The organism is Streptomyces sp. NPDC007808, from assembly GCF_042868655.1.
In the GTDB taxonomy this organism is placed as follows: domain Bacteria; phylum Actinomycetota; class Actinomycetes; order Streptomycetales; family Streptomycetaceae; genus Streptomyces.
The window spans coordinates 1-115343 of the sequence record NZ_JBIAEQ010000008.1; the positions used below are offsets into that span (position 1 = coordinate 1).

92 protein-coding genes and 1 tRNA gene (1 of these 93 running past the window's edge) are annotated in these 115343 nt (G+C 72.0%); 37 read left to right on the forward strand and 56 right to left on the reverse strand.

What is annotated here, in order from left to right; all coding sequences use genetic code 11:
• Positions 1-482 precede the first annotated feature (482 nt).
• The 5 genes from ACFYNL_RS28370 to ACFYNL_RS28390 are packed head-to-tail and all read right to left on the reverse strand — an operon-like array spanning position 483 to position 5968.
• A complete protein-coding gene (locus ACFYNL_RS28370; RefSeq protein ID WP_388807998.1) occupies positions 483-920 on the reverse strand; it encodes a GNAT family N-acetyltransferase in 438 nt (145 codons plus the stop codon).
• 9 nt (positions 921-929) lie between these two features.
• Positions 930-2153 carry an MDR family MFS transporter gene (locus ACFYNL_RS28375; RefSeq protein WP_388808000.1) on the reverse strand — a complete coding sequence of 408 codons (1224 nt, stop codon included), beginning with the start codon at positions 2151-2153 and terminating at the stop codon, positions 930-932.
• The gene (locus ACFYNL_RS28380) at positions 2150-3937 is read right to left on the reverse strand and encodes an ABC transporter permease subunit (RefSeq protein WP_388808002.1); all 1788 of its coding nucleotides are present in this window, start codon (positions 3935-3937) and stop codon (positions 2150-2152) included. Before ACFYNL_RS28380 ends, ACFYNL_RS28375 begins: the two co-directional genes overlap by 4 nt.
• A 3-nt stretch (positions 3938-3940) precedes the next feature.
• On the reverse strand, positions 3941-5428 hold the full coding sequence (locus tag ACFYNL_RS28385) for an ABC transporter substrate-binding protein (protein WP_388808003.1): 1488 nt from the start codon (positions 5426-5428) through the stop codon (positions 3941-3943).
• 3 nt (positions 5429-5431) lie between these two features.
• Positions 5432-5968 carry a GNAT family N-acetyltransferase gene (locus ACFYNL_RS28390; RefSeq protein ID WP_388808004.1) on the reverse strand — a complete coding sequence of 179 codons (537 nt, stop codon included), beginning with the start codon at positions 5966-5968 and terminating at the stop codon, positions 5432-5434.
• 166 nt (positions 5969-6134) lie between these two features.
• Here ACFYNL_RS28390 and ACFYNL_RS28395 point away from each other — a divergent pair, with 166 nt between their 5' ends.
• Both ACFYNL_RS28395 and ACFYNL_RS28400 read left to right on the forward strand, forming a co-directional pair.
• Positions 6135-7082: an AAA family ATPase gene (locus ACFYNL_RS28395; protein WP_388808005.1), complete on the forward strand. Its 948-nt coding sequence runs from the start codon at positions 6135-6137 to the stop codon at positions 7080-7082.
• Between the two features lie 140 nt (positions 7083-7222).
• Complete coding sequence (locus tag ACFYNL_RS28400; protein WP_388808006.1) at positions 7223-7615, forward strand: SCO5389 family protein; 393 nt, start codon at positions 7223-7225, stop codon at positions 7613-7615.
• 42 nt (positions 7616-7657) lie between these two features.
• On the opposite strand, the gene fusA is transcribed toward ACFYNL_RS28400, so the two are convergent.
• Positions 7658-9706: an elongation factor G gene (gene fusA / locus ACFYNL_RS28405; protein ID WP_388808008.1), complete on the reverse strand. Its 2049-nt coding sequence runs from the start codon at positions 9704-9706 to the stop codon at positions 7658-7660.
• Positions 9707-10470: 764 nt separating this feature from the next.
• Here fusA and lanKC point away from each other — a divergent pair.
• From lanKC to ACFYNL_RS28425, 4 genes are all read left to right on the forward strand, one after another.
• Complete coding sequence (gene lanKC / locus ACFYNL_RS28410; RefSeq protein WP_388808009.1) at positions 10471-13083, forward strand: class III lanthionine synthetase LanKC; 2613 nt, start codon at positions 10471-10473, stop codon at positions 13081-13083.
• Between the two features lie 6 nt (positions 13084-13089).
• On the forward strand, positions 13090-13215 hold the full coding sequence (locus ACFYNL_RS28415) for a SapB/AmfS family lanthipeptide (protein WP_388808011.1): 126 nt from the start codon (positions 13090-13092) through the stop codon (positions 13213-13215).
• A 73-nt stretch (positions 13216-13288) separates the two neighbouring features.
• Positions 13289-15094, forward strand: a complete 1806-nt coding sequence (locus tag ACFYNL_RS28420; protein WP_388808013.1) for an ABC transporter ATP-binding protein — start codon at positions 13289-13291, stop codon at positions 15092-15094.
• Positions 15091-17511, forward strand: coding sequence for an ATP-binding cassette domain-containing protein (locus tag ACFYNL_RS28425; protein ID WP_388808015.1), 2421 nt, complete (start codon positions 15091-15093; stop codon positions 17509-17511). The genes ACFYNL_RS28420 and ACFYNL_RS28425 overlap by 4 nt, the downstream gene beginning before the upstream one ends.
• 81 nt (positions 17512-17592) lie before the next feature.
• Here ACFYNL_RS28425 and ACFYNL_RS28430 read toward each other — a convergent pair whose 3' ends face one another.
• The 5 genes from ACFYNL_RS28430 to sucC form a co-directional block, all read right to left on the reverse strand.
• Entirely contained in the window at positions 17593-18201 is a 609-nt protein-coding gene (locus ACFYNL_RS28430; RefSeq protein WP_388808016.1) for a LuxR C-terminal-related transcriptional regulator, read from the reverse strand.
• 229 nt (positions 18202-18430) lie between these two features.
• A tRNA-Leu gene (locus tag ACFYNL_RS28435) sits at positions 18431-18515 on the reverse strand.
• Positions 18516-18777: 262 nt separating this feature from the next.
• Positions 18778-20319 (reverse strand): aldehyde dehydrogenase family protein, encoded by a 1542-nt coding sequence (locus tag ACFYNL_RS28440; RefSeq protein WP_388808017.1) that lies wholly within the window; start codon positions 20317-20319, stop codon positions 18778-18780.
• A 109-nt stretch (positions 20320-20428) separates the two neighbouring features.
• Positions 20429-21313, reverse strand: coding sequence for a succinate--CoA ligase subunit alpha (sucD, locus tag ACFYNL_RS28445; RefSeq protein WP_388808019.1), 885 nt, complete (start codon positions 21311-21313; stop codon positions 20429-20431).
• An 11-nt stretch (positions 21314-21324) separates the two neighbouring features.
• Positions 21325-22455: an ADP-forming succinate--CoA ligase subunit beta gene (gene sucC / locus ACFYNL_RS28450; RefSeq protein ID WP_388808020.1), complete on the reverse strand. Its 1131-nt coding sequence runs from the start codon at positions 22453-22455 to the stop codon at positions 21325-21327.
• A 144-nt stretch (positions 22456-22599) separates the two neighbouring features.
• Here sucC and ACFYNL_RS28455 point away from each other — a divergent pair, with 144 nt between their 5' ends.
• The 4 genes from ACFYNL_RS28455 (at position 22600) to ACFYNL_RS28470 (ending at position 29193) form a co-directional block, all read left to right on the forward strand.
• Positions 22600-24282 (forward strand): thiamine pyrophosphate-binding protein, encoded by a 1683-nt coding sequence (locus tag ACFYNL_RS28455; protein WP_388808021.1) that lies wholly within the window; start codon positions 22600-22602, stop codon positions 24280-24282.
• Positions 24283-24292: 10 nt separating this feature from the next.
• Positions 24293-25534, forward strand: a complete 1242-nt coding sequence (gene frc / locus ACFYNL_RS28460; protein ID WP_388808022.1) for a formyl-CoA transferase — start codon at positions 24293-24295, stop codon at positions 25532-25534.
• A gap of 4 nt (positions 25535-25538) precedes the next feature.
• On the forward strand, positions 25539-27683 hold the full coding sequence (locus ACFYNL_RS28465; protein WP_388809059.1) for an acetate--CoA ligase family protein: 2145 nt from the start codon (positions 25539-25541) through the stop codon (positions 27681-27683).
• A 121-nt stretch (positions 27684-27804) separates the two neighbouring features.
• Positions 27805-29193, forward strand: coding sequence for an OFA family MFS transporter (locus ACFYNL_RS28470; protein WP_388808024.1), 1389 nt, complete (start codon positions 27805-27807; stop codon positions 29191-29193).
• Positions 29194-29309: 116 nt separating this feature from the next.
• Here ACFYNL_RS28470 and ACFYNL_RS28475 read toward each other — a convergent pair whose 3' ends face one another.
• From ACFYNL_RS28475 to ACFYNL_RS28570, 20 genes are all read right to left on the reverse strand, one after another.
• Entirely contained in the window at positions 29310-30386 is a 1077-nt protein-coding gene (locus ACFYNL_RS28475) for a sugar phosphate isomerase/epimerase family protein (RefSeq protein WP_388808025.1), read from the reverse strand.
• A 115-nt stretch (positions 30387-30501) separates the two neighbouring features.
• Positions 30502-31905 carry an alkaline phosphatase family protein gene (locus ACFYNL_RS28480; RefSeq protein WP_388808026.1) on the reverse strand — a complete coding sequence of 468 codons (1404 nt, stop codon included), beginning with the start codon at positions 31903-31905 and terminating at the stop codon, positions 30502-30504.
• Positions 31902-33104: a metabolite traffic protein EboE gene (gene eboE, locus ACFYNL_RS28485; RefSeq protein WP_388808027.1), complete on the reverse strand. Its 1203-nt coding sequence runs from the start codon at positions 33102-33104 to the stop codon at positions 31902-31904. Before eboE ends, ACFYNL_RS28480 begins: the two co-directional genes overlap by 4 nt.
• Before the next feature lie 3 nt (positions 33105-33107).
• Positions 33108-34052, reverse strand: coding sequence for a TatD family hydrolase (locus ACFYNL_RS28490; protein WP_388808028.1), 945 nt, complete (start codon positions 34050-34052; stop codon positions 33108-33110).
• A complete protein-coding gene (locus ACFYNL_RS28495) occupies positions 34052-34957 on the reverse strand; it encodes an EboA domain-containing protein (protein WP_388808030.1) in 906 nt (301 codons plus the stop codon). Before ACFYNL_RS28495 ends, ACFYNL_RS28490 begins: the two co-directional genes overlap by 1 nt.
• Positions 34954-35979, reverse strand: coding sequence for a sugar phosphate isomerase/epimerase family protein (locus ACFYNL_RS28500; protein ID WP_388808032.1), 1026 nt, complete (start codon positions 35977-35979; stop codon positions 34954-34956). Before ACFYNL_RS28500 ends, ACFYNL_RS28495 begins: the two co-directional genes overlap by 4 nt.
• Complete coding sequence (locus tag ACFYNL_RS28505; RefSeq protein ID WP_388808033.1) at positions 35976-37058, reverse strand: SCO3242 family prenyltransferase; 1083 nt, start codon at positions 37056-37058, stop codon at positions 35976-35978. The genes ACFYNL_RS28500 and ACFYNL_RS28505 overlap by 4 nt, the downstream gene beginning before the upstream one ends.
• Positions 37055-38404 carry an inositol-3-phosphate synthase gene (locus tag ACFYNL_RS28510; protein WP_388808035.1) on the reverse strand — a complete coding sequence of 450 codons (1350 nt, stop codon included), beginning with the start codon at positions 38402-38404 and terminating at the stop codon, positions 37055-37057. The genes ACFYNL_RS28505 and ACFYNL_RS28510 overlap by 4 nt, the downstream gene beginning before the upstream one ends.
• Before the next feature lie 112 nt (positions 38405-38516).
• Entirely contained in the window at positions 38517-39998 is a 1482-nt protein-coding gene (locus ACFYNL_RS28515) for a ThuA domain-containing protein (RefSeq protein ID WP_388809062.1), read from the reverse strand.
• A 21-nt stretch (positions 39999-40019) separates the two neighbouring features.
• On the reverse strand, positions 40020-42527 hold the full coding sequence (locus tag ACFYNL_RS28520) for a PQQ-dependent sugar dehydrogenase (protein WP_388808036.1): 2508 nt from the start codon (positions 42525-42527) through the stop codon (positions 40020-40022).
• Positions 42528-42610: 83 nt separating this feature from the next.
• Complete coding sequence (locus tag ACFYNL_RS28525; protein ID WP_388808038.1) at positions 42611-43609, reverse strand: sugar phosphate isomerase/epimerase family protein; 999 nt, start codon at positions 43607-43609, stop codon at positions 42611-42613.
• 14 nt (positions 43610-43623) lie between these two features.
• Entirely contained in the window at positions 43624-44832 is a 1209-nt protein-coding gene (locus ACFYNL_RS28530) for a Gfo/Idh/MocA family protein (RefSeq protein WP_388808039.1), read from the reverse strand.
• A gap of 55 nt (positions 44833-44887) precedes the next feature.
• The gene (locus ACFYNL_RS28535) at positions 44888-45925 is read right to left on the reverse strand and encodes a substrate-binding domain-containing protein (protein ID WP_388808041.1); all 1038 of its coding nucleotides are present in this window, start codon (positions 45923-45925) and stop codon (positions 44888-44890) included.
• Between the two features lie 17 nt (positions 45926-45942).
• A complete protein-coding gene (locus ACFYNL_RS28540) occupies positions 45943-46962 on the reverse strand; it encodes an ABC transporter permease (protein ID WP_388808042.1) in 1020 nt (339 codons plus the stop codon).
• Entirely contained in the window at positions 46959-48479 is a 1521-nt protein-coding gene (locus tag ACFYNL_RS28545) for a sugar ABC transporter ATP-binding protein (RefSeq protein ID WP_388808043.1), read from the reverse strand. The genes ACFYNL_RS28540 and ACFYNL_RS28545 overlap by 4 nt, the downstream gene beginning before the upstream one ends.
• Positions 48480-48830: 351 nt before the next feature.
• Positions 48831-50012: an ROK family protein gene (locus tag ACFYNL_RS28550; protein ID WP_388809065.1), complete on the reverse strand. Its 1182-nt coding sequence runs from the start codon at positions 50010-50012 to the stop codon at positions 48831-48833.
• 632 nt (positions 50013-50644) lie between these two features.
• Positions 50645-51322 carry a GntR family transcriptional regulator gene (locus ACFYNL_RS28555; protein WP_388808044.1) on the reverse strand — a complete coding sequence of 226 codons (678 nt, stop codon included), beginning with the start codon at positions 51320-51322 and terminating at the stop codon, positions 50645-50647.
• A 173-nt stretch (positions 51323-51495) separates the two neighbouring features.
• Positions 51496-52434, reverse strand: a complete 939-nt coding sequence (locus ACFYNL_RS28560; protein WP_388808046.1) for a beta-ketoacyl-ACP synthase III — start codon at positions 52432-52434, stop codon at positions 51496-51498.
• A 149-nt stretch (positions 52435-52583) separates the two neighbouring features.
• Positions 52584-52718 (reverse strand): hypothetical protein, encoded by a 135-nt coding sequence (locus ACFYNL_RS28565; protein ID WP_388808047.1) that lies wholly within the window; start codon positions 52716-52718, stop codon positions 52584-52586.
• Positions 52699-54030 carry an OFA family MFS transporter gene (locus ACFYNL_RS28570; protein ID WP_388808048.1) on the reverse strand — a complete coding sequence of 444 codons (1332 nt, stop codon included), beginning with the start codon at positions 54028-54030 and terminating at the stop codon, positions 52699-52701. Before ACFYNL_RS28570 ends, ACFYNL_RS28565 begins: the two co-directional genes overlap by 20 nt.
• Before the next feature lie 226 nt (positions 54031-54256).
• Here ACFYNL_RS28570 and ACFYNL_RS28575 point away from each other — a divergent pair, with 226 nt between their 5' ends.
• The 5 genes from ACFYNL_RS28575 to fdhD are packed head-to-tail and all read left to right on the forward strand — an operon-like array spanning position 54257 to position 60717.
• Entirely contained in the window at positions 54257-55228 is a 972-nt protein-coding gene (locus ACFYNL_RS28575; RefSeq protein WP_388808050.1) for a 2-dehydropantoate 2-reductase, read from the forward strand.
• On the forward strand, positions 55225-57159 hold the full coding sequence (locus tag ACFYNL_RS28580; protein WP_388808051.1) for a molybdopterin oxidoreductase family protein: 1935 nt from the start codon (positions 55225-55227) through the stop codon (positions 57157-57159). Before ACFYNL_RS28575 ends, ACFYNL_RS28580 begins: the two co-directional genes overlap by 4 nt.
• A 5-nt stretch (positions 57160-57164) precedes the next feature.
• Complete coding sequence (locus ACFYNL_RS28585; RefSeq protein WP_388808053.1) at positions 57165-58988, forward strand: NAD(P)H-dependent oxidoreductase subunit E; 1824 nt, start codon at positions 57165-57167, stop codon at positions 58986-58988.
• On the forward strand, positions 58985-59845 hold the full coding sequence (locus tag ACFYNL_RS28590; RefSeq protein WP_388808055.1) for a 2Fe-2S iron-sulfur cluster-binding protein: 861 nt from the start codon (positions 58985-58987) through the stop codon (positions 59843-59845). Before ACFYNL_RS28585 ends, ACFYNL_RS28590 begins: the two co-directional genes overlap by 4 nt.
• 8 nt (positions 59846-59853) lie before the next feature.
• Positions 59854-60717 (forward strand): formate dehydrogenase accessory sulfurtransferase FdhD, encoded by an 864-nt coding sequence (gene fdhD, locus ACFYNL_RS28595; RefSeq protein ID WP_388808056.1) that lies wholly within the window; start codon positions 59854-59856, stop codon positions 60715-60717.
• A 97-nt stretch (positions 60718-60814) separates the two neighbouring features.
• Here the strand turns inward: fdhD and ACFYNL_RS28600 are convergent, their stop codons facing one another.
• Complete coding sequence (locus ACFYNL_RS28600) at positions 60815-61342, reverse strand: isochorismatase family protein (protein ID WP_388808057.1); 528 nt, start codon at positions 61340-61342, stop codon at positions 60815-60817.
• Positions 61343-61609: 267 nt separating this feature from the next.
• On the opposite strand from ACFYNL_RS28600, the gene ACFYNL_RS28605 reads away from it, so the two are divergent.
• Together ACFYNL_RS28605 and ACFYNL_RS28610 are read left to right on the forward strand one after the other, a co-directional pair.
• Positions 61610-63490: an exo-alpha-sialidase gene (locus ACFYNL_RS28605; RefSeq protein ID WP_388808059.1), complete on the forward strand. Its 1881-nt coding sequence runs from the start codon at positions 61610-61612 to the stop codon at positions 63488-63490.
• A 19-nt stretch (positions 63491-63509) separates the two neighbouring features.
• A complete protein-coding gene (locus ACFYNL_RS28610) occupies positions 63510-64745 on the forward strand; it encodes a DUF4185 domain-containing protein (RefSeq protein WP_388808061.1) in 1236 nt (411 codons plus the stop codon).
• On the opposite strand, the gene ACFYNL_RS28615 is transcribed toward ACFYNL_RS28610, so the two are convergent.
• Positions 64681-65694, reverse strand: coding sequence for a bile acid:sodium symporter family protein (locus ACFYNL_RS28615; protein ID WP_388809067.1), 1014 nt, complete (start codon positions 65692-65694; stop codon positions 64681-64683). The genes ACFYNL_RS28610 and ACFYNL_RS28615 overlap by 65 nt on opposite strands.
• A 192-nt stretch (positions 65695-65886) precedes the next feature.
• On the opposite strand from ACFYNL_RS28615, the gene ACFYNL_RS28620 reads away from it, so the two are divergent.
• From ACFYNL_RS28620 to ACFYNL_RS28630, 3 genes are all read left to right on the forward strand, one after another.
• A complete protein-coding gene (locus ACFYNL_RS28620) occupies positions 65887-66762 on the forward strand; it encodes a LysR substrate-binding domain-containing protein (RefSeq protein ID WP_388808063.1) in 876 nt (291 codons plus the stop codon).
• Positions 66763-67005: 243 nt separating this feature from the next.
• Entirely contained in the window at positions 67006-68832 is a 1827-nt protein-coding gene (locus tag ACFYNL_RS28625) for an AMP-dependent synthetase/ligase (RefSeq protein WP_388808064.1), read from the forward strand.
• Between the two features lie 104 nt (positions 68833-68936).
• Positions 68937-69770, forward strand: coding sequence for an aldo/keto reductase (locus ACFYNL_RS28630; RefSeq protein WP_388808066.1), 834 nt, complete (start codon positions 68937-68939; stop codon positions 69768-69770).
• 125 nt (positions 69771-69895) lie between these two features.
• Here the strand turns inward: ACFYNL_RS28630 and ACFYNL_RS28635 are convergent, their stop codons facing one another.
• Positions 69896-70507, reverse strand: a complete 612-nt coding sequence (locus ACFYNL_RS28635) for a hypothetical protein (protein ID WP_388808067.1) — start codon at positions 70505-70507, stop codon at positions 69896-69898.
• Between the two features lie 131 nt (positions 70508-70638).
• Between ACFYNL_RS28635 and ACFYNL_RS28640 the strand changes: the two genes are divergently transcribed.
• A complete protein-coding gene (locus ACFYNL_RS28640; protein ID WP_388808069.1) occupies positions 70639-71334 on the forward strand; it encodes a glycoside hydrolase family 75 protein in 696 nt (231 codons plus the stop codon).
• Between the two features lie 35 nt (positions 71335-71369).
• Here the strand turns inward: ACFYNL_RS28640 and ACFYNL_RS28645 are convergent, their stop codons facing one another.
• On the reverse strand, positions 71370-72293 hold the full coding sequence (locus ACFYNL_RS28645) for a class I SAM-dependent methyltransferase (RefSeq protein WP_388808070.1): 924 nt from the start codon (positions 72291-72293) through the stop codon (positions 71370-71372).
• Positions 72294-72428: 135 nt separating this feature from the next.
• Here ACFYNL_RS28645 and ACFYNL_RS28650 point away from each other — a divergent pair, with 135 nt between their 5' ends.
• On the forward strand, positions 72429-73199 hold the full coding sequence (locus ACFYNL_RS28650) for a phytanoyl-CoA dioxygenase family protein (protein WP_388808071.1): 771 nt from the start codon (positions 72429-72431) through the stop codon (positions 73197-73199).
• A gap of 24 nt (positions 73200-73223) precedes the next feature.
• Here the strand turns inward: ACFYNL_RS28650 and ACFYNL_RS28655 are convergent, their stop codons facing one another.
• A complete protein-coding gene (locus ACFYNL_RS28655; protein ID WP_388808073.1) occupies positions 73224-74939 on the reverse strand; it encodes a glycoside hydrolase family 6 protein in 1716 nt (571 codons plus the stop codon).
• 474 nt (positions 74940-75413) lie between these two features.
• Here ACFYNL_RS28655 and ACFYNL_RS28660 point away from each other — a divergent pair, with 474 nt between their 5' ends.
• Together ACFYNL_RS28660 and ACFYNL_RS28665 are read left to right on the forward strand one after the other, a co-directional pair.
• Positions 75414-78329, forward strand: coding sequence for a glycoside hydrolase family 48 protein (locus ACFYNL_RS28660; RefSeq protein WP_388808075.1), 2916 nt, complete (start codon positions 75414-75416; stop codon positions 78327-78329).
• Between the two features lie 311 nt (positions 78330-78640).
• Positions 78641-81298, forward strand: a complete 2658-nt coding sequence (locus tag ACFYNL_RS28665) for a cellulose binding domain-containing protein (RefSeq protein WP_388808077.1) — start codon at positions 78641-78643, stop codon at positions 81296-81298.
• Positions 81299-81344: 46 nt separating this feature from the next.
• Here the strand turns inward: ACFYNL_RS28665 and ACFYNL_RS28670 are convergent, their stop codons facing one another.
• Together ACFYNL_RS28670 and ACFYNL_RS28675 are read right to left on the reverse strand one after the other, a co-directional pair.
• Entirely contained in the window at positions 81345-81944 is a 600-nt protein-coding gene (locus tag ACFYNL_RS28670) for a DUF4352 domain-containing protein (protein WP_388808079.1), read from the reverse strand.
• A gap of 271 nt (positions 81945-82215) precedes the next feature.
• On the reverse strand, positions 82216-83160 hold the full coding sequence (locus tag ACFYNL_RS28675; RefSeq protein WP_388808081.1) for a helix-turn-helix transcriptional regulator: 945 nt from the start codon (positions 83158-83160) through the stop codon (positions 82216-82218).
• Positions 83161-83199: 39 nt separating this feature from the next.
• On the opposite strand from ACFYNL_RS28675, the gene ACFYNL_RS28680 reads away from it, so the two are divergent.
• On the forward strand, positions 83200-83679 hold the full coding sequence (locus ACFYNL_RS28680) for a hypothetical protein (protein ID WP_388808082.1): 480 nt from the start codon (positions 83200-83202) through the stop codon (positions 83677-83679).
• Positions 83676-84152 carry a hypothetical protein gene (locus ACFYNL_RS28685; protein ID WP_388808084.1) on the forward strand — a complete coding sequence of 159 codons (477 nt, stop codon included), beginning with the start codon at positions 83676-83678 and terminating at the stop codon, positions 84150-84152. The genes ACFYNL_RS28680 and ACFYNL_RS28685 overlap by 4 nt, the downstream gene beginning before the upstream one ends.
• Here the strand turns inward: ACFYNL_RS28685 and ACFYNL_RS28690 are convergent.
• Complete coding sequence (locus ACFYNL_RS28690) at positions 84121-84861, reverse strand: class I SAM-dependent methyltransferase (RefSeq protein WP_388808086.1); 741 nt, start codon at positions 84859-84861, stop codon at positions 84121-84123. The genes ACFYNL_RS28685 and ACFYNL_RS28690 overlap by 32 nt on opposite strands.
• A gap of 5 nt (positions 84862-84866) precedes the next feature.
• Entirely contained in the window at positions 84867-85169 is a 303-nt protein-coding gene (locus ACFYNL_RS28695; protein WP_388808088.1) for a 4a-hydroxytetrahydrobiopterin dehydratase, read from the reverse strand.
• A 172-nt stretch (positions 85170-85341) separates the two neighbouring features.
• Between ACFYNL_RS28695 and ACFYNL_RS28700 the strand changes: the two genes are divergently transcribed.
• On the forward strand, positions 85342-86175 hold the full coding sequence (locus ACFYNL_RS28700) for a helix-turn-helix domain-containing protein (RefSeq protein WP_388808089.1): 834 nt from the start codon (positions 85342-85344) through the stop codon (positions 86173-86175).
• On the opposite strand, the gene ACFYNL_RS28705 is transcribed toward ACFYNL_RS28700, so the two are convergent.
• The 4 genes from ACFYNL_RS28705 to ACFYNL_RS28720 all read right to left on the reverse strand — a co-directional run bounded on the left by ACFYNL_RS28705 (position 86157) and on the right by ACFYNL_RS28720 (position 88489).
• Positions 86157-86582 (reverse strand): hypothetical protein, encoded by a 426-nt coding sequence (locus tag ACFYNL_RS28705; RefSeq protein WP_388808091.1) that lies wholly within the window; start codon positions 86580-86582, stop codon positions 86157-86159. The two genes, ACFYNL_RS28700 and ACFYNL_RS28705, sit on opposite strands and share 19 nt — an antisense overlap.
• Before the next feature lie 215 nt (positions 86583-86797).
• Positions 86798-87787 carry a rod shape-determining protein gene (locus ACFYNL_RS28710; protein ID WP_388808093.1) on the reverse strand — a complete coding sequence of 330 codons (990 nt, stop codon included), beginning with the start codon at positions 87785-87787 and terminating at the stop codon, positions 86798-86800.
• Positions 87784-88158: a TraR/DksA family transcriptional regulator gene (locus tag ACFYNL_RS28715; protein ID WP_388808094.1), complete on the reverse strand. Its 375-nt coding sequence runs from the start codon at positions 88156-88158 to the stop codon at positions 87784-87786. Before ACFYNL_RS28715 ends, ACFYNL_RS28710 begins: the two co-directional genes overlap by 4 nt.
• Before the next feature lie 19 nt (positions 88159-88177).
• The gene (locus ACFYNL_RS28720; protein WP_388808095.1) at positions 88178-88489 is read right to left on the reverse strand and encodes a TraR/DksA C4-type zinc finger protein; all 312 of its coding nucleotides are present in this window, start codon (positions 88487-88489) and stop codon (positions 88178-88180) included.
• Between the two features lie 292 nt (positions 88490-88781).
• Here ACFYNL_RS28720 and ACFYNL_RS28725 point away from each other — a divergent pair, with 292 nt between their 5' ends.
• From ACFYNL_RS28725 to narJ, 7 genes are all read left to right on the forward strand, one after another.
• On the forward strand, positions 88782-89735 hold the full coding sequence (locus ACFYNL_RS28725; protein WP_388808097.1) for a sensor histidine kinase: 954 nt from the start codon (positions 88782-88784) through the stop codon (positions 89733-89735).
• 2 nt (positions 89736-89737) lie between these two features.
• Complete coding sequence (locus ACFYNL_RS28730; protein WP_388808098.1) at positions 89738-90403, forward strand: response regulator; 666 nt, start codon at positions 89738-89740, stop codon at positions 90401-90403.
• Positions 90404-90787: 384 nt separating this feature from the next.
• Positions 90788-91651 carry a helix-turn-helix domain-containing protein gene (locus tag ACFYNL_RS28735; RefSeq protein ID WP_388808099.1) on the forward strand — a complete coding sequence of 288 codons (864 nt, stop codon included), beginning with the start codon at positions 90788-90790 and terminating at the stop codon, positions 91649-91651.
• A gap of 77 nt (positions 91652-91728) precedes the next feature.
• Positions 91729-92544 (forward strand): SAM-dependent methyltransferase, encoded by an 816-nt coding sequence (locus ACFYNL_RS28740; protein WP_388808101.1) that lies wholly within the window; start codon positions 91729-91731, stop codon positions 92542-92544.
• A gap of 84 nt (positions 92545-92628) precedes the next feature.
• Positions 92629-95988 carry a molybdopterin-dependent oxidoreductase gene (locus ACFYNL_RS28745; RefSeq protein WP_388808103.1) on the forward strand — a complete coding sequence of 1120 codons (3360 nt, stop codon included), beginning with the start codon at positions 92629-92631 and terminating at the stop codon, positions 95986-95988.
• Positions 95988-97535, forward strand: coding sequence for a nitrate reductase subunit beta (locus ACFYNL_RS28750; RefSeq protein WP_388808105.1), 1548 nt, complete (start codon positions 95988-95990; stop codon positions 97533-97535). The genes ACFYNL_RS28745 and ACFYNL_RS28750 overlap by 1 nt, the downstream gene beginning before the upstream one ends.
• A complete protein-coding gene (gene narJ / locus ACFYNL_RS28755; RefSeq protein ID WP_388808107.1) occupies positions 97535-98029 on the forward strand; it encodes a nitrate reductase molybdenum cofactor assembly chaperone in 495 nt (164 codons plus the stop codon). The genes ACFYNL_RS28750 and narJ overlap by 1 nt, the downstream gene beginning before the upstream one ends.
• Positions 98030-98093: 64 nt before the next feature.
• Here narJ and dnaK read toward each other — a convergent pair whose 3' ends face one another.
• The 6 genes from dnaK to ACFYNL_RS28785 all read right to left on the reverse strand — a co-directional run bounded on the left by dnaK (position 98094) and on the right by ACFYNL_RS28785 (position 106226).
• Positions 98094-99974, reverse strand: coding sequence for a molecular chaperone DnaK (gene dnaK, locus ACFYNL_RS28760; RefSeq protein WP_388808108.1), 1881 nt, complete (start codon positions 99972-99974; stop codon positions 98094-98096).
• Between the two features lie 158 nt (positions 99975-100132).
• On the reverse strand, positions 100133-100561 hold the full coding sequence (locus tag ACFYNL_RS28765; RefSeq protein ID WP_388808109.1) for an OsmC family protein: 429 nt from the start codon (positions 100559-100561) through the stop codon (positions 100133-100135).
• A 72-nt stretch (positions 100562-100633) separates the two neighbouring features.
• Positions 100634-102442 (reverse strand): hypothetical protein, encoded by a 1809-nt coding sequence (locus tag ACFYNL_RS28770; protein WP_388808110.1) that lies wholly within the window; start codon positions 102440-102442, stop codon positions 100634-100636.
• The gene (locus ACFYNL_RS28775; protein ID WP_388808112.1) at positions 102439-103500 is read right to left on the reverse strand and encodes an ATP-binding protein; all 1062 of its coding nucleotides are present in this window, start codon (positions 103498-103500) and stop codon (positions 102439-102441) included. The genes ACFYNL_RS28770 and ACFYNL_RS28775 overlap by 4 nt, the downstream gene beginning before the upstream one ends.
• Positions 103501-103579: 79 nt before the next feature.
• Complete coding sequence (locus tag ACFYNL_RS28780) at positions 103580-105613, reverse strand: phage holin family protein (protein WP_388809069.1); 2034 nt, start codon at positions 105611-105613, stop codon at positions 103580-103582.
• Positions 105614-105818: 205 nt separating this feature from the next.
• Positions 105819-106226 carry a hypothetical protein gene (locus ACFYNL_RS28785; protein ID WP_388808114.1) on the reverse strand — a complete coding sequence of 136 codons (408 nt, stop codon included), beginning with the start codon at positions 106224-106226 and terminating at the stop codon, positions 105819-105821.
• Positions 106227-106309: 83 nt separating this feature from the next.
• Between ACFYNL_RS28785 and ACFYNL_RS28790 the strand changes: the two genes are divergently transcribed.
• Both ACFYNL_RS28790 and ACFYNL_RS28795 read left to right on the forward strand, forming a co-directional pair.
• Positions 106310-107083: an MBL fold metallo-hydrolase gene (locus ACFYNL_RS28790; protein WP_388808116.1), complete on the forward strand. Its 774-nt coding sequence runs from the start codon at positions 106310-106312 to the stop codon at positions 107081-107083.
• A complete protein-coding gene (locus ACFYNL_RS28795) occupies positions 107080-107709 on the forward strand; it encodes a DedA family protein (RefSeq protein WP_388808118.1) in 630 nt (209 codons plus the stop codon). Before ACFYNL_RS28790 ends, ACFYNL_RS28795 begins: the two co-directional genes overlap by 4 nt.
• Positions 107710-107724: 15 nt before the next feature.
• Here ACFYNL_RS28795 and ACFYNL_RS28800 read toward each other — a convergent pair whose 3' ends face one another.
• The 4 genes from ACFYNL_RS28800 to ACFYNL_RS28815 form a co-directional block, all read right to left on the reverse strand.
• Positions 107725-108789: an MBL fold metallo-hydrolase gene (locus ACFYNL_RS28800; RefSeq protein ID WP_388808119.1), complete on the reverse strand. Its 1065-nt coding sequence runs from the start codon at positions 108787-108789 to the stop codon at positions 107725-107727.
• Entirely contained in the window at positions 108786-110033 is a 1248-nt protein-coding gene (locus ACFYNL_RS28805; RefSeq protein ID WP_388808121.1) for an aminotransferase class I/II-fold pyridoxal phosphate-dependent enzyme, read from the reverse strand. The genes ACFYNL_RS28800 and ACFYNL_RS28805 overlap by 4 nt, the downstream gene beginning before the upstream one ends.
• 292 nt (positions 110034-110325) lie before the next feature.
• Positions 110326-111312 (reverse strand): hypothetical protein, encoded by a 987-nt coding sequence (locus ACFYNL_RS28810; protein ID WP_388808122.1) that lies wholly within the window; start codon positions 111310-111312, stop codon positions 110326-110328.
• Positions 111313-111593: 281 nt separating this feature from the next.
• Entirely contained in the window at positions 111594-112385 is a 792-nt protein-coding gene (locus ACFYNL_RS28815; protein WP_388808123.1) for an RNA polymerase sigma factor SigF, read from the reverse strand.
• Between the two features lie 244 nt (positions 112386-112629).
• Here ACFYNL_RS28815 and ACFYNL_RS28820 point away from each other — a divergent pair, with 244 nt between their 5' ends.
• Positions 112630-114429, forward strand: a complete 1800-nt coding sequence (locus ACFYNL_RS28820) for a thiamine pyrophosphate-requiring protein (protein WP_388808125.1) — start codon at positions 112630-112632, stop codon at positions 114427-114429.
• Here the strand turns inward: ACFYNL_RS28820 and ACFYNL_RS28825 are convergent.
• Together ACFYNL_RS28825 and ACFYNL_RS28830 are read right to left on the reverse strand one after the other, a co-directional pair.
• Positions 114426-114992 (reverse strand): dihydrofolate reductase family protein, encoded by a 567-nt coding sequence (locus tag ACFYNL_RS28825; protein ID WP_388808127.1) that lies wholly within the window; start codon positions 114990-114992, stop codon positions 114426-114428. The two genes, ACFYNL_RS28820 and ACFYNL_RS28825, sit on opposite strands and share 4 nt — an antisense overlap.
• Positions 114992-115343, reverse strand: the 3' portion of a protein-coding gene (locus tag ACFYNL_RS28830) for a helix-turn-helix domain-containing protein (RefSeq protein WP_388808128.1). It continues 272 nt past the right edge of the window; only the last 352 of its 624 coding nucleotides appear in the window; its start codon lies off the right edge, out of view — the gene reads right to left on this strand; the stop codon is at positions 114992-114994. The genes ACFYNL_RS28825 and ACFYNL_RS28830 overlap by 1 nt, the downstream gene beginning before the upstream one ends.

Here is a 115343-nt window from a genome sequence, read left to right on the forward strand (position 1 = left end):
GGGGGGGGGGGGGGGGGGGGGGGGGGGGGGGGGGGGGGGGGGGGGGGGGGGGGGGGGGGGGGGGGGGGGGGGGGGGGGGGGGGGGGGGGGGGGGCCGTGCCGGGGGGTGTCCGTCCTCGGACCGGCGGTGGGGGTACGTCGGAGAAGTGCTGTTTCTTGACGCCGGTCACTGCGGGCGGGCACCCCCCGGCACGGCCCCTTACCGCCGTACGCGGCTGCGGGCCCGGTTGGGCGACCGGTAAATAGCTCCGGGCCGGTGGGTCGGTGAGCCGGTGGGTCGGTGGGTCGGCCGTAGGCTCCGGGCCCGTGGACCAAGACCAGCCGTAGCTCCGGGCCCGTGGACCGAGGCCGCCGGTCGTAGCTGCGGGCAGTCGTGCCGCTGGGGCGGCACGGGTGGGCGCAGCGGTGCCCCGGCAGCGCCGGGCCGCGCGGCCCACCCGCTCGCGGCCACTCCGGCCCGCAGCCGGTGGCGCGCCGAGTGGTCAGTCGTCGAGCGGCATCCGGTACACCGTCGACTCCCTCGCCGCGAAGCCGAGGCGTTCGTACAGCCGGTTGGCCGCGGCCCGGTCCGGCCGCGAGGTCAGGTCCACGGTCCGCGCCCCCGACTCCCGTGCCAGACGCACCGCCTCGCGCATGAGCAGACCGGCGACCCCGTGGCCGCGCGCGGCACCGTCGACCACCACGTCCTCGATCCGGGCGCGCAGGCCTGCGGGCAGCGGGGTCGTCACAAGGGTCAGGGTTCCGACGATGTCGCCGTCCGCCCGTGCGACCAGCACGGTGTTGGTGTCGCACCGCACGATCCGGTCGACCGCCGCGGCGTCGAGGGAGTGCGCGGTCCGCGACAGCTGGGGCAGCAGCCTGGCGAAGGCGGACACCAGCTCCGCGTTCGCCTCCCGGGCGACCTCCACCTGAACGTCCATGACGGGACCCTACCGGCGGGGCAGCAGCGTGATCGCCAGGGCCGGGACCGCCGCCAGGACCAGCCAGGGCACGGCCGTCGGGAGGCCGGTGTCCAGGAGGGTGCCGGTCGCTGAGCTGCCGGCGAGGACGATCAGGCCGGACACCGAGGACAACGCGCCGGTGTAGAGGCCGAGTCGGCCCTCCTCGGCCAGGTCGGGGACCCACGCTCGGGCGACCGGGGCGACGAGCATCTGGCCGAAGGTGAGCAGGACGACGAAGCCGGCCGCGGGCAGCAGGCCGAGCGTGCCGGTCCAGCCGGCGGGGCGTGCCGCGGCCACGACCGCGAAGCCCACGGCGATCAGCAGCAGCCCCGCGACCATCGACCGGCGCAGGCTGAGCCGTTCCCCCACCCAGCGTGTGACCGGCAGCTGGGCGGCCACCACGAGCAGCGAGGACAGCGCGAACAGCCAGGCCACCGGCGCCTGAGAGCCCATGGCGCGCTCCACCTCGTCGGGGAGGGCGAGGTAGAGCTGGTTGTAGGCGAGCAGGTAGGCGCCGTACGCGCAGCACAGGGCGAGGAAGCGGCGGTTGCGGAGCAGCTTGCCCATGCCCCCGCGGAGTTCCACGCGGTCGCGCCCGGGTATGTGCTGCGGCAGCAGCCAGGCGTGTCCGGCGAGGACGAGGACGAAGACGCCGGCGCCGGCCAGACAGACCGTGCGGAAGTCGATCGACAGCAGCAGGGCGCCGAGCAGCGGCCCGACGAACGCGCCCGCCTGCCCGGCCACCGTCAGCAGCGCGAGGACGCGGGTGCGCGAGCCGCCGCCCGACTCCTCCCACAGCACGGCCTGCCGGGCCACCTCGGACTCGACGGCGGGCGAGAACAGCGCGGCGGCGAGCCCGATCACCAGCACCGCCCCGATGACGGACCAGGTCTGCGCCGCGTACCCGAGCCATGCGAACCCGGCGATCCGCAGGACGCATCCGGCCAGTACGACCGGTCGGATGCCGTACCGGTCGGCCAGTGCGCCGCCCACCACGAACAGCCCCTGCTGGCTGAAGGTCCGCAGCCCCAGCACGAACCCGACCAGCCAGCCGGCCATGCCGATGCCCTGCCCCAGGTGCTCGGCGAGGAAGGGCAGGACCGCGTAGAAGCCGATGTTGAAGGCGAGTTGGGTGCCGATGAGGAGACGGAGCAGGGGGGAGAGCCGGGGACGGTCGGGCGCCTTGCGCAGGCCGACTGCCAACGAAGTCATCGGGTGGTCACCAATTCTCGGGTGTGTGAGGTCTTTTCGGACGGCGGTGGGGCGGGCCGGGCCGCGCGGCGCCGGCGCCGTACTCCGCCGGCGGCCGTCACGGCCAACGCCCCCAGCAGCGCGAGTACGGCCGCGGGGGCGAGGACCGCCCAGGGCGCGCGCTCGGCGTAGGGCTGGTTCTCGGCGAGGAGCAGACCCCACTCCGGGGACGGCGGCTGCGCGCCGAGGCCGAGGAAGGCCAGCGAGGCGAGCGCGAGGGCGATGCCGGGCAGGCGGAGCAGCGCGTGCCGGATGACGGGCGGCACTACGGCGGGCAGCAGTTCGTGGCGCAGCAGGTACCAGGGACCGGCCCCCAGGGCGCGGGTCGCGGTGAGGTGGAGGGCGGCGCGTTCCTGCCCCAGGAGCGCGGAGGTGTGGGCGGCGAGCGGCGCCCATGCGACGGCGGCCACGGCGAGCGCGGGCGTGGCGGTTCCACTGCCCACGACCGCGGTGACCAGCAGGGCGACCAGGACCGGCGGCAGCGCGGTGACGGTGTCGACGAGCGGGCCGGACAGCCGGGGCAGCAGGCCGAGCGCCACTCCGGTGAGCAGGGTGACGGCGGTGATCGCGAGTGCGAGCAGCAGGGTGTCGAGAGCGCCGTGGCCGACGCGGGCCAGGACGTCCCTGCCGAGCGCGTCCGTGCCGAACGGGTGCGCGAGGGAGGGTGCCGTCAGTCGCTCGGCGGTGTCGAGGGCCAGGGGGTCGCGGGGCAGGCCGAGGGTGATGACGCCGAGCAGCAGACCGCCGTACACGAAGGGCAGGACCCTGTGTGCGGGGGGCGCCGGGCGGTGCAGGGACGGCAGCGCGCCGTCGCGCAGCGCCGGGCCGATCAGCGTACGCGTGAGGAGGTGGGCCAGTCCGGCGGCGGCTGCGGCGAGCAGGACGAGGGCCAGGGTGCCGGCCTGCAGGACGGGCAGGTCCTGGGCGAGGGCGGCCTGGAGGGTGGTGCGGCCGAGGCCGGGGATGTCGAAGATCTGTTCCACGGTGACCGATCCGCCGGTCAGTCCTACGACGAACAGGCCGGTGTTGGGCAGCAGCCCGGGCAGGCAGCGGCGCAGGGCCTGACGGGCGACGGCGTGGCCGGGCAGTCCGCGGGCGGTGGCGGCCAGGGCCCAGGGTTCGTCGAACGCGCCGGGCAGCAGATCGTCGAGGAGCCGGCCGAGGACGGCCCCGGCGGGCAGGCCGAGGGCGAGGGCGGGCAGGACCGTCCACCGGGGTCCGTACCAGCCGAGAGCCGGCAGCCAGCCGAGCTGCACGCCGACGACGGTGGCGAGCACGGACGCGGTGAGGAACTCGGGCAGTGCGGCGAGGACGGCGGAGGCGCTGCCGCCCGCGCGCCGCCCGTCGAGTCGGCGGTGGGCGCCCAGCCACAGGGTGCGGGCGCAGATCAGCCCGGCGGTGACGGCGGCGGCGACCAGGGCCACCGCCATCAGCAGCAGGGAGACGCCGAGGGCTTGGAGCACGGCGGGCGTGACCTCGCCACCGGAGATCCAGGACCGTCCGGCGTCCCCGCGCCACAGCCCGCCCAGCCACTGGCCGAGCAGTCGCAGCGGTCCGACGCCAAGGCCGAGCTGGGCGCGGATGTCCGCCAGCACCTGGGGCGTGGGATCCCGGTCGGCGGACCGGGCCTTGAGCACGGTGAGCGCGGGGTCGGTGTGTGACAGCCAGGGCAGTACGCCGATGGCACACACCAGTGCGGCGGCGATCCCCGCACGCCACAGGAGCGTGACTGTTCGGCGTCGCACGGGTCAGCGCCGGGTGCCGATGCCGACGAGGGTGCGCTCGTACGGGTCGAGGAGCGCGCCGCGCACCGAGGTCGCGACGCCGGTGATGATGCGCTGGTGGACCAGGGGTACGACGGCGTCCGTGCCGAGGATCCGCGCCTCGGCCGCCATGGCGGCGTCCTGCCGCTCGGCGGTGTCGGCGATGTCCGCGGCCTTCGCCACGGCACGGTCGACGCGCTTGTCGCAGAGCAGGGCGAGGTTGTAGCCGCCGTCGCAGGTGTAGTCACTGGCGAGGACCGCGACCGGGTCGCCGGTGTCGACCAGGCTGTTGCGGGCGCCGACGAACGCGTCGAACCTGCCGTCCAGCGCGTCGCTCTCCAGCCGTGAGTACTCGCGCACCTCCAGGGTGACCTCGAACCCGGCCTTCTCCAGCTGCTGCTTCAGCACCTGGGCGACCTCCGGGAGTTCGGGCCGGTTGTCGTAGGTGGCGAGGGTGATCCGGGTCCCGTCGGGCCGGCCCGCCTTCGCGCGCCCCACCGGCTCGGTCCGCTTGCCGGCGGCCCAGGTGACGGCGGGCCCGTAGATGCCCGCGCCCGCGTCGGCGTAGCCCTCGTAGACGTCCTCGGCGAGGACGGAGGTGTCGACGGCCTCACGGGCCGCGGCCCGCAGCGCCGCGTCCTTGAAGGGGCCCTTTCGGGTGTTGAGGAGCAGGCTCGTGGTGCGGGTCGTGGCGGTCGCCTCGCGGGTGCCCTTGTCGAGGGTGGCGGCCTGGGCGACGGGGACGGCCTCGGCGAGGTCGACCTGCTTGGTGCGCAGCGCGCTCGCGCGGGCGGTGCCGTCGGCGACGAACTTCACGTCGACTCCGGTGGCCTGGGCACGGCCGCCCCAGTAGTCGTCGTAGCGGTCGAGGGTGGCCGCGGTGGTCCCCGTGACCTCGGTGAGTTCGAAGGGCCCGGTGGCGGTGCCGACCGGGTCGGCCTTGTCCTTCTTGTCGTACGCCTTGGTGGAGAGGATGGCCAGGGAGGGGCTGGACAGGCGCAGCGGAAGGACGGGGTCGGGCTTCTCGGTGGTGATCCGTACGCGCTCGCCGCCCTCGGCCTTCGCGGTGAAGGCGACGCCGGCGAGGGCGGCGGGGACGGGCTTGGCGCGGGCGGCGTGGGAGAGGGCGGTGGCGACGGCGGCCGGGGTGACGGTGGAACCGTCCTGGAAGGTGGCCTCGCGCAGGGTGAACAGCCAGGAGCGGTCGTTCTCCCGGCGCCAGGAGGCGGCGAGGGCGGGCGCGGCGGCGCCGTTGGCGTCCAGCGCGGTCAGGCCCTCGGTGACGCCGAGGCGGCTGAGGATCGTGGCGTCCGCACCGTACGGCGAGAGGTTCTCGGCGGGCGGGAAGGCCAGGGCGACACGCAGGCGGGTCCCGTCCGGGGAGGCGCCCGCGGCGCCGTCGCCGCCGGGGGCGAAGCAGGCGGTGAGTACGGGGGCCAGGACGAGGGCGAGGAGCGGGCGGAGTCGGCGCACGGTCTATCGCTCCATCGGTATCTCGAAGTGGACGACGTCCTCGCCGCCGTCGAGGTCCTCGCGTTCGTCGTGCACGACCCTGCCGAGCGAGCGCCAGAAGCTCTCGGCCCCGGGCACCTTGGGGTCGGTGTGCAGATAGACCGCGCGGTAGCCGCCGTCCGCGGCCGCGAAGGCGAGCAGTTCGTCGACGAGGCGCCGGGCGAGACCGCGCCGGCGGTGCTCGGGGCGGACGTAGACGCGGCGCAGCTGCGCGGTCTCGCCGCTGGGGTAGCGCTCGGCGAGCTCGCGGGGGTTCGGGGGGTGGGCCGGGCCGCGTGAGTCGAGGGCCGCCGTGGCCACGACCTCCTGTCCGCGCGGGTCGACGGCGACGAGGAGGGTGTGGCGGGGCGAGGCGAGGTAGGCGGCGGCCGGGTCGATGATGTCCGCGTGCCAGCGGGGCACATAGCCGGTGCCGAAGTCGCGGTAGACGGTGTCGAGCATCAGGGCTCGCGCACCGTCCAGATCGTCCGGGCGAGCCGCCCTGATGCTGTAGTCGTGCACTTGCACATCATATGCATTAAGTGCGGAAGTCGATCACGGCCGGCCCGGCCACTTCATCAACTCCCCTGTCGGCCAGGCGATTTGACAGTGATCAGCGGCGCGGACAACCTGGTCACATGACATCCATTTTCAACAAGTGTACTCTGGGTGCGAAGGCGGGTTGCTGATGCGTATTGCTTTCGTCGGCAAGGGCGGCAGCGGCAAGACCACCCTGTCGGCGCTCTTCTCCCGCCACCTGGCCCGCTCCGGTGCCACCGTGCTGGCCATCGACGGCGACATCAACCAGCACCTCGCGCAGACGCTGGGCCACGAGGGAGAGCCCCTGGACGCCCCGCCCCTCGGCGCGCACCTGCGGGACATCAAGGAGTACCTGCGCGGTACCAACCCGCGGATCACCTCCGCCGACGCCATGATCAAGACGACCCCGCCCGGCAGCGGCTCCCGTCTGCTGACCCTGCTCGGCGACGACGAACTGCACACGCGGCACGTGCGGCGGGTCGGGGACGTGCCGGTGATGGTGACGGGCGAGTTCGACGAGAGCGACCTCGGGGTGGCCTGCTACCACTCCAAGCTCGGCGGGGTCGAGCTCTACCTGAGCCACCTGGTCGACGGCCCCGGCGAGTACGTGGTGGTCGACATGACGGCGGGCGCGGACGCCTTCGCCTCGGGCCTGTTCACCCGCTTCGACATGACCTTCCTGGTGGCGGAACCCACCCGCAAGGGTGTCTCCGTCTACCGCCAGTACCGCGACCACGCCCGCGAGTTCGGCATCCGCGTCGCGGTCGTCGGCAACAAGGTGACGGGCGAGGACGATCTGCTCTTCCTCAAGGAGGAGGTGGGCGACGACCTCCTCACCCACCTGGTCCACTCCCCCTACGTCCGCGCGGCCGAACAGGGCCGGGAGCAGGGCGCGCTGGAGTCCGCCAACGTCCACGCCCTGAACGTCCTGCGTGAGGCGGTCGACGCCCACCCCAAGGACTGGCCGACCACGCACCGCCACGCCGTCGAGTTCCATCTGCGCAACGCGCGGGCCTGGGGGGACGCGAGGACGGGCGAGGACCTCGCCGTGCAGGTGGACCCGGAGTTCGTGCCGGGACCGGCGGCCCTGGCCTGACGCCGGTCCCGGCAAGACCTTTCATCACCCTCACGGTCCCCTCGTCGCCCCCTCGTCGTCCCCGGACCGCCCTCTCGCCGCCCTCTCACGCCCTCTCCACGCCCTCTCACCGCCCTCTCACCGAACAGGAACCCACAGACATGTCCCTCGACGTCTCCCCCGAGCTCCTCGCCGAAGCCGAACACGGTGACATCCGCGAGGAGGACTTCGTGGACACGGTCCGCACCTCGCTGCCGTACGCCTACGACCTGATCGCCTCCCTGGCCACCGAACTGCGCGACGGAACGGCCGAGTTCACCGACAACCAGACCCCTCCCCCGTCGGAGCGGGAACGCGGCCAACTCCTGCGCGCCCTCGCCAGTGACGCCATCCGCGGCAGCCTGGAGCGGCACTTCGGCATCACCCTCGCCTTCCAGAACTGCCACCGTGTGGCGGCGTTCCGGCCGGAGGCACGGGAGTCGCAGACGTACGCGCGGTTCACGTCCGTGCGGTCGCAGGTGCTGAACCAGTCGCCGGAGTTCCGTGACTGCTGATCCCGCCGGGCGGCCCCCGCCGAGGAGGGGCCGCCCGTCGCGCTACCGCGCCGCGGACGTCACCGGCGCCGCCGCGTACCCGGTCGGCCGGGCCGTGAACGTCCCGCGCCCCTGTGTCCGGCTGCGCAGCCGTGTCGCGTAGCCGAACAGTTCGGCCAGCGGCACCGTCGCCGTCACGATCGACGCGCCCGCCCTGACCGCCGAGCCCGTCACCCGGCCCCGACGTGCGGCCAGGTCGCCGAGGACGGTGCCGACCGCTTCCTCGGGCACGGTGACCGTGACCTCGACGACCGGCTCCAGGAGGACCATCGCGCAGGTGCGCAGGGCCTCGCGCAGACCGAGCCGGCCCGCCGTGCGGAACGCCGTGTCGGAGGAGTCCTTCACATGGGTCGCCCCGTCGGTGAGGGTGACGCGCAGGCCGGTCACCGGGTGACCGCCGAGCGGGCCCTCGGCCAGGGCGTCGCGGCAGCCGGCCTCCACGGCACGCACGTACTCCTGCGGTACGCGACCGCCGACGACGGCCGAGCGGAACTCGAAGCCGGATCCCGCCGCCAGCGGTTCCACGTCGAGGACGACATGCGCGAACTGCCCGGCGCCACCGTCCTGTTTGACGTGCCGGAAGACGAAGCCGGACACCCCGCGGCCGACCGTCTCCCGGTAGGAGACGCGAGGGCGGCCGACGTTGACGTCCAGCCCGGCGTCCCGGCGGATCTTCTCCACGGCGACCTCCAGATGCAGTTCGCCCAGGCCCGACAGGACCGTCTGCCCGGTCTCGGCGTCGGTCCGCACGACCAGCGACGGGTCCTCCTCCGCCAGCCGCGCCAGCGCCGAGGCCAGCCGGCCGGTGTCGGTGGACCTGCGCGCCTCGACCGCCACGGACACCACGGGATCGGCCACACCGGGCGGTTCGAGGACGAGCGGGGCGTCCGGCGCGCACAGGGTGGCCCCCGGGCGCGCCGACTTCAGGCCGACGACGGCCACGATGTCACCGGCGATCGCCCGGTCGACCTGGGCGTGCCGGTCGGCCTGCACGCGCAGGATCCGGCCGATCCGCTCGCTGTGTCCCGTGCCCGCGTCCAGCACGGTGTCTCCTTTCTCCATCGTTCCCGCGTACACGCGCAGGAAGGTGAGCCGCCCTGTCTGCGCCGCGCTCACCTTGAACGCCAGCGCGGCGAACGGTGCCGCCGGGTCGGCGGGCCGCTCTTCCTCGGTGCTCTCGCCAAGGCCGCGCACGGCCGGCACGTCGAGCGGCGAGGGCAGATACGCCACCACCGCGTCGAGCAACGGCTCGATCCCGCGGTTGCGGTAGGCCGAGCCGCACAGCACGACCACGCCCTCACCGCTGCCGGTCAGGTCGCGCAGCGCGGTCGCGAGGGTCTGCGGCGAGACCGTGGACCGCGCGCAGAACTCCTCCAGCGCGCCGGGGTGCAGTTCGGCAACCGACTCCTCCAGGAGCCGGCGACGCCGGTGGGCCTGGTCCCGCAACTCCGCCGGCACCGGCTGCTCCACGGCGGTGTCGGCGCCGTCGGCCCACACCAGCGCCCGCATCCGTACGAGGTCCACGACTCCGCGGAAGGAGTCCTCGGCACCGATGGGCAACTGCACCACCAGCGGCGCCGGGTGGAGCCGCTCCCGGATGGAGTCGACCGCCGTGTCGAGGTCGGCTCCGGCGCGGTCCAGCTTGTTGACGAACGCGATCCTCGGCACGCCGTGCCGGTCGGCCTGCCGCCACACCGACTCGCTCTGCGGCTCGACCCCCGCGACGGCGTCGAACACCGCGACCGCGCCGTCGAGGACACGCAGCGAACGCTCCACCTCGTCGGCGAAGTCGACATGCCCGGGGGTGTCGATGAGGTTGATCCGGTGGCCGTCCCAGGCGCAGCTGACCGCCGCCGCGAAGATGGTGATGCCGCGATCGCGCTCCTGGGGGTCGAAGTCGGTGACGGTGGTGCCGTCGTGGACCTCGCCGCGCTTGTGGGTGGTGCCGGTGGCGTACAGGATCCGCTCGGTGACGGTGGTCTTACCTGCGTCGACGTGGGCGAGGATGCCGAGGTTGCGGACGACGGCGAGGGTGGTGGGGTTGGTGCGCACGGCCCTTGGCCTTTCGGGTGTTCCGGAAACGGAAAGAGGTCAGCGCGATTCCCGGACGGGTACGGTGACGCACGTGTGCCTCGTCCGCCGCACCGTCAGATCGGCGAAGGTAGCGGGGAGTCGACGTGTTCGGGCGCTCTCAGATGCTCGTCACGGGCATCCGGTGCCGGCCGCGCAGCGGGCACCGGGCGGACGAGGACACGAGGATCACCTCGTAGCCGCAGGGGGAGACGACGGCAGCGGTGCTGACACGCATGGCCCGGCTCCCCTCGACTCGTCACGGCGACGCGCCGCCGGGTGGTGGCGGCGCGTGATGATGCGGTGAGTCTAGGGAGGGGCGCCAGGCCCGGGCACGCGATTTTCCCGGCGGCGGTGCCGGAGCGGAGCCTCCTGGTCGTATCGACCGTGATGGCCGGACCCGCGTCGGACGGACCGCGGGCCGCCTCGCGGACGCAGGAGTGCGTTCCGCCGGCGGGCCCCGGTCGGCGGAAGGTGACGACGTGAGACGCGCCACCGGGTAAACCCGGCCGGGCTTTCCCCGGGTGTGCCATCCGCACAGACGGACCGTGGGAATCTCATGGCCTTCCGGTGACAGACGATCGATGTCCGCGGTCCTCTGGTCTGCCATCGTGAGAGATGAAAGGCGCAGGCCAGGCGGCCGCACCGGCTCGTCTGCCCGTTCTGCGCCACGGCCCCGTCCCGCGGCGAGGCACCGCCGACAAGGAGAGCGCGCCCGATCGGAGCGCCCCGACTGGAGGCTTTCCGTGGACAAGCGGTACGAGGTGTACTGCCTCACCCACCCGCATTTCTACGACACGCCGTCCCACGGTCGGACGCGTGGCCACTTCCGTCAGACGTCGCTCCCCGCCCCCGCGTCGTGGACGCGCACGGAACTCGGCGACTGGGTGGTCCTGCGGCCCGCAGGTACGACGCTCCCGCCCCAGGGGTGGAAGATCCATGTCTCGGCCTGCCTGGACAACGCGCAGAAGGTCCTCGACGCGGTGTGGGACTACTGCGTACCGCGCCGTATCGCCTTCAAGTTCCTTCCGGCGCGGCAGACCCTGTTCCTCGCCAACGCGAAGTACGCGCACCGCGGGTCCAGCGGGAAGTTCGTGACCGTCTATCCCGGGGACGAGGCGCAGTGCGAGCGCGTGCTCGGAGAGCTGGGCACCGTCCTCGACGGCTTGCCGGGGCCGTACATCCTCAGCGACCTGCGCTGGGGGGCGGGGCCGCTCTATGTGCGGTACGGGGGCTTCGCCGACCGGCACTGCGTGTCCGCCGACGGGGTCGTGGAGCAGGCGCTGGAGGATCCCTCCGGCCGGCTGGTGCCGGACGTGCGCGGCCCCACCTTCCAGGTGCCGGAATGGGTGCGGCTGCCGGCCTTCCTCGAACCGCACCTCGCCGAACGTCAGCGGACCACGGTCGCCGACCTGCCGTACCGGATCGAGAGGGCACTGCACTTCTCCAACGGCGGTGGTCTGTACGCCGCGGTGGACACCCGCACCGAGGAGCGGGTGGTCCTCAAGGAGGCACGGCCCCACGCGGGACTCACCCCGGACGGCGCGGACGCCGTCACCCGGCTGGGACGGGAACGGGCGGCCCTGGAACGGCTGCGGGGCCTCCCCTGTGTTCCCGCCCTGCGGGATCACTTCGAACTGGGCGGACACCACTTCGTCGTCGAGGAGTTCATCGAGGGCACCCCCCTGCACACGATGTTCGTCGAGCGCTATCCGCTCGCCGCGCTGGACCCGGCCCCGGCCGACTTCGCGGCCTACACCTCCTGGGCCCTCGATGTGTTCCGGCAGGTGGAGGAGGCGGTCGCCGCGGTCCACGACCGGGGCGTCGTGATGGGCGACGTCCACACGTTCAACATCCTGGTCCGGCCCGAAGGCGGCGTCGTCCTCATCGACTTCGAGGGAGCGTCGGACGTGGCCGACGCACGGCAGCAGGTTCTGGCGGCCCCGGGCTTTCTCGCCCCGAAGGGCGTCACCGGCTTCGACATCGACCGGCACGCGCTGGCCTGTCTGCGGCTCTCCCTGTTCATGCCGCTCACCGGGCTCATCGAGCTGGACGACGGCAAAGCGGGCCAGCTCGCCAGGGAAGCCGCACGGCTGTTCCCCGTCCCCGGCCCGTTCCTGGACTCGGCCGTCCGCACGGTGACCGGTGACGGCGGTATGTACGCCGGGGCGGACGACGAGCCCCGGCTGGAACCCGACCGGTCCGGCTGGCTGCGTGCCCGGGAGTCGATCAGCGCCGCCGTCCTGGCCGCCGCCGCACCCGAGCGCGACGACCGGCTCTTCCCCGGCGACATCGAGCAGTTCGCCACCCCGGGCGGCGGCCTCGGCATGGCCCACGGCGCGGCGGGCGTGCTGTACGCGCTGGACGTGGCGGGCGCCGGACGCCACCCCGGCCACGAGGACTGGCTGATCCGGCATGCGCTCCACCCGGAGTCCGGCACCCGGCTCGGGCTCTACGACGGCCTGCACGGCGTCGCCTTCGTGCTCGATCACCTCGGGCACCACGAGGAGGCCGTCAAGGTCCTCGACATGTGCCTGGGCGAGCGCTGGGAGACCCTGGCCCTGGACCTCAAGGGCGGCCTGTCCGGTATCGGGCTCGACCTGCTCCACTTCGCTACGACCACCGGCGACGCGGCCTTCCGTGACGCCGCCCTGTGCGTGGCGCAGTCGGTCGCCGACCGCCTGGGTCCGGTCGACGCCGTACCGGAGATCAGCGGTGGCGCCCACCCGAGAGCCGGGCTGATGTACGGGTCGTCCGGCCCCGCGCTGATGTTCCTGCGCCTGTACGACCACAGCGGCGACCCGGCGCTCCTCGACCTGGCCGCCACCGCACTGCGCCAGGACCTGAGGCGCTGCGTCGTGCGCGAGGAGGTGTCGATGGAGGTGAACGAGGGCTGGCGCACCATGCCCTACCTCGCCGACGGCAGCGTGGGCATCGGCATGGTCCTCGACGACTACCTGGCCCACCGCGCGGACGACCGGTTCGCGTCCGCAGCCGAGACGATCCGCAGGGCCGCCAGGGCCTCGTTCTACATCGAACCCGGGCTCTTCGACGGCATCGCCGGGATGATCCTCCACCTCAGCCGTGCGCACCCGCCCGGCACGGCGGCCGAACGTGACCCCGTGGTCGCCGGCCATGTGCGCCGCCTGTCCCGCCACGCCTGTGTGCTGGACGGCCATCTGGCCTTCCCCGGCGAACAGCTGATGCGGCTGTCCATGGACCTGGCCACCGGAGGCGCGGGGGTGCTGCTCGCGCTGGCCGCCGCCCTGCACCCCCGGCCCGCCGGGCTGCCGTTCCTGACGCCGGGTCTGCCCGCCCAGGACCTCCCCGTCCCCACAGAAGTACGAGAGAGGAGGTGAAGAGCAATGTCGCTCCTCGAACTGCAGGGTCTGACCATCGAGTCGGAGTCCGGTTACCGTCCGCCGCCCGGCAGTAGGGCAAGCAAGGGCTGTGGTGGTGGAATCAGCTTCCTCAGCCTGCTGCTCTGCTAGCTGCGCCCACACGGCGGGGGCACGAAGGCGCCCCCGCCCCGTTCGTCGAACCGTACGACCCCGGGAGCAGCCGGTGGACCGACGCGCGGCGGACCGTCTGCTGCTGGCGACGGTCCGGCGGGGCGGTGCCTGGGGCGGTGTCCAGGCCGTCACGGCCCTCCTGCTGGCAGGCGTCTACGTCGCCCTGCCCGCGGTGACGGGCCGCACCGTCGACGCCGTGCTCGGTCGCGGCGACACGGCACTGTGGCTGACCTTGTCCGCCGTCACCGTCGCCCTGCTGGTGGTGTGTGACGCCGTGGACGACTACGCGGGAGCCGTGGCCAACGCCCACTCGACGGCGTGGCTGCGGCACACCCTGCTCGGCCGGGTCCTCGACCTGGGCGCACCCGCCACCCGCCGCTACACCCCCGGCGACCTGGTGGCCCGTCTGGTGGGCAACACCGCGCGGGCCGGCAGCGCCCCGTCGGGGCTGGTGTGGGCGGTCACCGAACTGGTTCCCCCGGTCGGGGCCGTGGTCGCCCTGGCCCTCATCGACCCCTGGCTGTGCCTGACCTTCGTGGCCGGGCTGCCGCTGGTCCTCCTCATGGTCCGCGCCTTCGTCCGCGACGTCTCCGACCTCAACGACCGCTACTTCGCCGTGCAGGGCGGCATCGCCTCCCGGCTCGTGGACGCCCTCACCGGGATCCGTACCATCACCGCGGCCGGGACCGTGGCTCAGGAGGCCGAGCGCGTGCTGCGGCCGCTGCCCGAACTGCACCGCCACGGCCTGGGCATGTGGCGCGCGTACGCCAGGGTCTCCGCGCGGGACGCGGCGATCGTCCCCCTGCTGGAGGTGGCGGTGCTCGCGGTGGCCGGCTGGGAACTCGCCCGTGAGCGCATCACACCGGGGCAGATGCTCGCCGCCGGCGGGTACGTGCTCCTGGCCACCGGCGTGAGTTCGCTGGTGGCGTCGGTGCACCGGCTGGCGTTCGCCCGCGCCACCGCGGGACGGGTCGCCGAGGTGCTCGACGAACCGGCGGCGGCGTACGGCACCGCACGTCTGCCGTCCGGGGGCGGGCGGCTGGAGTTCCGCGGGGTCACGGTGCGCACCGCCGGGGGCGGCCTCGCGCTGGACGGCATCGGCCTCGACCTGCCGTCGGGAGCGCTGACGGCGGTCGTCGGACGCTCCGGGTCGGGAAAGTCCCTGCTGGCCGCGCTGGCGGGGCGGCTCGCCGACCCGGAGGAGGGCGAGATACGGCTCGACGGGGTGCCGTTGCGTGACCTGGAGCGGGCGGAGCTGCGGCGGGCCGTCGCCTACGGCTTCGAGCGCCCGGTGCTGCTGGGCGACACCTTCGCCGACGCGATCGGCTTCGGGCCGCGCACGCCGGAAGACGGGGAGGTGCGCGCGGCGGCCACCGCGGCACGCGCCGACGGGTTCCTGCGGACCATGCCCGAGGGGTACGGCACCCGGCTCGCCGCCGCCCCGCTGTCCGGTGGCGAGACCCAACGCGTGGGGCTGGCCCGCGCGTTCGCCCAGTCCGCCCCGTACGGCCGCCTCCTGGTCCTGGACGACGTGACGGCCAGCCTCGACACCGTCACCGAGCACCACATCCGCCAGGCCCTCACCGGCACCGGCCCGCTCGCCCACCGCACCCGCCTGGTCGTCACCCACCGAGCCTCCACGGCCTCCCGCGCGGATGTCGTCGTCTGGCTGGACGCGGGGCGGGTGCGGGGGGTGGGGACGCATCGGGAGCTGTGGGCTCAGGAGGGGTATCGGGCGGTGTTCCGGCCGGAGCCCGGCGTCGACGGGCGGACGCGGCCGGTCCCTGATCCGCACACGGGCGTAGCGCCGAAACCGGCCCGGGGGCCGGCACCGGAACGCGACGGAGGCGTGCCGTGAGCCCCGGGCCGGGGCTCCTGCTGCGCTCCACGCTGCGCACGCGGCGCCGGAAGTTCGTACGGCTCTCCGGCTGGTCCCTGGTCGAGGCCGTCCCCGCGCTGCTGTCCGGCTGGCTGGTCGCCCGCGCCGTCGACGACGGGTTCCTCGCCGACCGCACCGCCGAAGGCTTCGGCTGGCTCGGCCTGCTGGCCTGCGCCGTTCTCGTCGGCGCCTGGGGCACCCGGCAGGCCACGCTCCGGCTCGCCGGGGTCGTCGAGCCGTTCCGCGACGACCTGGTCACCCTCGCCACCACCGGCACACTGCGCCGCTCCGCGCGCCTCGGGCAGACCGTCGACACGGCGGGCGTGGCCCGCCTGACCGAGCAGGTGGAGATCGCCCGCGAGTCGTACGGGGCGGTCGTGATGTTCGTGCAGAGCTTCGCGGTGACGGCGGTCAGCGTGCTGCTCGGGCTGGCCGCGCTGGATCCGGCCTTCCTGCTGTTCGTCGTACCGCCCTTGGTCGCGGGGCTCGTGCTCTTCCTGCTGGCCCTGCGGGCGATGGCGGCCCGGCAGCGGGCCGTGGTGCTCGCCGACGAGGCCATCGCCGAGCAGGTGAGCAGGGTGGCCGGCGGGCTGCGGGACGTGACGGCCTGCGGTGCCGAGGACCTCGTACGGCGTCGGGTCGGCGCCCGCATCGACGAGGCGGCGCGCGCGGCCCGCGCCCTGGCCCGGCTGACCGCCTTGCGCACGGCCGCGCTCGGCGTCGGCGGCTGGCTGCCCCTAGTGCTCATCCTGGCCGGGGCGCCCTGGCTGGTACGGGGCGGGCTGACCGCCGGCGCGATCCTGGGCGCCCTGACCTACGTGGCCCAGAGCCTGCAACCGGCTCTGCGAGGCTTCGTACAGGGACTCGGCGGCAGCGGGCTGTGGTTGCTGGTCACGGTCGGCCGGATCCTGCAGTCGGCAGGTGGGGAGGCGGCGGGGGCGACCGGAACGGCGGGGGCGACCGGAACGGCGGGGGCGACCGGAACGGCGGGGGCGGCCGGAACGGCGGGGGGAACGGCAGCGGTAACTGGGGCGGGGCAGAAGGCCGGATGGGCCGGGGGAAAGGGGGTGGGTCAGAAGGCCGGACGGGTAGGAGGATCGGGGACGGCGGGGGTGGCCGGAGAGGCCGGGGGCCCTGGGGCTGCGGAGAGGGTCGGAGGGGCCGGGAGCCCGGGGGCGGCAGAGACGGTCGGAGGCACCGGGAGCCCGGAGGCTGCAGAGACGGTCGGAGGCGCCCGAAGCCCGGAGGCTGCAGAGACGGTCGGAGGCGCCCGAAGCCCGGAGGCTGCAGAGACGGTCGGAGGCGCCCGAAGCCCGGAGGCGGCAGAGACGGTCGGAACCGCCCGAAGCCCGGAGGCGGCAGAGACGGTCGGAACCGCCCGAAGCCCTGGGACGGAGGCAGCCGGAGGGGCCGGGAGCAGCGAGGCGGCGGCGGAAGCGTCCGGATGCGACGGACGAACCACGGCCTCGCAAGCACCCGGGACGGAAATGGGCCGCGGGGCGGCAGAGGCGGTCGGAGGAGTCGACGCGCCGCACGTGGTGGGGGCGCACGGGAGGGCGGGTGGCGCGTCCCGAGGGCCGGGGCCTCGTGCGGCGGGCGCGTCCCGGGCAGCGGCGGTGGGCGGCACATGCCCCTCGGACGGCAGCGTCGAGCTGCGCGGCGTCACCTTCGCCTACGCCCCCTCCGCCGATCCGGTCGTCGACAACCTCGACCTCGCCCTCCCCACCGGCACACACCTGGCGGTCGTCGGCCCGAGTGGCGCGGGCAAGTCCACACTCGCCGCGCTCATCGCGGGCGTGCTCGAACCGCGGGCCGGCCAGGTTCTCCTGGGCGGTGTCCCGGCCCGGTCCCTGGACACCGGCCGGCTGTCCCGCGCGCGCGTGCTGATCCCGCAGGAGGCGTACGTCTTCGCCGGGACCCTGCGCGAGAACTTCGCCTACCTCCACCCGACGGCCACGCGGGCCGACCTGGACACGGCGGTCGATGCCGTCGGTGCCGCGGAGCTCGTGGCACGCCTCGGCGGCTACGGGGCATCCCTCAACCCCGCCCTGCTCTCCGCCGGTGAACGTCAGCTGATCGCCCTCGTCCGCGCCCTGCTGCCGCCCGCCCCGCTGGTCCTGCTGGACGAGGCCACCTGCCATCTCGACCCGGCAGCCGAGGCCGTCGCCGAACACGCGTTCGCCGTCCGTCCCGCCACCCTGATCGTGTGCGCGCACCGCATCAGCTCCGCCCTGCGCGCCGACCTCGTCCTCGTCATGGACGGCCCCCGCTGCCGCCTGGGCACCCACGACCGGCTGCTGGCCGACTGCGCCCTCTACCGTGATCTGATCGGCCACTGGGACCGGGCGGCCCAGGCCGCTCCGGGCGCCGCCGCGGGGTCCCGGGTCCTCGGCTGAGCCGCGGATCTTCGCGGCGCACGCGCCCGAGAACCCGCCATCGCCCGGCGACGGCCCGCCGCACGCCAGGAGGGCCGCCCGCTACAACCAGCCGGACTCCCGGGCGATGCGGATCGCGTCGATGCGGTTGCGGGCCCCGGTCTTCCTGGAGACGGCGTTGAGATGGTTGCGCACAGTCCCCACGCACAGCGACAGCCGGTCGGCGATCTCACTCGTCGGCGTGCCGTCCGCCGCCAGCCGCAGCACCTCCAGTTCCCTGCCGGTCAGCGGGTTCTCCGTCGAGGAGAGCGCCAGCAGGGCGAGCCCGGGGTCGATGAACCGCTGGCCCGACGCCACCTGGCGGATCCCTTGGGGCAACAGGTCGCAGGGGCTGTTCCTGCCGATGAGGCCCGCGACCCGCCGGGCCAGCGCCCGCCGCAGGTAGTCGGGGGTGGCCGAGCCGACGACCAGCATGGTCCGGCACTCCGGCAACCGCGCGGCCAGCTCCAGGGAGGTGCACAGCGCGTGGTCGTCGCCGCCGTCGACGTCGATGACGACCACGTCGGGCCGGTACGACAGAGCCTGCGACACGGTGTGGCGGTGCTCCGGTGACCCCGGGACGACTTCGATGTCCTTCTCCCGGGTCAGCAGGGCCGCGAGTGCCCCGCGCACCAGGTCTGCCTCCTCGACGAGAAGAACACGGATCAACATCGCTCCTGCCCGGCCGGACAGCGGCCTCCAGACCTCACACGCCCCCGGCTGCTCCGACGACGCCTTCCCGAAGTATCTGCACCCGTATACCCGTATACCTGTATACCCGTATGACCGGGTTTGCCTCACTACTCGCTCGCCACCCTGCCCCGGGAAGGCCGACAAAAACAGCGATGCGGGCCGAGGAGAACCTCGACCCGCACACTGGGATGATCTGCATCTGCATCTGTGTCCGAGGGGGGACTTGAACCCCCACGCCCGATAAAGGGCACTAGCACCTCAAGCTAGCGCGTCTGCCATTCCGCCACCCGGACTAGGTGTCTGCCGCCTTGCCGGGGGCGTTCCCCGCGGCGACATGGACAACAATACCAAGGTTTCGGAGTGCCCTTCACCTGCATATCCGTCCCCGGGACGGACCGACGGGAGCCCGGGGTCGGGCCGCGGCGGGTCTGCACCTGGAGTGACCGAACAGTCACCCGGAGGTGGGGGGCTGCCTCCGCCCGTGAGGGGCGCGGGTGGCGCCTCCGACATGCGCGGGTGGCGCCTCCGGACATGCGTGGGCGCCACCCGGCGTCGTCACGGCATGAGGTGGTAGTCCGGGAAGTTCCCGGGCAGCCGCTCCCCCGCCGGCCCCTGGGTCACCGCGCGCACCAACAGCTCGCCACCGACGAACGCCCCGCGCCAGGACGCGCCGAAGCCGCCGAACAGTTCGTCGCGGTCGCCGCGGGAGCGCGGTGTGCCGTGACCGACCTTGAACGCACGGATCTGCGGGGCCAGGCGCTCGTACGTCGCCCGGTCGTCCGTGGACAGCGTGGCGACCAACGCGCCGTTGGACGCGTTCATCGCCGCGAGCAGCTCCGCCTCGGTGTCGACCAGGACGATGGTGTCGACCGGGCCGAACGGCTCCGCGTGGTGCAGCGGCGAGGACGGCGGCGGGTTCAGCAGCGTGACGGGCCGGATGTACGCCGAGGTGTCCTGGCCGGGCAGGAAGCGGGCGTCGGACAGCCTGCCCCGGTGCAGCGGGACGGCGCCGCGGTCGATCGCCTCGGCGACCTGATCCTGCAGCTCCTTCGCCTTGGCCGCGTTGATCACCGGACCGAGGTCCAGCCGCGGGTACGGGTCGTCCGGCTTCTCGACCGCCAACGGGTGGCCCACCTTCAGCGTGCGCACCGCCGGGAGGTAGGCCGCCAGGAACTCGTCGAACAGCTCACGCTGGACGACGAAGCGCGGGTACGCCGTGCAGCGCTGTTTCCCGTAGTCGAAGAGCTTGGGGACGACCGCCGTGAGGGCGTCCCAGTCCGTGTGGTTCCAGATTCCCCAGGTGTTCAGTCCTTCCTGTTCGAGTACATGTCGTTTACCGAGGTCGGCGACGGCCGTGGCCACCGCGGCGCCGGTGTCGCGGCCACCGACGAAGGAGACGCAGCCGATCTCGGGCGCCCGCACCAGCGCCTCCGACAGCTCGGCCCCGCTGCCGCTGACGAGGGTGACGGGAATCCCCTCGCGGGCGGCGAGAGCGCACGCCAGGGTCAGACAGGCGACACCGCCGTCGGTCGGGGTCTTGGCGATGACCGCGTTGCCTGCGAGCGCTTGGATCAACACTGCGTGAACGAGCACGCTCATCGGGTAGTTCCAGCTCGCGATGTTGGAGACCGGACCGTTCAGCGGGGCCCGGCCGGCGACCATCGGCTCGATGCCGTCGACGTACCAGCGCACCCCGTCGATGGCCCGGTCGACGTCCGCCCGGGCGAGCCGCCAGGGCTTGCCGATCTCCCAGACGAGGAGCAGGGCGAGCAGGTCGCGGTGCTGGACGAGTGCGTCCAGGGTGGCCGCGACGCGTGCGCTGCGTTCCTCCAGAGGGAGGTGCCGCCAGGCGCGGTGCTGGTCGAGCGAGGCGCGTACGGCCTGGCGGGCTGTGGCCCGGTCCAGGCGCGGCGGACCGGCGATCGGGGTGCCGTCGACCGGGCTGGTGGCGGGCAGGGCGCGGCCGTCGGCCTGCCACGCGGAGTTCCAGAGGTTGAGGACACGGTCGTCGCGGAAGGCCTCCGGGGCCGCGGTCAGGCAGCGCTGCCAGGCGTCGGTCCAGGAGGTGCCGGACTTGAGGGTGAGGGTGGTTGCCATGGTGCTCTCCGCTCTCGGTGCACAGTCGGGGGCGGTTGTCGACGGGTGCGACGGAAGCCGGCGGGGCTCGGGCACGTCTGCACGCGGCCCGGTGCGGCCATGAGTGACATCACGTCTGCGAGGCGAGGCGGTCCAGCACCAGGCGGGCCGTCTCGGTGGGCGTGCCGCCGACCCGTACCCCTACGGCTTCCAGTGCCTCCTTCTTCGCCGCCGCCGTACCGGACGAGCCGGACACGATCGCTCCGGCGTGCCCCATCGTCTTGCCCTCGGGGGCGGTGAACCCGGCGATGTAGCCGACGACCGGCTTGGTGACGTGGTCCCGGATGTACGCGGCCGCGCGTTCCTCGGCGTCGCCGCCGATCTCGCCGATGAGCACGATCAGTTCGGTGTCGGGGTCGTCCTGGAAGGCGGCCAGGCAGTCGATGTGCGTGGTGCCGATCACCGGGTCGCCGCCGATGCCGACGCAGGTCGAGAAGCCGATGTCGCGCAGCTCGTACATCAGCTGGTAGGTGAGTGTGCCCGACTTGGAGACCAGGCCGATGGGGCCGGGCTTGGTGATGTCGGGCGGGATGATGCCGGCGTTGGACTGGCCGGGGGTGATCAGGCCGGGGCAGTTGGGGCCGATGACGCGGGTGCCCTTGGTCTTCGCGTACGCGGTGAAGGTGACGGAGTCGTGGACGGGGATGCCTTCGGTGATCACGACCGCCAGTGCGATGCCGGCGTCGGCGGCCTCGACGACGGCTGCCCCGGTGAAGGCGGGCGGCACGAAGACGACGGTCACGTCGGCGCCGGTCGCTCGCATACCGTCGGCGACCGACCCGAAGACGGGCACCGCGCGGTCGTCGAAGTCGACGGTGCGGCCCGCTTTGCGCGGGTTGACGCCACCGACGACGTTCGTGCCGACGGCGAGCATCCGCCGGGTGTGCTTCATGCCCTCGCCGCCGGTCATGCCCTGGACGAGGACCTTGCTCTCCTTGGTGACGTAGATGGCCATGGCGTGTCTCCTCAGGCTGCGGCGGCGAGTTGGGCGGCCCGCAGCGCGGCGCCGTCCATGGTGGTGGCCTGCTGGACCAGCGGGTGTGCCCGGTCGTCGAGGATGGCCCGGCCGCGAGCGGCGTTGTTCCCGTCGAGGCGTACGACGAGCGGCTTGGTCAACTGGACGCTGTCCAGGGCCCGCACGATGCCGTCGGCGACCGCGTCGCACGCGGTGATCCCGCCGAAGACGTTGACGAGGACCGACTTCACGGCCGGGTCGGAGAGGATGACGGACAGGCCGTCGGCCATGATCTGGGCCGATGCCCCACCTCCGATGTCGAGGAAGTCGGCGGGGCGGGCGCCGCAGCCCGCGACCACGTCGAGGGTGGACATGACCAGGCCGGCGCCGTTGCCGATGATGCCGACCTCACCGTCGAGCTTGACGTAGTTGAGCCCCTTGGCGGCGGCCGCCGCTTCCAGCGCGTCGTCGTGCTCGACGTCGTCGGCACCCCAGCGTGCCTGCCGGAAGCGGGCGTTGTCGTCGAGAGTGACCTTGCCGTCCAGGGCGAGGATCTGTCCCTGGGCGGTGCGCACGAGCGGGTTCACCTCGACGAGGAGGGCGTCCTCGCGGACCAGCACCTCCCACAACCGTACGAGGGTGTCGACGGTCTGCGGGGGCAGTCCGGCCGCCTCCGCGATCTCGCCCGCCTTGGCGGAGGTCACGCCCTCGGCCGGGTCGACCGGGATGCGCGCGACGGCCTGGGGCCGGCTCGCGGCGACCTCCTCGATCTCCATGCCGCCCTCGGCGGAGGCGATCGCGAGGAACCCGCCCGCCGCGCGGTCGAGTACGTAGGACACGTAGAACTCGTTCTCGATGTCCACGGGTTGCGCCAGCATCACCTTGCCGACGGTGTGGCTCTTGATGTCCATGCCGAGGATCTGGCGTGCGGTGATCTCGGCGGCCGCGGGGTCCGCGGCGAGCTTCACCCCGCCCGCCTTGCCGCGCCCGCCGGTCTTCACCTGCGCCTTGACGACGACTCGGCCGCCGAGCCGGCGAGCGATCTCGCGGGCCTCCTTGGGTGAGTCGGTCACCTCTGCCCGCGGCACCAAGATGCCGTGTTCTTCGAAGAGTTCCCTTGCCTGGTGTTCGTACAGGTCCATTCCGGCTCCTGACTCAAAAGTGCCGCACGCCCCCTGGACACCACCCACCGGATGCGGGATAACAAGGTTCATACAGTATTCGTCGACTGTATGCAATGTACCGCGAGAGCGTTCCCACCCCCTACGAAGGGACAGGACTTCGCCATGCCCGACGACACCCAGGACGTCATTTCCGGTGGTCATCTCGTAGCCAAGGCGCTGAAGGCCGAGGGGGTCGACCGCATCTACACCCTGTGCGGCGGCCACATCATCGACATCTACGACGGCTGCGTCGACGAGGGCATCGAGGTCGTCGACGTCCGCCACGAGCAGGTCGCCGCCCACGCCGCGGACGGCTACGCCCGTATCACCGGCAAGCCCGGCTGCGCGGTCGTCACCGCGGGCCCCGGCACCACCGACGCCGTCACCGGCGTCGCCAACGCCTTCCGCGCCGAGTCGCCGATGCTCCTCATCGGCGGCCAAGGCGCCCTCACCCAGCACAAGATGGGGTCCCTGCAGGACCTGCCGCACGTCGACATGATGACGCCGATCACCAAGTTCGCCGCCGCCGTGCCGGACACGGCGCGGGCGGCGGACATGGTGTCGATGGCGTTCCGCGAGTGCTACCACGGCGCTCCCGGCCCCTCCTTCCTGGAGATCCCGCGCGATGTCCTCGACGCCAAGGTGCCGGTGAGCAAGGCACGCGTGCCCAAGCAGGGCGCCTACCGGGCCTCAACCCGCTCGGCGGGCGACCCGGAGGCCATCGAGAAGCTCGCCGACCTGCTGGTCCACGCCGAGAAGCCGGCCATCCTGCTCGGCGGCCAGGTGTGGACGACACGCGGCACCGAGGCGGCCATCGAGCTGGTGCGCACCCTCAACATCCCCGCCTACATGAACGGCGCGGGCCGCGGCACGCTGCCGCCCGGCGACCCGCACCACTTCCAGCTGTCGCGCCGGTACGCGTTCTCAGGCGCCGACGTCATCGTCATCGTCGGCACGCCCTTCGACTTCCGCATGGGCTACGGCAAGCGGCTGTCGCCGGACGCGACCGTCGTGCAGATCGACCTCGACTACCGCACCGTCGGCAAGAACCGCGACATCGACCTCGGGATCGTGGGCGATGCCGGGCTGGTGCTGAAGTCGGTGACCGACGCGGCCTCCGGGCGCGTCGACGGGGGCGCGTCCAAGCGCAAGGAGTGGCTCGACGAGCTGCGCGCGGCCGAGCAGACCGCCCTGGAGAAGCGGCTGCCCAGCCTGAAGTCGAACGCCTCGCCCATCCACCCGTACCGGCTGGTCAGCGAGATCAACGACTTCCTCACCGAGGACTCGATCTACATCGGCGACGGCGGTGACATCGTCACCTTCTCCGGTCAGGTCGTGCAGCCCAAGTCTCCGGGTCACTGGATGGACCCGGGTCCGCTGGGCACGCTCGGCGTCGGGGTGCCGTTCGTGCTCGCGGCCAAGCAGGCGCGGCCCGACAAGGAAGTCGTCGCACTCTTCGGCGACGGCGCGTTCTCCCTGACCGGATGGGACTTCGAGACTCTGGTCCGCTACGACCTCCCCTTCGTCGGCATCGTCGGCAACAACTCCTCCATGAACCAGATCCGCTACGGCCAGGCCCAGAAGTACGGCTTGGAGCGAGAACGGGTCGGCAACACGCTCGGTGACGTCCACTACGACAAGTTCGCGCAGATGCTGGGGGGTTACGGCGAGGAGGTCCGCGACCCCGCCGACATCGGTCCCGCTCTGCGGCGCGCCCGCGAATCAGGGAAGCCCTCGCTGATCAACGTCTGGGTCGACCCCGACGCGTACGCCCCCGGAACCATGAACCAGACCATGTACAAGTGAGGTGGCCACCATGACGGGTACGCCGACCAAGGCTCTCGCAGGCATCCGCGTCCTGGACATGACCCACGTCCAGTCCGGGCCCTCCGCGACCCAGCTGCTCGCCTGGCTCGGGGCGGACGTCGTCAAGCTGGAGGCGCCGACCGGTGACATCACGCGGCGGCAGCTGCGCGATCTCCCGGACGTCGACTCCCTCTACTTCACGATGCTCAACTGCAACAAGCGGAGCATCACCCTCAACACCAAGACCGAGCGCGGCAAGGAGATCCTCACCGAGTTGATCCGGCGTTCCGACGTCATGGTCGAGAACTTCGGCCCGGGCGCGGTCGACCGTATGGGCTTCACCTGGGACCGCATCCAGGAGATCAATCCATGTATCGTCTATGCCTCCATCAAGGGGTTCGGCGAGGGCCCGTACACCGGCTTCAAGGCGTACGAGGTCGTCGCGCAGGCCATGGGCGGGTCGATGTCGACCACCGGCTTCGAGGACGGACCGCCGCTGGCGACGGGGGCCCAGATCGGGGACTCGGGGACGGGCGTGCACGCCGTGGCGGGGATTCTCGCGGCGCTGTTCCAGCGCGAGAACACCGGGCGCGGGCAGCGGGTCAACGTGGCCATGCAGCACGCTGTGCTCAACCTCTGCCGGGTGAAGCTGCGCGATCAGCAGCGTCTGGCCCATGGCCCGCTCCGTGAATATCCCAACGACGACTTCGGCACGGAGGTTCCCAGGTCCGGGAACGCCTCCGGCGGCGGTCAGCCCGGCTGGGCGGTCAAGTGCGCGCCGGGCGGCCCGAACGACTACGTGTACGTGATCGTGCAGCCCGTCGGCTGGCAGCCGATCAGTCGGCTCATCGGCCGGCCGGAGCTCGCCGAGGACCCCGAGTGGGCGACGCCGCAGGCGCGGCTGCCCAAGCTGAACAAGATGTTCCAGCTGATCGAGGAGTGGTCCTCGACCCTGCCCAAGTGGGAGGTGCTGGAGCGGCTCAACGCCCACAACATCCCCTGTGGGCCGATTCTTTCGACCAGGGAGATCATCGAGGACCCCTCGCTGGTCGCCAACGAGATGGTCATCACGGTGCCGCACCCCGAGCGGGGCGAGTTCGTCACCGTGGGCAGTCCGCTCAAGCTCTCCGACTCCCCCGTCGAGGTCTCCAGTTCACCGCTGCTCGGCGAGCACAACGAAGAGGTCTACATCGGCGAGCTCGGCCTCGGCGACGAGGAAGTGCGCCTGCTCAAGTCGAACGGAGTGATCTGACGTGATGGCCGAAGACCGCGTCCTGCGGGTGCGGACGCTCCTCGACTCCGTTCGGGCCGAGGGACGCACCGCGCTGACCGCGCCCGAGGGCAAGGTGATCGCCGACGCCTACGGGATCGCCGTACCGGGTGAGGAGCTGGCGACGGACGTCGACGAGGCGGTGGCGTACGCGGCGCGCATCGGCGGGCCCGTCGTCATGAAGATCGTCTCGCCGGACATCCTGCACAAGACCGACGCGGGCGGCGTCATCGTGGGCGTCGAAGGACCGACGGACGTACGGGCCGCGTTCCACCGGATCGTCGACAACGCGCGCGCGTACGACGCGGACGCCCGGATCGAGGGCGTGCAGGTCCAGGAGCTGCTGCCCAAGGGGCAGGAGGTCATCGTCGGCGCGGTGACCGATCCGACGTTCGGGAAGGTCGTCGCCTTCGGGCTCGGCGGGGTGCTCGTCGAGGTCCTGAAGGACGTCACCTTCCGCCTCGCGCCCATCGGCGCCGACGAGGCGCTGTCCATGCTGGACTCGATCCGGTCGGCGGAGATCCTGCACGGCGTACGCGGGCAGGCAGGGGTGGACCGGTGGGCGATCGCCGAGCAGATCCGCCGCGTCTCCCAACTCGTGGCGGACTTCCCGGAGATCGCGGAGGTGGACCTCAACCCGGTGATCGCCACCTCGGAGGGGGCGGTGGCGGCCGACATCCGGGTGATCCTCTCCACCGCTGCCCCCAAGGAGCGCAGGCGTTACACGCGCGACGAGATCCTCACTTCCATGCGCCGGTTGATGCAGCCGTCGTCGGTCACTGTCATCGGGGCCTCCAACGAGCAGGGCAAGATCGGCAATTCGGTCATGCGCAACCTCATCGACGGTGGTTTCGCCGGGGACATCCACCCGGTGAACCCCAAGTCCGATGACATCCTGGGCCGCAAGGCTTACAAGAGTGTCACCGACGTTCCCGGTGAGGTGGATGTGGCGGTCTTCGCCATCCCCGCCAAGTTCGTGGCCTCGGCCCTGGAGGAGGTGGGACGCAAGGGGATCCCCAACGCCGTGCTCATCCCCTCCGGGTTCGCGGAGACCGGTGAGCACGAACTCCAGGCGGAGATCGTGGAGATCGCCGAGCGGCACGGCGTCCGGCTGCTCGGTCCGAACATCTACGGCTACTACTCGACGTGGCAGGACCTGTGCGCCACGTTCTGCACGCCGTACGACGTCAAGGGCGGCGTGGCACTGACCTCGCAGTCCGGGGGCATCGGAATGGCCATCCTGGGGTTCGCGCGGACCACCAGGACCGGCGTGTCCGCGATCGTGGGTCTGGGCAACAAGTCGGATCTCGACGAGGACGACCTGCTGACCTGGTTCGGCGAGGACCCGCACACCGAGTGCATCGCGATGCACCTGGAGGACCTCAAGGACGGGCGCGCCTTTGTCGAGGCGGCGCGGGCGACCGTACCGATCAAGCCGGTCGTGGTGCTGAAGGCGGGACGTACGGCCGCGGGCGCCAAGGCCGCCGGATCGCACACCGGCGCTTTGGCCGGCGACGACGCCGTGTACGACGACATCCTCAGGCAGGCCGGCGTCATCCGGGCGCCCGGTCTGAACGAGATGCTGGAGTACGCGCGCGCGTTGCCGGTGCTTCCCACTCCCGAGGGCGACAACATCGTCATCATCACCGGCGCCGGCGGCAGCGGGGTGCTGCTGTCGGACGCGGTCACCGACAACGGCCTGTCGCTGATGGAGATCCCGCCGGACCTGGACGAGGCCTTCCGGAAGTTCATCCCGCCCTTCGGGGCGGCGGGCAACCCGGTGGACATCACGGGCGGTGAGCCGCCGTCGACGTACGAGGCGACGATCCGGCTCGGCCTGGAGGATCCACGCATCCACGCGCTGGTCCTGGGCTACTGGCACACGATCGTCACTCCCCCGATGGTCTTCGCCGAGCTCACCGCGCGCGTGGTGGCCGAATTCCGGGAGCGGGGCATCGAGAAGCCGGTCGTCGCGTCGCTCGCGGGTGACGTGGAGGTGGAGGACGCCTGCCGGTACCTGTACGAGCAGGGGGTCGTGGCGTACCCGTACACGACCGAGCAGCCGGTGGCGGTGCTGGGCGCCAAGTACCGGTGGGCGCGGGCCGCGGGGTTGTTGGGGGGCGGTTCATGAAGTGAGGCAGCGGGGGGCCGGCCGACGATGCGCGTCGGCCGGCTCCGGGACCCGCGCGCGCACGAAAGGCATTGGACAGGGGGCGCTGGCCAGAACTTTCGACGCAAGGGGTGCAACCAACGTGACAACCACCGACGTACCACGGGTCGCCGCCTATCGCGAGGTGACCGACAAGAACGGACGCGTCTACCGCGTCGGCGAGTCCGACATCGACATCATGGGCCGCAAACGCAAGTGGATGGTGATCCTGCCGTGGATCGGCATGATGGGTATCTCCTCCGCCGAGTACGCGTTCGCGTCCGCCGAGGACACCCTGCACACGGCTCACCACTGGAACAGCATGCACATCTTCTGGATGATGACCGTCTGGGTCTTCTTCCAGGCCGCGGTGGCCTTCCCCGCGGGCAAACTGCGTGAGAGCGGCAAGCTGCCGGCCCGCTGGGCGATGATGCTCGGCGCGACGGGCACCTTGCTGGGCTATCTGTCGCTGGCCTTCGCACCGCACGTCGTCTTCGCCTACATCGGGTTCAGCATGTTCAGCGGCATGGGCGCGGGCATGGTGTACGCCACGTGCGTCAACATGGTGGGCAAGTGGTATCCGGAGCGCAAGGGCGGCAAGACGGGGTTCGTAAACGGTGGTTTCGCCTACGGCTCGGTGCCCTTCGTCTTCCTCTTCAACGGCTACATGGATCTGACCAACTTCCGCTGGGTGCTGGTGTCGGTGGGTGTGTTCCTGGCCGGGATCGTCGCGTTCTCCGGCTTCTTCTTCAAGGATCCGCCGAAGAACTGGTGGCCCTCCGCGATCGACCCGCTGAACCCGCCGAAGGACCCGCGCGCGGCCCGCTCGCTGCGGATGAACCCGCCGGCGGTCCGCCAGTACTCCCCCGTGGAAGCGTGGAAGACCGGCCGGGTGGCCCTGATGTGGTTCTGCCTGGCGTGCACGTCCGGTGTGAACATCTTCGGCATCGCCTTCCAGGTGGACATCGGCGAGGAGGCCGGCTTCGCCGGCGGCATCGTCGCCACGGCGATGTCCTTGAAGGCGATCGTCAACGGCACCGGCCGCGGTGTCATCGGCTGGCTCTCCGACTTGTACGGGCGCAAGCGGTGCCTGCTCGTCGTATGCGTGATCCTCGGCCTCTCCCAGTACGGCATCCTCTGGTCGGCCGAGGCCCAGAACCTTCCGCTGTTCCTGATCTTCTCCTCGATCTCCGGCTTCGGCGGCGGCGCCATCTTCCCGATGTTCGCGGCGCTCACCGCCGACTACTTCGGCGAGAACAACAACGCGTCCAACTACGGCATGGTCTACAGCGCCAAGCTCGTCTCCGGTCTGGGTGCCGGCATGGGTGCCGTGGTCGTCGGTGCCTGGGGGCACTCCGGTGCCTTCATCCTGGCCGGCTCCATCTCGCTGTTCGCCGGCTGCGTGGCTGTGTTCCTGACCCCTCCCGGGCGCGAGAAGGAAACACACCGCATCGCTCCCAACCCGCAACCGCTCGGCGAGGACACAGCCTGACGTGACGTCGGACGGTACGTCGAAAGATCGCGGCCTGAGATGAGGAGGCCCTCCCCCTGAGGGGAGGGCCTCCTCATCTCGGAGGGCGTGCGATCAGCATCTCGGAGGGCGTGCGATCAGCACTTCTCCCGCAGCGAGTGCAGGTGCTCACTCGAACGGCGTGCGAAGGTGAAGGACTCGCTCGGGTTGTCGTGCTCCGCCTGCCAGTGGTGGGCGAACCGGTGTCCGCGCAACCTGGTCACGGCCGAGATGAACCGCTGGTAGTCGATGTCTCCGTCGCCTACGTCGACCATGCGGTAGCCGTAGGTGTTCGCCGGGTCGCTCACGCCGTCCTTGACGTGGAAGAGCGGGTAGCGGTGCGGCTGCTTCAGTACGTAGTCCAGGGGCTCGAAGGGGGCGGAGGAACCGTCGGGCCGCTTGGAGAAGCGGAACTGGCCCGAGTACGCCCAGTAGATGTCCATCTCCAGGTAGACGAGGTCCGGGTCGGTCTCTCGGAGCAGGACGTCGTAGAGGCGGACCTTGGGGTTGTCGCTGGCGAAGGAGAACTCCTCGGAGTGGTTGTGCTGGTAGAACTTCATGCCCCGCGCCTTCGCCGCCGCCCCGTAGGTGTTGAACTCCTCGGCGGCACGCTTCCAGGCGTCCACGGTGGAACCGTAGCGGAACGGCCCGGACGCGGTCCCTATGTGCTTCAGGCCCAGTGCCTCGGCGTCGTCGAGGACCTTGGTGAGGTTCTGCGCGAAGGTGTAGGCGCCCGGGTCGTCGGAGTAGTAGCCGACGTGGCTGCCGATCGGGTTCAGGCCGTGGTCGCGTGCCAGGCGCTTGAGCCGGGCGAGGGTGATCGGGCCGGCCGAGCCCTGCGTGTAGCCGGCGAACTCGACCTCGTCGTAGCCGTACTTCTCCAGTTCGGCGAAGACGGCCGCGAAACCGAGCGTGGAGACCTTGTCGCGCAGGCTGTACAGCTGGATTCCGAGGCGGCCGGGCGGGAGGACGGGGCGGCCCCGGCCGGCGCCACGCGAGGCGGTGTCGGCCGCGGGGCCCGCGGTCGCGGAGGCGGCGGTCGCGGAAGCGGCGGTCGCGGGGGCCGCCGCCGCGCCCACCAGCGCGGCGGCCGTGGCACCCGCGGCCACGCCGAGCATGCCTCGTCTGCTGAGGCGGTGGGCGAGTTCGGGGTCGGGCTGGGAAAAGCGGCTCATTCCTGGAACTCCTTGGGATGGGGGGCCGTTGTCAGTGGTGAGTGCTCTACTGGTGACCAGTCGGAAGAGACGGGTCGACAGGGCCGGGCAGCAGACGTGTACCGGTCGTGACCGGTCAGCCGAGGCCGGCGAGTTGGAGCAGCAGTGACTTCACATCGGTGGCCGCGACACGGTCGCCGACAGCGCGGGGGGTGGAGCAGATGAGGAGCGGACCGTCGTCGTCGCTCGCAGGGAGGCGGCCGTGGCTGCCGCGAATAGGTGACGGGTCCAGGGGCACGACCGCCATGCGGTAACGCATGCCGAGTTTCTTGCGCGCCAGCGCGGTCGCGGCCTTGACCTTGACGTAGGGGTCGAGGGGATCCATGAAGAGCTCGACCGGGTCGTAGCCGGGTTTGCGGTGGATCTCGACGAGTCGCGCGAAGTCGGGCGCGCGGGCGTCGTCGAGCCAGTAGTAGTACGTGAACCAGGCGTCCGGCTCCGCGACGGCGATCAGTTCGCCGGAGCGCGGGTGGTCGAGATGGTGGGCCTTCTTGCCCTCGTCGTCGAGGAGTTGCTCGATCCCGGGCAGCCCCTCCAGGGCCGCTCGGGCCACGTCGAGGTCTTCCGGTCGGCGTACGTAGACATGGGCGATCTGGTGGTCGGCGACCGCGAAGGCGCGTGACGCCATCGGGTCCAGATACTCCATGCCGTCCTGGGTGTGCACCTCCAGCAGGCCTGCCCGCCGCAGGGCCCGGTTGATGTCGACGGGCCGGTGCACGCGGGTGATGCCGTACTCGGACAGCGCGACGACGGTCCGGCCCTCGGCGCGTGCGTCGTCCAGCAACGGGGCCAGTGCGGCGTCCAGTTCGGTCGCCGCCTTCAGTGAGCGCGGGTCGTCGGGGCCGAAGCGCTGCAGGTCGTAGTCGAGATGAGGGAGGTAGCACAGGGTCAGGTCGGGATGTCGGGTGCGGTTGACGTGCCGGGTCGCGTCGATGATCCAGCGGCTGGACACGAGGTCCGCGCCGGGGCCCCAGAAGTGGAAGAGCGGGAAGGTCCCGAATTTCTGGGTGAGTTCGTCGTGCAGGGCGGACGGGCGCGTGTAGCAGTCGGGTTCCTTGCGGCCATCGGAGTAGTAGATCGGACGGGGGGTGACGGTGATGTCGGTGTCGGCGCCCATGGCGTACCACCAGCAGATGTTGGCGACGGTGTAGCCCGGGTGGGCGCGGCGGGCGGCGTCCCACAGTTTGTCGCCGGCGACCAGTCCGTTGTGCTGGCGCCACAGGAGTACCTCGCCGAGGTCACGGAAGTACCAGCCGTTGCCGACGATGCCGTGCTCCGACGGATGGGTGCCGGTCAGGAAGGTGGACTGGGCCGCGCAGGTGACGGCGGGCAGCACGGTGCCGAGCGGCGCGTGGGAGCCGGTCCGGGCGAGGGTCCTGAGGTAAGGCATGTGGTCGAGGAGACGGGGGGTGAGGCCGACGACGTCGAGAACGAGGAGCGGGGTGGGGCCGTCGCCGGGATCCCTCCGGTGGGTGCTCATGGCAGCTCCTTAAGACCCAGGTCGGTCAACAGATCGCGGGCGAGGGTGAGTTCGGCGGCGATGCCGTCGGTCAGCTGATGGCGGCCCCGGGGGCGCAGTTCGGGCGGCAGGGCCTGCCAGGTGTAGGTCTCCACCTCCAGGTGGGTGGTGAGCGGGTGCGGGCCGCCGACGAGCCGGGTCAGTGCGGCCTTGAGGACGGCGAGGGTGGAGGTGAGGGGTGCGGCGGGAGCCGCGTGGAGCGGGACGTGGAAGTGGGCGCGCCACGGGGAGGCGTCGGGCAGGGTGTCGGCCTTGAGCGCCTCGCCGAGGTCGTCGGTGCCGTGCAGGCCGGCGGCGGTGGAGCTCCCTCCCGCTCGGTCGGGGTGCGTGGGGGAGGTCCGGGTCTGGTGCAGGAAGCGGGGTTCGTCGAAGGCAGCCAGTGCCTCGCGGACCTCGGGAAGGTGAGGCTGTTCGGCGTGCAGGGCGGCTGAGAGCTGGGACTTGACGACGGGGACGCGGGCTTCGGTGAGCGCGTCCAGGGCGGTGTGCGGGTCTTCGAAGGAGGTGGCGAGGTGGCAGGTGTCGACGCAGATGCCGATGCGGTCGTGGCCGATCGCGGTGAGGGGGGCGATGGCGTCGCCGGTGGTCTCGACGACGCACCCGGGTTCGGGTTCGAGGCCGACGCGGATGTCGCGTCCGGTCAGATCCTGCAGGGCGTCGAGGCGTTCGGCGAGGGTGCGCAGGGCGGTGCGGGCGGTGTCCGCGCGGCCGTCGTCACAGGCGGTGCGCCAGGCGAGGGGCAGGGTGGAGATGCTGCCCCGGGTGACGTCGTCGGGGAGGAGTTGGGCGAGGACGCGGGCCAGGGCGGTCGTGTGGTCGAGGCGTTCGGGGTCGGCCCAGTCGGGCTTGTAGACGCGGTACTTGACCTCTTCGGCACCGAAACCCTCATAGGGGAAGCCGTTGAGGGTGACGACCTCCAGGCCGCGCCGGTCGAGCTCGCTGCGCAGGCCGCGCAGAGCGGAGGGGTCGGAGACGAGGGCGTGCGCGGCGTCCCTGGCGAGCCACAGGCCGATGCCGAGGCGGTCGCGGCCGAGGCGCCTGCGGACGGGTTCGCAGTGGTCGCGGAGTTGGGCGAGGACACCGTGGAGGGTCTCGGCCGGGTGGACGTTGGTGCAGTAGGCGAGGTGGACGGTGGAGCCGTCGGGGTGGCGGAAGCGCATGGCTCACGCCCCCGGGGCGGGGTCGGGCGCGGGGGCGTCCCGCCGACCGGCCGCGCCGGACGGTCCTCCGGGCCCGTCCGGGGAGGTCTCGGCGGGCTCCTTGGGGCTGCCGCGCAGGATGGAGTTGCCCTCGTGGGTCGCCTCGGGGGCCGTGACGTCGAGGGTGAGACGGCCGCTGAGGCCGTAGAAGGCGACGGGGTTGCGCCACAGCACCTGGTCGACGTCGTCCTCGCCGAAGCCCTTGGCCAGCATCAGGTCGGCGACCTTGCGGGTCTTCAGGGGGTCGCTCCTGCCCCAGTCGGCGGCGGAGTTGACGAGCACCTGCTCGGTTCCGTAGGCGCGCAGGATCGCCACCATCCGCTCCTCGTCCATCTTGGTGTCGGGATAGACGGAGAAGCCCAGCCAGCAGCCGCTGTCCTTGGCCTCCTTGACCGTCGTCTCGTTGAGATGGTCGACGAGGACGTGATCCGGGGGCAGCGCGGACTCCCGGACGACATCGAGGGTGCGGCGCAGTCCGGCCAGCTTGTCGCGGTGCGGGGTGTGGACCAGCGCGGGCAGCTCGTGGTCGGCCGCGAGCTGGAGCTGGGCGGCGAGGGCGGTGTCCTCGGCGGGGGTCATCGAGTCGTAGCCGATCTCGCCCACGGCGACCACGCGGTCCTTGACCAGATAGCGGGGCAGTTCGTCGAGGACGGGGACACAGCGGGGGTCGTTCGCCTCCTTGGGGTTGAGGGCGAGCGTGCAGTGGTGGGCGATGCCGTACTGGGCGGCGCGGAAGGGCTCCCAGCCGAGCAGGGAGTCGAAGTAGTCGAGGAAGGAGGCGGGAGAGGTGCGGGGCTGGCCGAGCCAGAAGGAGGGCTCGACGAGGGCGCGGACGCCGGCGGCGTACATGGCCTCGTAGTCGTCGGTGGTGCGCGACGTCATGTGGATGTGGGGGTCGAAGAGGCGCATCAGGACTCCTTGCCGTCGGTTCCGCGGCTGCCGCGCGGGGCGGCGGGCGCGGGTGGGGTGGCCGCGGGGTCGGTGAGGGCCAGGACACGGTGCAGGTCGTCGGGTACGGGTCGGCCTGCGGCGGTGCGTTCGGCGGCGTAGTCGGCCACCATGCGGGCGAGTTCCGCGTCGTGGTGCGCGCGGCGGCCCAGGTCGCTCACGGTCTCGACGGGCACGCCCGTGAACAGGCACTTCAGTACGGCGTGCCGCCACTGGTGGGCGTCGAGGTGTCGGGCGGCATAAGGGCCGACGGCGGCGGCGAGGAGCCGGGTGTCGTTGGTACGCAGGGCGTCCTCGACGAGCGGCAGTGCTTGCGGGCCGGGCACGAGGTGCGGCAGGGCGTGCAGGACGGCGCGGCGTTCGTCGGCGGTGCCCTGGGCGTAGACCCGGGCGAGGGCGTCCGGGTCGGCCCGGGCCGCGTGCAGGATGAGGACACGGGCGGCGTCGGCGTGGTCCGGGCCGCAGCGGCGGCCGGCTTCCGCGATGCGCAGCTCCCAGACGGAGATGGGTCCGTGCGTCCCGGGGTGCGTGGCGGCTTCGTCGAGGGCCCTGTGGAGCCAGCCGCGGGCGGCGGCGCCGAGGCGCGCGGTGAGGTGGCCGCGCAGCTCGGCGAGCGAGGTGGGGGCGGATGTGATGCGGGAGGAGACGGGGTGGGTGGTGGTGGCCTGGGCGTTCGGCGGGCCCTCGGTATCGGCCGGGCCGCCGTCGGGGCGTGGCCGGGCCGTCGTGGTCGAGTCACGAGGGGTCTCGGGGCCGGCCTCGCCACCGGCTCCCGGGCCGGCCTCCCCGTCCTGCCGGCGGGAGAAGCTCGCGGTTCCCGGGGTGACCGCACCCGGGGTGGCCGGGTTGGTGCGGGGTTGCGTCATGAGGTGCTCCCTTCAGGGGTGGCGGAGGGATCGCCGGGAGGCGGGGCGAGTACGGGTGATCGGGTGGCCGTGGACTCGGCGCCGCGCAGGAACGGGAGGGAGAGCTCGGCGAAGTGAGGGCCCGCGTGGGAGTGACGGGGCAGTTCGACGACGGTCAGTCCCTGGTAGCCCGTGGCGGCGAGGGCGGCGAGCACCGGCGGGAAGTCGATCTCGCCTTCGCCGAAGGGCAGGTGTTCATGGACGCCGCGGCGCATGTCCTCGATCTGGACGTGTCGCAGCCAGGGTGCGACGGCGCGTACGCAGTCGGCCGGAGGGAGGGGTTCGAGGCACTGGCAGTGGCCGATGTCGAGAGTCAGGCCGAGGTGTTCCGGGTCGCCGAGCGCTCGGCGGAGCCGGTGGAAGTCGGCGATGGTGGCGAGGAGGTGGCCCGGTTCGGGTTCGACGGCGAGGGGAACGCCCGCGGTGCCGGCGGCCTCCAGGACCGGGGAGAGTGCGTCGGCCAGGTGGTCCCATGCCGTCTCGGGAGGTGTCGCGGGAGGAGTGGTCCCGCTGAAGCAGTGGACCGCGTGGGCGCCGAGGTCGGCGGCGACGCGGACGGCGCGGATCAGCAGGTCGACGCGGCGTGCGCGGTCGTCCGGGTCGGGGTCCAGCAGGGAGGGGCCGTGCTTGCGGCGGGGGTCGAGCACATAGCGGGCGCCGGTCTCCACGGTGACCTCCAGGCCGAGGGCGTCCAGCCGTGCCGCGAGGTGACGGGTGCGGGTGGCGAGGTCCGCGGCGAGGGGATCGAGGTGCATGTGGTCGAGCGTCAGGCCGACGCCGTCGTAGCCGAGGTCGGCGAGCAGGGCGAGGGCGTCGTCGAGGCGGAGGTCGGCGAGGCCGTTGGTGCCGTAGCCGAAGCGGAGCGGGGTGACGGCGGGCGTCCCGGGGCCGGGAGGAGCGTGCCGGGGTCCGGTGCGGTGAAGGCCGCCGTCGGCTGTCGGGGTGTCGGTCGGGTGGGCCGGAGTGGTCGTCGGGTGGTTCATGTGACGCTCACCGTCCTTGCGAACCGTCTGCCGAGTGGGGCGAGACCGGCGACGAGCAGGGCGGTGAGACCGGCTCCGGACCGGGCGGTCAGTGCGGCCTGCAGCGGGATCGTGGCGCGGATACCGCCGCCGACGGCTCGCTGGGTCAAAGGAGGTGACGGGTTGAGAGTGGCGTGGAGATAGGGGCGTGCGGCGGTGACGCCGTAGGCCGCCGCGAGGACCCTGCCCAGGGCGTCGGCAGGGGTGCGGCCGGTGGGGCCGGAGTCATGCCGGTGGCGTTGTGCGGGCGCGAGGGCGGCGTCCCTCGGGCCGACCGGGCCTTGGCCGACCGGGCCGTGGCCGTCCGGCCTGCGGTGAGCGGCCTCTGACCCGGCACCGTCGGCACGGGCGTCCGGCAGACCGCGGGCGGCTGTGCCGCGAGCGCCCGCCGACGGTCGCGCGGGGCGTCGTGTCAGCAGTCCGCTCAGGAGGGCCGTCGTGGTCAGGGCCGCGAGGGGTGCCAGGGACGAGCCGCCCTGCGTCTCCTGTCGGGACACCGTCGTGACGGCGAGGGCGTGCGTGCCGAGCAGGGCCGCGGACGGCAGGGCCGCTCTGGTGTGACCGCTCGTGGCGGCGGCGCCGAGGAGGAGGTCCAGGGCACGAGCGGCCGCCATGGCCGCGGGGCCGGCGGGCGTGTGCTTGAGGGCGAGATCGTAGGCCCAGACGGTCGCCGCGAGCGGCACGGCGACGGCGAGCGCGGGGCGGCCGGCGCGGGCTGCGAGGGCCAGACCGGCACCGGTCAGCCCACAGGCGGCCGTGAAGGCGGCGATGGGGTGGACGCGCCCGGACGGGAGGGGGCGTTGCGGGCGCTCCATGGCGTCCTCCGCGCGGTCCGCCCAGTCGTTGAGGGCCATGCCGGCCTCGTACAGGCACAGGGAGGAACCGATGGCGAGGAGAGTACGGCGGTCGGGGCGCCCGGCGGTCGCGGCGGCGCCCGCGAGGGCGTCACCCGGGACCGTGAACACGGCGGGCAGCCGCAGCAGTTCGGCCCAGGCGCGCACCCGCCGACGGTTCCCGGCCCCCGGGCCCTCCGGCCTCACCGCTGCTCCTCGGCCGGACGCGCACCGTCACGCGCCCTCACCCGACCCTCGCCAGCCCACCCGCCGGCCTCGGCAGAACGCGCACCGTCACGCGCCCTCACCCCACCCTCACCAGCCCACCCACCGCCCACCTCAGCAGAACGCCCACCGTCACGCGCCCTCACCCCACCCTCGCCGGCACACCCGCCGCCGGGTCCCGCTGCGTCTTGCGGTGGCTCGGCTCCGGCTCCCCGCAGCCGTTGCGCGAACCGCCCCAGGGCCGCGTACTGCTCTCCCAGTGCCGCGGGTCCCTCCCCCGCGGGGTCCTTGAAGTAGAAGCCGAGTTCGCCGAGCGGGCCGGACAGGCCCGTCTCGTGGGCCCGGGCGGTCAGGCGCGCCAGGTCTAGGACGAGAGGGGCGGCGAGGGAGGAGTCGCAGCCCTGCCAGATGGTCTGGAGGATCATGCGGGTGCCGAGGAAGCCGTCGAAGGCCACGTGGTCCCATGCGGTCTTCCAGTCGCCGAGCACGGGGACGTCGTCGATGTGGACCTCGCCCTCGGGCGGTGTGGCGAGGGTGTCGGCCAGCACCCGGTCCTTGCCGGCGTTCTTCGCCGCCGCGGCGGCCGGGTCGGCGAGGGCGGCGCCGTCGCCGCCGCCGAGAAGGTTGGTGCCGGACCAGGCGCGGACCGTCAGGGCCCGTTGCGTGAACATCGGGCCCAGCACGGACCGGAGCAGGGTCTGGCCCGTCTTGCCGTCGCGGCCCGCGTACGGCAGGCCGGTCGATGCCCGCAGGGATGCCAGCGCCGGGTGGTCCAGCCCTGTCGAGGGCGTGAAGTTCACGTACGGGCAGCCCGCGCGCAGGGCCGCCGCCGCGTACAGCGAACTCGGGGGCAGGGCGGCGCCGGTGGGCGAGGGCTCGGTGGAGGCGACGTTCACCACGACCGCCCTGCCGAGCCCGCACCGCCGTACGAAGTCCTCGATGTCGGAGGTGAAGGCGGCGATCAGGGCGGAATCGTCGCGTGTGTCGCCGGGGAGCGGGCCGCCGGGCCTGATCTCGCTGTCCGCGGCGGACAGTTCGGCCCGGACGGCCGTGGGCAGGCCCTGGGGCAGGACGCCGCCGGCCGCCAGGGCCTCGGCACGTTTGGGCAGGGGGCAGTCGACCGTGTCGTGGCCGCCGAAGACGAGGGACGACAGCGGGGGCAGCCCGCTGTCCGCGAACATCGGCGCCTCGGTGACCAGGCCCGTCGGTGGGTGCAGGCCCGCGGTGACGGCGGCGCACCCGGCGACGACGGTCGTGGCGACGGAGCCGCGGGCCCCGATCAGCCAGACCCCTACGCGTGCGGCGGACGGCGAAACGGACGCGGACATGGCAGCCTCCTTGTCGGGCGTCGTACGGGAACCCCGGTGTGCCGGGCCCTGGTGGGGGCCCGGTGGGGTGAAGGCGACGGGCGGGAGTCCGGCGTCCCCCGCCCGCCGCCGCTCAGTCGCCCTGCGAAGCCGCCGGTCCAGGGGCGGACCCGTCGGACCCGTCGGACCCGTCGGACCCGTCGGAGCCGTCGGACCCGTCGGACCCGTCGGACCTGGCGGACCCGGCGTACGCGCCGGACCGGGTGGACTTCGTGGGCAGTTCCTTGATCCGGACGTCACGGAAGGACACCTCGTCGTCGGCTCCGTGGTTCTGGAGGCCGATGTGTCCGTCTGTGAGGCTCCGGGCCGGGTCGGTGTTGGTGAAGTCGTTGATCTTCACGCCGTTGAGATAGACGCGGAGGCGTTCGCCCTCCACGCGGATCTCGTACGTGTTCCACTCCCCCGGCGGGTTCAGCGCGCGGTCGCGCTTGGCGAGATCGGCCGACTTGAAGCCGTACACCGCTCCGGTGGTGCGGTCGGCGGCGTCGGTCGCGTCGATCTGGATCTCGTACCCGTTGCCGACGGCCGACCACGGGTCGTCCGAGGGCGGGAAGCCCACGAACACACCGGAGTTGTCGTCGCCGGCCACCCTCCAGTCCAGCTTCAGGGAGTACGACCCGAAGCTCGCAGCGGCGTACCAGAGCATCCCCATGCCACCGGTCGACGTGAGGGTGCCGTCGCCGGCCAGGGCGAAGGAGCCCGGGCCCGCCTGCCGCCAGTTCCGCAGCGAGGCGGCGGTGCCGTCGAAGAGCGGCCGGTAGCCGTTCTCGGGGCGGCAGTCGGCCTGGGCGTCGCCGATGGCCCAGCGGATTCCGCCGAGCAGGTGTTCACGGAACTTCGGCTCGGCGTAGGACTCCTTGGTGTGGCCGCCCCCGGTGTAGAAGGCGCGGCCGCCCTGGTAGTTCTGGCACCAGGCGATGGGATGGTCGCCGTTCATGGTGCCGCCGGTGTACGAGGACTCGTCGAGGGACGCGAGGACATGGGCCCTGTCCCGCGGGTTGGAGCGGTAGTTGTACCACTCGTCCGTGCGGTTCCAGGTCCGCGCCAGACCCGACGTCGCCGGGTGGGCGTGGTCCTCGACGCGCACCGTGGCCGGCTGGATCGCCGGGTGGGACTGGAAGTAGGCGCCGGCGAGGCCGCCGTAGAACGCCCAGTCGTACTCGGTGTCGGCGGCGGCGTGGATGCCGACGTAGGCGCCGCCGCGCCGGATGTAGCTCTCGAAAGCCCGCTGCTGGGCGGGGTCGAGGACGTCTCCGGTGGTGGACAGGAAGACGACGGCGGCGTAACGGCGCAGGTTGGCGCCGGTGAAGGCCGCGGCGTCCTCCGTCGCGTCGACCGTGAAACCGCCGCTCTCGCCGAGCTGTTTCACCGCGGCGACGCCGTCGGGGATCGAGTCGTGGCGGAAGCCGGCCGTCTTGGAGAAGACCAGCACCCGTTCGGCCTCGTCGGGGGCCCCAGTGTCCTGCGAGTCCTGGGACGCGGCCGGTCCCGAGACGCAGCCGAGGAGTACGGCGGCTCCCATGATCGCCGTGGTGGTTCGTCCTGTGGGACGCATACGCATGCTCGGTGCCTCCTCTCAGCCGGTCGTGAAGGTGAAGTCGTCCACGTCGAACAGCGCGCCCGTGCCGCTCCCCTTGAACACGAGGTGGAGGGTGGTCGTGCCCCTGGGCGCGCGGGACAGGTCGGCGCTGACGTCCTGGAAGCTGTCCCAGCCGCCGGTCACCGGCACCGTCGCCTTGCCGAGCAGGGTGCCCGTCGAGGACCCGGCACGGACCTCCAGCGTGCCGCCCGCGCCGCCCGAGGAGATACGTGCGGTGATCTTCTTGGCGTTGCCGAGGTGGTACGGCGTGAAGGAGATCCAGTCCCCGTTGTGGACGTTGCCGACGGTCCTGCCGCCGTGCGCGGTGGCCTTGGTGATGACCGAGACGCCGGAGCCGTTGCCGAAGTGCTCGGCCTGGCGGTGCTTGGGCTGGGTGACGCTCTGGTCGTGTGTGGTGAGCGGGGCCTGGCCGCCGCCCCCGCCGTCGGTGTACTCGGCGTCCATGACGCCGAAGATGTTGGCGTCCTCGTCGTGGCCGCCGTCGGCGCTGGTCCTGATGGTGCCGGTGCAGCCGTTGGCCGAGGTCACGGGGTGGCCGTGGCTGTCGTGGCCGAGGATGAAGGTGACCTTGACCTTCGCGCAGTCGATGGTCCGGTCCTCGGGATCGCTGACCCGCACCTTGAACGGGATCGCGTCACCGAAGCTGAACAGCTGCCCGTCTCGGGGGAGTTCCAGCGTCACCGTCGGCGCGGTGTTGCCGACCACGATCTGCACGCTCGCACTGCCGGTGCGGCCCGAGGGGTCCTTGGCGGTGAGGGTCGCGGTGTAGGTGCCGTTCCTCTTGTAGCGGTACGACGGGTTCGCCTGGGTCGACTTGCCGCCGTCGCCGAAGTCCCAGCTGTAGGTCAGCGCGTCGCCGTCCTGGTCGGTGGTGCCCTCGGAGGAGAACTGCACCCTCAGCGGCGCCTGGCCGGACGTCCTGCTCGCCGCGACCTGAGCCACGGGAGAGTGGCCGTCGGTGGCGTTCTCGATGCGGTAGAGGCCCGAGTTCTCGTCGCCGCCGAACCAGGCGGTGCCGTAGTCGAGGACGTACAGTGCCCCGTCCGGGCCGAAGGCCATGTCCATGATCTGGGTGCCGGTCCACGGTACGTCGTTGATCGACTGCACCGTGCCGCCGTCGTCGCTGACGATCCGCTTGATCCAGCGGCGGCCGAACTCCCCGGCGAAGAAGTCGCCGTCGTAGGCCTCGGGGAACTTCACCGGCGAGTCGAGCGAGGCGTCGTAGCGGTAGACGGGGCCGCCCATCGGGGACTCGGAGCCGGTGCCGAACTCGGGCACGGAACCACCGTCGTACGGGATCCAGGCGGCCTGCGCCGGTGGCAGGTCGGTCAGGCCGGTGTTGTTCGGCGAGGTGTTCTTCGGGGCGGCGCAGTCGAAGGCGGCACCCGACTGGCCGGTGGCGAAGTCGTGATCGACGTAGGCGTCGTTGTCGCCCGTGCAGTACGGCCACCCGTAGTTGCCGGGGCCGGTGACGCGGGCGAACTCGACCTGGCCCGCCGGACCGCGTGCCGGGTCGGCGGCGCCGGCGTCGGGGCCGTAGTCGCCGACATAGAGGATCCCGGTCTCCTTGTCGACGCTGAAGCGGAACGGGTTGCGGAAGCCCATCGCGTAGATCTCGGGGCGCGTCTTGTCCGTGCCGGGTGCGAAGAGGTTGCCGTCGGGGATCGCGTACGAGCCGTCGGCGTTCACCTTGATCCGCAGGATCTTGCCGCGCAGGTCGTTGGTGTTGCCGGAGGAGCGCTGGGCGTCGAAGGCGGGGTTGCGGTTCGCGCGCTCGTCGATCGGGGTGAAGCCGTCCGACTGGAACGGATTGGTGTCGTCGCCCGTCGACAGATACAGGTTGCCCGCCGCGTCGAAGTCGATGTCACCGCCGACATGGCAGCACAGGCCGCGGGAGGCGGGGATGTCGAGGATCTTCTTCTCGCTGGCGGTGTCCAGTGTGCCGTCGGTCTTCAGGACGAAACGCGAGAGGCGGTTGACGCCGTCGAAGGGGGCGAAGTCGGCTGCCGTGCCGGTCGTGGGGGCGTCGCCCGCGGGGGTGTCGAGCGGGGGTGCGTAGTAGAGGTAGATGAAGCGGTTCTCGGCGAATCCGGGGTCGACGCCGACGCCCTGCAGGCCCTCCTCGTCGTGCGTGTACACCGAGAGCTTGCCCGCGAGCCTGGTGTTGCCGGCCGCGTCGGTGAGGCGCAGTTCGCCGTCGCGGGAGGTGTGCAGGACCGAGCGGTCCGGCAGGACGGCGAGCGACATGGGCTCGCCGACCTCCGGTTCGCCCTTGGCGAGGGTGACCTGCTGGAAGTCCTCGGCAGCGGCGGCAGCGGCGGCGCTCTCGTCGGCGACGGCTGCGCCGGCCCGGGGGGCGGTGAAGGTGAGGGTGGCGCCCGCCAGCAAGGTGCCGCTGAGCAGCGCCACCGTCTTGCGGAAGGACAGCCGTGGTCTGTGGGTCTCGTTTCTCTCGATGCTGGTGGTGCGGTCGTTCCCGTGCACGAGTGCCTCCAGAATGGGGCCGGTTGTACGGGCGGGTGCGTGCGCCGGGATGCGCCGTCATCCCGGACCGGTGAGAAGCGGGGTCAGTTACCGAACGCCGCGTCGAAGGAGGCCGACGGCGGCTCGAAGTCGTACGCCTTGAGGCGGGTCAGCGCCTCGGGGGCGCCCTGGAGCCGGTCCATGCCGGCGTCCTCCCACTCGACGGAGATCGGGCCCTGGTAGCCGATGGAGCGCAGCATCCGGAAGACGTCCTCCCAGGGGACGTCCCCGTGCCCGGCCGACACGAAGTCCCAGCCCCTGCGCGGGTCGCCCCACGGCAGGTGGGAACCGAGGCGGCCGTTACGGCCGTCGAGGCGCTTGCGGGCCTCCTTGCAGTCGACGTGGTAGATCCGGTCGCGGAAGTCCCACAGGAAGCCGACCGGGTCGAGGTCCTGCCACACGAAGTGCGACGGGTCGAAGTTCAGCCCGAAAGCGGGACGGTTGCCGACGGCATCCAGGGCGCGCCGGGTCGTCCAGTAGTCGTAGGCGATCTCGCTCGGGTGGACCTCGTGTGCGAACCGCACGCCCTCGGCGTCGAAGACGTCCAGGATGGGGTTCCAGCGCTCGGCGAAGTCGTCGTAGCCCCGTTCGATCATCGACTCGGGGGCGGGCGGGAACATCGCGACCAGGTGCCAGATGGCGGAGCCGGTGAAGCCGATCACGGTGTCGACGCCGAAGGCGGCAGCGGCCCGTGCGGTGTCCTTCATACGGTTCGCGGCGCGCCGGCGGACCCCTTCCGGATCTCCGTCGCCCCACACGTCGCCGGGCAGGATGGCCCGGTGGCGCTCGTCGATGATGGCGTCGCAGACGGCCTGGCCGACCAGGTGGTTGGAGATGGCCCAGCACTTGAGGCCGTACTTGTCGAGGAGCTGGTGCCTCGACTCCACGTACGAGGGGTCACCGAGTGCCTTGTCGACCTCGAAGTGGTCGCCCCAGCAGGCGAGTTCGAGTCCGTCGTAGCCGAAGTCGCGGGCGAGCCGACAGACCTCCTCCAGCGGCAGGTCGGCCCACTGACCGGTGAACAGCGTGAACGTGCGCGGCATGCGCGTCAGCCTCCTCAGACCGCTATCGGGGTGTACACGGAGTTCTTCTCGGCGCTCTCCTCCACCGCCGCCAGGACGCGCTGCACCTGGAGCCCGTCGGCGAAGGAGGGTTCGGGCCGACGGCCCTCCGCGATGGCGTGGACCAGGTCGCGGGCCTGGTGGACGAAGGTGTGCTCGTAGCCGAGTCCGTGGCCCGGCGGCCACCAGGCGTCCAGGTAGGGGTGGTCGGGTTCGGTGACGAGGATGCGGCGGAAGCCGGCCTCGGCGCCGGGCTGGGTGGCGTCGTGGAAGGACAGTTCGTTGAGGCGTTCCAGGTCGAAGGCGACCGAACCGCGCTCCCCGTTGAGCTCGATGCGCAGGGCGTTCTTGCGGCCGGTGGCGTAGCGGGTGGCCTCGAAGGTGGCGAGGGCGCCGGAGGGGAAGCGGGCCGTGAACAGCGCGGCGTCGTCGACGGTGACCTGTCCGGTGCCGGCGGCCGAGACGGCGGACAGTCCGCTGGTGGCGCCGGTGGGCAGGGGGCGCTGCCGTACGAAGGTCTCCGTCAGCGCGGAGACGCCCGCCAGCCGCTCCCCCGTCAGGTACTGCGCGAGGTCGATGATGTGCGCGCCCAGGTCGCCGAGGGAGCCGGAGCCGGCCTGTTCCTTGCGCAGCCGCCAGGTCAGCGGGAAGTCCGGGTCGACCAGCCAGTCCTGGAGGTACGTCACGCGTACGTGCCGCAGTGCGCCCAGGCGTCCGTCGGCGACCATCCGGCGGGCCAGGGCGGTGGCCGGGACCCGCCGGTAGTTGAAACCGACCATCGCCACCTGGCCCCGTGCATACGCCTCCTCGGCCGCCCGCGCCATCGAGGTGGCCTCCTCGACGGTGTTGGCGAGGGGCTTCTCGCACAGGACGTGCTTGCCGGCGGCCAGGGCGGCCAACGCGATCTCGGCGTGGCTGTCGCCGGGTGTGCAGATGTCGACGAGGTCGATGTCGTCCCGTTCGACGAGGGCACGCCAGTCGGTCTCGACGGACGCCCAGCCGTGCCGGTCGGCCGCCCCCTGTACGGCCGTCCGGTCCCGGCCGCAGATCACGGCCTGCACGGGGCTCAGCGGCAGGTCGAAGACGCGGCCCGCGGTGCGCCAGCCCTGGGAGTGGGCGGCACCCATGAAGGCGTAGCCCACCATCCCCACGCGCAGGGGTGGCCTGTCTGCCTCGGTCCCTTCTGGCTGCTGCGGCTGTCCCATACGGGTGTCCTCCTCGTCCTGGTCGGGGTGGCGCACGTGGGGGGTGCGGGCCGGATCACTTGAAGCCGGTGGACATGTACTGGTCGACGTTGGCCTTGTCGACGACCGCCGAGTAGAGCGTGATCGAGGCGGGGATCTCGAACTCCGCCATGCCGCCGACGCCCTTGCCCTGGCCGAGGGCGCGGGCCAGGTCGATCGCGGAGGCGGCCATGGTCGGCGGGTACAGGACGGTGGCCTTGAGGACGCCGTCGTCCTGCTCGATGGCCTGGAAGGCGGACAGGGCACCCGCGCCGCCGACCATCAGGAAGTCGTCACGTCCGGCCTGTTCGATGGCGCGCAGCGCGCCCACGCCCTGGTCGTCGTCGTGGTTCCACAGCGCGTCGAACTTCGACTGGGCCTGGAGCAGCTGGGCCATCTTGGCCTGTCCGGACTCGACGGTGAACTCGGCGGCCTGGCGCGCGACCTTCTTGATGTTGGGGTAGTTCTTCAGGGCGTCGTCGAAGCCCTGGGTGCGTTGCTTGGTCAGCTCCAGGTTGTCCAGTCCGGCCAGTTCGATGACCTTGGCGTCGGACTTCCCCTTGAGCTTCTCGCCGATGTAGTGCCCGGCGTTCAGGCCCATCCCGTAGTTGTCTCCGCCGATCCAGCAGCGGTACGCCTGCGGGGTGTTGAAGATCCGGTCCAGGTTGATGACCGGTATGCCCGCGCGCATCGCCTTCAGGCCGACCTGGGTGAGCGCCTTGCCGTCGGCGGGCAGCACCACGAGCACGTCGACCTTCTTGTTGATCAGCGTCTCGATCTGGCCGATCTGCGCGGCGGTGTCGTTGGACCCCTCGGTGATCTCCAGCGTCACGTCGGAGTACTTCTTCGCCCGGCTCTTGGCGTTGTCGTTGATGGCGTTGAGCCAGCCGTGGTCGGCCTGCGGTCCGGCGAAGCCGATCGTGACCTGCTTGCCGGGCTTGTCGTCGGCGGCCGGCTGGTCGTTCGCGGCCGGTTCGTCCTTGGGCTCGTTGCTCGTGCAACCGGTGAGGAGGGCACCCGCGCCCATGGCGGCGGTCCCGAAGAGCAGCCCTCTGCGACTGGTGAGCTCTGACATGGCGGTGAACCCTTTCCTCAGGTCGTGCTCGCGGTACGGCGCTGGACCAGCACGGCGGCGACGATGATCGCGCCCTTGGCGATCTGCTGGACGTCGCTCTGCAGGTTGTTCAGGGCGAAGATGTTGGTGATCGTGGTGAAGATCAGGACGCCGAGCACGGAGCCGGTGATGGTGCCGCGACCTCCGCTGAGCAGCGTGCCGCCGATGATCGCGGCCGCGATGGCATCGAGTTCGTAGAGGTTGCCGTTGGTGTTCTGGCCCGAGCCGGACAGGATGATCAGCAGGAAGGCGGCGATGCCGCAGCACAGTCCGGACAGCAGGTAGAGGTAGAGCCGCTGGCGGCGGACGTCGATACCGGCGAGCCGGGCCGCCTCGGCGTTGCCGCCAACGGCGACCGTGCGCCGCCCGAAGGTGGTGCGGTTCAGCACGAGCCAGCCGATGATCGTCACGACCGCGAACACCATGACGAGCGGCGGGATGCCCAGCACGTACGCGTCGCGCTCACCGAGGTCCAGCACGGAGGGCACGGTGACGATCTGCGTCTTGCCGTCCGTGATCTGCAGCGCCAGTCCGCGCGCGGAGGCCAGCATGGCGAGCGTGGCGATGAACGGGACCATCGCGCCGTACGCGATGAGCATCCCGTTGACCAGGCCGCATCCCACGCCGACGATCACCGCCGTGAAGAGGATGCCGCCGAAGCCGTACTCCTGGGTCGCGACCGTCGTCGCCCAGACCGAGGCGAGGGCGACGATCGCGCCGACGGACAGGTCGATGCCGCCGGAGGTGATGACGAAGGTCATGCCGACGGTGACGACGCCGATCACGGACGCCTGGGTGAGGACGAGTTGGAGGTTACGGGTGTCCAGGAACTCGTCCGGCTTGGTGATGCCGCCGATGAGGATCAGTACGGCGAGGACGCCGAGCAGGGAGAGGGTGCGCACATCGGCGCGGGCCGTCAGGCCCCGCCAGGCGGGTGGCGCGCCGGCCGACGGCACCTTGCCGGTGCTGTCCCGGGGCGGGGAGGCGTGCTGCGTCATGACGCCGGGCTTCCTTCCATGACGAGGTCGAGTACGCGGTGTTCGTCGAGTTCACGGGCCGGTGCGGTGTGGACCACGCGGCCTTCGCGCAGGACCAGCACGCGGTCGGCGAGGCCCAGCACTTCGGGCACCTCGCTGGAGACCAGCAGCACGGCGAGACCTTCGTCGGCCAACCTGCGCACCACCGCGTACAGTTCGGCGCGGGCGCCGACGTCGACGCCGCGTGTGGGTTCGTCGAGCAGCAGGACGCGGCAGCCGCGCAGCAGCCAGCGGGCCAGGACGGCCTTCTGCTGGTTGCCGCCGGAGAGGGTGCGCACCGGCGCGGACGGGTTGTCCGGCCGCAGCGACAGCTCGCGGGTGGCGGCCCGGGCGGCCCTCATCTCGGCGGCCCGGTCGATCCAGCCGCCGCGGGAGAAACGGGACATGGACGACACCGACACGTTGTGGGTGACCGACTCCAGCATCAGCAGCGCCTGCGCCTTGCGCTCCTCGGGGGCGAGCCCGAGCCCGGCGCGTACGGCGGCCCGCACGCTGCCGGCCCTGAGCGCCCGCCCCTCCACGAGGACCTGACCGGCGGTCGGCCTGCGGGCACCGTAGATCGTCTCCAGGATCTCCGAGCGCCCCGACCCCACGAGTCCGGCGAGACCGACGATCTCGCCGGGCCGGACGGTCAGGTCGAGGGGCGCGAACTCGCCGTCCCTGGTGAGTCCGCGCACCTCCAGCAGTGGCTTACCCTCCCTGTCGCCGTCGGTCGGCCGCTCGGGGAAGACGTACTCGACGTTGCGCCCCGTCATCAGCGCCACGACCTCGCGCGTCGGCGTCGTCTTCGCGGGCAGCCCGCCCGCCACCGCCCGCCCGTCCTTCAGCACCGTCACCCGGTCGCCGATCCGGCGGATCTCCTCCAGCCGGTGGGAGATGTAGACGACGGCGACACCCTCGGCGGTCAGGTCGCCGACGATGCGGAAGAGGTTGTCGACCTCGTCCGGGTCGAGGGCGGCGGACGGTTCGTCCATCACGATCAGCCGGACCTCGTGCGAGAGCGCCCGCGCCATGGACACGATCTGCTGCTGCGCGGCGGACAACTCGCCGACCAGGCGGGCCGGATCGATCTCCGGGTGCCCGAGTCGCTTGAGCAGCAGCGCCGTTGCCGCGCGCGCCGCTTTTCCGCGTACGACGAAGCCGGCGGCCGTGGGTTCGTGGCCGAGGTGGACGTTCTCGGCGACCGAGAGGTGCTCCACCAGGTCGAGTTCCTGGTAGATGGTGGCGATGCCGAGGCGCATGGCGGCGATGGGCGAGCGGAGGGTGACCGCCTCGCCGCGCCAGTGGATGGTGCCGGTGTCGGGCTGGTGGGCGCCGGCCAGCACCTTGATGAGGGTGGACTTTCCGGCCCCGTTCTGGCCGAGCAGGCAGTGCACCTCACCGGCCTGGACGTCGAGGTCGACGCCGTCGAGGGCCCGGACTCCGGGGAACGACTTGGTGATGCCGGACATGCTGAGCAGCGGTGGTTCTGGTGCCATGAGGTCCCCTTGGCGGGCGTGCGGGCCGGTTTCAGGGCGGTCCCCTCGCGGGGCGGCTCTTTTCAGGCAGGGCGGAGCAGAGCAGCGGACTGTGCGGGTGAGCTGTACCGGGCGGTGCTTGGCCGCACCGAGTGGTACCGGGCCGTGCTGAGCCGTACTGAGTGGTGCCGGGTGTGCGAGCCGGAACGAGGTGGTACGAGGCGTGCGAGCCGAGCTGGGCTGGTACGAGGCGTGCGAGCCGTGCTGGGCTGGTACGAGACGTGCGGCCTTACTGGGGTGGTACGAGGCGTGCGAGCCGTGCTGGGCTGGTACGAGGCGTGCGAGCCGTACTGGTGTGCTGCCGAGCGGTGCTTACGCGGGTGAGAACAAGTGGTCGCTGATGAGCCGGGCCGCGCCGATGACTCCGGCGGTGGGGCCCAACTCACCCAGCACGATGGGCAGGTTGCCGGTCGCCAGGGGCAGCGACTGGCGGTAGACCTGGGTGCGGATCGCGGCGAGCAGGGTGTGGCCGAGGCCGGTCACCCCACCGCCGATCACCACCAGGCCGGGGTTGAAGAAGCTGACGAGGCCGGCGATGACCTGTCCGACGCGGTTGCCGCCCTCGCGGATCAGGTCGAGCGCGGTGGCGTCGCCCGCGGCCGCCGCGGCGGCCACGTCGGACGCGGTCAGGGTGCCGTTCGCCTCCAGCCGCGCCGCGAGTTCCTCCGACCGCCCCTGCTGGGCCGCCTCCACGGCGTCCCGGGCGAGGGCCGCCCCGCTGAAGTGGGCCTCCAGACAACCCCGGTTGCCACAGGCGCAGGGACGGCCGTCGGGCACGGCCTGGATGTGCCCGATGTCGCCCGCGCTGCCGGTGACACCGCGGTGGACGTCACCGCCGGCGACGATGCCGCAGCCGATGCCGGTACCGATCTTGACGCAGAGGAAGTCGCCCACGGAGCGTGCGACGCCCGCGTGCTGCTCCCCCATCGCCATGAGGTTCACGTCGTTGTCGACCATGACCGGGCAGCCGAGTTCCTGACTGAGCGCCTCCCGCACGGGGAAGCCGTCCCAGCCCGGCATGATCGGCGGGGCCACCGGGACGCCCTCGGGGAAGCGGACCGGGCCCGGGACGCCGATGCCGGCGCCGTCGTATCCCTCCGCGAGCCCCGAGGCCCTCAACTTCGCCGCCATGGACAGGACTTGCTCGAAGACCGCGACCGGTCCCTCGCGGACGTCCATGGGCTGGTTGAGGTGACCGAGGATCTCCAGCTCGGCGTTGGTGACGGCGACGTCGACCGAGGTCGCGCCGATGTCGACGCCGAGGAAACGCAGTCCGGGGTTGAGCCGGATGTTGTGGGAGCGGCGCCCGCCGCGCGAGGCGGCGAGTCCGTCGGCCACGACGAGGCCCGTCTCCAGCAGCCGGTCGACCTCCACGGCAAGTTTGGACCGCGAGAGGTCGATCTGGTCGCCCAGTTGGGCACGGGAGTGGGGCCCCCCGTCGCGCAGCAGCTTGAGCAGCCTGGCCTGGTGGGCGTTCGCGGGTCGCGCCGTCATGCGTCTCACGAGCCCCTCCCCGCCTCATTCGGCCTGTGCGCGCCGGGTTTCGGCCACGTGGTGGCCTGCTTTCGAGGGGAACGTAGCAGCGGCCGCCGGGAGTGGGAAGAAGTAGCGCAGAGATTGCCGTCAACTTTCTCCACTCACAGGACAAAGACGGACCGGGGAGCAGCCCGCCGGTGGTACTGCAACCTGCCCGGTGATCCTGCGAACCTGCCCGGTGATCCCGCGGCCTGACCGGCGGTCCCGCGGTCTGACCGACGGTCCCGCGACCTGACCGGCGGTCCCGCGACCTGACCTGGCGACCCTTGGCTGCGACCCCGGCCGGAGAAGGCAGCCGCGCCCGCGCCCGACCCGGGACGGTCGAGGAGCGACCCATGGCCTGACGTGCCGTCACAGCACGCGCCCCTTCCGAAGGTCTCCGGAGGGGGGCGGATGGGACAGTCCCGTGCCGGGCGGCCGCCTACTGGCCGCCGGCACGGAACAGCTGCTGCTCCAGCTCGCGGACTCGCTGCACCACCCCAGGCGTGCCCTGGCGGCTCTCCAGGGTCCGGGCGAGACCGCCAACCAGCCGTGCGGCGGGCTCACCCCTGCCCTGCCGGGCGAGCGAGCCCTGAACACAGCGGCACCGCTCAGGACTTGGCGCGTGCGTGGTACGAGCGTCGTGTGTGCTCGGTGTGCTCCCGCATCAGCTGCGTGGCCCGCTGTTCGTCCCGCTCGGTGATCGCCGCGATCATCCCCCGGTGCTCGATCCACGACTGCTCCCCGCGCTGGCGGGCGACGGGCGTGTAGTACCAGCGGACGCGGCGGTCGACCTGCGCGGCCAGCTCGGCGAGGACCGCGTTGCCCGCGAGCTCCATGATCTTCGCGTGGAAGCGGGCGTTGAGGGCGACGGCCGCGTCCACGTCGTCGGCGGCGACGGCCTCCTCCCCCTCCGCACACAGCTGCTCCAGGACCGCGACACCGGCGCTGTCGGCGTGGGCGGCGGCGAGCCGGGCGGCCTCGGCCTCCAAGAGCGTGCGGACGGTGAGGAGTTGGTCGGCCTCCTCCTCCGTCGGCTCGTGCACGAACGCGCCCTGGGCGGGTCGCAGATCGACCCAGCCCTCGGTGTTCAGCCGCTGCAGCGCCTCGCGCACCGGCTGCCGCGAGACGCCGAGATGACCGGCGAGTTCGCTCTCGACCAGGTGCTGGCCCGGTTGCAGGGCACGGGTGGTGATGAGTTCGAGCAGCGCCTCGTAGACGCGGTCGCGCAGCGGACCGGGCCGTTCGAGCTTGGGCACCGCGCCCTGCGGCAGTCCTGTCGACAACATCGGTTCCCCTCCTGGGCGAACGCCTCGCGACTGCGATCGGTAGCCGGCCGTCACCGGAAGACCAGTATCGATTGTCTTTCGTCTACAGTCTACGGCGCACAAGGCCGGGCAACCGGTGGAGTCGGCCACCTCGCATACCGAGGTCGGTCCCCGTCCCCCTCACGGAACCGGCGTCAGGGGCAGCGCACGACCTGCCCGGCGTACGACAGGTTCCCGCCGAACCCGAACAGCAGCACCGGGTCGCCGCCGGCGATCCGCCCCTGCTCCACCAGCTTGGAGAACGCGAGCGGGATGCTCCCCGCCGAGGTGTTCCCGGACTCGGCGACATCGCGCGCGACCACGGCGTTGACCGCGCCGAGCTTGAGGGCGAGCGGCTCGATGATGCGCAGGTTGGCCTGGTGCAGCACGACCCCGGCCAGGTCCTCCGGCGCGAGTCCCGCCCGCTCGCAGGCCCGGCGTGCGATGGCCGGCAGCTGTGTGGTGGCCCAGCGGTAGACGCTCTGCCCCTCCTGTGCGAACCGCGCGGGCTGGCCCTCGATGCGCACCGCGTGCCCCATCTCGGGCACCGAGCCCCACAGCACCGGCCCGATGCCGGCCTCCTCGGACGCCTCCACCACGGCCGCGCCCGCCCCGTCGCCGACGAGCACGCAGGTCGTGCGGTCGCCCCAGTCGGTCACGTCGGACATCTTGTCGGCACCGATCACCAGCGCCCGGCGCGCGGCGCCCGCGCGAACGGCGTGATCGGCGGTGGCCAGGGCGTGGGTGAAGCCGGCACAGACGACGTTGACGTCCATCGCGGCGGGCGAGGGGATGCCGAGCCGGGCCGCGACCCGGGCGGCCATGTTCGGGGAGCGGTCGATGGCGGTGGAGGTGGCGACGAGGACGAGGTCGATGTCACCGGGCGCGAGACCGGCGGACGCGAGCGCCTTCGCGGCGGCGTGCGCGGCCAGCTCGTCGACCGGCTCGTCGGGCCCGGCGATGTGGCGCGTACGGATGCCCACCCGGCTCCTGATCCACTCGTCACTGGTGTCGACCATGCCCGCCAGGTCCTCGTTGGTGAGTACCTTGGCGGGCTGGTAGTGGCCGACTGCGGCGATGCGCGAGCCGTTCATCGATGGTGATCCCCTCGGGCCTCGGGTAGCGGGATTCACCAGTCTGATCAGTGACTCGTGGGTAGGACTGCATGTGATGCCACAGGAATCCAGGGTCGGTGTTGTCGGCTTCGGTCAGACCTTCGGACGGCCGAGCACTTTCCGTGCGCCTACCCGGTGAACAGCTGCGTCGCCTTCCGTACGAGTTCGTAGAGCCCGTAGCCGAGCGGCACCCCCACCCACACCCAGGCGAAGGCGATCAGCCCCCGCCGGTCGGGCGGGCCGCTACTGCTGTCGCTGGACATCCGCGTCCTCCTTCTGCTTCGCCGCCGGGGCGGGGACGTGATGGCGGGGATGGACGGGCCGGACGAGTTCGTTGGCCACGAAGCCGACGGCGAGCAGGCCGATCATGATGAACAGGGACATGGTGTAGAGGGACGAGCCGTCCTTACCGGCCGCCTCCTGCCGGTCGGCGATCCAGTTCACGATCAGCGGCCCGAGGACGCCGGCCGTCGACCAGGCGGTGAGCAGCCGGCCGTGGATGGCGCCGACCTGGTAGGTCCCGAAGAGGTCCTTCAGATAGGCGGGGACGGTCGCGAAGCCGCCGCCGTAGAAGGACAGGATCACCAGCGCGCACACGATGAACAGGGGCTTGGACGAGTCACCGGCCAGTGCGATCAGCCCGTACATCAGCGCGCCGGCGCCCAGGTACACGCGGTAGATGTTCTTGCGTCCGATCAGGTCGGAGGTCGACGACCAGCCGATACGGCCCGCCATGTTGGCGGCGGACAGCAGGGCGACGAAGCCCGCGGCGGCCGACACCGACACCGGTGTGGAGGTGTTCGCGAAGAAGTCCGTGATCATCGGCGCGGCCTTCTCCAGGATGCCGATGCCGGCGGTCACGTTCATGCAGAGCACGACCCACAGGCACCAGAACTGCGGCGTGCGCACGGCGTTGCGGGCGGACACCTGCGGTCCGTCGAAGGCGCCGGGCCCGTCGCCGGTCGGCCGCTCGGTGCGCGGTACCCGGACCAGCAGCACGCCCAGCAGCATGAAGACGGCGTACGACAGTCCGTGCACCAGGAACGCCATCGCGATGCCGGAGCTGTCGCCGCCGAACGACTCCAGCATCTGCGCCGACCAGGGCGAGGCGATGAGCGCGCCGCCGCCGAAGCCCATGATGGCGATGCCGGTGGCCATGCCGGGCCGGTCGGGGAACCACTTGATCAGTGTCGAGACCGGTGAGATGTAGCCGATGCCGAGGCCGATCCCCCCGACGAAGCCGTAACCGAGGACGATCAGCCAGTACTGCTCGACGGCCGCGCCCAGCGCTGAGAGCAGGAAGCCGGAGGAGAAGCAGACCAGGGCGACCGTCATCGCCCAGCGGGGCCCGTTGCGCTCCACCAGCGTGCCGCCGAACGCCGCGGACAGCCCGAGCATCACGATGCCCAGCTGGAAGGGCAGGGCGCTCTGCGTGCCGGTGAGGCCGAGGGCCGATTCGAGCGGGGGCTTGAACACGCTCCAGGCGTAGGCCTGGCCGATGGACAGATGGACCGACAGAGCGGCGGGCGGTACCAGCCAGCGGCTCCATCCCGGGGGTGCGACCGGTGGACTCATGATCCCGAACGGTAGGCAGGAGGAAGGGAGTTGAGAAGGCGCCACGTCGATCGTATGCGGTGAGCGGTATGCAGGGCGCGACGAACGGTCGAACGCTGTGCGCGAACCCTTGCTGACCCCGTATCCATACTGTAGACAATATTCAGTCGACGAGATTTGAGCCGATCGGACACTGCTCCACCAGCCACCTCCGCGGTACTCCCTCGACCGAACGGAGCGTTCCGAAGTGAGAGTTGCAGTCCTCGGCGCCGGTGCCATCGGCGCCTACGTCGGAGCCGCGCTGCATCGCGCGGGCGCCGACACGCATCTGATAGCCCGTGGACCGCATCTGGCGGCCATGAGGCGGCACGGAGTGCGGGTGCTCAGTCCGCGCGGCGACTTCACCGCCCGCGCGCACGCGACCGACGACCCGGCCGAGATCGGTCCGGTCGACTACGTCTTCCTGGGCCTGAAGGCCAACTCGTACGCGGCGTGCGGGCCGCTGATCGAGCCGTTGCTGCACGAGTCGACGGCGGTCGTGGCCGCCCAGAACGGCATCCCCTGGTGGTACTTCCACCGCCATGGCGGCCCGTACGACGGCCACCGGATCGAGAGCGTGGACCCGGACGGCGCGGTCAGCGCGGTGCTCGCGCCCGAACGGGCCGTCGGATGCGTCGTCTACGCCGCGACCGAACTCGAAGAGCCGGGTGTCGTCCGGCACTTGGAAGGCACGCGGTTCTCCGTCGGAGAACCCGATCGCAGTGTGTCCCGGCGCTGTCTGGCCCTCAGCGAGGCCATGATCGCCGGCGGCCTCAAGTGCCCGGTCGAACCGGACCTGCGCAACGACATCTGGCTCAAGCTGCTCGGCAACATCTCCTTCAACCCGATCAGCGCGCTGGCCCGCGCCACCATGCGGCAGATGTGCCTGCACGGCGGCACCCGCAAGGTCATCGAGACCATGATGGCCGAGACGCTCGCCGTCGCCGAGGCCCTCGGCTGCGAGGTGGGCGTCTCCATCGAGCGCCGGCTCGCGGGCGCCGAGCGTGTCGGCGACCACCGCACCTCCACGCTCCAGGACCTGGAGCGCGGCAAGCCGCTCGAACTCGACGTCCTGCTGGCGGCGGTCGTCGAGCTGGCGGAGATCACCGGCGTCCAGGTGCCCACCCTGCGCACCGTGCACGCCCTCTCGGACCTGCTCGCGCTGAGGAGCGCCGCATGAGGAAACGCGACCGGACCCCCACCACCTACACCCGGCTCACCCATCCGCTGATCAGGGATTCCCGCGACGAGCCCTTCCGGCGGGCCGGCTGGGAGGAGGCACTGGACCGGGCGGCCGCGGGGCTGGCCCGCCACCGCGGCGCCTTCGGCATGTTCTCCTGCGCCCGCGCCACCAACGAGATGAACTACGTGGCGCAGAAGTTCGCCCGGGTCGTCATGGGCACCAACAACGTCGACTCCTGCAACCGCACCTGCCACGCGCCGAGCGTCGCCGGACTGTCCGCCGCCTTCGGCTCGGGCGGGGGGACCTCCTCGTACGAGGAGGTCGAGCACACCGACGTCATCGTGATGTGGGGCTCCAACGCGCGGTTCGCGCACCCGATCTTCTTCCAGCACGTGCTCAAGGGCATCAGGAGCGGCGCCCGGATGTACGCGGTCGACCCGCGCCGGACCTCCACCGCCGAGTGGGCGGAGAGCTGGCTGGGCCTGAACGTCGGCACCGACATCCCGATGGCGCACGCGATCGGCCGCGAGATCATCCACGCGGGGCTCGCCAACGAGCCGTTCATCGAGCGGGCGACCAGCGGCTTCGAGGAGTACCGGGCGCTGGTCGAGCCGTGGACGCCGTCCCTCGCCGAGAAGGTGACCGGTGTACCGGCCGCCGCCATCAGGGAGCTGGCCCACGCCTACGCCCGCGCCGAGCGCGCCCAGCTGTGCTGGACCCTCGGCATCACCGAGCACCACAACGGCACCGACAATGTCCGCGCGTTGATCAACCTGTCCCTGCTGACCGGCCACGTGGGGCGGTACGGCAGTGGACTGCAGCCGTTGCGCGGGCAGAACAACGTGCAGGGCGGCGGCGACATGGGGGCGATCCCCAACCGCCTCCCGGGGTTCCAGGACATCCTCGACCCCGGCGCCCGCCTGAAGTTCGAGTCGGCCTGGAACACCGTCATCCCGCCGCACCACGGGCTCAACCTCACCCAGATGTTCGAGGCGATGGAGGAGGGCACGCTCAAGGCCGTCTACTGCATCGGCGAGAACCCGGCGCAGTCGGAGGCGGACAGCGAGCAGGCCGTACGGCGTCTGCGGCAGCTGGACCTCCTCGTCGTCCAGGACATCTTCCTGACGAAGACGGCCCAGCTCGCGGACATCGTCCTGCCGGCCACCGCCGGGTGGGCCGAGACCGACGGCACGACCACCAACAGCGAACGGCGGGTCCAGCGGGTCCGCCGGGCCGTCACCCCGCCCGGCGAGGCACGCGAGGACATCGACATCATCTGCGAGCTGGCCGCGCGGCTCGGCCACGAGTGGAAGTACGCCGACGCCGAGGCCGTGTGGAACGAGCTCAGGTCCGTCTCGCCGGACCACTACGGGATGACGTACGAACGCCTGGCGGAGCACCAGGGCATCCAGTGGCCGTGCCCGAGCACCGACGCACTCGAACCGACCTATCTGCACGGCCGGTTGTGGGAGCAGGACCCGGTGAAGCGCGGGATGCCGGCGCCCTTCGGGATCGTCCAGCACGATCCGCCCGTCGACCTCACCGACGAGGAGTATCCGATCCGGCTCACCACCGGGCGGCGGCTCGACTCCTACAACACCGGTGTGCAGAGCGGGAGTTTTGCCTCCCCGCTGCGGCGCGGCGAGTTCGTCGAGCTGTGCCCGGAGGACGCCGAGCGGTACGGGGTCGTGGTCGGCGAGGAGGTCCAGGTGACCTCGCGGCGCGGTTCGGTCGTCGCGCCGGTGTGGATCGACACCGCGCTGCGGCCCGGGCTGGCCTTCATGACCATGCACTTTCCCGACGAGGTGGACACCAACCAGCTGACGATCGAGGCGAACTGCCCGATCGCGGGGACGGCGGAGTTCAAGGCGTCGGCGATCCGCATCGAGAAGCTCCCCGTGGCGACCGTAGTGACGAACGTGAGGTGACGTAAGTGGACCTGCACTTCGGCGACAGCAAACCGACGGACGACGAACGGGCCGCCGTGGACGCCCTGTTGGGCCCGCCGGAGTCCTCCTGGGAGGGCGCCGACCGCTTCGATGCCGACCTGCGGTGGGCGCGCGGCGGACGCGAGGCCCGGGACCGCCGCGACCTGCTGTTGCCGGGGCTGCACGCGATCAACGACCGGATCGGCTGGATCAGCGAGGGCGCCCTCGACTACCTGTGCCGGCGGCTGACGGTGCCGCCGGCGGAGGCGTACGGCGTCGCCACCTTCTACGCCATGTTCTCGGTCAAGCCGCGCCCCGCGACCGTGCTCCACGTCTGCACGGACCTCGCGTGCGCGGCCGCCGGGGCGAGCGAGGTCTGCGCCGGGATCGAGGCACGGCTCGGCCCCGGAAGCGGGGTGTCGGTCGAGCGCGGTCCCTGCCTGGGCCTGTGCGAGCGGGCTCCGGCGGCGCTCGCGATCAAGGCCGGCGACCCGGTGCGTACGGCGGTCTCGGCACCGGCGACCGTGCCCGGCGCCGTCCTCGCGGCGAGCGCGCCGGACTCGGCGCCCGAGGAACCGCTGGCCGCGCTGGCCGTACCGCAGGCGGGGGACCCGTCGCTCACCCTGCTCAGGCGGGTCGGCGTCGTCGACCCGTCCTCGCTGGACGACTACCGCGCCCACGGCGGCTACACCGCGCTGCGCCGGGCCTTCGAGCTGGGGCCCGCCGCGGTCATCCGCGAGGTCACCGACTCCGGCCTGGTCGGGCGCGGCGGCGCCGCCTTCCCCACCGGCCGTAAATGGCAGGCCACGGCGTCGCAGCCCGACCGTCCGCACTACGTCGTCTGCAACGCCGACGAGTCCGAGCCGGGCACCTTCAAGGATCGCGTGATCATGGAGGGCGACCCGTACGCGCTGGTCGAGGCGATGACGATCGCGGGCTACGCGACCGGCGCCCACCGCGGCCATCTCTATCTGCGTGGCGAGTACCCGCGGGCGCTCAGGCGCCTGGAGCACGCGATCGCGCAGGCGCGGGCGCGCGGCTTCCTCGGCGACGACGTCCTCGGGCAGGGATACGCCTTCGACATCGAGATCCGGCGGGGCGCGGGAGCGTACATCTGCGGCGAGGAGACGGCCCTGTTCAACTCCATCGAGGGCTACCGGGGCGAGCCCCGGTCCAAGCCGCCGTTCCCGGTGGAGAAGGGCCTGTTCGGCAAGCCCACGGTGGCGAACAACGTCGAGACGCTGGTGAACGTGCTGCCCGTCCTGACCATGGGGGCACCGGCCTACGCGGCGATCGGGACGGGCGCCTCGACCGGGCCGAAGCTGTTCTGCGTCTCCGGGAGCGTGCGGCGGCCCGGCGTCTACGAGCTGCCCTTCGGCGCGACGCTGGGTGAGCTGCTGGAGCTGGCCGGGGTGCGGGAGCGGCTGCGGGCGGTGCTGCTGGGCGGGGCGGCGGGAGGCTTCGTGCGACCGGACGAACTGGACGTCCCGCTCACCTTCGAGGGCACCCGGGAGGCGGGCACGACGCTCGGCTCCGGTGTGGTCATGGCCTTCGACGACAGCGTGCCGCTGCCCCGGCTGCTGCTGCGCATCGCCGAGTTCTTCCGCGACGAGTCGTGCGGGCAGTGCGTGCCGTGCCGGGTCGGGACCGTACGGCAGGAGGAGGCGCTGCACCGGATCGTGGAGCGCAGGGGTGCCGCGGCCGCCGATGACATCGTCCTGCTCCGGGAGGTCGGCCGCGCGATGCGGGACGCCTCGATCTGCGGTCTGGGGCAGACCGCGTGGAACGCCGTGGAATCCGCCATCGACCGTCTGGGGGCGTACGAATGACCGTGACACCGCTGGGGATCCCGCGCCGGCTGCTGGAGTTCACCATCGACGGCGAGTCCGTCCGGGCACCGGAGGGCTCCACGGTCCTCGACGCCTGCCGTGCGGCCGGGAAGGACGTCCCGACCCTGTGTGCGGGGGACACACTGCGGCCCAAGAACGCCTGCCGGGTGTGTGTCGTGGAGGTCGAGGGGTCCAGGACGCTGGTGCCGGCCTGCTCGCGGAAGGCGGAGCCGGGTATGCGGGTGCGGACCGACACCGAGCGTGCCCGGCACAGCCGGAAGGTCGTCCTGGAACTGCTCGCGTCGTCGGTGGATCTGTCGACCACGCCCGAGGTCGCCGACTGGATCAAGGAGTACGAGGCGAAACCGGACCGGTTCGGGCCGGACGCCGCGCGGCTCGGCGAGGAGCCGCGGGTCGACAACGAGCTGTACGTGCGCGACTACGACAAGTGCATCCTCTGCTACAAGTGCGTGGACGCCTGCGGTGACCAGTGGCAGAACTCGTTCGCGATCTCCGTGGCCGGGCGGGGCTTCGGCGCGCGGATCGCGGTCGAGCACGACGCTCCCCTGACCGACTCCGCCTGCGTGTACTGCGGGAACTGCATCGAGGTGTGTCCGACGGGGGCCCTGTCCTTCAAGTCCGAGTTCGACATGCGGGCGGCCGGCACCTGGGACGAGTCGGCGCAGACACGGACGACCACGGTGTGCGCGTACTGCGGTGTGGGCTGCAACCTCACGCTCCATGTGCAGGACAATGAGATCGTGAAGGTCACCTCTCCGCACGACAACCCGGTGACCCACGGCAACCTCTGCATCAAGGGCCGTTTCGGCTATCAGCACGTACAGAACCGGGACTGAGGCGCGACATGGGACGAGTCACGGAACGACGCAAGGTGATCCGCATCCGGGACGGGGCGGTCTCCACCCGGCCGGACACGCTCGTCGCCGAGGAACCGCTGGAGATACGGCTCAACGGCAAGCCGCTGGCGATCACGATGCGCACACCGGGGGACGACTTCGCGCTGGCCGCCGGGTTCCTGGTGAGCGAGGGCGTGCTGGGCGCGGCGGAAGAGCTGCAGAACATCGTGTACTGCGCGGGCGCCACCGCGGACGGGTCGAACACGTACAACGTGGTGGACGTGAAGACGGCGCCGGGAGTGGTGGTCGCCGACATCACCCTCGAACGCAACGTGTACACGACCTCGTCCTGCGGGTTGTGCGGCAAGGCGTCCCTGGACGCGGTCCGTACGACCGCCCGCTGGCCCGTCGACGACACGCACGGCGGCGACCGTCCCCCGCTGCGGCTCGATCCCGACCTGCTCGCGAGCCTCCCCGACCGGCTGCGCGCGGCCCAGCGGGTCTTCGACCGGACCGGGGGGCTGCACGCGGCGGCCCTGTTCACCGAGGACGGCGAGCTGGTCGACGTACGGGAGGACGTGGGCCGGCACAACGCGGTCGACAAGCTGGTCGGCCGCGCGCTGCAGCAGGGGGACCTGCCGCTGTCCCGGACGGTCCTGCTGGTCTCGGGGCGGGCCAGCTTCGAGCTCGCGCAGAAGGCGGTGATGGCGGGCATCCCGGTCCTCGCCGCGGTGTCGGCGCCCTCGTCGCTGGCGGTGGACCTCGCCGCGGAGACGGGGCTGACGCTGGTGGGCTTCCTGCGGGGCAGCTCCATGAACGTGTACGCGGGCGAACACCGGCTCGCCCTGCGGACCGCGGCCGCCCAGGGCTGAGCAGGCACCCGCGACACGACGGCGGGGCCCCGAACCGGCGGGGAGCGCCCCCTGCGCCGTGCAGGGGCCCCGCTGTGCGCCTCCGACCGGCGCCGGCTCAGCCGGCCGGGAAGGTCACGTCCGAGGCGCGCACCACCGACCCCAGCCTCGGGAAGTCGAGCCGCACCGACGCCTCGTGCTCCGCCGCCGTGAACGCGGTCATCGCGTCCTCGACGAAGACCAGGTGGTAGCCGAGGTCGGCGGCGGCGCGGGCGGTGGACTCGACGCCCAGGTTGGTGGCGATGCCGCCGAACACCAGGGTCCGCACGCCGTGTTCACGCAGACGGTCGTCCAGGCCCGTGCCCTGGAATCCGCCGATCGTCCGCTTCACGATCTCGATGTCACCGTCCTGCAGCAGGCCCTCCACCAGGCCGCTGCCGGGCGGCTGGTCGGCCACGCCGGGTCGTTCCACGCGGATCAGCACGACGCTCCCGCCCGCCGCACGGAAGGCGGTCGCCAACTCCTCGCAGACGGCCAGGACTTCGGTTCCCTTGCGGGGCTCCAGCGGCAGGGCGACGATGCGGTCCATCAGATCGACGAGCACCAGGGCGGTGCCTGCGGGTTCGAGCGTGAGCGGTGCGGTCATGACGGAACGTTAACCGCCCTCGGCACCGAGTGCCGGACATCCGGATCGGCAGATTCGTGAAACTGTTTTGTCCGGCCGCCGGTGTGTCGGTCGGGGCACGGGGCGGCCGGGGGAACGTCGTACTCCATCCGTGAGCTGACACGTGCACGGTTCTTGTGATGTGTGCGATGACCCAACTAACGTCTGCGATGCGCACCTTGGACGTGGGATGTCCGAATGTTCAGTTGCCTGGACACATGACCAGACGATGAAGGGCGGGCCCGCACCATGCCGTCAAGAGTTCGCGCACGCCTCAGAGCCGCCCTCGTCGCGGCCCTCGCCACCACGGCGACGGCCGCGGCCCCGGGTCCGGCTCAGTCCCAACCCACCGCGCGCGTCCCACCGTTCGAGCAGCAGGTGCTGTTCCGGGCCGGCCAGGACCCGGGGTACGCGTGCTTCCGCATCCCGGCGATCGTCAGGACCGCGGACGGCACCCTGCTGGCCTTCGCCGAGGGGCGGGTGCTCAACTGCGGGGACGCCGCCGACATCGACATCGTCCTCAAACGGTCGACGGACGGCGGCCGCACCTGGGGCCCGCTCCAGGTCGTCAACGAGGGCGACGGCGACACACACGGCAACCCGGCGCCCGTCGTGGACCGTGGGACCGGGCGGATCCTGCTGGCGCAGACGTACAACACGGGCCGTACGGACAGCGGCAATTGCTCCGTGCCCTGCGATCGCACTCCGCATCTGCAGTACAGCGACGACGACGGGCGTACCTGGTCCGAGCCGCGCGACCTGAGCGACGAGATACTGCCCGCCCACTGGAACTCCTGGTACGCCACCGGCCCCGTGCACGGCATCCAGCTCACCCGGGGCAAGCACGCCGGGCGCCTCGTCCTCGGCGTCAACACCGAGACCTGGGACGGCACTCGGGTCACCGCCAACCACGCCGCCCTCGTCGTCAGCGACGACGGCGGCGACAGCTGGCGCATCGGGGCCACCGACTCCTGGCCCGTCGCCGCCGCGGACGGCACCTTCCGGCAGAAGCCCTCCGAGGTGACCCTCACCGAACGCGCCGACGGCACGCTCCTCATCAGCGGCCGGGAACAGGACGGCACCGACCTCGGGCACCGCTCGCAGACGTACAGCCGCGACGGCGGCGGGAGCTTCACCGGCCCGTTCCGCGGCCTGCCGGACCTGTACACGCCTCAGGTGCAGGGCGCCACGCTCCGCCTGGGCGACCGCATGCTGCTGTCCGCGCCCGCCGACCCCGACCGGCGGCGCACCATGATGGTCCGGACGTCCTGGAACGGCGGTGCCGTCTGGGACGGCGCGGACCGGGGCAAGGTCGTGACCACGGACTGGTCGGGGTACTCCGACATGGTCGGCGTCGACGCGTCCACGGTGGGACTGCTGTACGAGGCCGGCAGCGTCGACGCGCGCGACGAGATCCGCTTCGCCCGCTTCACCGAGGAGTGGCTCGGCCCGCGCCGCGGTCCCGATCCGACCACCCCGGACCTGGCGCAGGGCGCGCCCCGGGCGAGGGTCCTCGGCGGTGCCGCCACGACGGACGGCGTGTTCGGCCGCGCCCTCGGCTTCGACGGCGCCGACGACGCCGTACGCCTGCCGTACCGCTCCCGACTCCCCCTCGGGACGGGGGACTTCACGGCCTCGCTCTTCTTCCGCTACTCCGCCACCAGCGGTGAGCAGCCGTTCCTGTGGATGGGCGGGATCGGCAGCACCCAACCCCAGGTCTGGCTGCGCGGCGAACCCGACAACGACCGGGTGCGGGCCCTGATCACCGCACGGGAGGGCTTCAGGACCGTGCGTACCGCGTCCGTGTGGGCCGACGGCGCCCACAACGACGGGCAGTGGCACCACCTGGCGCTGCGGCGCGGCGCCGGCAGGCTGACGCTCTTCCTCGACGGCAGCGCGATCAGCACGGCGGACGTGGCCGGTTCGGTCAGCCGCAACTCGCCGTTCGGCGTGCACATCGGACAGCGCATGGACGGCCGGGCGTTCCTCACCGGCGCGATCGACGAGGTCCGGGTGTGGAACCGGGCGCTCGGTGACACGGAGGTCAAGGCCGCGGCACAGGCCACCGGCCGAAAGTCCTCGGCCACCCGCGACACCGTGCTGTGGCTGCCCATGGACCAGGTGCGCTGAGGCCACTACCGTCCCAGGGGTGCCCGACGACGCACGAGCGCGGCATCGTACGGGAACCGGCCTCGGAGTGCTGCTGGCCCTGGTTCTCGCGGCCGTGCTGCTCACCGCCCTCCCGGACGACGGCGAACGGGAGGGCGGTGGCACGTGCGCACCGCACACGGTCGCCTCCTGGTCGGCCGACGACGAGCTCACCGCCGAGTTCGCCCGCTACGGCGACGACCCCACCCGCACCGACGACTGGACCGGCGGTGACGGCACCCACTCGGTGCGGCTTCCGGACGGGCGGCTGCTGTGGCTGTTCTCGGACACCTACCTGGGACAGGTGTACGCGCCGCCCAACCCGTTCGGCGAGTCCCACACCTGGCGGGACACCACCGCTCCGCTGGTGCGCAACTCGGCGGTCGTCATGCGTGACGGCCGCCTGGAGAGCACCCTCGCCGCCCCGCTCTTCCCGGACCCGGCGCCGAACCAGTGGCGCTGGCCGGTCGCCGCCCGCGTCGAGCCCCGCTCCCCCGGCTCCTCCGAGCAGGTCGTCCGGGTGCTGCTGTGGGTGCGCACCGCGGGCCAGGCCCCCTGGATCTACGGGGTGCCCACCGCCACCGAGGTCGCCACGCTCTCACTGCCCGAGCTGCGGGTCGAGTCGGTCGTCAAGGTGCTCGACCAGCAGCTGGTTCCGGACCCCTCCCGGCGGGTCCTGTTCGGCACGACGCTGGTCGAGGAGGGCGGCTGGACGTACGTCTTCGGCGGTGACGACGGACAGGCCGCGTCCCGGCCGGCCTCGCACGCCTACGTCGCCCGGGTGCCCGAGGGCAAGCTGGCGCAGGCCGGCGCCTGGCAGTACTGGGACGGCTCCCGGTGGGCGAGGGCGGGCGCCCGGCCGCGTGCGGTGCTCGGGGACGGGCGGCGCACGGGGGTGGGCAGCGCGTTCTCGGTGGTGCGGGTGCGCGGGACGTACGTGCTGTTCACGATGGCCGCGGGCACCGCCGGGCTGACGACCGTGACGTCGTACTGGGCCTGCGCCCCGACCGGCCCGTGGCACGGGCCGACGAAGGACTTCAGCCCGGCGCTGCCACAGGGCGGGCAGGTCGCCGCCTACAACCCCCAGACGCACCCCGAGCTGAGCGGCGGCGGGCGTCTCGTCCTCAGCTACGACGTCAACTGGCTGGAGACGACCGGCGCCGCGGCGCAGCTCAACCGGAACGTGTCCCTGTACCGACCGCGGTTCGTGACCCTGCGGGTGACTCGGCCCCGATGACCGTCTCCTCGGGGTCGCCCGCGCGCCGCTTGGCGATGACCGCGCACACCATGAGCTGCATCTGGTGGAAGAGCATCAGCGGCAGCACGGCGAGGGAGGCGTGGGCGCCGAACAGGACGCTCGCCATGGGCAGGCCCGCGGCCAGCGACTTCTTCGAGCCGGCGAACTGGATCGCGATGCGGTCCTCGCGGCTGAAGCGCAGCGCCTTGGCCCCGTACCAGGTCAGGGCGAGCATCACGGCCAGGAGCACCGCCTCGACGGCCAGCAGACCGGCGAGCCGGAGGGGACTGACCTGCTGCCAGACGCCCTGGACCATGCCCTCGCTGAACGCGGTGTAGACGACCAGCAGGATCGCGCCGCGGTCGACGAGCCCGAGGACCTTCTTGTGCCGGGTGACGAAGCCGCCGATCCAACGCCGCAGCAGCTGCCCGGCGACGAACGGCACGAGCAGCTGCAGCACGATCTCGACCAGCGAGTCGGCGGAGAAGCCACCCGCGCCGGAGCCGAGCACGGCCGCCGCGAGGAGCGGGGTGACGACGATGCCCACCAGCGAGGAGAAGGAGCCCGCGCAGATCGCCGCGGGCACGTTGCCGCGGGCCATCGAGGTGAAGGCGATGGACGACTGGATGGTCGAGGGGACGAGGGTGAGGAAGAGCAGGCCCTGGTAGAGCGGGTGGGTCAGGAAGACCGGGACAAGGCCGCCGGCGGCCAGGCCCAACAGGGGGAAGACGACGAAGGTGCAGGCCAGGACGGTGACATGGAGCCGCCAGTGCTTCAGCCCGTCCAGCGCCTCGCGGGTGGACAGCCGGGCGCCGTAGAGGAAGAAGAGAAAGGCGATCGCGGCCGTGGAGGCACCGGAGAACACGTCGGAGGCCGTCCCACGGGCCGGGAGGAGGGCCGCCAGGCCCACGGTCCCGAGCAGCAGCAGGATGTACGGGTCGATCGGCATCCGGCGTGGCCGTTGCAGGCGTTTCACTGTGCTCCACCACTCGCTGTCGTACTCGGCTGTCGCTCTGCTGGACTTCGGGTTCCCGGCACGGACGTGCCCTTTCCATGGTCCTCCGGTGTCCCGCGATCGGGAATCCGGCATACCACTCTGACTGTCATCACGTTCCGCGATGACGGCAGGTAGCCTGGGCGCGTGTACGACCCCTCCCAGCTGCGGACGTTCCTCGCGGTCGCGCAGACGCTGAGCTTCACGCAGGCCGCCGGCCGGCTCGGCGTGCGCCAGTCGACGGTCAGCCAGCATGTGCGGCGGCTGGAGGACGCCACCGGGCGGCCGTTGTTCACCCGGGACACCCACTCGGTGGAGCTGACCGAGGACGGCGAGGCGATGCTCGGCTTCGCCCGCCGGATCCTGGCGGTGCACGAGCAGGCGGCGGCGTTCTTCACCGGCACCCGCGTGCGCGGACGGCTGCGCTTCGGCGCGTCTGAGGACTTCGTCCTGACCCGCCTCCCGGAGATCCTGGAGGGCTTCCGCCACGACCACCCGGAGGTCGACCTGGAGCTGACGGTCGAGCTCTCGGGCACCCTCCACGAGCAGCTGGCCGCCGGGAAACTGGACCTGGTACTGGCCAAGCGGCGCCCGCAGGACCCGCGGGGCGAGCTGGTGTGGCACGACCGGCTGGTGTGGATCGGCGCGGAGCGACTGCGTCTGGAGCCGGACCGGCCGGTGCCGTTGATCGTCTACCCGCCGCCGGGCATCACCAGGGCGCTCGCCCTGGAGGCGCTGGAGCGTCAGGGCCGTGAGTGGCGGATCGTCTGCACGAGCGGCAGCCTGAACGGTCTGATCGCCGCCGCCCGGGCCGGCCTCGGTGTCATGGCGCACTCCCGGGGACTGATCCCGCCGGGCCTTGCGCGTGTGCCCGACCGTTTCGGGCTGCCCGCACTGGGCCGCGTGGACTTCGTCCTGGTCCACGGCCACCGCCGCCCGGCCGCCCCGAGTGCCGCGGACGCGCTGGCGGCGACGATCCTGGCGGGCGGGGACCGGTTGCACCGGCGTCAGCCCGTGACATGATCGACGGGACAGTCGGGGCGTAGCCGGGTCGTACAGATTCGGTGGAGATTACGGGTCCGAAACTTACTCAACCGTCAGTTTTCTGTCCGACCCTTCCGCATGTGCGCGGATTTTCCGGCGCTGACCAGCGCATATGTGAGCAGTCCTCGGGTTTTGCGCCCCTCCCGCCCTCACCATGGGTGGGGTAGCTTTCACGGCGCTGCGCGGAGCGTCAGCCGAGGCATTCGGAGCGGGGAGCGGGGTTTGCGCGAGTTCACCAACCCTCCGTTGGCGTTGGCGCCGCCGGTGGGCGGCCTGGCCGACGTCGTCTTCGAGCATGCCCGGCAGGACCCGATGGCCGTGGCCCTCGGCCGCAAGGACGCCGACGGGCAGTGGCGGGACGTCACCTCCGCCGAGTTCCGTGACGAGGTGCTCGCCCTCGCCAAGGGGCTGCTGGCCCGGGGCATCCGGTTCGGCGACCGGGTCGCGATCATGTCGCGCACCCGGTACGAGTGGACGCTCTTCGACTTCGCGCTGTGGAGCATCGGTGCCCAGGTGGTGCCGGTCTACCCCACCTCCTCGGCAGAGCAGTGCTACTGGATGCTGCACGACTCCGAGTGCTCGGCGGCGATCGTGGAGCACGAGGACCACGCCATGACGATCGCCACCGTCATCGACCGGCTCCCCCGGCTGCACCAGCTGTGGCAGCTCGACGCGGGCGCCGTGCAGGAGCTGTACGACGCCGGGGCCGCTCTCGACGACGAGGTGGTCCACCGCCACCGGCAGGCGGTCACTCCCGACTCGGTCGCGACGGTCATCTACACCTCGGGCACCACCGGACGCCCCAAGGGCTGTGTGATCTCGCACGGCAACTTCATGTACGAGGCGGACACCGTCATCGAGCGCTGGGAGCCGGTGTTCCACTCCAAGAAGGGCGACGAGGCGGCGACCCTGCTGTTCCTGCCGCTCGCGCACGTTTTCGGGCGCATGGTCCAGGTCGCCGCGATCCGCGGCCGGGTGCGCTTCGGCCACCAGCCGCAGATGAACGCGGCCGCCCTGCTGCCGGACCTCGCCGCGTTCAAGCCGACGTTCTTCCTGGCCGTGCCGTACATCTTCGAGAAGGTCTTCAACGCCGCCCGCCGCAAGGCCGAGAAGGAGGGCAGGGCCGGCGCCTTCGAGAAGGCCGTCGAGGTCGCCGTGAAGTACGCCGACGCCCAGGAGGCCAAGGCGTGGGGCGACGGCCCCGGCCCGTCGGCCGGTCTGCGGATGCAGCACCAGCTCTTCGACAAGCTCGTCTACTCCAAGATGCGCGCGGCGATGGGCGGCCGCATCCGGCACGCCATGTCCGGCGGGTCGGCGATGGACCGGCGGCTCGGGCTGTTCTTCGCCGGCGCCGGCGTGCACATCTACGAGGGCTACGGCCTGACCGAGTCCACGGCCGCCGCGACCGCGAACCCGCCGCACCGCACCCGCTACGGCACCGTCGGCCAACCCATCCCGGGCATGACCGTGCACATCGCGGACGACGGCGAGATCTGGCTGCACGGCACCAACGTCTTCCAGGGCTACCTCAACAACCAGAAGGCCACCGACGAGACCCTGCACGACGGCTGGCTCGCCACCGGCGACCTGGGCTCCCTCGACGAGGACGGCTACCTCACCATCACCGGCCGCAAGAAGGAGATCCTTGTCACATCCGGCGGCAAGAGTGTCTCGCCCGGTCTGCTGGAGGAGCGCGTCCGTGACCACCCCCTGGTCGCCCAGTGCATCGTCGTCGGCAACGACCGCCCGTACATCGCGGCCCTGGTCACCCTCGACCAGGAAGCCGTCGAGCACTGGCTGATGATGCGCGACAAAGGCATGCTGACACCGGCGCAACTGGTGCGGGACCCGGACCTGGAGACGGAGGTGCGGCGCGCGGTCGTCGCCGCCAACACCCTTGTCTCGCAGGCCGAGTCGATCCGCACGTTCCGGATCCTCGCGCAGCCCTTCACCGAGGAGCACGGACTGCTCACGCCCTCACTGAAGTTGAAGCGCAAGGCGATCGAGAGCGCGTACGCCGCCGAGGTCGAGGCGCTGTACCAGGCCTGAGGGGCGATCCGACGGGACGTATTCGGCGGTCAGGAATGCATGACGGCCCGTGATCGTTGACGATGTCAGTACCACCTGACGACAACCGTAAGGATCAACAGCTCGTGAGCAGCAAGGTCCCCCAGATCACCCTCAACAACGGCGTCGAGATGCCCCAGCTGGGCTTCGGCGTCTGGCAGGTGCCGGACGACGAGGCGGAGCGCGCGGTCAGCACGGCACTGGAGGCCGGGTACCGCAGCATCGACACAGCGGCGATCTACGGCAACGAGGAGGGCACCGGCAAGGCCATCACCGGCTCCGGCCTCCCCCGCGAGGACGTCTTCGTCACCACCAAGCTCTGGAACACCGAGCAGGGGTACGACTCCACGCTGCGCGCCTTCGACACGTCGCTGGAGAAGCTCGGCCTGGACTACGTCGACCTGTACCTGATCCACTGGCCGATGCCGGCCCGTGGCACGTTCGTCGACACGTACAAGGCGTTCGAGAAGCTCCACGCCGACGGCCGTATCCGCGCGATCGGTGTCTCCAACTTCCTTCCGGAGCACCTGCGGCAGCTGATCGACGAGACGTCGGTCGTCCCGGCGGTCAACCAGATCGAGCTGCACCCGCACCTGCAGCAGCACGCCTCCCGCGAGTACCACGCCGAGCAGGGCATCGCCACCGAGGCCTGGTCGCCGCTCGGCCAGGGCAAGGGTCTGCTGGAGGTCCCGGCGATCGTCGCCATCGCGCAGAAGCACGGGCGCACCCCGGCCCAGGTCGTGCTGCGCTGGCACCTGCAGCTGGGCAACGTCGTGATCCCGAAGTCGGTGACGCCGTCGCGGATCAAGGAGAACATCGAGGTGTTCGACTTCAGCCTGGACGACGAGGACCTCGCGGCGATCAGCGCGCTGAACGAGGACCGGCGCATCGGTCCGGACCCGGCGACGTTCGGGGGCTGAGCGCCGCGCGGGCTCACCGCGCACCGGCTCCGTGACACCGTCCGCCCGCCGCTCACCGTCCGAGCGGCGGGCGGACGCGTTCCGGCGGGAAGGACCCGCAGGGGTGCCGATCCGGGCACGGCCCCTCAGTCACCGCGCACGTCGGTGTAGACGACCTCGAACTCCTCCAGCCCGGTCACGGTGGCGTGCGCCTTGGCCGCCCCTTCGTGCCTGGCCCCGGCCTGAGCCGAGCGGGACGCCTCCAGGGACGCGTGGTCGACGAAGAGCACGCCGCCGAGCCCGCGCCCCCGCTCCCGGTCGACCATCAGCGTCGCCCTGGCCAGCCCCGTGAGCGTCTCCAGCCGGGGCACGACCGTCGTCCGGAACGTGTCGGCGAGCAGGTCCGCGTCCATGGGGTCGAACTCCAGGCGGGTGAGCCGCAGCCCAGCGCCCGCCAGCGGCTGGCGCACCTGGTGGAAGACCAGCGCCTCGTAGTTCTCGACCGCCAGGGTCCCCGCGAACGGCTCCAGCATCGCCGCCCGCCGCTCGCGCAGCACCTCGTCGCTGTTGCGCCGGGCCTGCTCCGAGTCCCACCAGCTCGCCGCGAGGAGTTTCCCGAGCGTCCGGTCGACGAAGACACTCGCCCCGCGGTATCCCGGACGGTCCTCCAGCAGGTCGCGCCCTTCCGTGTTCATCGCCCTGATGGCACCGTCGATCTTCAGGGGATCGCCGGTCGTGTAAACGGCGCGTACGAACATGACACCTCCCGGGTAGCCGGGCTCATATCCCAAATGTTCGGCATGTCCAGTCTTCTACTGGGGTCATGGCACCGCAATCAGCACACCAGGCCATGAGGCAAGGAAACGATCCCAGCAGGAGGAACCCCCGCGTGCGCATTCGGCTGCTGACCCTGACCGCGGTACTCGGCGCCGCGCTGCTGGCCGCCGGGCCGCTCCCGGCGAGGGCCTCCGGCACCCCGGAACCGCTGTCCGGCCCGGAGGCCCCGGTCGGCGCGGACGACCTGCTCGCGAAGGTGTCGTCCTGCGCACAGGTCTCGAACGGCAGGTACCGCACCGATGCCGACGCCCCGGCCACGGTCCCCGTCTGCGGGAAGAACGGCGCCGTCTTCTGGACGGCCGACATGGACATCGACTGCGACGGCCGGCGCACGGACAGGTGCAACGAGAGCACCGACCCCTGGTTCCTGCCCGACACGGCGTTCCACCAGTCCGACGGCCTGCCGCTGCGGTCCGACACCCTGCCGTACGTGGTCGTCCCCGGCGCGAGCGGTATCTGGGACTACGCGGCCGCGGGCATCAGGGGCGGCAGTGTGGCCGCCGTCGTCCACGGCGACCAGGTGCTGTACGCCGTCGTCGGCGACACCGGCCCGCGGCACATCATCGGCGAGGCCTCCTACGCCGCCGCCGAGCACCTGGGCATCGACCCCGACCCGGCGGCCGGCGGCACGGCCTCGGGCGTGACGTACATCCTCTTCCCGAACTCCCGTGTCTCGCCGATCGAGGACCACGAAGCGGCCGTGGCACTGGGCGAGAAGCTGGCGCGGGAGTTCATCCGGGACAACTGACTTCGGACCGTCGCCGTCGTGCAGGGAGGAGGGCGTCACTTCGCCCGCACGGCCGTGTACACGGTCTGCGCCGCGAGCACGAACACATCGGGCCGATGGTGCAGGCTCGCCTTGTCGTCCGGGTCCAGAAGCCGGTCGAGGGTCGCGCGGTCGTCGGCGTCGAGACGCTCGCCGAGGCCCTCGCGGGTACGGGTCAGCGAGGCGACGACATAGGCCCTGGCGCGGTCCGTGGTCGGGGCGGGCAGGTCGAGCAGGAAGGTGCGGGTTCCGGTGGGCCGCAGTCCGGCGGCGGTGAGCAGCGCCGGCCAGTCCTCGGTCTCGGTGACGGAGCCGGGCAGGTCCGCCCGCATCGCGGCGAACCACTCCGCCTCCAGCGCGTCCAGGCGCGCCTGGAGCCCGGGGCGCCCGAAGCCGATGTCGCGCGGCAGGAACCGGGCCGGGAGCCCGCCCTCCTGCAGCGCCAGCGTGCCGCCGCGTGCCAGTCGGTCGGCGAAGGCGGCGAGGGCGGCGCGCTGGTCGCCGAGGTGGTGCAGGCTGCGGCCCGCCCACAGCAGATCGGCGGGATAGTCCAAGTCGTCCAATGCGCCCGGGAGTTCACCGGCGAGGGTGCCGAAGCGGTCGGCGACACCGAGCCGCTCGGCACGGTCCCGGGCCCGCTCCAGCAGCGGCTCGGAGGCGTCGACGGCGACGACCCGGGCGCCGGGAAAGGCGTCGGCGAGCAGACAGGCGATGACCCCGGGCCCGCTGCCCGCGTCCACGATCAGCCCCGGTTCCGTCTGCCGCTTCGCCAGCCAGGCCATGGCGTGCTCGTACAGGGGCGTGAACAGCTCCGCCTGCGCCTCCAGCAGCGGCGCCATCTCGCCCCAGTCGATGTCGCTGTGGTCCTGGTGATGGCCGTGATGGCCGTGGTGCTGGTCCTGGTGAAGCTGCTGCTGGTGGTCGTGGTCCTCGTGCGCCATGGTGGTCAGCCTCTCGTCCGGATGCCGCCAGCCTGCGCCGACGCACCGTCGCCGGGCCACTGTCCTTGCCGTAACGGCAAAACGCCGCAAGAAAATCAGGTGCGGCGAGGACGTCCGGTCACCCACGATGGCGCCATGAACGACGAGATGGTGGAGCGCTTCCTCGAAGACGGTTTCGTGAAGATCGAGGGCGCCTTTCCGCCACGCGTCGCCGAGCACTGCGCACGGCTGCTGTGGCGGGAGACGGGATACGACCCCGAGGACCCCGGCACCTGGAAGGATCCCGTGCACTGGGTGTACGAGATGGCGCAGGGGCCGTTCGCGGCAGCCGTCAACACCCACGTACTGCACGAGGCCTTCGACATGCTGGTCGGGGATGGCCGTTGGCAGTCACGCTACTCGCTGGGCAGTTTCCCGCTGCGCTTCCCGCACGAGGAGGAGCCCGCGGACGCCGGCTGGCACATCGAGGGCAGCTATGTGCCCGACGGCGCCCAGCACCCGCACACGAACCTGCGGTCGAAGGACCGCGCCCTGCTCATGCTGTTCCTGTTCAGCGAGGTCGGCGAGGACGACGCCCCGACCCGCATCCGGGTCGGCTCGCATCTCGATGTACCGCCGGTTCTGGCGCCGTACGGCGAGGCCGGCGCCTCCTTCCTGGAACTCGGCCCCCAGGTCGCCGAGGCCTCGGCGCACCGCCCGCTCGCGTACGCCACCGGGCGCCCGGGCGACGTCTACCTCTGCCACCCCTTCCTGGTCCACGCCGCCCAGCCGCACCACGGCACCCGGCCCCGTTTCATGGCGCAGCCGCCGCTGCACCCGATGGAGCCGTACGAACTGGAGCGGGCCGACGGCCACTACTCGGCGGTGGAGTTCGCGATCCGCCGGGGCCTGGCCCAGGAGGGCTAGGCCCCGGCGGGCTTGCTCAGCCGGTCAGGACAGGGGCGGGTACGCGTTCTGCATCAGCTGCTGGAACTGCGCCGAGAACCAGTGGCCGGACAGCGGGGCGTTCGGCAGGGCGCCGGACATGTTGTAGTTGTTGCGCGGGTTGCCCGTGTAGGTCGGGTCGCACATCCGGTCGAAGCCCTTGCCCTCGTCGTTGGGGATCTCCTTGCTGGCGCCGTCGGACTCACCCGGCGGCTTCATCCAGACGTAGGCGTCGATCCCGGTGGCCGGGTTGGCCTGCGGGCGCTCGCCGAGGCCGGCCCCGGACTGGTTGCACCAGTTGCCGACGTGGAAACGGCGGTCGTAGCGGCCGCCCTCGACGTAGGTGTCGACGTTTGTCGTCGCGCCGGGTCCGGTCGGCCGTGCGCTGCCGCCCCAGCCGTTGCGGGAGGTGTCGATCAGCATGCCGACGCCTGTGTTGAACCCGGCCGTGACCGCCTGGTTGCGGAAGGCCTGCGCGAAGGACAGCTCGTCGGTGTACCGGTTCCAGTCCACCCACTTCGACTCGCGGACCGACTTGCCGCCGACCGTGTCGTTGATGCTGAAGTTGTTCTCCTTCAGGGCGCTGAAGTTCGCCGTGTTGGTGATGAAGCCGTGCACGTCGTTGACGGTGGCGCCCTCGGTGGTGGCCGCCTCCTTCATCAGGGCGGCGCTGGGGGCGAAGTTGTCGTCCCAGCCGATCCAGCCGTGGTGACCGGCGTCGATGTAGTTGTAGACGTTGGGCACGTCACCGAGCTTGTTCAGGGCGTAGCCGACGCCCCTCTGGTAGTTGCCGTTGGCCTTCATCACATCGCACTGGGGCGTGGCGGTGGGACGGCTGCCGGTGTTGGTGACCAGGTTCGGCAGGGAGTCGATCTCGATGGCGTTCACGATCCGCAGCGAGCGGTACTTCGGGTCGGCGAGGATCGCGGCGATCGGGTCGATGTACTCGGTCTTGTAGCGGCCGATCTCCGTCGGGCCGAGTTCGCCGTTGGAGGCGAGGGCGGAGCAGTCGCGGCCCGGCAGGTTGTAGATGACCAGCTGGACGACGAGCTCACCGGAGCCCTTCTGCCGCAGCGCCTCGTCGAGGTGGGCGCGCAGGCCCATCTTGCCGTTCGCGCCGTTGACGGCGGCGATGCGGTCGAGCCAGACACCGGTGGGCTGGTTGGCGACGCGGCTGCCGCCCGGCTCGGCGGCGGCGTTCGCGGACCACTGCGGGTTCACGTACACCTTGGCGCCGGAGTACGGGTTGTCGACCCGCGGACCGGTCGGGTCGGGCGGCGGGTCCGTGGGACCCGAGCCGCCGTCGTCGACGTTGCAGGTCACGCCGTCGAGGGTGAAGGTGGCCGGGATCGCGTTGGTGCCGCTGTAGGAGGCCTGGAAGCCGAAGCTGACCGAACCGCCGGTCCCCAGCGTCCCGTTGTAGGACTCGTTGGCCGCGGTGACGGCCGCCCCGCTCTGGCTCAGCTTGGCGTTCCAGCCGCTGGTGACCTTCTGGTTTCCGGCGTAGGACCACTTCACCGACCAGTTCGACTTGGCGGCACCCTGGTTGGTGACCGTCACGGCGGCGGTGAAGCCGGTGTCCCACTGGTTCTGCACCTTGTAGTCGACGGTGCAGGGCACGGCGGCGGTGCCGACTCCGTCGGGGACCGCGGCGAGCGCGGTCCCCGAGGCCCCGGCGACCAGCGCCAGGGCGGCGAGCATCGCTGTTCTGGTACGAGTCATGAGTGCGGGTTTCCTTCTGCGTGAGGGAAGTTGTCCGTCAGGGAAGTTGTCCGTCGAGGGCGCGCAGGTGTGCACGCGGCCCGATGCCGTACGAGGTGGGGGGTTGTGGCGTGACTGGAGAACCGCCGTCCCGGACACCGGGCAGGAACCCGGCGCTGACGCGCGTGCCGGTGCCGAACGCGTCGGCGAAGGCTAAAAGTACTGAACGCGGGGGGTGTCGCATGAGCGACTCCTTGCAGATCAGGCGCGTCGGGACGGACGCGTCGACTGATGGAACCGCTCCCACTGGTGCCCATGAAACTAGCGCCAAGTGACGGGGAAGGACAGAGGAGTCACTGACTTTCGCTCAACTGAACGCATCGAATCTTTTCGACTCTTCAAGCACCTTGACCGCTTGCATACCCGTCCTCACTATGGGAGCGCTCCCACTGGTTCAAGCCTTGACCTCTCCGAGCCGCGAGGAGGAACCAGCACGTGCATCCCCCACGCAGACGCAGGGCCGTACGACGGTTGTGGACGGCCGTCGTAGCGACCCTGGCGCTTCCCTTGACGATGTTGAGTACGGGTTCGACTCCCGCTCAGGCAGCGGCACTTCAGTGCAGTGTCGACTACAAGACCAACGACTGGGGTTCGGGTTTCACCGCCGACCTGACCCTCACCAACCGCGGAACGGACGCCATCGACGGCTGGACCCTGACGTACAGCTACGCGGGCAACCAGAAGCTCAGCAACGGCTGGAACGGCACCTGGTCGCAGTCCGGGCAGTCGATCACGGTGAAGGACGCCGGGCACAACAAGCGGATCGCCCCCGGCGCCGCCGTCTCCACCGGTGCCCAGTTCAGCTACAGCGGCGCCAACGCGGCCCCGACGAACTTCGCGATCAACGGCACCGCCTGCACCGGCGCCCACCAGCCCCCCATCACCGTACTGACCAGCCCGGCGGCGGGCGCCGTCTACACCCGCGGTGACGCCGTCCCGCTCGCGGCGACCGCGGCCGCAGCGGACGGGGCGTCGATCAGCAAGGTCGAGTTCTACGACGACACCACGCTGCTGGGCACGGACACCACGGCGCCCTACTCGCTGTCGGTCTCCAGCCTCGCCGTGGGCGGTCATTCGCTGCTTGCCAAGGCGTACGACAGCCTGGGCGCGTCCGCCGAGTCCACTCCCGTCGGCATCACCGTGGCCTCGGGCCCCGCCGTGGTGGTCTCAGCGACCCAACTGGCCGTGCAGGCGGGCAAGTCCGGCTCCTACGACGTGAAGCTGTCCACCCAGCCGTCCTCGAACGTGACGGTGACCACCGCCCGGACCGGCGGCAACTCCGGCCTGTCGGTGACCGGCGGCGCCTCGCTCACCTTCACGCCCTCGAACTGGAACACCGCCCAGAAGGTGACCATCACGGCCGACAGCTCCGGCACCGGCTCGGCGACCTTCGAGTCGTCCGCCAACGGCCATGCGAAGGCCTCGGTCACGGTGACCCAGATCGCGGCGTCGAAGGTGTACGACGCCCGCTTCCTGGAGATGTACGGCAAGATCACCAACCCGGCGAACGGCTACTTCTCACCCGAGGGCATCCCGTACCACTCGGTCGAGACGCTGATCGTCGAGGCACCGGACCACGGCCACGAGACCACGTCCGAGGCCTACAGCTACCTGCTGTGGCTGCAGGCGATGTACGGCAAGGTCACGGGTGACTGGTCCAAGTTCAACGGCGCCTGGGAGATCATGGAGAAGTACATGATCCCGACCCGCGCCGACCAGCCGGCCAACTCCTTCTACAACGCCTCCAAGCCGGCGACGTACGCGCCCGAGCTGGACACGCCGAACCAGTACCCGGCCAAGCTCGACACCGGGGTCTCGGTCGGCCGGGACCCGATCGCGGCCGAACTGAAGAGCGCGTACGGCACGGACGACATCTACGGCATGCACTGGATCCAGGACGTCGACAACGTCTACGGCTACGGCAACGCGCCGGGCAAGTGCGCGGCGGGGCCGGCGGATCAGGGACCGTCGTACATCAACACTTTCCAGCGCGGTCCGCAGGAGTCGGTGTGGGAGACGGTGCCGCACCCGACCTGCGACGCCTTCAAGTACGGCGGCAAGAACGGCTACCTGGACCTGTTCACCGGTGACGCCTCCTACGCCAAGCAGTGGAAGTTCACCAACGCCCCGGACGCCGACGCGCGTGCGGTGCAGGCCGCGTACTGGGCCGACAAGTGGGCCGACGAGCAGGGCAAGGGCGGCCAGATCTCCGCGACCGTGGCCAAGGCCGCGAAGATGGGCGACTACCTGCGCTACGCGATGTACGACAAGTACTTCAAGAAGATCGGCAACTGCGTCGGTCCGTCCACCTGCCCGGCCGGCACCGGCAAGGACGCGTCGATGTACCTGCTGTCCTGGTACTACGCCTGGGGCGGTGCCACCGACACCTCGGCGGGCTGGGCCTGGCGCATCGGCTCCAGCCACGCGCACGGCGGCTACCAGAACCCGATGGCCGCGTACGCCCTGGCCAACTACGCCGACCTGAAGCCGAAGTCGGCGACGGGGCAGGCGGACTGGGCCAAGTCCCTGGAACGGCAGATCGAGTTCTACCGCTGGCTGCAGTCCAGCGAGGGCGCGATCGCGGGCGGGGCGACCAACAGCTGGGCGGGGCGGTACGCGACGCCGCCGGCCGGCAAGTCGACCTTCTACGGCATGTACTACGACCAGCAGCCCGTCTACCACGACCCGCCGTCCAACCAGTGGTTCGGCTTCCAGGCGTGGTCGATGGAGCGGGTCGCCGAGCTGTACCAGCAGACAGGCAACGCGCAGGCCAAGGCCGTCCTGGACAAGTGGGTCGACTGGGCGCTGTCCGAGACGACCGTCAACCCGGACGGCACCTTCCGGATCCCGGCGACGCTTCAGTGGTCGGGGCAGCCCGACACCTGGAACCCGTCGAGCCCGGGCGCCAACAACGGGCTCCATGTCACCGTCGCCGACTACACCAACGACGTCGGTGTGGCGGCCGCGTACGCCAAGACCCTGACGTACTACGCCGACCGCTCCGGTGACACGGCGGCCGCGACCACGGCCAAGGCACTGCTGGACGGCATGTGGAAGAACCACCAGGACGACCTGGGCATCGCCGTCCCGGAGACCCGCGCCGACTACAACCGCTTCGACGACCCGGTCCACATCCCGAGCGGCTGGACGGGCACCATGCCGAACGGCGACGCGATCAACTCGTCGTCGACCTTCGACTCGATCCGCTCGTTCTACAAGGACGACCCGGCCTGGTCGAAGATCGAGGCGTATCTCGCGGGCGGTGCGGCGCCGTCGTTCACGTACCACCGGTTCTGGGCCCAGGCGGACATCGCCCTGGCCATGGGTTCGTACGCGGAGCTTCTCGAATAGGTCCCCGCCGGGCGCTCCGCGGGCCGGGCGGTGTCCTGCCGCGGATCCCCATCCGTTGTGGCTGGTCGCGCTCACGCGGCGGAGCCGCATCCGGATGCGGTCCCGTGCCCCTCACGGGGCACCGCAGGCACCGCCTGTTCCCCGGAACCGCCTGAAAGGTTCCGCGTACGCGGTCTCGTCACCTGACGGCGAGGCCTGTGTGCCGGGCGGCCCCCTCCCGCACTGGGGGCCGCCCGGCACTTCCGCCCCGCGTGGAAAGCACTTGCCCCGACGCGCTTCTGCGTTCCCCCCACGTCCGGGAAAGGACACCCGTGCGAAGAACCCGCATCCTCACGGCGGTGCTGGCACTCGCGGCCGGCCTGCTCGCGGGCATTCCGCCCGCGCTGGCCGCCGACAGGGCCCCGCAGGCGGCCCTCGCCGCCGACACCTACACCTGGAAGAACGCCCGTATCGACGGCGGCGGTTTCGTCCCCGGCATCGTGTTCAACCGCAAGGAGAGGAACCTCGCCTACGCCCGCACCGACATCGGCGGCGCCTACCGCTGGCAGCAGTCGACGAAGACCTGGACGCCGCTGCTGGACTCCGTGGGCTGGGACGACTGGGGACACACGGGCGTGGTGAGCCTGGCGTCCGACTCCGTCGACCCGAACCGGGTGTACGCGGCGGTGGGCACGTACACCAACAGCTGGGACCCGAAGAACGGCGCGGTCATGCGCTCCTCCGACCGGGGCGCCAGCTGGCAGAAGACGAACCTGCCGTTCAAGCTGGGCGGCAACATGCCGGGCCGCGGCATGGGTGAGCGGCTGGCGGTCGACCCGAACAAGAACAGCGTGCTGTACCTGGGCGCCCCCAGCGGCAGGGGGCTGTGGCGCTCGACGGACTCCGGGGTGACCTGGTCGCAGGTGGCGAACTTCCCCAACGCCGGTACCTACGTGCAGGATCCGAGCGACACCAGCGGGTACGCCAGCGACAACCAGGGGATCGTCTGGGTCACGTTCGACGAGTCCACGGGGACGTCCCAGAACGCCACGAAGACGATCTACGTCGGTGTCGCCGACAAGGACAACGCCGTGTACCGCTCGACCGACGCGGGGGCGACCTGGTCCCGGCTCGGCGGGCAGCCCACGGGATACCTGGCGCACAAGGGCGTCCTGGACGCGACGAACGGCCACCTCTACCTCGCCTACAGCGACAAGGGCGGCCCCTACGACGGCGGCAAGGGCCGGTTGTGGCGGTACGACACGGCGGCCGGGACCTGGAAGGACATCAGCCCGGTGGCGGAGGCCGACACGTACTACGGCTTCAGCGGGCTGACCGTCGACCGGCTGAAGCCCGGCACGGTGATGGCGACGGCGTACAGCTCCTGGTGGCCGGACACCCAGATCTTCCGCTCGACCGACAGCGGCGGAACCTGGACGAGGGCGTGGGACTACACGTCGTACCCCACCCGCGAGAACCGCTACACGATGGACGTCTCCTCGTCACCCTGGCTGACCTGGGGCGCAGACCCGTCACCGCCGGAGCAGGCCCCGAAGCTCGGCTGGATGACGGAGGCCCTGGAGATCGACCCGTTCGACTCGGACCGCATGATGTACGGCACGGGCGCGACGATCTACGGCACCGAGAACCTCACCGACTGGGACAGCGGAGCCAAGTTCACCATCAAGCCGATGGTGCGGGGCCTGGAGGAGACGGCCGTCAACGACCTCGCCTCTCCCCCGTCGGGCGCGCCGCTGCTCAGCGCTCTGGGCGACATCGGCGGCTTCCGTCACACGGACCTGGACAAGGTCCCGTCGATGATGTTCACCCAGCCCAACTTCACCACGACCACGAGCCTGGACTTCGCCGAGTCGAACCCGAGCACGGTCGTGCGGGTCGGGAATCTGGACTCCGGTCCGCACATCGCGTTCTCGACGGACAACGGCGCCCACTGGTTCGCGGGGACCGACCCTGCGGGCGTCAGTGAGGGCGGCACGGTGGCCGCGGCGGCCGACGGCAGCCGGTTCGTGTGGAGTCCCGGCGGTACGGGCGTGCGGTACACGCAGGGCTTCGGCACCTCGTGGCAGACGTCGAGCGGGATCCCGGCCGGCGCGGTCGTCGAGTCCGACCGGGTGGACCCGAAGGTCTTCTACGGCTTCAAGTCCGGGAAGTTCTACGTCAGTACGGACGGCGGCGCCACCTTCACCGCGTCCTCGGCCACCGGGCTGCCGAGTGGTGACAGCGTCCGCTTCAAGGCGCTGCCCGGGGCCGAGGGCGACGTCTGGCTGGCGGGCGGCGAGGCGGACGGCGCGTACGGTCTGTGGCACTCGACGGACGGCGGCGCGAACTTCACCAGGCTCTCGAACGTCGAGCAGGCCGACACGATCGGTTTCGGCAAGGCGGCGCCGGGAGCCTCGTACCAGACCCTCTACACCAGCGCGAAGATCGGCGGCGTCCGCGGCATCTTCCGCTCCACGGACAAGGGCGCGAGTTGGACCCGTATCAACGACGACGCCCACCAGTGGGGCTGGACGGGAGCGGCGATCACGGGTGACCCGCGGGTGTACGGGCGCGTGTACGTGGCGACCAACGGGCGCGGGGTCGTCTACGGCGACACCTCCGACAGCGGCACGACGGATCCCGGGCCCGGCCCCGACCCGACGCCCACCGGCGGTTGCACGGTGACGTACACGGTCACCAACCAGTGGTCGGGCGGTTTCCAGGCGGACGTGCGGCTCACCAACACCGGATCCGGAGCCTGGAGCGACTGGTCGCTCGGCTGGTCCTTCGCCGACGGCCAGCGCATCACCCAGGCGTGGAACGCCGAGCACACCCAGTCGGGGGCTGCGGTGACCGCGAGGAACGTCGGCTGGAACGGGAACGTGGCGGCCGGTTCGTCCGTGAGTTTCGGGTTCACGGGGAGCTGGTCGGGCGCCAACGCGAAACCGACCGCGTTCAAGCTGGGTGACCGCGGCTGCAAGGTGAGTTGAGCCCCAGGGCGCGTGCCGGCTCCCGGCACGCGCCCTGGGCCGTCTGCTACAGCTTCCACTCCCCGGCCTGCTGGGCGAAGCCCGAGTCCATCGCGAAGGTGACGGTCGCCGCCTTCGACGCCTTCGGCATCTCGAACACGACCCAGCCCAGCGCCTTCGCCCCGGGCTTGAGCCGGACGTCCGACGACATGGACGGGCCGGCCGTGATGTCGGCGATGACGGGTCCGAACTGCTGGCCCTGGTCGTCGGTCGTCTTCGCCCCGTTCATGGGCGCGTCGGAGTACACCTTGCTTCCGGTGTTGACGAGCTGGAACTGCACCCCGATCCACCGCTTGCCGTCCTCGGGGGCGAAGAACTCGTCCGCGGACTTGGCATGGTCGACGACCTTGACGACGGTGACGTCGAGCCCGCTGCCGCTCTCCATGCCCTTGAGGGCGAGCGTGTCCCCGACCTCGGCGACCTCGGACGCGGCGCTGCTCTTGTCGTCGGCGGGCTCCTTCCCGTCGCCGCCGCCGGCCTTGGCCGAGGTCTTCGCCTTCGGCTTGTCGACGATCTCGTCACCGGAACCGGGACCACAGGCGGTCAGGGTGACGGCGGCGACAACGGCGGCCGCGGTGGCGGCGAGAGGTATACGGGTGTGGAACATGTTCTCCCCAGGTGTTCGGCGGTACGCACGTGAAGGACCCGTGAAGAACGCTCATGGTTGTACGCATCACCCAGAAAGGTGACGCCCGTGAAGCAACCTGACGACGCGTAATCCCGTCAGGGTGTGGACACCGCCGGGCGTGGAGCGGTGGTCATGCCTCCGTCGTCCGGCGAACCTCCCAGAAGGGCGGACGGGTTCGCCTCTTCGGTCGCCACGGCGCGCACCGGGGCTGCCGGTTCCGCGCGGCGGACCCGCGGGGACGGGAGCGCTGTCAGCCGTACCGCGCCATCAGTTCCCGTACGGTCGCCGCGATCCGCTCCCGCAGGGCCACGGGCCGCAGAACCTCGATGTCCGCGCCCAGCCGCAGGAACTCCCCGTGCGCGTGGTCGACGGACTCGATCGGCACGGTGACCAGCGTCCAACCCTCCTCGTCGGTACGCCCGTTGTCTCGGACCGCCACCGCCATCGGCCCGTCGGGCCGCACACCGGGAGCCAGCCGGACCAGCGCCTCGCCCTGCCGGAGCCGGTCGTGGAAGTCGCGCTGGTAGGCCGCCCAGTAGGCGGCCAGCTCGAAGTCGTCGGGTCGGGTGAACTCCTCGTCCGACGCGGTCAGTTCCAGGATCTGGTCGACGCGGAAGGTACGGGGGCCCGGACCCGCGACGACGTACCAGCGGCCCGCCTTGAGGACGAGCCCGTACGGCTCCAGACGGCGCTCCACATCGGTGGGCTCGCGCCAGCGGCGGTACCGCACGTGCAGGACGCGGCTGTGCCAGACGGCGTCGGCCACCGCGGGAAGGTACGGAGTCTCGTCGGCGTCGGCGTACCAGCCCGGTGCGTCCAGGTGGAAGCGGCCGCTGATCCGGTCGGCGTGCCCGCGCAGTTCCGCGGGCAGTGCGGCCCGGACCTTGAGCTGGGCGGTGGCCAGGACCGAGCCGAGACCGAGTTGGGCGGCCGGGCCGGGGACCCCGGCGAGGAAGAGGGCCTCGGCCTCGTCGGTGGTGAGTCCGGTGAGGCGGGTGCGGTAGCCGTCGAGGAGGCGGTAGCCACCGGCGTGCCCGGCGTCGCCGTACAGCGGGACGCCGGCCGCGCCCAGCGCCTCGACGTCCCGGTAGACCGTGCGCACCGACACCTCCAGTTCCTCGGCGAGTTGCGCGGCAGTCATCCGGCCGCGGGTCTGGAGCAGCAGGAGGATCGAGATGAGTCGGCTGGACTTCACTGCCACAGGATGTCAGTGAAGCGCCTCTAGCGTGCCGCCATGCCTTTCAGTGAAAAGCTGCTGACCGTGCCGCCGCCCGTCGAGGTGGCCGGTCGGCACGTCAAGCGCTACCACGTCACCACCGATCCCGCGGGCATCGCGCCCGAGGTCGCGAAGGCGGCGTACGAGATCCTGCCGGAGCTGCTGCCGGAGCCGGACGGCACGCCACCGGCGACCTTCGTGGTGCTGCACCGGGGCGGCGACGACGGCGCCTACCTCAACGCCTACAGCTGGGTGTGGGACAACGTCCTGCACTTCCGGGGCGCCGCGGCGGGCCAGCCGGTGCTGGGCTGCCCGGACCTCGACCCCACCCACTTCGTCGTCACGGACCTGCCGTGGATCGGCTGCGTCTGGGAGCTCCCGCCGATCCTGCACGAACGGGACGCCTGGGTACGGCACCTGCTCGCGCCCGACGTCCCGGACCTCGCGGCCTACCTGGCCGACTCCCTGCCCGAAGGAACCACTGGAGACCGCACATGAGCAGCGCGCACGACTTCGACTTCTTCCACGGCGAGTGGGAGGTCCTCAACCGCCGCCGCACCGACTTCCTCGACCCGGACAGCGGCTGGGAGGAGTTCCCCGCGACCAGCTGGTGCCGGCCGCTGTTCGACGGGGCCGCGAACCTCGATGAGATCGACATGCCGAGGCTGTCGGCGAAGGGTGCGACGCTGCGGCTGTTCGACGGGGAGACGCGGCAGTGGTCGCTGCACTGGGCGTCCAGCGTGAGCGGGAAGCTCTTCCCACCCGTCGTCGGCCGGTTCGAGGGCGGGCGGGGCGAGTTCTACGGCGACGACACCCATGGCCACCAGGAGGTGCGGGTCCGGTTCGTGTGGTCGGGTGTCTCGCCTCGTTCGGCCCGCTGGGAGCAGGCGTTCTCCGTGGACGGCGGGCGGACCTGGCTGACCAACTGGACCATGGACTTCACCCGGGCTTGCGGAACGCCCGCAGGGTGAACACCGGGTCGGGGCGGGGCACGTCCTGGTCCGGCAGCCGTGCCAGCCGGGCGGCGAACTCGTCGGCGAGGGGATCACCGGGCGGCAGGGTGACGAACCAGCCGCGACGCAGGTCGGCGATGGTGCGGCGGGGGCTGCGGCCCTGTCCGCGGCCGGTGAAGCGGGCCCGGCCGGACGGGAGCAGGCCGTGGCCGAGGGCGTACGACTCGACCACGGCCGCCGCGTCCCGGGCCGGGCGGCGCGGGCGGGACGCGAGTACGGCATCGATGTCGCTGCCCACGTTGTGGGCGGCGGCCTTGTCGACCGTGGTGACATAGACCCCGCCCGGCCGCAGCACCCGGGCGCACTCCGCGACGACCGTCCGCGCGTCCTCGTCGCTCTGCGCCAGATGCAGCAGCCACACGCTGCTGACGGCGTCGAAGCGGCCGTCCGGGAACGGCAGCCGCCGGCCGTCCGCGAGCACCACGGCGCCGGGCAGCCGGGCGGCGGCCTGCCGGGCCATGTTGGTCGCGAGGTCGACGCCGGTGACGCGCAGGCCGTCCCGTTCGGCGAGCCGTCGCGTGACGATGCCGGTGCCGCACGCCACGTCGAGCAGGCGCCGCGTCCCCTCCGGCAGGAGTCCGAGCACCGCTCGGGCCGCGGCCGCCGCCCTGGGTTCGCCGCCGCGCGAGGCGTCGTACCGCTGCGCTTCCTCGTCGTAGTCGAGCACGCGCCTCAGTGTGCCCCGTGGCCCGGGGCGAGCGCCTCGATCTTCCCGGCGAGGTCGAAGTCCCGCTCGGTCACCGCGCCCACGGTGTGCGTGTTCACGGTGAGGGACACGGTGTTGTAGCCGAGGGTCAGGTCGGAGTGGTGGTCGAGCTCCTCCTGGACCTGGGCGATGTGGACGACCATCGCCGTGGCCGCGAAGTGCGAGGGCAGCCGGTAGGAGCGCGCGATCCGGTCGCCGTCCAGCGACCAGCCGGGCAGCTCCGCGAGCCGGTCCTCGATCTCCTTCTGCGACAGCGGTTCGAGGGGCATGGCCTCGCTCCTTCCTGGACGGGCGGTTCCTCCTCAGACTGCCACAGCCGGAGGTCCGCCGGCCCTTCGGCGCGGCGCCGGGCCGGTGCCCGGTCGCGCCACGCCGTCCCGTCCCGGAGGCGGTGGCTGCAGCGCGACCATTTCCACGCGCTCCTCGACTACGGTCGTATCCATGACCACTGTCCCGCCCCGAGACGCCGCGCCGCCCGCCACCGCACCGGTCGACCGGGGCGTGGGCCCCCTGCTACGGGCCTGGCGGGAGCAACGACGGGTCAGCCAACTGGAGTTGGCGCTGCGGGCCGACTCCTCGGCGCGACACATCAGTTTCATCGAGACGGGCCGTTCACGCCCGAGCGAGGAGATGGTGCTGCGGCTGGCCGAACATCTGGACGTGCCGGTGCGCGAGCGCAACGCGCTGCTGCTGGCGGCCGGCTACGCCCCCCGCTATCCGGAGACCCCGCTGACCGATCCCGCCCTGGACGCGCTCCGCGCGGGCCTGGAGCGGCTGATCCAGGGCTACGAGCCCTACCCCGCCGTGGTGGTCGACGCGATGTACAACGTCCACGCGGCCAATCGGGGCATCCTGATGCTGCTCGACGGCGTCCCCGAGCACCTTCTGACACCCCCGTTGAACGCGATGCGCCTGACCCTGCACCCGGAGGGCCTCGCACCGCGCATCCGCAACCTGCGCGAGTGGCGCGGGCACCTGCTCGACCAGATGGCCCGGCAGATCGCGCTGCGCCGCTCGGAGCCGTTGAAGAGGCTGTACGAGGAGGTGGCGGCCTATCCGGTGCCGCCCGAGACACCCGGCAGCGAGCCGGCCGAGCCGGTCCCGTACTTCGCGCTGCCGATGCAGGTCGAGCACGAGGGCCGCGTGCTGTCCTTCATCTCCTCCATCTCCACCTTCAACACGCCGATGGACGTGACCGTCGCCGAACTGGCCGTCGAGACGTTCCTCCCGGCCGACCCGGCGACGGTCAAGTACCTTCAGTCGATGGTGGCCTGACGCATCCTCAGCGCCGCGTACTGGAGCACGGCGAACCCGGCGACGGTGAGCGCCTGGAGCACGGTCCACACGGCACCGGCGGTGGTCGGCGACAGCCACAGCGCCAGCGCGGCGAGACTCACCACGGCCCAGGCGAGGTTGGCCTCGATCACGGCCCGCACGGGGAACGCGGCGGGCCGGGGCCGGGAGGCGAGCAGTCCGACGCCGGCTCCGTACACGGTGAGGAACGCGCCGAGTCCGAGCAACAGGCCCGAGTCCACCCCGAGGAGACGGCCGAGAGGGCCGGACACCGCGAGGTAGGCGATCCCGTTGGCCCCGGTCACCACGGCGTCCAGGGCCAGGAAGCGGCGCAGCACGGTCTGCGGGTCGGAGGTCCGGGCGAGCGCGGCGAGCGAGGTGGCGGACATGGTGAATCACCCTCCGTCGAGGTCGAGTTGCGATGCCGAGGCCCGGACTCCGGAACGGAGTGCGCCGCCCCGGAACCCGGTGCCCCAACGATCCCGCGCACGCGTGACGGGGTCGATTACCCGGGAGGTAATGCGGGCGACGACCCGACGGGCGGTGCACGACGCCTCCGCACCGCACCCCCGCACGGCCGGTCCCTGTCGTCAGGGTCCAAGGCCTAGTGGGGGCAGGCGGTGGGCCGGAGGGTGCCGGACAGGGAGGGGTGGGCGCGGGCGGCGCGCAGCAGTGTGGCGGCGCCGCGGACGGCAGCGGTGTGCGGCCGCGGGACCACGTACAGCGGTGCGTGCAGCCGGCCGACCAGGCGATGGGTGAGCTCGGGACGCAGGGCGCCTCCGCCGGCCAGGAGAGCGCCGCGCCGCAGGGCGTCGGAGGTGAGCGAGGTGCGGTCCTGGCGGAGCATCGCGGTCAGCATCGAGACCACCACGTCGGCGATCCGCTCAGGTGGCGTGCTCTCGTCCAGGTCCCCCGTGCCCAGGGCGGCGCGGCGCGCGTCGGTGACGGCGCCGTCGCACAGCAGGACCACCTCGGTGAGCTGGGCGCCGATGTCCACCACCAGCAACGGCCCCGACAGGTCCGCCTCGGCGGCGAGGGCGACGCACCGGGCGCCGGGTACGGTCAGGACGCTGCGCGGCCGCAGCACCTCCACCGCGGCCCGCGCCTGCGTACGGTAGGCGGCGCCGCCCAGGACCGGAACGGCGACGACGACCACCGGGCGGGTGATGCGGGGCAGGCGGGGGCCCAGCAGGCGGTTCAGCATCCGGGCGCACCCCGGGGTGTCGACGATGACGCCGCGTCGGACGGGGTACACCGCGCCGGTGCCGGGGTGGGGCGGGCTGGGTATGCCGCCCGCGTCGAGGTGGGTAAGGGCAGGCCCGCCGCCCGCGCCGGGGAGAGGCGGAGTGGGAGCGCCGTCGGAGCCCGGGAGAGGCAGGGTGGGAGCGCCGTCCGCGCCGGAGAGAGGCAGGGTGGGAGCGCCGTCGGAGTCGGGGAAGGTCACTGTGGGGACGTCGACGGTCACGCCCTTGCCGGCGATCCAGGCACGGGTGCGTCCGCTGCCCATGTCGAGGGCGACGCCGCAGCAGCGCCGGCACACCGGCCAGGTCCGGTGCCGGGCGGCGTCGGTGCGCGAGGGCCGGATGCCGGTCACCGGGCCGCCTCCCTGACCTGCTGGCAGCGGGCGCAGTAGCGGGCCTGCGGCACGATCATCAGCCGTTCCCGGTCGATGGCGCGCCGGCAGAGGTGACACAGGCCGTAGGAGCCCTCGTCCATGCGGGCGAGGGCCGCCTCGACGTCGGTGAGGACCATCCGGGCCGAGGCGGCGAGCTTGACGTGGACCTCGATCTGCGAGGCGGCCCGCCGCCGGAGCCGGTCCTCGGCGCGGGCGTTGACGGGCCCGGTGAGCTGCCGCACCTGCTCCTGGCGGAACAGACGCTGCTCGTGCAGGTTCTCCCGCAGCGCGGCGAGGTCCTCGGCCGAGAGCCGCGGCGTGCCCACGCCGATGGTCTGGTGGTTCACCACATCACCCCTCCGTGTTCGGTCAGGCGGCTCGGCGCCGGCAGGTGACGCAGTAGCGGGTGTAGGGCAGGATCTCCAGCCGCTCCGCCGGGACGGACCTGGCGCAGCCCAGGCAGGTCCCGTACGTCCCGTCCTCGACCCGCGCGAGGGCTTCCTCGATCTCCGCGAGGACCCGCTCCACCGCGGCCTTCTGCGTCGACAGCAGGTGATCGTCCGCGCTGTGCCCGCCCTCGTCGAGGGACCGCAGTTGTGCCAGCCGGGAGTCGCGTGCGTCCTCCAGGCGCTGACGGGCCTCCTGCGGATGGGGCTCGGCCCGGGATGCTTCGAGTGACATGGTCGTCCCCTGGTCGGTCGGGATGGTCGTGTGTCCTTCACCCTGGCCCGGCCGACGGCACAGGCCCATCGGGCGCGTGCCCCATTTACGCCGGGCCGAGAGACCCATGCGGCCGCACCATGGGTGGTGCGCACCGGGAGAAATGGGGTCCGGACCCCATCGACGGGGTGGGCCGAGGGGCGCAGACTGGCCACGGGCTCACCCGCACACCGACTTCGCCGGGCGCGACAGGGCGGCGCCGTGCCCGACTGTGGAGGTGAACAGAGGTTACGGAGAAGGAGGCGTGCGGCCGGTGTCCTTGTTCTGGCGGATCTTCGCCCTGAACGCCGTGGTGCTGGGCGCGGCCACGGCGTTGCTGCTGTGGGCTCCGGTGACGGTCTCCGTGCCGGTCCTGCTCACCGAGGCGGTCATCCTGGTGGGCGGTCTGGTCGTCATGCTGGTCGCCAACGCCGCGCTGCTGCGGCTGGGCCTGGCGCCGTTGGACCGGCTGACGAAGCTGATGACCACCGTGGACCTGCTGCGCCCCGGCCAGCGCCTGCCCGCGGCCGGCGGCGGCGAGGTCGCCGAGCTGATCGTCACGTTCAACGCCATGCTGGAGCGGCTGGAACAGGAACGGGCCGCCAGCAGCGCCCGGGCCCTGCTGGCGCAGGAGGCGGAACGGCGCCGTATCGCACAGGAGCTGCATGACGAGGTCGGCCAGAGCATGACCGCGATCCTGCTGGGCCTGAAGCGGGCCGCCGACCATGCGCCGGCGCCGCTGCGCGAGGAGCTGCACGAGGTGCAGGAGATCACCCGGGGGAGCCTGGACGAGGTCCGTCGGCTGGTGCGCCGGCTGCGGCCCGGCGTGCTGGACGACCTGGGCCTGGTCAGCGCGCTGACCGCGCTCACCGAGGACTTCGCCACCCACACCGGTCTGCGGGTCACCCGCCGTTTCGACGCCGACCTGCCCGCGCTGGAACCGGAGACCGAGCTGGTGCTCTATCGCGTCGCTCAGGAGTCGCTGACCAACGTCGCCCGCCACGCCGACGCCGAGCAGGTCACCGTCGCCCTGCGGCACACCGAGGACAGTGCCGTGCTGACGGTCACCGACGACGGCAGCGGCATCGGGGCCCGCAGCGAAGGCGCCGGCATCCGTGGCATGCGCGAGCGGGCCCTGCTCGTCGGAGGCAGCCTTGAGATCACGCCGGCGCCCCGCACCGGCACCCGCGTCCGACTCACCGCACCCGTGCCGAGGAAGCAGCCCTGACCATGTCCGACACGCCCCTGCGCACGATCCGCATCCTGCTCGCCGACGACCACGCGCTGGTCCGCCGAGGTGTGCGGCTCATCCTCGACCAGGAGCCGGACCTCGAAGTGGTCGCCGAGGCCGGGGACGGCGCCGAGGCCATCGAGCTGGCCCGCACCCACGACCTCGACCTGGCCGTGCTCGACATCGCCATGCCACGGCTCACCGGCCTGCAGGCCGCCCGCGAACTGGCCACGCTCAAGCCGGGGCTGCGGATCCTGATGCTCACGATGCACGACAACGAGCAGTACTTCTTCCAGGCCCTCAAGTCCGGCGCCAGCGGGTACGTGCTGAAGTCCGTCGCCGACCGGGACCTGGTCGCCGCCTGCCGGGCCGCGATGCGCGACGAGCCCTTCCTGTATCCGGGCGCGGTCACCGCGCTGATCCGCAACTACCTCGACCGGGCCCGCCGCGGCGAGGAGGCCCCCGACCAGATCCTCACCCCGCGCGAGGAGGAGGTCCTCAAGCTGGTGGCCGAGGGGCACTCCTCCAAGGAGATCGCCGACCTGCTGTTCATCAGCGTCAAGACGGTCCAGCGGCACCGCGCCAACCTGCTGCAGAAACTCGGGCTGCGCGACCGTCTGGAACTCACCCGGTACGCCATCCGCGTCGGCCTGATCGAGCCCTGACCTTCCGGCCCGGGACCGCACACCCCACGACGAGAGGGGGGCCGGGCCTGCACCGCACCGCGGTCACCGCCCCCGGAGGCAGCGGCCGGTCCCACGCAGCCCGGTGCCGGCGGCCGTCGTGCCGGCGCTGCTGAGCTCTCGCGCTCCAACTCCACCACCGCGAAAGCACCCCAGTTCCACCACCGCGAACGCGCTCCAGCTCCACCACCGCGAACGCCACGCGCCCGCCGGGCCGCGGTCTCCTGACACGGCCGTGAGGCAAGGGGCCCGTACCGCCGTCGCACGGCCCTCGGGGGCAACGGGCCGTACCGGACGGCACGTTCGCACTTCTGTGGGAACGTGGCACACTGCACCCGTACTTTCGGCGCGTAGGGGAGGCGTGGCGTGAGTGAGCGGCGGCCCGCGCCCACCGTGGGCCAGGTGGTGCTCGGCAAGCGCCTGCAGGAGCTGCGGGAGTCAGCGGGGCTGGGGCGTGACGAGGCGGCACGCGTGCTGCGGGTGGCCGCGGCGACCGTGCGGCGCATGGAGACGGCCGAGGTCGCGCTGAAGATCCCGTACGTGCAGGTGCTGCTGGAGACGTACGGCGTACCGCAGGACGAGGCGGCCGCGTTCGTCGACCTGGCGGAGGAGGCCAACCAGCCGGGCTGGTGGCAGCGGTTCCACGACGTGCTCCCGGACTGGTTCAGCCTGTACGTGAGTCTGGAGGGCGCCGCCCGCATCGTCCGCTCCTACGAACCGCACTTCGTGCCGGGCCTGCTCCAGACGGAGGCCTACGCCCGTGCCGTGCTGGAGGCCGGGACGATCGGCCAGAGCGGGCCGGAGACCGTGGAGCGGCACGTGGCGCTGCGCATGCGGCGGCAGCGGCTGCTGGAGCGACCCGACCCGCCTCACCTGTGGGTGATCATGGACGAGACGGTGCTGCTGCGTCCGGTGGCCGCCCGCGGCGAGGTGATGCGCGGCCAACTGGACAAGCTGCTGGAGTTCGCCGAGCGCGACCGGGTCACCCTGCAGATCGCGGAGTTCGCCTCCGGGCCGCATCCGGGCACCTACGCCCCCTTCACGCTGTTCCGTTTCGCCGAGCCCGAGCTGCCCGACATGGTCTACACCGAGTACCTCTCCGGCGCGCTGTACCTGGATTCCCGCAAGGAGGTCGCGGCGCATCTGGAGGTCCTCGACCACATGTCGACGGCCGCCGCGTCGGCCGAGCGCACGAAGAAGATCCTGCGGGAGCGCCGCGAGGACTTCTGACCGGTGTACGGCAACCCTTCCGGCCCCGGCCGGCGACCTGTGCACGACCGCGACGCACCCCGAGGAGAAGATCCCCCATGACCGGACCCGACGCCACGTCCACCCGCGTCGACACCAGCAGACCGCACCCGGCCCGGGTGTACGACTGGTGGCTGGGCGGCAAGGACAACTACCCGGTGGACGAGGAACTGGCTCGCAGGATCCTCGCCGTGGACGGCACGGTGTTACGGGGAGCGCGCGCCAACCGCCGGTTCATGCATCGGGCGGTGCGCACCGCCGCCGAGTCCGGGATACGCCAGTTCCTGGACATCGGCACGGGCATCCCCACCGAGCCCAACCTGCACCAGGTGGCGCAGGCCGTGGCACCGGAGTGCAAGGTCGTGTACGCGGACAACGACCCGATCGTGCTGCGGCACGCGGAGGCGCTGCTGCACGGGTCTGCGGAGGGCCGCACCGACTATGTGCAGGCGGACGTCCGTGACGTCGACACCCTGCTGGGCCGGGCCCGGGAGTCCCTGGACCTCGCCGAACCGGTCGCCCTGTCGCTGGTCGCGCTCACCCACTACCTCAGTGACGACCCCGCGGGCGACGACGTGTACGGCCTGCTCGGCAGGTACGTCGCGGCGCTCGCCCCGGGCAGCTACCTGATCCTCTCCCAGGTCACCCCGGACCTGAGCCCCGAGGCCGTCGAGAAGGCGGCGAACCACTTCCGGCGCAGCGGCACCCCCTTCTTCCCCCGGTCGCTCGCCGGGTTCTCCCGCTTCTTCGACGGTCTGGAACTGCTCGGCCCCGGTGTGATCCCGGTGCACGGCTGGCGCCCCGAGCCGGTGGACGTGGCCGCCCAGGCCGAGGGCATCGTGCCCGTGTACGCGGGGGTCGCCCGCAAGGTCTGACCCGTACGGGTGCCGTGAAGGGGTGCGCTCCCGCGCTCCGCCCTAGGTTCGGGACCAGGGCCCTGGGCAAGCAAGGGAGCGCCTGTGACCGACACGCGAATACCGCCCGCTGCGCCCGCCGAGCCGGGCGCGGCGCTGCTGGAGGCCGGGAGGTTCTTCCGGCCCGGCACGCCCGCGCCCGATCCGCCCGGCGTCGAGCCGACAGGCGGGCGGGAGGAGGACGCCCCCTCCTGGTCCACCTGCTCCCCCACGCGGGTCCGTCACCCGTACGTCCGCGGGGTGCTCCTGGAGTTGTACCGGGAGGCGAAACAACGCCTGCGGGACCCCGTCCTGGCGTGGGCGGACATCCAGAACGACCCCGAGCGCCGCCGCCGCTACCAGCGGGCCCGCGGCAAGGCCGGTCTGGTCCGGGCGACTTGGGACGAGGCCGTCGAGCTGGTCGCGGCGGCGCACGTGCACACCATCAGGACCTACGGCCCCGACCGGATCGCCGGCTGTTTCCCCGCCTCCGCGATGTCGACGGTGTCGTACGCGGCGGGCGCCCGCTTCCACGCCCTCATCGGTGCGCCCATCCTGTCGTTCCACGACGGGTACGCCGGCCCGCCCGTCGCCTCCGCGCAGGTGTTCGGCGACCGGCCCGACCCGCCTGAGGCGGGTGAGGTGTGGGACGCGGTGTACCTGATGACGTGGGGCCGCGACGTCCCGGTGACCGGTACACGGGACGCGCGGGGGGTGGCGGAGGCACGCTACCGGGGCCAGAAGGTCGTGGCCGTCGCCGGTGACCACGCCGACGGCGCCAGGTTCGCCGACGAGTGGCTGCACCCGCGCCCCGGCACGGACGGCGCACTGGCCCTCGGCATGGGGCACGTCGTCCTCAAGGAGTTCTTCGTCGACCGCGAGACACCGTTCTTCACGGACTACGTACGGCGGTTCACCGATCTGCCGTTCCTGGTCACGCTGGAGGAACGCGACGGCGCCCACGTCCCGGGGAAGTTCCTGCGTGCCTCGGACCTCGGGCAGCGCGGCGAGGGCGCCGAGTGGAAGACGGTCGTGCTGGACGAGGTCTCGGGCCGAGCGGTCGTCCCGAACGGCTCGCTGGGCTTTCGCCGGACCAGGTCGGGCAGCAGCAGGTGGAACCTCGAACTCGGTGACACGACACCGCGGTTGAGCCTGTACGGCAGTGAGGTCGCCGCCGGTGCGGAGGTGCTGCTGCCCCGCTTCGACACCGACGGCGGGGCACCGGGCCAGGGGCGCGCAGCCGTCGTACGGCGAGGTGTCCCGGCGACGAGGCTCGGCGGCGTCGCCGGGCCGCTGGTCACCACGGTCTTCGACCTGCTGCTCGCCCAGTACGGCGTGGCACGGCCGGGACTGCCGGGCCGCTGGCCGGAGTCGTACGACGACGCCGACGCGCCCGGCACACCCGCCTGGCAGGAGGCCCACACGTCCGTCCCGGCGGCCACGTGCGTGCGGGTCGCACGGGAGTTCGCGCGGACGGCGGAGCGGTCGCGGGGCCGCTGCATGATTCTGACGGGCGCCGACACCGGCCGATGGTTCCACTCCGAGACGATCGTCCGGGCCTGCCTCGCTCTGCTCCAGCTCACCGGCTGCCAGGGCCGCAGCGGCGGCGGCTGGGCGCACTGCGCGGACCGGGAGCAGTGCCGCCCGGGGCCCGGCTGGGCGAGCCTCGCGTCCGCGTCGGACTGGTCCCGGCCGCCGCGCCGGATGGCCGGCACGGCGTACTGGTTCCTCCACACCGGTCAGTGGCGCCACGACCGGTGCGCGGCCGATGTGCTCGCCTCGCCGCTCGGTCGGGGCCGCTTCGGGGGGATGGCGGGCGCGGACTGCTTCGCGTCGGCGGTCCGCTCGGGGTGGACGCCGTCGTACCCGACCTTCGACCGCAATCCGCTGGAGCTGGGCGAGGTGTTCGGTGACCCGGTGGCTCGGGTGGTGGCCGAACTGCGCGCGGGCACGCTGAAGTTCGCCTGCGAGGACCCGGACGCGCCGCGGAACTGGCCGCGGGTGCTGACGCTGTGGCGGGCCGACCCGTTCGGCTCTTCGGCGCAGGGCGGCGAGCACGTCCACCGGGACCTGCTGGGCACGCAGTCGCACCGGCGGGCCGAGGAGGCCCCCGGGGGTGTCCGGCCGGGGGAGGTGACCCGGTGCGACGAGGCACCGGAGGGCAAGCTCGACCTGCTGCTGTCCCTGGACTTCCGGCAGACGTCGTCGACGCTGCTGTCGGACGTCGTCCTGCCCTCCGCCACCTGGGACGAGGGACACGATCTGCCCGGTACGGACCCGGGCCCCTTCGTGGACTCCCCCACCCCGGCCGCGGATCCGCCCTTCCGGGGGCGCACCGACTTCGACGTGTTCAAGGCGCTGGCCGAGCGGCTCGGCGAACTGGCCGTCGGCCGTCTGGGGGTGCGCAAGGACCTGGTGGCGACCGCCCTCCAGCACGACACGCCGGACGAGACCGCCCAGCCGGGCGGCGTCGTCCTGGACTGGAAGCGCGGGGAGTGCGCTCCCGTGCCCGGCAGGACCCTGCCGAACCTGACGGTCGTGGAACGCGACTACACGGCGATCGGCGCCAGGTTCGCGGCGCTCGGCCCGCTGGTGGAGCAACTCGGTCCGCCCGCCGGGGGAGACACGCTCCGCCCCGACGAGGAGGTCGAGTTCCTACGGCGGTCCAACGGCGTCTCGGCCGACGGCCGCCCCCTGCTCGACACGACCCTGAAGGCGGCGAACACCCTCCACGCGCCGTCCGGCACCTCCCCGCGGTGGTCGGACGGCGAGTCGGGCGGCCGGCACCGCACCGACGGCGCCCACGACACCGGGCAGCCGGAGCCCTGGCACACCCTCACCGGCCGCCAGCACTTCTTCCTGGACCACGACTGGATCCATGAGATCGGTGAGGCGCTCCCGGTCTACCGGCCACCGCTGGACCGAAAGAGACTGTTCGGCGAGCCGCGCCTCGCCCCGGACGGCCGACCGGAGGTGGCGGTGCGTCACCTCACGCCGCACGACACGTGGGCCATCCACCAGGAGCACCAGGACCACCTGTTCCTGCTGGCCCTCTCCCGGGGCGGGCGGGCCGTCTGGATGTCCCCGCAGGACGCCGAGGCGATCGGCGTGGCCGACAGCGACTGGGTGGAGGCGGTCACCCGCGACGGCGTGTTCGTCGCCCGGGCCGTCGTGGCGCACCGGATGCCGCACGGCACGGTCCACATCCACCACGCGTGCGAGCGCACGTCCGCCGCCCCGCGGACCGAGGCCACCGGCGGACACGGCGGCGTTCAGGACTCGCCGCCCCGCCGGCTCCTCAAGCCGTCCCATCTCATCGGCGGCTACGCCCAGTTGTCCTGGGCGTTCCCCTGCCCGGGCCCGACGGGCGACCAGCGCGACGAGGTGACGGTGATCCGCCGCCGCAGCCAGGAGGTCGAGTACTGATGCGTCCGACGGCCCAGATCGCGATGGTGATGAACCTCGACAAGTGCATCGGCTGCCACACCTGCTCGGTCACCTGCAAGCAGGCGTGGACCAACCGGCGGGGCATGGAACACATCTGGTTCAACAACGTCGAGACCCGCCCCGGACCGGGCTACCCGCGCCGCTACGAGGACCAGGAACGATGGCGCGGCGGCTGGGAGCTGAACCGGCGCGGCACGCTCAGGCTGAAGGCGGGCGGCCGGATCCGCAGGCTCGCCGGGACCTTCTCCCCACCCGAACTCCCGCAGCCCGAGGACTACTACGAGCCCTGGGCGCACGGCGGTGGGAACCCCACCGATCCCCCACCGGGCGACGGTACCTCCGGCGCCCCGGCCCAGGGCGACCCGGACCCGTTGGTCGAGCGCGCGCGCAGGCGGGCCTCGGACAAGGTGCGGTCGGAGTTCGAGCAGACGTTCATGTTCCATCTGCCGCGCATCTGCGAGCACTGCCTGAACCCGTCCTGCGTGGCCTCGTGCCCGTCGGGGGCGATGTACAAGCGGGCGCAGGACGGCATCGTCCTCGTCGACGAGGAACGGTGCGGGGGCCGGCGGATGTGCGTGACGGGATGCCCGTACAAGAAGGTGTACTTCAACGAGCGCACCGGCAAGGCCCAGAAGTGCACGCTGTGCCTGCCGCGCGTCGAGGCCGGGCTGCCGACGGTGTGCTCGCAGACGTGCGTGGGCCGGCTGCGCTATCTCGGGGTGGTGCTGTACGACGCCGACAGGGTGACGGCGGCCGCGTCCGTGCGCGACGAGAAGGACCTGTACGAGGCCCAGTTGGGCGTGTTCCTCGACCCCCACGACCGTGCCGTGCAGCGCGCCGCCGACGCGGCGGGGATCCCGTACGACTGGATGGAGGCGGCCCGGCGCTCCCCCGTGCACGCGCTGATCAGCAGGTACCGCGTGGCGCTCCCGCTGCATCCGGAGTACCGGACGATGCCGATGGTCTGGTACATCCCGCCGCTGTCCCCGGTGGTGGACGCGCTGACGGAGACCGGGCACGACGGTGAGGACGCCCAGAACCTCTTCGGCGCGATCGACAGCCTGCGCATCCCCCTGGAGTACCTGGCGGAGCTGTTCACGGCCGGTGACGTCGGGCCGGTCCGGGCCTCGCTGTCGAGGCTCGCCGCGATGCGCTCCCACATGCGGGCGATCAACCTCGGTGAGGAGCCCGACTTCTCCGTGTCGGCCGCCGTCGGCATGGGGGCGCACGAGATCGAGGAAATGTACCGGCTGCTGGCACTCGCCGCGGACGCGGACCGGTACGTGATCCCGACGGCCGCCGTCGGGGACGCCAGGCGGCTGGAGGAGTCGGCACTGCCGCAGGGGTGCAGCCTCGACCACGACGGCGGGCCGGGGATGGGCGGGGACGGCTCGTTCGGGCAGGACTCGGGGCGCAAGCTGCTGCCGCTGATGCCGGTGGAGAACTTCCACGCCCTGCGTCGGCGACGGACCGCCGACGAGACGGACCCCGCCATGACCCGCACAGCCGAGACCGAGGAGGCCTGATGCCCTCCTTCGAGGTGCTCTACCAGGCGGCAGCGCTCTGCCTGACCTATCCCGACGACGACTTCCGCGCCAGGCTGCCGCTGCTGCGCGAAGCCGCCCCGCAGCTGCGGGAGTTCACCGACCACGCGGCCGTCACCGCGCCCGGCGAACTGGCCGCGCACTACGTCGAGGTCTTCGACCTGGACGACCGTCACAGCCTGTACCTGAGCTGGTGGACCGACGGGAACACCCGGCTGCGCGGCCTGTCGCGGCTCCGCTTCGAGGACGTCTACCGCGCGTACGGCCTGGAACTCACCGGCGAGGAGCCGCCCGACTTCCTGCCGGCGGTCCTGGAGTTCGCGGCCCGCACCGGCGACCTCGACCTCCTGCTGGAGCACCGCGAAGCGCTGGAGCGACTGCGCTCCCGACTCACCGGCTTCGGCACGCCGTACGCGACCGTCCTGGACGCCGTGTGCGCCACGCTCCCGACCGCACACCCCGAAGCGCTCTCATGACAGCCCGCTCGGGTGGGCCGAGAGGCGCAGTTCCTCCCAGCCGACCTGATCCAAACGACAGACCCTAGGCGGCTCCGCCCTTGTGGTCCTTGTCGTCGTCGACGATCTCCGCGTCCACCACGCCCTCCTCGTCCTGGGTCGTCGCCTGTTCCGGGCCGGGGTGCGTGCCGGGGCCGGCGTCGGTCGGGGGCTGCTGGGCCTGGGCGTACATCGCCTGGCCCATCTTCTGGCTGACCTCGGCGAGTTTGTCGATGCCGGTGCGCAGGGTGTTCGTCTCGGCGTTCTGCTCCAGTTGCCGCTTCAGGTCCGTGATCGCCGACTCGACCTCGGCCCTGGTGTCGGCGGGGATCTTGTCCTCGTTGTCACGCAGGAACTTCTCGGTTTGGTACACGAGTTGCTCGCCCTGGTTGCGGGTCTCGGCGGCCTCGCGGCGGCGGTGGTCCTCCTCGGCGTACTGTTCCGCCTCCCGCATCATCCGGTCGATGTCGTCCTTGGGCAGCGCCGAGCCGCCGGTGACCGTCATCTTCTGTTCGCGGCCCGTGGCCAGGTCCTTGGCGGAGACGTGCGTGATCCCGTTGGCGTCGATGTCGAAGGCCACCTCGATCTGCGGGACGCCGCGCGGCGCGGGGGGCAGCCCGGTGAGGTCGAAGACGCCGAGCTTCTTGTTGTACGCGGCGATCTCACGTTCGCCCTGGTAGACCTGGATGCCGACGGACGGCTGGTTGTCGGTGGCCGTCGTGAAGATCTCCGAGCGGCGGGTGGGGATCGTGGTGTTGCGCTCGATGAGCTTCGTCATGATGCCGCCCTTGGTCTCGATGCCCAGGGACAGCGGGGTGACGTCGAGCAGCAGGACGTCCTTGACGTCGCCGCGGATGACGCCGGCCTGGAGCGCCGCGCCGACGGCCACGACCTCGTCGGGGTTGACGCCCTTGTGCGGGTCCTTGCCGGTGAGTTCCTTGACGAGGTCGGTGACGGCGGGCATCCGGGTGGAGCCGCCGACGAGGATCACGTGGTCGACCGCGGAGAGCTTGATGCCGGCGTCCTTGACCGCTTGGTGGAAGGGGGTCTTGCAGCGGTCGAGGAGGTCCGCGGTGAGTTCCTGGAACTGGGCGCGGGTCATCTTCTCGTCGAGGTGGAGCGGGCCCTCGGCGGAGGCGGTGATGTAGGGGAGGTTGATCGTCGTCTCGGAGGAGCTGGACAGCTCGATCTTGGCCTTCTCGGCACCTTCGCGCAGTCGTTGAAGGGCCATCTTGTCGTTGCCGAGGTCGATGCCGTACTGGCCCTTGAACTTCTTGACCAGGTGCTCGACGATCCGCTGGTCCCAGTCGTCGCCGCCCAGGTGTGTGTCACCGTTGGTCGCCTTGACCTCGATGACGCCGTCGCCGATCTCCAGCAGCGAGACGTCGAAGGTGCCGCCGCCCAGGTCGAAGACCAGCACGGTCTGCTCCTCGCCGCGGTCGAGGCCGTAGGCGAGGGCGGCGGCCGTGGGCTCGTTGATGATCCTGAGGACCTTCAGGCCCGCGACCTCACCGGCCTCCTTGGTGGCCTGCCGCTGGGCGTCGTCGAAGTACGCGGGGACGGTGATCACCGCGTCGGTGACGTCCTCGCCGAGGTAGGACTCGGCGTCCCGCTTCAGCTTCTGCAGCACCCGGGCGGACAGCTCCTGCGCCCGGTAGCGGGTGCCGTCGATGTCGCCCTGGTCCGGGAAGCGCCAGCTCGCGTCGCCCATGTGCCGCTTCACGGAGCGGGCGGTGCGCTCGACGTTGGTCACCGCCTGCCGCTTGGCGACCTCGCCCACGAGGACCTCGCCGTTCTTGGCGAAGGCCACGACCGACGGTGTGGTCCTGGCTCCCTCGGCGTTGGCGACCACCGTGGGTTCCCCGCCCTCCAGGACGGCCACCACCGAGTTCGTCGTCCCCAGATCGATCCCGACCGCGCGTGCCATCGCTGTCCCCTTCCGCCAGGGCGCCCCTTGGACTCCAGCACAAAACCCGAGCGGGTTCTTGTCAATGGGACGAGTGACCTGGCGGGCGGGTGCCAAACGGGGGCTGAGCGGCCGCTCAGCCCCCGGTCCCGCGCCCTGGAAGGGGGGCGGGGAGCAGTTCAGCCCAGCTTGGCCGACAGCGTGATCGGAACCGCCTTCAGCGCCTGGCTGACCGGGCAGTTGACCTTGGCGTCCTCGGCCCTGGCCTGGAAGTCCTCCTCCGAGATGCCCGGGATCGTGGCCTCGACGGTGAGGTGGATCCCGGTGATGCCCTCGCCGGGCTGGAAGGTCACGTCGGCGGAGGTGGTCAGCTTGGTCGGCGGGGTGCCGGCCTTGTCGAGGATGTTCGAGAACGCCATGGAGTAGCAGCTGGAGTGGGCGGCGGCGATGAGCTCCTCCGGGCTGGTCCTGCCGTTCGCCTCCTCGGCGCGCGACGCCCACGTCACCGGCTGCTGGGCGATGCTGCCGGAGGAGTCGAAGGAGACGACGCCGTTGCCCTGGAACAGGTTGCCTTCCCACACGGTGTGTGCGGAGCGCGTGGTTGCCACGATGAATCCCTTCGACATACCTACGGTGATCCCGTGTTCGGGTCCGTGTCCCCCATCCGATCACACTCGCCTTCATTGCACCCGGAAGACCGGCCCACGGGGGGTGAACGGCAGGCTACGACCCCGCGGCACCAGATAGGCGTGCTCGCGCCGCACCCGCAGGACGTCGCACCAGCCGTCCGTGATGACCAGCACCGGCGCGCCCGGCGGGAAGTCGTCGGCGCGCTGGAGCAGGTCGATCCCGGGCTGCAGGACGGTGCCGCCCCGCCCGTGCACCCGTACCCGCCCCGCGATGTCGGTCACCGGCACGTACCCGGCGTCGTGCGGCGCCGCGTCGCAGAACACCACCCGCGCCGCCGGTACGTCCCGGGCGGCCGCGTAGGAGGCGATGGCGCCCAGTGCCTTGCCGAGCAGCACCCGGTCCATGGAGCCGGAGGTGTCAAGGACGACGCCGAAGGTGCAGCGGGCGATCTCCTCGGGCGGGTACCAGCGGCCCGCGCGCGGGATGTCGGGCGTGGCCGCCTGGCGGCGCGAGGGGCGGGCGAACGACCGCAGCGGCTCCGGGCGCGGCACGAACTCGTCGAACCAGCGGGCCAGCCGGGCGTCCCAGGGCAGCGGTGGATGGCTGAGGGCGCGGATCTCCTGGACCAGGCCGCCGGGGAGGAAGCCGCGCTCCTGCTGCTGGTGCAGGTCCAGGCCGTGCGAGAGGCCGCGGCGGTAGAATTCGTCGAGGTCGCAGGTGTGGCCGGGCGGGCCGAGCGGCGCGCCGAGGACGTCGCCGACGCCCTTGCCGCGCAGGGTGGCCAGGCGGCGGACGCGGCGCAGGTCACCGGCGATCCGGTCGTACACCTCCTCGGCGGACAGCCCGGCGAACTGCGCGTCGTACAGCAGCCCTTGGGGCATCTGGCCGACCTGCATCTCGCGCAGCCAGCCGTTGATGACGAAGTCGCAGGCGACATTGAACAGGTACGGGTCACGGGTGCCGCAGCGGTCGCCGTGACGCAGGGCGGCGTGCAGCATCTCGTGGGCGAGGATGAACCGCCACTCCTCGTCCTCGAACGTCCGCAGCGGGTTGATGTAGATCTCGCCGGCCTCCGCGTCGACGGCGGCGACGGCGATGCCGTGCGCGCGGGCGAGTTCGGCGTCGGCGACCAGCTTGATGCCGGCCGCGATGCCGCCGAGCAGCGGGTAGGAGGTGATGAACCACTCCAGGGCCCACTGCCAGGGCCGCTTCTTGATCGGCTCGCCGTCCATGGAGTCGCGGCGGCCGCCCGCCATGTCCATCGCGGTGGAGACGGTGCGGGTCAGCGCGGTGGCGAAGGCCAGCTGGTGGTCCGGGGGCTGCCCGTACCAGCCGCGCCAATCCACGAGAAGCTGGTCGGGCTCGGCTCCGGCGGTGCCGCAGCGCTCGTACACGGCCGGGAGCCCGCCCCGCCGCCAGTGCGCGGCGAGTCGCTCCTCGTCACCGTCCGGGTAGGTCAGCGGATGATCGTCCGGGGGGCGGCCCAGGGGGAAGGACAGCAGGAAGCGGTTGACGACCACGCAGCGCGCCGCCAGGTCGTACCGGTCGGGCTGCTCGCGCTCCCCCTTCGCCGCCGGGACGTGACCGAAGCCGAGGTGGAGCACGGCGTGCGCGATCGACCACGCCCAGACGGCGGGATCGGCGACGCGGGTGGGGTGGGCGTGCAGGGTGCCGCTGGAGGAGACGCGGACCAGTCCGTCGCGGGGTGCCGTGTCGCACTTCTCGTCACGGCAGACGCTGAACTCCACGGCGCCGAGCGCGGGGTTGGCCCGTACCAGCCGCATGCCCTCGGCGAACGCCTCGGCCGCGACATCGCGCTTCTTCTTCGCGGGAGACCGGTTGGCGGGAGTGCGGCTCATCGCCGCGCCTCCACCAGCCGCGGCATGTCCCGGGCCGCCTCCACCAGGAACCAGGACGGCAGGACGGGGTTGCCGTCGGCGTCGGAGGCGATGACGCTCTGGGCGACCTCGACGGAGATCTCCGCGAGTTGCACCAGCAGCGACTTGGCCCGGTACGCGGTCTGCCGGCCGCTCGCCGACATGTGCTCCTTGCTGACGGGCAGTTCCTTCACGAGGCGCCCGCGGAAGGACTCGGCGAGGTAGTACAGCAGGTCGCGGTCCTCCATGCGGTGCGGCCAGCGGGCGTCGCCCTTGAGGATCGCCTCGATGCCGAACCGGCTGCGCACGATCTTGACGTAACCGCAGAACGCGGTCGCGTGCGTGGGCGTCAGCGTGCCGTGCGCGATCACCTTCAGCGTCTCCTCGTCGAGGTCGCGGCCGAAGGAGTGCAGGGCGTCGGAGAGCATGTGCCAGGAACGGGGCGTGGAGAACGGCTCCTCGGTCTTCGGCGGCTTGGACCACAGGTGGTCGGGCCGGTCGGTGAGGTGGTCCAGGATCCAGGGGTGGATGCCGTTGTTCGCGGCCCAGGTCAGCCAGTCCTTGGGGGACGCCTCCAGATGGACGTGGGTGAGGCGGTTGACCAGCGCGGACGCGATGGGGCGGGCGAGGGCGTTGTCGGTCGCGCGGTTGCCGGCGCCGATGACGATCGATCCCTTGGGCAGTTCGTAGCTGCCGATGCGGCGGTCCAGGATCAGCGAGTAGAACGCCTTCTGCACATCCGGGGTGGCCGCGTTCAGCTCGTCCAGGAACAGGCAGTACGGCTCGTCGCGGGCGATGGCCTCCGGCGGGCAGAACACCGAGCGGCCGTCGCGGATCTGCGGGACGCCGATCAGGTCCTCCGGGGCGAGCTGGGTGCCGAGCAGGCTCACGCACTCCAGCCCCAGCGACTCGGCGAAGTCCCTGACCAGGGAGGACTTTCCGATGCCGGGGGCGCCCCAGAGGAAGACCGGCCGCACGGTGGCGAGGCCGAGGAGGAGTTCGGGGACACGGGCGGGCGTGACGGTGACGGCTGCCTGCAAGGCAGGGGCTCCTTGGGGGTGTTCGAGTGGGTTCGACTCGAACAGTGTGTGCCCGTGGCCTCCGGGACGCAGCCGATTTTCAGGCGGCCCGCTCCTGCGGCTTCGTCTCCACCGGCACCTGGGGCCCGTTCGACTCGTGCAACCAGCGCCGCAGCACACGGTGGACGTGCTCGGCTCCGGCGAGGTCCTCACCGTCGTCGACCGGCGCGGACAGGGCGAGCGGTGACAGCAGGAACGCCTTGCCCTGCGCGCCGCCGAGTCCGCCGTGCGAGCCGATCTGCTCCTCGAAGGCGAGAACCTCGCCGTCGGCCGGGTCGTGCGCGGAGTTGACCATGATGTCGGCGGCGTTGGCGAAGGAGTGCGTACGCCGTACGGCGTCGGCGGCGCCCGGCCCGAACAGCTTCAGCGGCCCCGGATCCTCGTCCAGTCGGTCCAGCGGGATCTCCGCTCCGTACGCGCCGAGCACCACACCGCCGTGCCGCTCGCTGCGTACCAGGAGGAAGCCGACGCCGGGATGGTTGGCGAGGGTGCCGAGCAGGGCCGGGTGGCGGGCGTCGATCTCCTCCTTGGTCATCCGGTGCGGCACATCCGGGAAGGAGACCAGGCCGAGGTTGCCGGAGGCCAGCACGATCGGCTCGGAGCGGCGGCCCTGCAGTCGGTACTGGTCGCCGCCCTCCTCGACGGGGCGGCGCAGGGCGGCCCGTACGGCCGCGCGGGCCTCGGCGCCGCTGCGGGTGCGCCCCGCCCTGCGGGGCACGGGCAGCCCGCAGCCGGCTCGCACCAGGTCGCCGAGGCCGAGTCCGTAGCGGGCGCGGAAGGTCTCGCCGGGGCTCTGGCCGTGGTCGGAGAGCACGACGATCCGGTACGGCCGGGGCGCGTGCTCGGCGACCTTCTCGATCGACGCGAGCGCCCGGTCGAGGCGTTCGAGGACCTTCTCGGCGTCGCGGCTGAACGGCCCGGAGTGGTGGGCCACCTCGTCGTACGCCACGAGGTCGGCGTAGACGGCGGCGCGGCCGGCGAGCATGTCACCCATCACCGCGGCGACGACGACGTCCCGTTCGACGACGGTGGCGAAGGCCCGCACGAGGGGGTAGAGGCCGCCGCGGGAGACGCGTGGGCGGACCTTGCGGACGCGGGCCCGGGTGGACTGGCCGATCTCGCGACCGACCTCGGCGGTGAAGGACAGGGCGGTGCGCACGGCGTTGGCCGGGTCGGAGAAGTAGGCGAAGTAACCGGCCCGGGACCGGTTCTCGCGGCTGCGGCGCCGGGTGGCGATGGACAGCACGAGTGCCTGCTCGCCGGCGCCGCCGCTGAAGAGGTTGCCGCGGCTGGCTCCGTCGGCGCCGAGCAGCCCGGGGTCACCGGTGCGGTCGACGGCGCGGCGCTGGAGCTCGGCGGCGCTGGTGGGCCGGTTGCAGACCATGACCTCGCGGGCCGCCTTCTCGTACCAGCGGAAGGCGGGAACGTCGTGGTTGCTGCCGTGCAGGATGCCGAGCTGACTGGCGCCGGTCTGGCTGGACCAGTCGGTGCGCCACGGGGTGAGCCGGTGGGTGGGCCGTGCGCCGCCGGTGCCGGGGGTGTCGCCGAGCCAGCGGGCGACGGTGGGCATCAAACCCTTGCCGACGGCGTCCAGGAGGACGTCGTGGCCGACGCCGTCGAACTGGACGAAGACGGTCCCGGGGCTCGACGGGCCGGGGGGCAGGGCTCTGCGGCGTCGGTCGGCGAGACGGTACAGGCGGCGCCGGTAGGTGTCGTCGTCCCGCACGGCGAGGGCCGCTCCGGTGGCGGAGGCGACGGCGGACATCACGGCGGCGACGATGACGGCGGTCTCCGGGGCCGCCGCGCTGTCCCCGGACGGGACCAGGCTGAGGGCGACGATGAGCAGCGAGCCGTTGAGGAAGAACACCAGCAGGCCGAGCACGAGGGCGGGCACCAGCAGCAGGAGCCGGACGAGCAGCGGCCACACCAGCGCGGACAGCAGACCGAAGGCGCCGGCGCCGAGGGCCGCGGTGACCGCGAGATCGGTGGCGCTGTCGTCGTCGGCCGACTGGAGCTGGAAGTCGGGCAGGATCCCGGCGAGCACCAGCATGGTCACGGTGGAGACGGCCCACACGGCGACGCTCCGCCCGATCTGACTGGCGACCCGCCGCCACCGCCCCTCTCGCACGCCCAGCCCACCTCACGTCCCGGCTCGCCGCCACGCGCAGACCTTTGCGCACCCCACCCTGTCACAACGGGGTGCGCGCCCGACCGGTTCCCCTTGCCCCGTCGGATCCGGGCCGCCCGCGCGGCTCGGCGGGCACCGCCGGCCGCTCTCGTCAGCGCCCGTCGTAACCGGCGGTCGGCATCGACAGCCTCCGGTGCACCCGCGCCTTCATCTGCGCGTCGTACAACGGCTCCGCGTGCCCCACCGTCTCCACGCGGACCCCGCGCCGCGCGCACTCCGCGGTGAACTCCTCGACGGACGACAGCGCGCTGCGGAGCACTCTGCGGCTGGGGGCCACGAACAGGTCGAGGCCGGGACGCACGCCCTCCCACAGGATGCTGTGGTCCGTCCGCAGCGCGCGCACCAGGAGCTCGCGCGCGACGACGTACCCGTGCTCGGCGGCCCAGCGGGCGCACATCGCGTGCTGGCTGCGGGAGTCCACCAGGAAGGGGTCGGCGTCCAGCTCTTCGAGCGGCGTCAGACTCGCGATCGCCGTCACGCGCACTACGGATGACCCCATGGCGTCCCCCTCACCTCCGGGTTTCGCCGCCGACCCTACTCCAGCCCGTACGCTTCGGGGAGTCGCGCGAAGGAGGCAAAGAAGTGCCCGTGGAGGTCACCTGGTGGGGTCACGCCACCTGCACGGTCGCCGACTCGAACGTACGCGTCCTGACCGACCCTCTGTTCGCACGCCGGCTCGCGCATCTGCGCCGCCGCCGGGGCGCGGTCCCTCCGCCGGGCGCCTGGCGCGCGCAGGTCGCCGTGGTCTCCCATCTGCACGCCGACCACCTGCACGTGCCGTCCCTGGCCAGGCTGGAGCAAGGCACGCGCCTGCTCGTGCCCCGGGGTGCGCTCCGCTCGGTGCCGGGGCTGCGCCGGCTCACACATCTGCGGATCACGGAGATGGCGCCCGGGGACGTGGCGCCGGTGGGCGATCTGACCGTTCGGGCCGTGCCCGCGCGGCACGACGGGCGGCGGCTGCCCGTCGGTCCGCGCCGCTCCCCCGCCCTCGGATACGTCATCGAGGGCGAGGCACGTACGTATTTCGCCGGGGACACCGGCCTGTTCGAGTCGATGGCGAAGGAGGTCGGTCCGGTCGACGTGACGCTGCTGCCGGTGGGCGGCTGGGGACCGTACCTCGGTGACGGCCACCTGGACGCGGGGCGTGCGGCCGAGGCGCTCGCCCGGCTCGCGCCGCGCAGTGCGGTACCGGTGCACTACGGCACGTACTGGCCGATCGGCATGGACGCCGTGCGCCCGCATGAGTTCCACGCTCCCGGCGACGAGTTCGCGCGGCTCGCGGCGGAGCGCGCGCCCGGCGTGTCGGTGCACCGGCTGGCGCACGGGGAGAGCGTGCGTCCGGAGGTGAGCCGGTGACGGTGCTGGCGGTCACCGCGACGGTGCTGCCGACCGAGTCCACACAGCAGGCGATCGGCTATCCGTCGCTGTTCCTGCTGGTGCTGATCGGGGCGCTGGTGCCGGTCGTGCCGACGGGGGCGCTGGTGAGTTCGGCGGCGGTGGTGGCGTTCCACCAGACGGCACCGTTCTCGCTGGCGCTGGTGTTCGTGACGGCGTCGACGGCCGCCTTCCTCGGCGATGCGACGCTGTACTGGCTGGGGCGGCGCGGGATGCGCTCGAAGAACGGCTCGCGCTGGCTGGAGGCGATCCGCTCGCGCGCCCCCGAGGACCGGCTCGCGCAGGCCCAGCGCAAGCTCGCCGACCACGACGTGGCCGTGCTGGTGCTGTCGCGGCTGGTACCGGCGGGCCGGCTGCCGGTGATGCTGGCCTGCCTGCTGGCGAAGTGGCCGATGCGGCGCTTCGCCCGCGGCAACCTCCCCGCCTGCCTGGCCTGGGCGGTGACGTACCAGTTGATCGGGATCCTCGGGGGCTCGCTGTTCGACGAGCCCTGGCAGGGCGTGGTCGCGGCGATCGTGCTGACCGTGCTGGTCAGCGCGGCACCGACGGTGTGGCGGCGGCTGCGCGGGGCGGGTGGCGCCCACTGACGCGGGTACGGGCCGCTACAGCACCCGCGACGCTCCCACCGGCAGGTCCCACAGGTCCTCGCGGTCCAGTCCCGCCTTCTCCCACGCCGCCCGCACCCGGGTGAGGGGTTCCAGCACCGGCTCCGCGGACAGGACGAACGTGGCCCAGTGCATCGGCGCCATGCGTCGCGCGCCGAGGTCCTGGGCGGCGCGGACCGCCTCCTCAGGGTCGCAGTGGACGTCCCTGAGCCACCAGCGGGGGTCGTAGGCGCCGATGGGCAGCAGGGCGAGGTCGATGCCGGGGTAGCGCTCGCCGATGCGCGTGAACCAGTGGCCGTAGCCCGTGTCGCCCGCGAAGTACACCCGTTGTCCGTCGGGCGCGGTCAGCACCCAGCCGCCCCACAGGCTGTGGCAGGTGTCGGTGAGGGTGCGCTTGGACCAGTGGTGGGCCGGCACGAAGTCGAAGCGCACGCCGGACAGTTCGGCGGCCTCCCACCAGTCCAGCTCGGTGACCTGGGTGAACCGGCGGCGGCGGAACCAGCCGGCGAGGCCGGCCGGCACGAACACCGGGGTCTCGCGCGGGAGTCGGCGCAGGGTCGGGGCGTCCAGGTGGTCGTAGTGGTTGTGGCTGATGACGACCGCGTCGACGCGCGGCAGCTCGTTCCAGGGCACGCCGACGGGGGTGACGCGGGCCGGGGTGCCGAGGATGCGGCGGGACCAGACCGGGTCGGTGAGCACGGTCAGGCCGCCGATCCGCACGACCCAACTGGCGTGCCCCGCCCACGAGACGGCGACGGTGCGGGCGTCCACGCGGGGCAGCGGGGCCGGTGCGAAGGGCAGCCGCGGGATGTCCGCGAGGCCCTGCGGGCCGGGCCGCACGGCGCCCTCCCGGGCGAAGCGGGCGATGGCCTTGAGGCCGGGGAGCGGGGCGGTGAGCCGGTCGTGGAAGGTCCGCGGCCACACCCGGCGCTCGCCCAGCGGGCGGGGCGCGGTGAGCGGCGGGAACGGGGGTGCGAGAAAGGACGGGTTCTCCGGCACGTCGGCTTCCCCGGTGGCCGTGCGCGGTGTTGTCGGCGTGGCTGACTCGGACTGCTGCGTCATCGAGGCGGCTCCCATCGCTGAGCGTCGTCGCGGAGATCGTCGAAGACCGACTTCAAGTGGATCAACGCGCGTTGCACGTGCGGCAGTTCCAACGGGGTGGGGGAACCGACGCATTCCGCGCGCTCCTCGTCGGTGCCGGCCAGCAGCGGTCCGGTGGACAGCCGCACGCGCAGCGCGCCGAGGTCGTCGCCGAAGCGGTGCCCGCCCGGCGCGGGCATGCCGAGCCGGGCGGCGAGGAAGTCCTCCAGGTCCTGCGCGTCCCCGACGCCGTGCGCGGACAGCCCCTCGCGCAGCGGGCCGAGGTCGAGGTACAGGTGCCGCCCGGCCTGCGGGGGCCGTGCCAGCGCTCCCGCGCCGACCGCGGCGGCGTGCGCGGCGGCGGCCACGCGCGCGTGCAGCCGTACGGTGGTGCCGATCCGCGCGGTGACGGGCTCGGGCTCCCGCAGCGCGTACTCGGCGGCGAGAGCGACCGGGGCGGCGACGCGGGCGCCGAGCGCGGTGAGGACGTCGAGCACGCGCGCGTGCAGGTCGTCACCGACGTCGCCCTCGGGGAACCGGGCGACCGCGGCGGGCCAGCCGGGCGGGAGCAGGGCTCCGGCCAGGTCGGTGACGACGGTGACCTGTTCGGGCAGCATCTCGGCGGGGCTGAGCAGCACGGTGTCGTGGGGGGCGTGCACGGTGTCGCGCCAGGTCTCGTCGCTGACCAGGTGCAGTCCCTCGCCGGTGGCGGCTTCCAGGGTCTCGTGCAGCAGTTCGGGCGGCGCCACGGTGGCGGTGGGGTCGTCGGCGACGGAGAGCACGAGCAGCCGCGGGTCACCGCCCTCGGCTCGGACCCGGCGAACGGTCTCCAGCAGGGCGTACGGATCCGGCACACCGCCGCTCTCGGCCGGTGTGGCGACGTGGAAGACGGGTCTGCCCAACAGGCGTGCGTACGGGGCCCACCAGGCGGCACAGGGGCGCGGCACCAGGACGTCGCCGCCGAGCGCGGCGGTCAGGGCGAGCAGCAGGGCGGGAGCACCGGGGGCGGCCACGGCCCGGGCGGGCCCGGTGGGCAGGCCCCGCCGGTCCCAGTAGCCGCACGCGGCGTCCAGGAGGGCGGCGCCGCCGCCGATCGGTTCGCTCTCGGACCGGCCCGCGGCCGCGGCGAGCACGGCGGCCAGCTCGGGCAGCACCGGCAGGCCGTCGTCCGGGAGAGGTGGCCCGAAACGGACGGGGCCGTGGCCTTCGGGGTCCGTCCGGCGCATCCGTGCCTCCGCGCAGTGCCTGGTGCCGTGGTGGTTCGTGGTCTCTCGGTGCTCCGTGCGGGCCGGTCTGCCGGTGGCCGGTGGGTCCGCCGGTGGGTCCGCCGGTCGGTCTGCCGCGGGTCGGTGTGACGGGTGTGCTCGGTGCCGGTGCTGGTGCCGAGGTCGTGCGGTGCGGGTACGCACGGTGTGTGGCGTGTTGTTCGCGCTTCGAGTACCCACCGTCGAGCGACCCCATGGCAGCGCGCGGGAGTTGCGCCCGTCACACCGCCGCCCGGCCTCGCAGCGGAACGGGTCAGCCGCTCCCGGTCGACCTCCTGCGGTACAGCCGGTGCGCCGCGCCGCCGAGCGCGGCGGCGATCAGCAGGCCGCCTGCGACCAGGGCGGGGACGGAGTCGGTGAAGGCCCCTCCCCCGCCGGCCCGTACGCCGTGCTCGACGGCGGAGTCGGCGCAGTCCTCGGCGTGGGTCTCGCCCTTGCCGGAGTGGGGTGCGCTCCCGCCCTGGTGGGGCGCTGTGCCGCCGGGCTCGGTCCGGCCGGCGTGGGGCTCGGTGCAGTGCCGCTGATCGCCCTCGCCACCGCCGTCGGTGCCGCCCCAGCCGCCCGTGTCGCCGCCGGCGTCGGTGCCGCCCGTGCCGCCCCAGCCGCCCGTCTCGCCTGTGCTGCTGGTGTCGCTCGTGCCGCCGGTACCGCCGTCGGTGCCGTGCTCCTCGACCGCCCCACCGCCGTCCGTGCCGCCGGTACCGCCGTCGGTGCCGTGCTCCTCGACCGCCCCACCGCCGTCCGGCCCCTCGGTCCCGCCCTCGGCGGCTGCTCCGCCGTCCTCCGCGTCGGCACCGGCGCTGTGGGTGGCCGCGGTCTCGCGGGCCACCGTCAGCATCGCGCTCCACGGCTTGCCCTTCTCACCGGCCGCCGCCGGGCAGGCTCCGTCGACGGTCCAGGCGGACTCGGCTCCGGCCGCGTCCGGATCGCCCTCGAAGTTCTCCGCCGGGGGAACGGTCGCGGTACCGCGGTAGGCGGGCGCGGTGGCCTTCTCGCCCTCGCCGGTGACCTTCTTCAGCGCGACGGTGCCCTCCTCGAAGGCCTGCGAGGTGGCGTCGACGGTGTCGGGCGCGCGCCCGTCGACGGGGTCGCAGGAGACCTCGACGGTCACGCTGCCCCCCGGGGAGACGGTGCCGGGGCTGACCTCCGCGGCCGGGTCCGCGTAGGCGGCCGAGGCGGCGAAGCCCACGACGGCACCGGCCAGGGCGGCGACGGACAGGGCAGGGGCGGTGCGGCGCATGGGGTGGACTCCTTCGGCCGACGGCTGTGGGGGAACGTGGATCGTGCCCCCGCAGCCATGACAGCCCGCCGGCCGCCCGGACGCGCGCGGCCGGACACCATTCGCGGGACGGGGACGGCCGAGTGGGTGACGTGTCCGCGGCCCGCGTCCACCGAGGGCCAGGGGCGCTTCGTGACCGCGCGCTCGGTTCAGCAACCCCGCCGGTCCGGAACCTGGACCGAAAGACCTGTAGGGGCGCGGGCCGGGGTTCCGGCACACGCCCCTACGAAGAGATCCGGCCCTCAGGCCACGTCGCTGAGCACCTGCTCCCGCACCCGGCTGCAGCACCTGCTGATCAGCCGGGACACATGCATCTGCGAGATGCCGAGCTGCTCGGCGATACGGCTCTGGGTCATGTCCCCGAAGAACCGCATGTACAGGATCGCCCGCTCCCGTTCGGGCAGAGCGGCCAGCCGCGGCCTGACGGCCTCGCGGTCGACGACCGTGTCCAGCGCGGGGTCGGCGCATCCCAGCGCGTCGCTCAGCGAGTAGCCGTCCTCACTGCCGGGCAGCTCCGCGTCCAGCGACAGCGCGGTGAAACTCTCCAGTGCCTCCAGACCGACCTTGACGTCGGCCTCGGTCATGTCGGCGTGCTCGGCGATCTCCGCGATCGTGGGCCTGCGTCCCGAGACGGTCTGCAGTTCCTGGACGGCGAAGCGCACCCGGTTGCGCAGCTCCTGGACCCGGCGGGGCACGTGCAGCGTCCACATGTGGTCACGGAAGTGCCGCTTGATCTCACCGGTGATGGTGGGCACGGCATAGCTCTCGAAGGCGTTGCCGCGCTCGGGGTCGTACCGGTCGACGGCCTTGACCAGCCCGAGGGCGGCCACCTGGCGCAGGTCGTCGAGGCTCTCGCCGCGGCTGCGGAAACGCCCCGCGAGCCGGTCGGCCATGGGCAGCCACGCCTCGACGATCCTGTCGCGGACGGCATCGCGCTGCGGGCCCTCGGGCAGGGCGGCGAGCGTGCGGAAGTCCTCGGCGGTGTCCGGGGCGTCATCGTGCGGGTGATGCTTCGTGCTCACTGAGGTGGGCATGATGCGCCACAACTCCCTTGGTTGTGCTCTGGGGTGGACGGTCACCATGGGAGCGGGGGCGCATCGAACCGGACACACCCGTGGCGGTGATCGCCGCTCCCACGGACGTGCCTCCTGTCCGAAGCACTTTTCCTTCGCCTGCCCTGCGGCTCGGCTCGCAAACACCGGCCAGGTTTTTCACCTGTCCGCAGGGTCACTCGTACCGGTGCTGCCGCGCAGTCCCCCGGAACCCAGGAGGTCCCGCATGAGCACCAAGGTCGCCGACCACGTCCTGCAGCGCCTGCGCGAGTGGGGAGTGGAGCACGTCTTCGGCTATCCCGGCGACGGCATCAACGGCCTGCTCGCCGCGTGGGGCCGCGCGGAGAACCAGCCCCGGTTCGTCCAGTCCCGGCACGAGGAGATGTCCGCGTTCCAGGCGGTCGGCTACGCCAAGTTCAGCGGCCGTGTCGGGGTGTGCGCGGCGACGTCCGGTCCCGGCGCGATCCATCTCCTGAACGGCCTGTACGACGCCAAGCTCGACCATGTCCCCGTCGTGGCGATCGTCGGTCAGACGCATCGCACGGCGATGGGCGGCTCGTACCAGCAGGAGGTGGACCTGCACACGCTGTTCAAGGACGTCGCCTCGGACTTCGTGGAGACGGTGACGGTTCCCGAGCAGCTGCCGAACGTCCTGGACCGGGCGATCCGGACCGCGTACGCGCGCCGCGCCCCCACGGCGATCATCATCCCCGGCGACGTGCAGGAGCTCGACTACTCGCCGCCCACGCACGAGTTCAAGATGGTGCCCTCCAGCCTGGGACGCAGCTCCTGGACCGCGATCCCGTCGGACGAGGCGATCCGGCAGGCGGCCGACGTCCTCAACGCCGGGGACAAGGTGGCGATCCTGGTCGGCCAGGGCGCGTCCGGCGCGCGGGCCGAGGTGGAGCGGATCGCCGAACTGCTCGGTGCCGGCGTCGCGAAGGCGCTGCTCGGCAAGGACGTCCTCAGCGACGAACTGCCGTACGTGACCGGCTCGATCGGTCTGCTGGGGACGCGCCCGTCGTACGAGCTCATGCGGGACTGCGACACGCTGCTGACCATCGGCTCGTCGTTCCCGTACACCCAGTTCCTGCCGGACTTCGGCAAGGCGCGGGGCGTGCAGATCGACATCGACCCGCACATGGTCGGGATGCGCTACCCGTACGAGGTGAACCTCGTCGGTGACGCCAGGGCGACGCTGGAGCGGCTGATCCCGTTGATCGAGCAGGGCCGCGGGCGCGAGTGGTACGACACGGTGTGCGACAACGTCATGCGCTGGCGTGAGGTCATGGAGCGGCGGGCGGGGCTGGCGGCCGACCCGATCAACCCGGAGTACGTCACCCGCGCCCTGGACCCGCTGCTCCCCGAGAACGCCGTCATCAGTTCCGACTCGGGCTCGGCGGCCAACTGGTACGCCCGCCATCTGACGATGCGGCCCGGCATGCGCGCGTCGCTGTCGGGGACGCTGGCGACGATGGGCTGCGGGGTGCCGTACGCGATCGGCGCCAAGTTCGCCCACCCGGACCGGCCGGCGATCGCGCTGGTCGGGGACGGCGCCATGCAGATGAACGGCCTCGCGGAACTGATCACCGCCGCGAAGTACAAGGACCTGTGGGAGGATCCGCGGCTGGTCGTCGGCGTGTTCAACAACCACGACCTCAACCAGGTCACCTGGGAGATGCGCGCCATGGAGGGCGCCCCCTCCTTCCTGCCTTCGCAGGAGCTCCCCGACGTGCAGTACGCCGCCTTCGCCCGCTCCCTGGGGCTCACCGGTGTCCGTGTGGAGAAGCCCGAGGACGTCGAGGCGGGCTGGCGTGCGGGCCTGGAGGCGGACGGCCCGGCCGTCGTCGAGTTCCTGACCGACCCGGCCGTACCGCCGATCCCGCCGCACGCCACCTGGGAGCAGATGGAGGCGACGGCCGCGTCGATCCTGAAGGGGGATGCGGACCGCGGGTCGATGGTCAGGCAGGGGTTCAAGGCGAAGATGCAGGAGTTCCTGCCGGGGCGCGAGAAGAAGCGCACCTAACGCGCCACCCGGTGGCGCAGGTAGACGACTTTCGAGTTGAAGGTGCGGGTCTCGACGAGTTCGAGATCCACCCGGCGCTCGCCGCGCGGGAAGAACGGGGTGCCGCCACCGACCAGTACCGGGTAGACCATGGCCCGGTACTCGTCGATCAGACCGGCCTCTGCCGCCTGGGCGGCGAGCGTCGCGCCGCCGATCGCGATCTCGCCCTCCCCCGGCTCGGCCCGCAGCCGCTCGATCTCCTCCGTCAGGCCGCCGGACGCCAGGCGGGCGTGGCCCTGCACCGCCGACAGCGTGGTGGAGAACACCACCTTCGGGAGCGGGTTCCAGAGCGCGATCCATTCCCGCGTCGAGTCGTCGAGCGATGACGGATCCTGGTCGGCGGTCTCCCAGTACAGCATCGTCTCGTACAGGCGTCGTCCCATCAGGTGGACGTCGACCTGGCGGATCTCGTCGATCCAGAAGCGGAAGACCTCCTCGTCGGGCTCCGTCCAGTTGAAGTCGCCGTCCGGCCCGACGATGTAGCCGTCGAGTGAGACGTTCATCGAATACGTCACGCTGCGCATCAGGTCTCCTCCTCGGTGACGGTTTCGACGGTACGGCGTCCGAGCCGCGGGCGCGGCTGGGCGGCGCGCGGGCGCATGACCAGGGCGGCGACGTGGTAGGTGCAGGGCTCCGCCGCGGGGTTGGCGTAACCGTGGGTGACGTCGGCGGCGAAGTAGGCCGAGTCCCCCGCCGTGAGCTCCACGGTCCGGTCGCCCAGGGTCAGGCGCAGCGTTCCCGACGCGACGGCGACGAACTCGTGTGAGCCGGGGGCGTACGCAGGGAAGTCGCCCGCGTCGCAGCCGGGCGGCAGCGTGCTGCGGATCCATTCGAAGTTGACGCCCGGCACGACCGGGGTGAGGACGGTGCGCCGC

Coding starts and splice junctions, on each gene's coding strand:
- ACFYNL_RS28535 (WP_388808041.1), bottom strand. CDS start 45,925: ATGTCAGAGCTCACCAGTCGCAGAGGGCTGCTCTTCGGGACCGCCGCC.
- sucD (WP_388808019.1), bottom strand. CDS start 21,313: ATGGCCATCTACGTCACCAAGGAGAGCAAGGTCCTCGTCCAGGGCATG.
- ACFYNL_RS28805 (WP_388808121.1), bottom strand. CDS start 110,033: ATGCGCCGGACGGACCCCGAAGGCCACGGCCCCGTCCGTTTCGGGCCA.
- ACFYNL_RS28590 (WP_388808055.1), top strand. CDS start 58,985: ATGACCGTGACACCGCTGGGGATCCCGCGCCGGCTGCTGGAGTTCACC.
- ACFYNL_RS28560 (WP_388808046.1), bottom strand. CDS start 52,434: ATGAACGGCTCGCGCATCGCCGCAGTCGGCCACTACCAGCCCGCCAAG.
- ACFYNL_RS28545 (WP_388808043.1), bottom strand. CDS start 48,479: ATGGCACCAGAACCACCGCTGCTCAGCATGTCCGGCATCACCAAGTCG.
- ACFYNL_RS28475 (WP_388808025.1), bottom strand. CDS start 30,386: ATGAGCCGCTTTTCCCAGCCCGACCCCGAACTCGCCCACCGCCTCAGC.
- frc (WP_388808022.1), top strand. CDS start 24,293: ATGACGGGTACGCCGACCAAGGCTCTCGCAGGCATCCGCGTCCTGGAC.
- ACFYNL_RS28480 (WP_388808026.1), bottom strand. CDS start 31,905: ATGAGCACCCACCGGAGGGATCCCGGCGACGGCCCCACCCCGCTCCTC.
- ACFYNL_RS28705 (WP_388808091.1), bottom strand. CDS start 86,582: ATGTCCGCCACCTCGCTCGCCGCGCTCGCCCGGACCTCCGACCCGCAG.
- ACFYNL_RS28495 (WP_388808030.1), bottom strand. CDS start 34,957: ATGACGCAACCCCGCACCAACCCGGCCACCCCGGGTGCGGTCACCCCG.
- ACFYNL_RS28530 (WP_388808039.1), bottom strand. CDS start 44,832: ATGGGACAGCCGCAGCAGCCAGAAGGGACCGAGGCAGACAGGCCACCC.
- eboE (WP_388808027.1), bottom strand. CDS start 33,104: ATGCGCTTCCGCCACCCCGACGGCTCCACCGTCCACCTCGCCTACTGC.
- ACFYNL_RS28670 (WP_388808079.1), bottom strand. CDS start 81,944: ATGTTCCACACCCGTATACCTCTCGCCGCCACCGCGGCCGCCGTTGTC.
- ACFYNL_RS28720 (WP_388808095.1), bottom strand. CDS start 88,489: ATGTCACTCGAAGCATCCCGGGCCGAGCCCCATCCGCAGGAGGCCCGT.
- ACFYNL_RS28540 (WP_388808042.1), bottom strand. CDS start 46,962: ATGACGCAGCACGCCTCCCCGCCCCGGGACAGCACCGGCAAGGTGCCG.
- ACFYNL_RS28740 (WP_388808101.1), top strand. CDS start 91,729: ATGACCGGACCCGACGCCACGTCCACCCGCGTCGACACCAGCAGACCG.
- ACFYNL_RS28490 (WP_388808028.1), bottom strand. CDS start 34,052: ATGCGCCTCTTCGACCCCCACATCCACATGACGTCGCGCACCACCGAC.
- ACFYNL_RS28430 (WP_388808016.1), bottom strand. CDS start 18,201: ATGTTGATCCGTGTTCTTCTCGTCGAGGAGGCAGACCTGGTGCGCGGG.
- ACFYNL_RS28820 (WP_388808125.1), top strand. CDS start 112,630: ATGAGCACCAAGGTCGCCGACCACGTCCTGCAGCGCCTGCGCGAGTGG.
- ACFYNL_RS28400 (WP_388808006.1), top strand. CDS start 7,223: ATGTCCCTCGACGTCTCCCCCGAGCTCCTCGCCGAAGCCGAACACGGT.
- sucC (WP_388808020.1), bottom strand. CDS start 22,455: ATGGACCTGTACGAACACCAGGCAAGGGAACTCTTCGAAGAACACGGC.
- ACFYNL_RS28650 (WP_388808071.1), top strand. CDS start 72,429: ATGAACGACGAGATGGTGGAGCGCTTCCTCGAAGACGGTTTCGTGAAG.
- ACFYNL_RS28570 (WP_388808048.1), bottom strand. CDS start 54,030: ATGAGTCCACCGGTCGCACCCCCGGGATGGAGCCGCTGGCTGGTACCG.
- ACFYNL_RS28515 (WP_388809062.1), bottom strand. CDS start 39,998: ATGCGTCCCACAGGACGAACCACCACGGCGATCATGGGAGCCGCCGTA.
- ACFYNL_RS28465 (WP_388809059.1), top strand. CDS start 25,539: ATGGCCGAAGACCGCGTCCTGCGGGTGCGGACGCTCCTCGACTCCGTT.
- ACFYNL_RS28500 (WP_388808032.1), bottom strand. CDS start 35,979: ATGAACCACCCGACGACCACTCCGGCCCACCCGACCGACACCCCGACA.
- ACFYNL_RS28615 (WP_388809067.1), bottom strand. CDS start 65,694: ATGCCGATCGACCCGTACATCCTGCTGCTGCTCGGGACCGTGGGCCTG.
- ACFYNL_RS28635 (WP_388808067.1), bottom strand. CDS start 70,507: ATGTTCGTACGCGCCGTTTACACGACCGGCGATCCCCTGAAGATCGAC.
- ACFYNL_RS28555 (WP_388808044.1), bottom strand. CDS start 51,322: ATGTTGTCGACAGGACTGCCGCAGGGCGCGGTGCCCAAGCTCGAACGG.
- fdhD (WP_388808056.1), top strand. CDS start 59,854: ATGGGACGAGTCACGGAACGACGCAAGGTGATCCGCATCCGGGACGGG.
- ACFYNL_RS28395 (WP_388808005.1), top strand. CDS start 6,135: ATGCGTATTGCTTTCGTCGGCAAGGGCGGCAGCGGCAAGACCACCCTG.
- ACFYNL_RS28455 (WP_388808021.1), top strand. CDS start 22,600: ATGCCCGACGACACCCAGGACGTCATTTCCGGTGGTCATCTCGTAGCC.
- ACFYNL_RS28800 (WP_388808119.1), bottom strand. CDS start 108,789: ATGACGCAGCAGTCCGAGTCAGCCACGCCGACAACACCGCGCACGGCC.
- ACFYNL_RS28685 (WP_388808084.1), top strand. CDS start 83,676: ATGAGCAGCGCGCACGACTTCGACTTCTTCCACGGCGAGTGGGAGGTC.
- ACFYNL_RS28810 (WP_388808122.1), bottom strand. CDS start 111,312: ATGCGCCGCACCGCCCCTGCCCTGTCCGTCGCCGCCCTGGCCGGTGCC.
- ACFYNL_RS28550 (WP_388809065.1), bottom strand. CDS start 50,012: ATGACGGCGCGACCCGCGAACGCCCACCAGGCCAGGCTGCTCAAGCTG.
- narJ (WP_388808107.1), top strand. CDS start 97,535: ATGCCCTCCTTCGAGGTGCTCTACCAGGCGGCAGCGCTCTGCCTGACC.
- ACFYNL_RS28655 (WP_388808073.1), bottom strand. CDS start 74,939: ATGACTCGTACCAGAACAGCGATGCTCGCCGCCCTGGCGCTGGTCGCC.
- ACFYNL_RS28580 (WP_388808051.1), top strand. CDS start 55,225: ATGAGGAAACGCGACCGGACCCCCACCACCTACACCCGGCTCACCCAT.
- ACFYNL_RS28750 (WP_388808105.1), top strand. CDS start 95,988: ATGCGTCCGACGGCCCAGATCGCGATGGTGATGAACCTCGACAAGTGC.
- ACFYNL_RS28645 (WP_388808070.1), bottom strand. CDS start 72,293: ATGGCGCACGAGGACCACGACCACCAGCAGCAGCTTCACCAGGACCAG.
- ACFYNL_RS28680 (WP_388808082.1), top strand. CDS start 83,200: ATGCCTTTCAGTGAAAAGCTGCTGACCGTGCCGCCGCCCGTCGAGGTG.
- dnaK (WP_388808108.1), bottom strand. CDS start 99,974: ATGGCACGCGCGGTCGGGATCGATCTGGGGACGACGAACTCGGTGGTG.
- ACFYNL_RS28730 (WP_388808098.1), top strand. CDS start 89,738: ATGTCCGACACGCCCCTGCGCACGATCCGCATCCTGCTCGCCGACGAC.
- ACFYNL_RS28815 (WP_388808123.1), bottom strand. CDS start 112,385: ATGCCCACCTCAGTGAGCACGAAGCATCACCCGCACGATGACGCCCCG.
- ACFYNL_RS28565 (WP_388808047.1), bottom strand. CDS start 52,718: ATGTCCAGCGACAGCAGTAGCGGCCCGCCCGACCGGCGGGGGCTGATC.
- ACFYNL_RS28770 (WP_388808110.1), bottom strand. CDS start 102,442: ATGAGCCGCACTCCCGCCAACCGGTCTCCCGCGAAGAAGAAGCGCGAT.
- ACFYNL_RS28525 (WP_388808038.1), bottom strand. CDS start 43,609: ATGCCGCGCACGTTCACGCTGTTCACCGGTCAGTGGGCCGACCTGCCG.
- ACFYNL_RS28415 (WP_388808011.1), top strand. CDS start 13,090: ATGTCGCTCCTCGAACTGCAGGGTCTGACCATCGAGTCGGAGTCCGGT.
- ACFYNL_RS28600 (WP_388808057.1), bottom strand. CDS start 61,342: ATGACCGCACCGCTCACGCTCGAACCCGCAGGCACCGCCCTGGTGCTC.
- ACFYNL_RS28825 (WP_388808127.1), bottom strand. CDS start 114,992: ATGCGCAGCGTGACGTATTCGATGAACGTCTCACTCGACGGCTACATC.
- ACFYNL_RS28695 (WP_388808088.1), bottom strand. CDS start 85,169: ATGCCCCTCGAACCGCTGTCGCAGAAGGAGATCGAGGACCGGCTCGCG.
- ACFYNL_RS28510 (WP_388808035.1), bottom strand. CDS start 38,404: ATGTCCGCGTCCGTTTCGCCGTCCGCCGCACGCGTAGGGGTCTGGCTG.
- ACFYNL_RS28785 (WP_388808114.1), bottom strand. CDS start 106,226: ATGGGGTCATCCGTAGTGCGCGTGACGGCGATCGCGAGTCTGACGCCG.
- ACFYNL_RS28370 (WP_388807998.1), bottom strand. CDS start 920: ATGGACGTTCAGGTGGAGGTCGCCCGGGAGGCGAACGCGGAGCTGGTG.
- ACFYNL_RS28440 (WP_388808017.1), bottom strand. CDS start 20,319: ATGGCAACCACCCTCACCCTCAAGTCCGGCACCTCCTGGACCGACGCC.
- ACFYNL_RS28375 (WP_388808000.1), bottom strand. CDS start 2,153: ATGACTTCGTTGGCAGTCGGCCTGCGCAAGGCGCCCGACCGTCCCCGG.
- ACFYNL_RS28700 (WP_388808089.1), top strand. CDS start 85,342: ATGACCACTGTCCCGCCCCGAGACGCCGCGCCGCCCGCCACCGCACCG.
- ACFYNL_RS28605 (WP_388808059.1), top strand. CDS start 61,610: ATGCCGTCAAGAGTTCGCGCACGCCTCAGAGCCGCCCTCGTCGCGGCC.